The following is a 112695-nucleotide window of genomic DNA, read 5'->3' on the forward strand; positions in this document are numbered from 1 at the left end:
TACAGTTGGAACTTCGGCGACGGCAGCCCCGCCACCGCGTTCTCGGCCACCGCCTCCACCACCAAGGTGTTCGCCAGCCCGGGCGTCTATGGCGTCACGCTGACGGCCCGCGCGGCCGACGGCAGCACCGCCACCCGCAGCGTCCTGCAAGCTGTGCGCGGCACGAGCACCACCGCGGGTCGGCCTGGTGCCTCGTCCGCCCTGGCTGTGGAAAGCCGCGCGGGGGCGTCGCCGCGCCTGTGGGGGGTCAATCCTGACAACGACTCCGTCAGCGTGGTCGATACCGCGACCAACGCCCGGGTGGCCGAGGTGGCGGTGGGGCGCTCGCCGCGCGCGGTGGCGGTGGCGGGCGATGGCCGGATCTGGGTGAGCAACAAGGACGCCGCCAGCATCAGCATCGTCAGCCCGTCGACCCTGGCCGTGGTGCAGACGGTGAATCTGCCGGCCGCGTCGCGACCGCACGGGCTGGTCTTTGCCCCCGGGGGCAGCGCGTTCGTGGTGCTGGAAGGCCTGGGGCGCCTGCTCAAGCTCGACCCGGTCAGCGGTGCCACGCAGGCCAGCCTCGACCTCGGCCCCAACATCCGCCATCTGAGCCTCAGCGGCGACGGGGCGACCGCGCTGGTGTCACGCTTCATCACGCCGCCGCTGCCGGGCGAGGGCACGGCGGTGGTCAACACCGCCACCGCCGGCGGCGAGCTGCTGCTGGTGGCCGCCGGCCCGATGACGCTCAGCCGCACGGTCACGCTGCGCCACAGCGACAAGATCGACAACGAGATCCAGGGCGCGGGCATTCCGAACTACCTGGGCGCCGCCGTGATCTCGCCCGACGGGCGCAGCGCCTGGGTGCCGTCCAAGCAGGACAACATCCAGCGCGGCACGCTGCGCAACGGCCAGCCGCTGAACTTCCAGAACACGGTGCGGGCCATCAGCTCGCGCATCGACCTGGTCAACTCGGCCGAAGACCTGGCGCTGCGGGTCGACCATGACAATTCCAGCCTCGCCTCGGCGGCGGTCTACCACCCGAGCGGCGCCTACCTGTTCGTGGCGCTGGAGACCAGCCGGCAGCTGGCCATCCTCGACCCGGTGCGGGGCCGCGAGCTGCTGAAGGTGGACGTGGGCCGTGCGCCGCAAGCGGTGGCGGTCTCGGCCGACGGCACGCGGCTGTACGTGCAGAACTTCATGGACCGCAGCGTCAGCGTGCTGGACCTGAGCCCGCTGCTGAACCAGGGCGAGCTGCGGGTGCCGGTGGCGGCCACGGTCGCCAGCGTGGCCACCGAGCGGCTGAGCGCGCAGGTGCTGCGCGGCAAGCAGTTCTTCCACGACGCCCGCGATCCGCGCCTGGCGCGCGACAGCTACATGAGCTGCGCCAGCTGCCACAGCGAGGCGGGCCACGATGGCCGCACCTGGGACTTCACCGGCTTCGGCGAAGGCCTGCGCAACACGCCGAGCCTGAAGGGCCGGGCGGGCACGGGCCAGGGCTTCGTCCACTGGAGCGCCAACTTCGACGAGATCCAGGACTTCGAGGGCCAGATCCGCGCCTTTGCGGGCGGCACCGGCCTGATGACCGACGCGCAGTTCAACACCGGCACCCGCAACACACCGCTGGGTGAGCGCAAGACCGGCGTGAGCGCCGACCTGGATGCGCTGGCGGCCTATCTGGGCTCGCTGAACACCTTCGACCGCAGCCCGGGCCGCAACGCCGACGGCTCGCTCACCGCCGCCGCCCTCGCGGGCAAGGCGGTGTTCACCAGCGCCAACTGCGCCAGTTGCCACGGCGGCACGGCCTTCAGCGGCAGCGGCGATGCGACCGCGCTGAAGAACATCGGCACCCTCAAGCCCACCAGCGGCCAGCGGCTGAACGGCGCCCTGACCGGCCTCGATGTGCCCACGCTGCGCGATGTGTGGCAGAGCGCGCCCTACCTGCACGACGGCTCGGCCGCGACGCTGGCGGCGGCCGTGCAGGCCCACCAGGGGAACACGGTGGCCGGCACCGACCTGAGCAACCTGGTGGCCTTCCTGCAGCAGATCGGCGGCGACGAACCCGCGCCGGCCAGCCCGCCGACGGGCACGGGCAACGGCACCGGGCTGCGGGCCAGCTACTTCGGCAACGCGACGCTGAGCGGCAACGCGGTGGTCACGCGCACCGAGGCACCGTGGTTCGACTGGGGTGTCGGCGCGCCTGCGCCGGGCATCGGCGCAGACAACTTCTCCGTGCGCTGGACCGGCGAGCTGCAGGCGGTGGAGGCCGGCACCTACCAGCTCCGCACCCTGTCGGACGACGGCGTGCGCGTGTGGGTCAACGGTGTGCAGCGCATCAACAACTGGACCGTCCACGCCCCTACCGTCGACACCTCGGTCGGCATCTCGCTGGCGGCAGGTCAGCGGGTGTCCATCACGGTGGAGTTCCAGGAGTTCGGTGGCGGCGCGCTGCTGCAGCTGAGCTGGCTGCGCCCGGGCGGCAGCTGGGCGCCGGTGCCTGTGTCGAATCTGTACCCGTCGGCGGTTCCGAGCAGCGTGCCGCCTGCCACCGCCGTGACCTGTGCCCGCGAGGGCGCGCTCTGCACGCTGCCCGCGGGGGTTACCGCCACCGTGTGGTACGGCGCCGGCACGACGTGGGCCGTGCGCACGGGCGTCACGGGCAGCGTGGCCTGCACGAACGCGGTGTTCGGCGATCCGTTGCGGGGGACGGCCAAGTCGTGTCGGTATCAGCGGTGAAAGGCCAGGAGGTGCTCGACAGCCAGAAATGTTGCACTTCAGGCTTGATTCCACCCCCGGCGTACACTGCCTTTCATGCCCACCCCCCGCCGTCCGCTCCCCATCGGCATCCAGACCTTCGCCAAACTGCGTGAAGACGGCGCCTACTACGTCGACAAGACCGGCCAGGCGATCGACCTGATCGAGTCGGGCGGGTGCTTCTTCCTCAGCCGCCCGCGCCGCTTCGGTAAGAGCCTGCTGCTCGACACGATCAAGGAGCTGTTCGAGGCCAACCGGCCGCTGTTCACCGGCCTGGCCGCCGAGATGCGCTGGGACTGGACGCGGCGCCACCCGGTCATCCGCCTGGACCTTGCCGGCGGCGTGCTGCGCAGCGAGGCGGAGCTGGACGCGCGCCTGGGCGAGCTGCTGAGCGACGCCGCGCAGGCCCAGGGCGTCACGCTGCAGCACACCACCCTGGCGGGCCGCTTCAGCGAACTGATCCGCCGCACCCGCGAGCGCCACGGCGAGCGCGTGGTCGTGCTGATCGACGAGTACGACAAGCCGATCCTCGACAACCTCGGCGACGCCGCGCTCGCCACCCACATGCGCGACGGCCTGCGCAACCTCTATTCGGTGCTGAAGGCGGAGGACGCGCACCTGCGCTTCATCCTGCTGACCGGCGTGTCCAAGTTCAGCAAGGTCAGCCTGTTCTCGGGGCTGAACAACCTCAAGGACATCACGCTGGATGCGCGCTGGAGCGCGCTGTGCGGCTACACCGACGCGGACATCGACACCGTGTTCGCGCCGGAACTGCCGGGGTTGGACCGCGACGAGATCCGGCGCTGGTACAACGGCTACAACTGGGGTGGTGCCCCCGTCTACAACCCGTTCGACGTGCTGCTGCTGTTCGATGGCCGCGAGTTCCGCCCCTACTGGTTCGAGACCGGCACGCCCACCTTCCTGATCGACACGCTGGCGCAGCGGCCCTGGTTCACGCCAGACCTGGAGCGCGTGATGGCCACCGAGGCGCTGCTGTCGAGCTTCGACGTTGGCGCGATCCGCCCCGAGGCGCTGCTGTTCCAGACCGGCTACCTGACGATCGACGCCGTGACCGGCTTCCGGGGCCGCACCGCGTACACGCTGAAGTACCCGAACCTCGAAGTCCAGACCAGCCTGAACGAATGCCTGCTGCGCCGCTACGCCAGCGACCGCGCCGTCAGCGAGCCGCGCCTGCAGCGCCTCTGGCACACGCTCAACGAGGGCGACCCGGCCGAGCTGCGCGAGCAGTTCCACGCCTTCTTCGCCTCGATCCCGCACGATTGGCACCGCAACACGCCGCTGGCGCAGTTCGAGGGCTACTGGGCCAGCGTCTTCTACAGCTACCTGTCGGCGCTCGGCCTGGACGTGCGCGCCGAGGACGCCACCAGCCACGGCCGCATCGACATGACGGTGCTGGCCCCGGCGCAGGTCTTCGTCTTCGAGTTCAAGGTCGTCGAGCAGACCGCCACCGGCCAGGCGCTGGCGCAGATCCGAGCCAAGGGCTACGCCGACAAGTACCGCGGCCGCGGCGTGCCGGTGCATCTGGTCGGCATCGAGTTCGGCCGAGCAGCGCGCAACCTCGTGGGCTTCGAGGTCGAGACGCTGCGCTGATCCGCGGTGTGCCCGGCCTGGACCCGGGCTGACGTGATCTGTCTCGCCTTACATCGACCGCCGATACTGCCCGCCCACCTCGAACAGCGCACTGGTGATCTGCCCCAGCGAACACACCCGCACCGCGTCCATCAGCACCTCGAACACGTTCGCGTTGTCGATCACCGCCTGCTGAAGCCGCTTCAGCATCGCCGGTGCCTGGGCCGCATGGCGCGTGTGGAAATCGTTCAGCCGCGCGAGCTGCGACGCCTTCTCGTCGTCGGTGGAGCGCGCCAGCTCGATCGTCTCCGGGATCTCGTCGCCCTTGGGGTTGCGGAAGGTGTTGACGCCGATGATCGGGTACTCGCCGGTGTGCTTGAGCATCTCGTAGTGCATCGACTCTTCCTGGATCTTGCTGCGCTGGTAGCCGGTCTCCATCGCGCCCAGGACACGGCCGCGGTTCGGGGTCTCGCTCTTCGCCAGGCCCCATTTGCGGCTGGTGATCATCCGATGCGGACGGACTCTGACCTATGATGGTGTGATGCCGGTCGTCTTCCGCCATCGCAACTTCCGCTTCTTCTTTTATTCCAACGAAGGCAATCCGCGTGAGCCGCTGCACATCCATGTGCAGGGTGACGGGGCCGAAGCGAAGTTCTGGGTACGGCCTGTCTGCCTCGCCCACAGTGACGGGTTCGATGCACGAACACTGCGCGAACTGGCTGCGGTGATCGAGACGAAGGCAGACCAGATCGAAAGGACGTGGAATGACTACTTCGCCTAAGTCGGTGCGTTTTGACGACAACAGCCTGTGGGTCGATCTGACCGATGGCCGGGTGATCGCGGTGCCGCTGACATGGTTCCCACGGCTGCTGAGCGCCTCGCCGCAGCAGCGTGAGCAGGTGCAACTCAGCCGCTACGGGCTGCACTGGGAGGCGCTGGACGAGGACATCTCGGTGGCGGGTTTGCTGGCGGGGCAGGGGGACATGACCCGGCAGCATCCCAAGGCGGCCTGAGCCACCCACCTCGAACAGCGCGCTGGTGATCTGCCCCAGCGAACACACCCGCACCCCATCCATCAGCACCTCGAACACGTTGGCGTTGTCGATCACCGTCTGCTGAAACCGCTGGAGCTGGCTCGCGAGATAGGCTCTCGAACTGGCATATCCTGAGAACCTGTCAAGTCGAACAAGACGCAGGGGGTCACGATGCCAGGCAAGCTCTTCATTTCGCACAGCACGCAGGACGACGATCTGGTGCGCCGGCTGCGGCGGGCGCTGGCCGATCTGGGTCAGGATGGCTGGATCGATTCGCGCGAGCTGCGCGGCGGCGATCCGCTCTGGCCCGAGGTCGAGGCGGCCATCGGTGCGTCGGCCGGGTTGGCGGTGATCGTCAGCATCAACGGGTTGCAATCCGAGTGGGTGGGTGAAGAAGTCGCTCACGCTCTCAAGTTGCAGGCCGAGCGTGGCAGGGACAAGTTCCCGGTTGTTCCACTGGCGGTCGATGGCTGCAAGCTTGGCGTGCTGGAGAAGTTGTTTCCAAGCAAGCCCCTTTACATCCCGATCAGCAGCGCCGCTGGCGGCATCGACGCCGCGCTCCACGCCATCCTCGTCGCGCTGAGAAAACGCGACCCGAGCGACCCGCCGCCCACCGTCCAGCCACCTGCCGCGCCGATGGAAGAACTGGTGCTGGAGCTGTCCCGGCTGTCGATCCACGAAGCGGACGGCAAGCGCCGCGCGCGCGGCAGCGCCCGACTGGTGTACGAGCCGGCCGACCGTGACAAGCGCGAGGTGCGCAGCCCGAAGAGCTGGACGTTCGAGGCTCCACTCGGTCCGATCGAGGTCGAGGAGCTGCGCTGGTATCTGGAAACCTACGCCGTCTGGCCTAGCCGCTTCGACGAGGAGCGCGTCAAGAGAATCGAGGCCAACCTCGTCGAATGGGGCAGGGCGCTGCACCACGCCGCGATGCCGGCAGACAAGGCAGCCAGCGTGCTGCAGGCCTGGGCGCAGGTGGGCGACGGCGCCGCGCGGCGCTTCTCGGTGCATGTCGAGCCCGAACTGGACGACGGCACGCCCGAGGCCGACGCACTCGCCGCCCGCGAGGCCGCGACGCTGTTGCTCGGCCTGCCGTGGGAGCTGCTGCACGACGGGCGCGGCTTCCTGTTCCAGGGCGGCCGGCCGGTGCGGGTGCGCCGGCGCCTGCCGAACACGCACGCGGTCGAGCCGCCGGTGCTGGCCACGCCGATCCGCATCCTGCTGGCGAGCCCGCGGCCGGAGGACGAGGCCTGCGGCTATATCGACCACCGCGCCAGCAGCCTGCCGCTGGTCCGGGCGATGGAGGAACTCGGCGAGGTGGTCCACCTGACGCTGCTGGCCACGCCGACGCTCTCGGCGCTGCAGCAGGAACTGCAGCGCGCCAAGGCGGTTGGGCAGTCGTATCACGTGCTGCACTTCGACGGCCACGGCGTCTACGACCGCCGCGTCGGTCTCGGTGGCCTGTGCTTCGAGCATGACGAGGACGGCGAGAAGCTTGACGAGCGCCGCCACCGCACGGTCTACACCGATACGCTTGGTCCGCTGCTGCGCGACCACGGCATCGCGCTGGTGTTCCTGGAAGCCTGCCAGAGCGCGCAGGCCGAGCAGGCCAGCGAATCGGTCGCCAGCGAGATGCTGAAGACCGGCGTCGCGTCGGTGGTGGCGATGAGCCACAGCGTGCTGGTCGAGACATCGCGGCGCTTCGTCACCGCGTTCTATGGCGCGCTGGCCAAGGGCGCCCGCGTCGGCGACGCGATGCTGGTCGGCCAGAGCGAGCTGGAAACCAACCCCTGTCGAGGCCGCATCTTCGGCGAGGACGATCTGAAGCTGCGCGACTGGTTCGTGCCCGTGCTGTTTCAGGACAAGGCTGATCCGCAACTGTTCAAGGAGACACCAACCAAGCAGACCGCCGAAGACCGCCGCACGCGCATCAACGGCCGCCTGCACGCCACGCCGCCCGAACCCGCCACCGGCTTCATCGGCCGCAGCCGCGAGCTGCTGCGGCTGGAGCGTGTGCTGCAGCGACAGCGTTACGCCGTGCTGCGCGGCCAGGGCGGCGAAGGCAAGACCGCGCTGGCGGCCGAGTTCGCGCGCTGGCGCGTGCGCTCGCGGCAGGTGCGGCGGGCGGCGTTCGTGTCGGTCGAGCAGCACAGCCACGACCGGGCGGTGCTGGATGTGCTCGGCCGGCAACTGGTCGGGCAGGACTACTCGGTGGCGACGTTCGCAACGCTCGACGACGCCTGCCGGCCGGTCGAGCGCGTGCTGCGCGAGGACAGCGTGCTGCTGGTGGTCGACAACCTGGAATCGGTGCTGCCCGCCCCGCCGTTGCCCGGCGCGGTGCCCGATCCGCTAGCCGACCTCAACGCCGACGCGGCCGACGCCATCCTCCAGCTATGCGCCCGCCTGGGCATCATTGGCGACACCCGCCTCGTCTTCACCAGCCGCGAGGCGCTGCCCGCGCCGTTCGACGCCCCACAGGCTCGCATCGAACTGCACCGCCTCTCGGCTGAAGACGCCATCCGGCTGGTCGAGCGCGCCCTCGAAACTGACGTCAACGCCAGCCCCTCCACCGGCCCCACCCCGCGCAACGCCAGTGCCGCCGATATCCGCGATCTGGTGGACGCCGTCCACGGCCACGCCCGCACGTTGGCGCTGCTGGCCCCGTCACTGCGTCACGACGGTGTGTCCGCCACCCGCACCCGGCTGGTCGAGCTGATGGCGCAGATGGAACGCGATCACCCGGGCGAGCGGGAAAAGTCGCTCTACGCCAGCGTCGAGCTGTCGCTGCAGCGGCTGCCGCCGGAGATGCAGGAGCAGGCGAAGGTGCTGGCGGTGTTTCATGGTGGGGTGCAGCTCGATGTCCCTCGAACCATGATGGGCTGGAAAGCCGACGATGTGGGCTCCCTCGCCTCCGGGCTGGTCAGCACCGGTCTGGCTACGCCCGACCCCTATGGTCACCTGACCCTCAACCCGGCGCTGTGCCCCTACCTGCACGCCCGGGCCAGCGCCGAGCAACTGGCCGATTGGCAGGCGCGCTGGTTGGCGGTGATGCTGCAATACGTGGAACTCCTGCAGCAGCAGTACCACCAAGACACCCTGCTGGCTGCCACCCTCATACAGCTTGAACTGCCCAACCTGATGGCGCTGCTGACCGAGGTCGAACGTGCCGGGCAGGCCGAAGCCACCATCGATCTGTGTACCAGCCTGCATCGACTGCTGCAGGGTCTCGGCCGGCCACGCCTGCTGCATCGGGTGGCGGCAGTGCGTGACACCGCCCAGGCGGCGCTGGGTGAAGGCTGGAGCCATGCACGCTTCCAAGCCGAACAAACCCGCATCGAGCAGCTTCTGGATCAGGGGCGTATGCAGGCTGCATTCGACGGCGCGCAGGCGCTGAGGCAGCGCGCCCAGTCGGCGGGTGAAGCGGCCTATCAGGGTGCCGACTACGACTGGGCGACGGCGTGTTTTCTTCTCGGGCGGATTTTGAATTTTGCCGGTGCGGCCGGAGCCGCGCTGCCTTTGCTGGAAGAAGCCCGGCAACGCTTTGAAAACGTCGCAACGGCCCGGCCCAATCGCAGTGCGGAGGGCATGGCCTCGGCCTCCATCACCGAAGCAGGCGACTGTCTGCGGAATCTGGGCCGACTCGACGAGGCAGCAGCGGCCTACGGACGCGCTATCCAGTTGGACGAAGCGCGACAAGCCCACCGGGGCGCGGCGGTCGGCAAAGGCCAGCTCGGCACCGTGCGCTTGATGCAACGCCATTACACCGACGCGCTGGCGGTGTATGAAGACGCCCGCCAAACTTTCGAGTCACTGGGTGAGCCGGGCTCCGTCGCCACGATTTGGCACCAGATCGGTATGGTGCAACAGGCGGCCGGCCAGCCGCAGTCCGCTGAAGAGGCTTACCGCCATTCACTGTCCATAGAGGTTCAGCGTGGTAACGAGGCCGGTCAGGCGATGACGTTGTGCCAGCTCGGCAATCTCTACGACGAACTCGGCCGTTTCGAAGAAGCTGCCGCCTTCTACCTTCAGGCGGCGGATCGCTTCAAGGATGACCGGGCGAATGAAGGACGCACGCGAAACAACCTCGCCAGCACCTTGAGCAAGCTGGGGCGGCTGGACGAGGCGCGGCAGGAGATCGAACGGGCCATCGTCTGCGAACAGGGTCTGGGCCATGCGGCCGAGCTGTGGAAAACCTGGGCCATCCTGTCGGACATCGAAACCGACGCCGGCCGACTGCCCGAGGCGCAGCAGGCGCGGCTGCAGGCGACCGAGGCGTATCGGGCCTACCGGCGCGATGGCGGGGAGAACCTAGTGTTGCGTCAACGATCCACTGTCGCACCCCAAGTGCCGTCATCCTCGCGAATGCGAGGATCTACGCCCGCCAAAGACGGTCATGTCCCTGCGTGGGTGCCCGCTTTCGCGGGCATGACGGTGATGTGTTCGCGCAGGCTGTCCGTCAAGTCAGCTGTGACACGACACTAGACGGCAATGGCAGACTGTGCGATGACCTCTGCCAGATGCTGCAAAGTGGGGATTCGGCGAGGGCGCAAACCCTCCTGCAACAACTGGCGGCCTCACCAGATCAGCCAGACTGGTGGGGCCCTTTCATACCAGCTCTGCAAGCCATCGTAGCCGGCAGCCGCGACCCGGCCTTGGCGGAGGCTCCGGAGTTCAGCTATGACACCGCCGCTGAAGTGCTGTGGCTGATCGAGCGCCTGGGGTGACCGCCACCAGAGCGAGGGCCGAGGCGCCAGTTCCCTCGCTAGCCTCGCCTTACATCGACCGCCGATACTGCCCGCCGACCTCGAACAGCGCCGACGTGATCTGCCCCAGCGAGCACACCCGCACCGCGTCCATCAGCACCTCGAACACGTTCGCGTTGTCGATCACCGCCTGCTGAAGCCGCTTCAGCATCGCCGGTGCCTGGGCCGCATGGCGCGTGTGGAAATCGTTCAACCGCGCGAGCTGCGACGCCTTCTCGTCGTCGGTGGAGCGCGCCAGCTCGATCGTCTCCGGGATCTCGTCGCCCTTCGGGTTGCGGAAGGTGTTGACGCCGATGATGGGGTACTCGCCGGTGTGCTTGAGCATCTCGTAGTGCATCGACTCTTCCTGGATCTTGCTGCGCTGGTAGCCGGTTTCCATCGCGCCGAGCACGCCGCCCCGATCCGCGATCTTCTCGAACTCGGCCAGCACGGCTTCCTCCACCAGCTCCGTCAGCTCGTCGATGATGAAGCTGCCTTGGCTCGGGTTCTCGTTCTTGGCCAGACCCCACTCGCGGTTGATGATCATCTGGATCGCCATCGCCCGGCGCACGCTGTCCTCGGTCGGCGTCGTGATCGCCTCGTCGAAGGCATTCGTGTGCAGCGAGTTGCAGTTGTCGTACACCGCGATCAGCGCCTGCAGCGTCGTGCGGATGTCGTTGAACTGGATCTCCTGCGCGTGCAGGCTGCGGCCGGAGGTCTGGATGTGGTACTTCAGTTTCTGGCTGCGCTCGTTGGCGCCGTACTTGTCGCGCATCGCCACCGCCCAGATGCGCCGCGCCACGCGGCCGAGCACGGTGTATTCCGGGTCCATGCCGTTCGAGAAGAAGAACGACAGGTTGGGCGCGAAGTCGTCGATGTGCATGCCGCGCGCCAGATACGCCTCCACGAAGGTGAAGCCGTTCGACAACGTGAAGGCGAGCTGGCTGATCGGGTTCGCGCCGGCTTCGGCGATGTGATAGCCGCTGATCGACACCGAATAGAAGTTGCGCACGTCGTGGTGGACGAAGTACGAGGCGATGTCGCCCATCACCTTCAGGCTGAACTCGGTGGAGAAGATGCAGGTGTTCTGGCCCTGGTCTTCCTTGAGGATGTCGGCCTGCACCGTGCCGCGCACATTCGCCAGCACCCAGGCGCGGATCTTGGCGGCTTCGGTGTCGGTCGGCTCGCGGTGGTTGTCGGTCTTGAACTTGTCGAACTGCTGGTCGATGGCGGCGTTCATGAACATCGCCAGGATGCTCGGCGCCGGGCCGTTGATCGTCATGCTCACCGAGGTCGTCGGGTTGCAGAGGTCGAAGCCTGAATAGAGTACCTTCAGGTCATCGAGCGTCGCGATGCTCACGCCCGAGTTGCCGACCTTGCCGTAGATGTCCGGGCGCGGATCGGGGTCGGCGCCGTAGAGCGTGACCGAGTCGAAGGCGGTGGACAGGCGCTTGGCGGGGATGCCTTCGGACACCAGCTTGAAGCGGCGGTTGGTGCGGAAGGCATCGCCTTCGCCGGCGAACATGCGGGTCGGGTCTTCGCCTTCGCGCTTGAAGGCGAACACGCCGGCGGTGTAGGGGAAGCTGCCGGGCACGTTCTCCAGCATCAGCCACTTCAGGAGCTCGCCGTGGCATTCGTAGCCGGGCAGGGCGACCTTGCGGATCTTGTTGCCGCTGAGCGTGGTGTGGATGAGGTTGGTGCGCAGTTCCTTGTCGCGGATCTTCACGACGTACTCGTCGCCCGCGTAGGCGCGCTGCATCTCGGGCCACATCGCCAGCAGCTTCTTCGCCGCCGGATCCAGCCGCTCCTCGCGCTGTTGGGCCAGCTCGGTCAGTGCCTCGACGCCCCGGTTCTTGGCCGGGTTGGCCTGGCGGAACATCACGGCGCTGGCGCGCAGTTGCTGGACCTCGCGGGCGAGCGTGGCCTGCTGGCGCACGCGGGCCTTGTAGCCGCGCACGGTGTCGGCGATCTCGGCGAGGTAGCGGGTGCGGGCGGCCGGGACGATGGGGGTCTGGTGCGTGCTGTGGCGGGTGCTGACCAGTGGCAGGCGGCCTTCGCCGAGCGGCAGGCCGAGCGCGCCGAGCCGGACCTTGAGCGCCTGGTACAGCGCCGTCACGCCGTCGTCGTTGAAGCGGCTGGCCATGGTGCCGAACACCGGCATCTGGTCGGGCATGACGGTGAAGGCTTCGCGGTTGCGCTGCACCTGCTTGGCGACATCGCGCAGCGCGTCCGCCGCCCCCTTGCGGTCGAACTTGTTGATCGCGACGAACTCGGCGAAGTCGAGCATGTCGATCTTCTCCAGCTGGCTCGCCGCGCCGAACTCGGGCGTCATCACATACATCGGCACGTCGACGAAGGGCACGATGGCCGCATCACCCTGGCCGATGCCGCTGGTCTCGACCACGATCAGGTCGAACCCGGCCACCTTGGCCGCCGCGATCACGTCCGGCAGCGCGGCCGAGACTTCCGAGCCGGTGTCGCGCGTGGCGAGGCTGCGCACGTAGACACGCTGGCCGTTCGACCACGGGCCGGTGGCGTTCATGCGGATGCGGTCGCCGAGCAGCGCGCCGCCGCTCTTGCGCCGCGACGGGTCGATGCTGATGACGGCGATGCGCAGCGCGTCGTCCTGGTCGAGGCGGACGCGGCGGATCAGCTCGTCGGTGAGGCTGGACTTGCCCGCGCCGCCCGTGCCGGTGATGCCGAGCACGGGCGTCTTGGCCGCCTTGGCGGCGTCATGCACGGCGGCGACCAGCGCCGCGTCGGCCTGGCCGTTTTCCAGCGCGGTGACGAGCTGCGCCAGCGCGCGCCACGCGCTTTCGGTGTGGCCTCGCAGCGCGTCGAGCGCGGTGGGCGCATAGGCCGACAGCGACTGGTCGCAGCGCATCACCATCTCGCCGATCATGCCCTGCAGCCCCATGCGCTGGCCGTCCTCGGGGCTGAAGATGCGCACGCCGTGGCTGGCCAGGTCGCGGATCTCGGCCGGCACGATCACGCCACCGCCGCCGCCGAAGACCTGGATGTGCGCGCCGCCACGGGCCTTGAGCAGCTCGACCATGTACTTGAAGTATTCGACATGGCCGCCCTGGTAGGAGCTGACTGCGATGCCCTGCACGTCTTCCTGCAGCGCGGCGGTCACCACCTCGTCCACCGAGCGGTTGTGCCCGAGGTGGATCACCTCGCAGCCCATGCCCTGCAGGATGCGCCGCATGATGTTGATGGCGGCGTCGTGGCCGTCGAACAGGCTCGCGGCGGTGACGAAGCGCACCTTGTTCGTCGGGCGGTAGCTGGCAAGGGCCTTGTGGTCGGCGGACAGGTCGGTCATCGAGAAACTCCGTTCGGTGCAGGTCGGGGCAGTTCGGGACAGCAGGGGGTGGACGTGGATTGTCCATTGACGTTTACGTAAACGTCATCTGGGGAGAACCCGGGGTTTTCTGCGTCAAGGCTGTGCAATGCACTGGAACGGTGCCTGTTCATGGTGCGCTGCATCAATGTTCACCCTCAGAACCCGGTGTCCAGGGGCTGAAACGGGCTGGCACGGTCCCTGCATTACCTTCTGCGAGTCGCCGGCCACGGGGGCTCACTAGGTGGGACATTTTGGACAACGGCGTCCGATCGTCCCGACGTCACCGGCCCCACCGGTGTGTCGGATCAACGATCGTGACGCCGCTTTTTTTTGCCCGAATCGGCCCCCGCGGGGCCCGGAGAACTGCACATGACGACGCCCCAGAATTCTGCAAATCCGTCTCGACGCGACTTCATCCAGCGCGCTGCCGCGGTGACCACGGCTGGATGTGCCGGCACATTGCCATTCGGCGTCTGGGCGGCAGGCTCCGACAAGCCGGAAAAGGAAGAGGTCAAGATCGGTTTCATCCCGCTGACCGACTGTGCCAGCGTGGTGATGGCGAGCGTGCTGGGCTTCGACAAGAAGTACGGCGTCAAGATCATCCCGACCAAGGAATCGTCCTGGGCGGGTGTGCGCGACAAGTTGGTCAACGGCGAACTTGACATGGCGCATGTGCTCTATGGGCTGGTCTACGGCGTTCACATCGGCCTGGGCAGTCCGAAGAAGGACATGGCCGTGCTCATGGCGATCAACAACAACGGACAGGGCATCACGCTGTCCAAGGCGCTGGCCGACAAGGGCGCGGTAGACGGCCCCTCGCTGGCCAAGGTGATGGCCCGTGAACCGCGGGAATACACGTTCGCAGGGACGTTCCCGACCGGCACCCACACCATGTGGATGCACTACTGGCTGGCGGCTGCCGGAATCAACCCGCTGTCGGGCGCCAAGCTCATCACCGTGCCGCCGCCACAGATGGTGGCGAACATGCGGGTCGGCAACATGGACGGATTCTGTGTGGGCGAGCCCTGGAACCACCGCGCCATCATGGACGGCGTCGGCATCTCGGCCAACACCACCCAGGATCTCTGGAAGGACCATCCGGAGAAGGTTCTGGGCACCACTGCCGAGTTCGTGCGCAAGTACCCGAACACGGCCCGGGCGGTGATGATGGCCGTGCTGGAGGCCAGCCGATGGATCGACGCCAGCTTGCAGAACAAGCTGAAGATGGCGGAGACGGTCGCGCAGAAATCCTATATCAACACCAGCGTCGACGCCATCAACCAGCGCATTCTCGGCCGGTATCAGAACGGCCTTGGCAAGACCTGGGACGATCCCAACCACATGAAGTTCTTCAATGACGGCGCGGTGAACTTCCCGTATCTCAGCGATGGCATGTGGTTTCTGACCCAGCACAAGCGCTGGGGGTTGCTCAAGCAGCACCCCGACTACCTGGGCATCGCCCAGCAGATCAACCAGATCGATCTCTACAAGTCCGTTGCCGGGGCCATGGGCATCAGTGTCCCCAAGGATCCGCTGCGCACCAGCAAGCTGATGGACGGTGTGGTCTGGGACGGCAAGGATCCGAAGAAGTACGCCGACAGTTTCAAGATCAAGGCGGCCTGAGCGGACGCCCTGGAGCTTGCCACCGTGCCCCATCCACCTCAGGAGAACTCGATGAACGCCATGACCCTGCCCCTGCCGGCCAGCGTCGCCCCCGACGACACGGCACGTCCTGCGAACCACGGCTCCGCAGAGCCGGTGGTCGATGAAGCCGCGCAGGCCCGGCTCAAGGCCCAGGTAGCGGCCATGGCCCGCGCCCAGCGCCTCAAGACGATGGCTCGGTTCGCCGCGCCTGTGCTGGGCTTCATCGTGCTGCTGCTGGTGTGGCAGGCGGTGGCGCACAGCGGTGACAAGCAACTGCCCGGCCCGATCCCGGTCTGGCACGCGGCGGTCAAGCTGTTCTCCGATCCGTTCTACGTCAACGGCCCCAACGACCAGGGCATCGGCTGGAACGTGCTGTCCTCGCTGCAGCGGGTGGGCGTGGGTTTCGGGCTGGCGGCGCTGGTGGGCATTCCGCTGGGCTTCATGATCGGCCGCTTCGACTTCCTGAACCGGATGCTGGAGCCGATCATCAGCCTGCTGCGCCCGGTGTCGCCGCTGGCCTGGCTGCCGATCGGCCTGATGGTGTTCAAGGCCGCCAACCCGGCGGCGATCTGGACCATCTTCATCTGCTCGATCTGGCCGATGGTCATCAACACGGCGGTTGGCGTGCGGCAGGTGCCGCAGGACTACCTCAACGTCGCCCGTGTGCTGAACCTGTCCGAGCTGACGATCATGCGCAAGATCCTGTTCCCGGCGGTGCTGCCCTACATGCTGACGGGCGTGCGGCTGGCGGTGGGCACGGCGTGGCTGGTGATCGTGGCGGCCGAGATGCTGACCGGCGGGCAGGGCATCGGCTTCTGGCTGTGGGACGAGTGGAACAACCTCAATGTCGCCCACATCCTGATCGCGATCTTCGTGATCGGCGGGGTGGGGCTGGCGCTGGAGGCGCTGCTGATCGCGATCGCTCGCCGTTTCGAATATTCCTGAGATCGAACACCCGCGTCGGACCTTGAACCTGCGCTGAACCGAAGGATCGCCACCATGACCACCTCCCTGGACGAACGCCGCGAGCGCTTCCTGCGCATCGAGAATGTCGGCATGACCTTCCCGACCAAGAAGGGCAACTTCGTCGCGCTGCGCGACATCCACCTTGATGTTGCCCGCGGCGAGTTCATCACGCTGATCGGCCACTCCGGCTGTGGCAAGTCGACGCTGCTGAACCTCGTGGCCGGGCTGACGACGCCGACCTCGGGCGTGCTGCTGCTCGACGGCCGCGAACTCAAGGGGCCGGGCCCGGAGCGCGCGGTGGTGTTCCAGAACCACTCGCTGCTGCCGTGGATGACCTGCGCGGACAACGTGATGCTGGCGGTCGAGCGGGTGTTCGGCGCCACCGAGCACCGCGCGCAGCTGCGTGACCGGGTGCTCGGGGCGCTGGAGCTGGTGGGCCTGACCCACGCCAAGGACAAGCGGCCCGGCGAGATCTCCGGTGGCATGAAGCAGCGCGTGGGCATCGCCCGGGCGCTGGCGATGGAGCCGAAGATGCTGCTGATGGACGAGCCCTTCGGTGCGCTCGACGCGCTGACCCGCGCCAAGCTGCAAGACGAGCTGATGAAGATCGTCGCTGCCACCGGCTCGACCGTGATGATGGTGACGCACGATGTGGACGAGGCCGTGCTGCTGTCCGACCGCATCGTGATGCTGACCAACGGGCCGGCGGCAACCATCGGCGAGGTGCTGCAGGTGCCGCTGCCGCCGGTGCGCGAGCAGTTCCGCCCGCGCCTGGAGATGGCGCACCAGCCCGATTACCTGCGCTCGCGCGAGGCGGTGCTGGAGTTCCTGTACCACAAGCAGGCGCACGTGGAAAAGGACGCGGCCTGATCGGTCAGCCCACGCGGCTGGGGGCGTCTGGCAGCCTCTGACCGTATCCTGCTGTACCGAATTGAAACGGATGCGTTTCAAACGGACCGCGCAAGGTGAAGATTTACCGTCACAATTCCCGCGTGGTGAACCAGCGAGTCGGTTGACTCCGTCACCACGATTGCGAGGGACGACCTTGGGGATTCCGTGCAAGACGGCGGCCGGCCATGCCGAACTGGCGTCGCAGGACTGTCGTTTGTCCAGGCGCCACCGTGTGCTGCTGCTGCTGGTGGACGGGGAGCGTTCGCTGGACGAGGTGGTGCAACTCGGACGCCAGGTTGGCGTGCCGCGCAGCTACATCGACGAACTCTTCGCGCTCGGTCTGATCGTCATCGGACCGCCGATGGCGCAGCCGATCAGCGAATTCGCTGCCCTCGGATCTGACCAGGCCCCGACGCAGCCGGGGGCGATGGGCGACACCATCGGCCTGGGGGGCGCGATGGGCAACACGGAACTGGCGCAGCTCGATGCGCAGGACATCGATCTGGCGCAGGCGCGGGTTGCGGTGTTGCAGGTACTGCGCGCCAATGCCCCCGTTTTCGGGATGGTGACGATGATCAGGGTCCGGCGTGTGCGGTCTCGCGCAGAATTGCAGGCCCTGCTGCCCGAGGTCCAGGCTCGATTGAGCCGCTCGCGGCCGCCGGTCGAGGCGCGGCAGCTGATGCAGCGCGTCGAATCCCTGCTGGCGGTCCGCTGACGGTCGCCGGTCGTCTTTGGTCTGTAGCGTCGTCGTGGTCATGCCTGCATGAGTTTCCTTGTCATTGACATCGGCAATACCCGTCTCAAGTGGGGGCTCTACGCCGCCCCCCGGCCCGGGGCTGAACTGCTGGCGCATGGTGCGTCATTCCTTGAAACCATCGACCGCCTGGCCGACGACGAGTGGGCGCGCCTGCCCTCGCCCACGCACATGCTGGGCTGCGCGGTGGCGGGCCTGGCGGTGCGCCGGCGGGCCGAAGAGCAGCTGGACCTCTGGGATCTGGTGCCGCGCTGGGTGGTGTCGCAGCCTGTGGCCTGCGGCGTCACCAACGGCTATGACCACCCAGCCCGCCTCGGCTCGGATCGCTGGGTGGCGATGATCGGCGCGCGGGCGCGGGTGCTGGCGTCCGGGGCGCCACGGCCGGCGCTGGTGGTGATGGTGGGCACGGCGGTCACGGTGGATGCGCTCGACGCCGAAGGGCGCTTCCTCGGCGGGCTGATCCTGCCGGGCTTCGGGCTGATGCTGAAGGCGATGGAGTCGGGCACGGCCGGTCTGAAGGTGCCGACCGGCGAGGTGCACGCATTCCCGACCAACACCAGCGACGCGCTGATGAGCGGCGGCACCTACGGCATTGCCGGCGCCATCGAGCGCATGCACCGCCATCTCGTGCGGCGCTGCGGCGAGCCGCCGGTGCTGCTGATGAGCGGTGGTGCCGCGGTCAAGCTGGCGCCGGAGACCGATCTGCCCTTCGAGCTGACCGACACGCTGGTCTTCGAGGGGCTGCTGCAGCTCGCGGCGGCCGGGCCAGCTCAGGGCGGCTGATCCAGCCGGCGTTGCAGGGCGCGCAGTTCCTCGTGTGTCGCGCGCAGTTCGCTGCGCAGCTGCCCGATCTCGGCATGCAGGTCGCGCAGGATGTCGTGCTCCATGCGCCGCTCCGACGATTCGACCCACATGGCCGCGATCGACGCCGTGACCAGCGACAGGATGCCGAAGCCCAGCAGCACCACGAACACGGCGAACACCTTGGACGCTGGTGTGCTCGGCACGATGTCACCGTAGCCGACGGTGGCCGCGGTGGTGAAGGCCAGCCACAGGCCATCGGCCAGCGTGGGGGTGCGGGGCTCGATCCACCAGAATCCTGCGCCGCACAGCAGCAGCACCAGCACCGCCGTGCCGAGCAAGGCCGGCAGACTGTCGCGTGCCAGCAGGTGCTGCAGCAGCCACATCATGTGCAGCAGGGTCAGCAGTGCCGTCAGCAGGCGCAGCGACAGGGCCAGCGAAGAGGTCGAACTGGGTGGCAGCGCCGCCGCGAGCAGCAGGCCGGCGATCAGCGTCCACACCAGCCACCGTCGGGACCGACTGGCCATCAGCACCCTGCGCCGCGCGATCCGCAGCAGCATGGCCAGCGCTGCCACGACATAGGCCGCAGACGCGATCGGGGAGCGTTCGCCCGTGAGCATTTCCAGGTAGAACGCTGGAATCGTGGCGATCAGCGCCCCCAGGACGAACCAGCGGTCATGGTCCCGCAGCGCGCGCAGCGGCTGGGTGCCCGAGTGGGTCTGCAAGGCGGATCGGAGGCGGTGGGCGTCCATCCGGTCAGCGTAGCAGAGGTGGGTGAACCGCTAGGGGATGCGGTGGGCGTCCAGCCAGACCTGCAGCTGGCGCGTGGTCAGCGGGGTGCTGATGAGCATGCCCTGCAGCTGGTTACAGCCCTGGTCGACCAGGAAGGTGCGCTGCGCATCCGTCTCCACGCCTTCGGCGACCACGCTCAGGCCGAGGCCGCGCGCCAGCTGGATGATGGCGCTGGCGATGGCCGCGGACTCGCGCTGGTGCGGCAGCTCCTGCACGAAGGAACGGTCGATCTTCATCGCGTCGATCGGCAGCTCCTTCAGGTGGCTGAGCGAGGAGTAGCCGGTGCCGAAATCGTCCACCGAGAGCTTCACGCCCAATGCCCGCAGCTGCTGCAGCCGTGTGCACACCTGCGGCACATCGTCCATCAGCATGCGCTCGGTGAGTTCCAGCTCCAGCCAGCCGGCGGGCAGGTCCGTCTCCGTGAGCAGTGTCCGGATGGAGTCGACGAAGTCCGGCGCCTGAAACTGCAGCGTCGACAGGTTGACCGCCACCGTGAGCGGCCAGCCCGCGGCGTGCCACAGGCGGGCCTGCCGCGCGGCTTCCCGCAGTACCCAGGCGCCGATGGGCACGATCAGCCGGTGCTGCTCCGCCAGCGCGATGAACTCGTTGGGCGCCAGCAGCCCGCGCTGCGGGTGCTGCCAGCGGATCAGGGCCTCGACGCCCACCGGGTGTCCGTCACAGGCCCGCACCTGCGGCTGGAACAGCAGCGCGAACTCGTCGTGCGTGATGGCATGGCCCAGCTCGCCTTCGAGCATCAGCTTGTCGTAGGCCTGCGTGGCCACGGCGGGTTCGAAGAAGGCGAAGGTGGTGCGGCCACGGCCCTTGGCGACATGCATGGCGGCATCGGCGTGCTTGATGAGCACGTCCGGGCCATCGCCGTCCTGCGGATAGAGCGCGATGCCGATCGAGGGCGTGACCGAGATCGACTGGCCCTCGACCAGCACCTGCGCGCCCACCGCATCGAGCAGCTTGCTGGCCACGCGCACCACCGCCTCGCGGTCGCGCACACCGGGCAGCAGCACCATGAACTCGTCGCCGCCGAAGCGGGCGACGCGGTCGGTGCTGCGCACGCACTGGCACAGGCGCTGCGCGATGGTCTTCAGCAGCGCGTCACCACGGGTGTGGCCGACCGAGTCGTTGACGCGCTTGAAATGGTCCAGGTCGATGAAGAGCAGGGCGAGCTGGGTGTCGGAGGCGCGCGCGGCGACCATCAGGTGGTCGAGCTGGGCGAGGAAGGCGGCGCGGTTGGGCAGGCCGGTGAGCGCGTCGTGGTGGACGAGGTAGTGCAGCCGGGCCTGGGTGGCGTGGCGGTCGCGGATGTCACGCACCACGGCCATGCGCATCGGCTCGCCATGCTGCATGGTGCCGCGGTCGATCACTTCGACGGGGATGCGCGTGCCGTCCTGGTGGACCACGCTGGTTTCGAAGGTGATGTCCTGCTGGCCGTCGAGTTGCCGCACCGTGCGGGTGTGGTGCTCCGGCGCGATCAGCATCAGGGCCGGCCGGCCCAGCAGGTCGTGCAGCGACAGACCGACCAGTTCGCACAGGGCGGGGTTGGCATCGGCGATGTGACCGTCCCGGTGGAAGAAGATCCCTTCGACACCGGCTTGCAGGAACTTGTTCAGACGCTCTTCGGATTCGAGCAGTGCGCGCTCGGCGGCATGGTGGCGGCTCTGGTCGACGATGAGCACGTAGACGCCGGAGCGGCGGCCCTGCGGATCGAGGTGGGGCGTGAGCGTGATCTCGACCCACAGGCGCTGGCCATCGCGCAGGGCCAGCGGCTGCTCCAGCGTGAGGGCCTGACCGTCCTGCAGGGTGCCGGTCAGCACAGGGGCGAGCTGATCGGCCAGTTCCGGCAGCAGCACATCGGCCAGCGCCCGACCCAGTGGCGAGCGCGCCGGGTCGCACAGACCCTGCATGAAGGTCTGGTTGGCATAGGTACATAGCTGCCGCATGCCGTCGAAGTAGGCCATCATGACCGGCGCGCTGTCGGCCATGCGGCACAGCTTGTCCCGGTCCTGCCCGGCGTCGAGCGAGCCCGCCCCGGTGGCGGGCAGGTCTGCAAAGGGAGGCTTGGGCAACGGCATGACGTCGATGATACCGACGGCCATCCACTCGTCAGACAACCATGTACCCCCGGGTTCCGGGGTCACGGCCATGGTCTCAGAGGATGTAGCGCGACAGATCTTCGTTGCCAGCCAGGGCACCGAGGCGCTTTTCCACTTCGGCGGCATCGATGGAGACCGTCTGGCCGGCACGCTGCGGTGCGTCAAACGATATCTCGTCCAGCAGCCGCTCCAGCACCGTCGAGAGCCGGCGCGCGCCGATGTTCTCGGTGCGCTCGTTGACGCCGTGGGCGGTCTCGGCGAGGCGGCGGATGGCGTCGGGGGTGAACTCCAGCGTCACGCCTTCGGTGGCCAGCAGCGCCTGGTACTGCTTGATCAGGCTGGCGTGGGTGCTGGAGAGGATGGCTTCGAAGTCGTCCACGCTCAGCGAGGACAGTTCCACCCGGATCGGGAAGCGGCCCTGCAGTTCGGGAATCAGATCGCTCGGCCTGGACAGGTGGAAGGCGCCCGACGCGATGAACAGGATGTGGTCGGTCTTGACCATGCCGTGCTTGGTCTTGACGGTGGTGCCCTCGACCAGCGGCAGCAGGTCGCGCTGCACGCCCTGGCGCGACACGTCGGCGCCCTGCGACTCGCTGCGGCTGGTGACCTTGTCGATCTCGTCGAGGAAGACAATGCCGTTCTGCTCGGTGTTGTGCAGTGCGCGGGTCACGATCTCCTCGTCGTTGACCAGGCGCTGCGCTTCCTCGTCGATCAGCAGGCGGCGGGCCTCGGCGATGGTGAGCTTGCGCGTCTTGCGGCGGCTCTGACCGAGCTGGGAGAACATGCCCTTGAGCTGCTCGGCCATGTCTTCCATGCCGGCCGGGCCCATGATCTCGACCGCCTGCCGCGCCTCGGCCAGGTCGATCTCGATCTCCTTGTCCTCCATCGTGCCTTCGCGCAGGCGCTTGCGGAAGGTCTGGCGTGCGGCGCTGTCGACCGGGGCGGGAGCGGGCGCCGGCGCTTCTCCGAAACCGAAACCCAGTCCGCCGGACGTCGCCGGACGTGCTGGCGGCACCAGCACGTCGAGGATGCGGTCCTCGGCCGCGTCTTCGGCGCGGTGGCGCATCAGGGTGACCTGGCGCTCGCGCTCCAGCTTGACGGCACTCTCGACCAGGTCGCGGATGATGGTGTCCACGTCCTTGCCGACATAGCCGACCTCGGTGAACTTGGTGGCCTCGACCTTGATGAAGGGCGCGTCCGCCAGCCGGGCCAGCCGGCGGGCGATCTCGGTCTTGCCGACGCCGGTCGGGCCGATCATCAGGATGTTCTTGGGCGTGATCTCGTGGCGCAGCGTGGCGTCGACCTGTTGCCTGCGCCAGCGGTTGCGCAGCGCGATGGCGACGGCGCGCTTGGCGGCGTGCTGGCCGACGATGTGGCGGTCGAGTTCGGAGACGATTTCCTGCGGGGTCATGGCGCTCATGGTCGGTTCTGGCTCAGTCGAGCGTCTCGATGGTGTGGGACTGGTTGGTGTAGATGCACAGGTCGCCGGCGATCTCCAGCGAGCGCTTGACGACCTCGGCCGGCGCCATCTCGGTGTGCTGCAGCAGCGCGCGGGCGGCGGCCTGCGCGTAGGCGCCGCCCGAGCCGATCGCCACGATGCCGTGCTCCGGCTCCAGCACGTCGCCGTTGCCCGTGATGATGAGCGAGGCGGTGCGGTCGGCCACCGCCAGCATGGCTTCGAGGCGGCGCAGCACGCGGTCGGTGCGCCAGTCGCGGGTCAGCTCGACGGCGGCGCGCACGAGGTGGCCCTGGTGTTTTTCGAGCTTGGCCTCGAAGCGCTCGAACAGCGTGAAGGCGTCGGCGGTGGCGCCTGCGAAGCCGGCCAGCACCTGGTCGCGGTGCAGCTTGCGCACCTTGCGCGCGCTGGCCTTGACGATGATGTGGCCGAGCGTGACCTGGCCGTCACCGCCGATGGCCACGGTGTTGCCGCGGCGCACGCTGACGATGGTGGTGCCGTGATAGGACTCGGTGGACATGGAGAAAGGTTTCCTGTGAAGGGGCTGGCACGTGCGGCTGCGCGGCCTGGCCCGGGGATCAGCGCCGGGTCAGAAGTTCCGGACCGTGACGCGGGCGTGTTCGCTGATGCCCATGGCGCCGCAGAACAGCGCCACCAGTCGGTGGGCGTCGACGAAGCTGACGTTGCGCCCCTCGGCGTGGCGGGACAGCACCCAGTTGAGCAGATCGCCCGCGGCGATGAAGTCGATGCGGATCAGGCGCGTGCAGGAGACCTGGATCAGCGTCGACTTGCCGATCTGCTGGTCCATGCCCTTGAGCAGGTTGCCGATGTCGCCGATGAGCTGGCCGTTCAGCTCGACCGTGGCGATTTCCAGCAGGCCTTCGTCGGGTGTCTGCGATTCCATGAATCCGGTCACGACTTCGGCCACGCCGGAGACGGGGGCGACCGTCCGCCCGGTTTCGTCGGACAGGCGCAGCACGCAGCGCGACGGTGCCCAGGACGGTGGCGAGACCTCGTAGGTCATGCAGTAGTCGATGGCGACCTGGTCGAAGTCGAGCGCCCGGTGGGTCAGGCGCAGGGCTTCGAGGCGCAGCATCCAGTACGCAGGATCGGCATCGCGCACGCCCGTCGGCGACAGATCGGCCAGCAGCGCGAACAGCGAATTGCCGCCGAGCCAGCACATCTCGATCGGCTCGTCGGCCCAGTCCTTCAGCAGGCGGTGCAGCGCGCTGGCGGCCTGCGCGTCGATGTGGCGCGTGTGGCGCCAGTCGAGTACCCAGGGCAGCGGCATCTGCAGCAGCTGCGAGCGCAACTGCGTGACGGCATCCGCGTCGATGAAGTCGGGTGCCACCCAGCCGACCGTGCCGTCGAACTGGCTGTTGCCGCGCTGGGTGGGGCGCGCCCGCTCGCTGGCCACGGCGTCCGCCACCAGCCGTGGCAGCGAATACCACTGCGGTGGCGACCAGCCGAAGCGCTGGGTGTAGTCCAGGGCCAGCGACTCGAACTTGGTCTGTTGTCCGATGGCACGGTAGAGGTCGAACAGCGCGTACCAGGTCTCGGCGTGCTGGGCCCGCGGGCCGCTCAGGCTGATGAGGCTGTGCAGCGAGCGTTCGCACAGCTCGAAATCGGCATTGGCAAAGGCGATGACGGCCTCGTCGAGGTCCGGGTCGTGCGCCAGTTCGGTGACTTCGATGCTGTGCGGCGGACTGTCGTCCATCGGACCGTGGACACTGCTGATGCGGCCGGGCGACAGGCGAGCAGCGCCTGTGGACAAGGTCGACGGGGAGGTGGTGGACATCGACCGCAGCGAGATGCCCCGGGACTGGGCTTCATACCCGATGAGCTCCGACTCCATCTGCATCGGCGTCGTCGGCTTGAAGGCGTCGGAGAGCTGCGGATGGGTGGCCATGACCTGCGGTGCAGTGGTCGCGCCGAAGAAGGATTCGGTGCGGGCTGTCGAGGCCTGGCGTCCCACCGTCGCCGCCGCATTGCGGCGCGGGGCCGAGCCGTTCGATTCGCCCACCATCTGGCGCTCGATGGCGTCGATCTTGTCCTTGACGTCGTCGCTGTCCGGGCGGGTGGCGTAGCTGTCCTGGCTGCGCACCTCGGAGTCGTCGAGGTGGGACAGGCCGTCCAGACCGGCCAGTCCTTCGCCAGTCAGACCTTCGCGGCGGATCTTGCGCAGCGTGTCGAACTCGCGCTTGCGGACGAAGTCGTTGCGCCGCTTGCGCTCGATCATCGCTTTGAGTTCGGACTTGGCGTAGTCGTCTTCCTTGCTGTCCGCGCCCGCAGCATTCAGGTCTGCCCAGTCGGTGGTCGGGTTGAGCGCAAAGCGCACCACCTTGCGGAAAAATCCGCTCTTGGGAGGATCCTTGGGGTCAGCCATGTCTGGGTGTGCGGCCGGGCCCGGGTGCTCAGTCGCCGAAGAGTTTTTGTTTCAGTTCCCTGCGCTGCTGCGCTTCCAGCGACAGTGTAGCGGTCGGACGTGCCAGCAGGCGGCCCAGGCCGATCGGTTCACCGGTTTCATCACAGTAACCATAGTCACCGGATTCGATGCGGCTGAGCGACTGGGTGATCTTCTTCAGCAGCTTGCGCTCGCGGTCGCGGGTGCGCAGCTCCAGCGCGTGCTCTTCCTCGATCGTGGCGCGATCCGCCGGATCGGGGACGATGGACGTGTCCTCGCGCAGGTGCTCGGTCGTCTCGCCTGCATTGGCCAGCAGGTCGTCCTTCTGCTTCTTCAGGCAGGCACGGAAGAAGTCGAGCTGCTGCTCGCTCATGTACTCGCTCTCCGGCATGGCCATCAGCTCGGCTTCCGTCAGGTCGCGTCCTGCTTTGGTCTTCCAGGCGTTGGCGAGGGTCGGGTCGGTCTTGGGGTCGTTCTGGGGCATGGGAGACTCGGGTGGCAATCAAGGGTGAAATCGTGGCGGCCACCTGTCAGGGCCGATTCCGGGCGCGCGGATTGTATCCACCTCAGCCTGACGCAGGCTGAGACCCGTCGGCAGGGGCGCAACCCGGTGTGCGGCGCATCACACGAGACACTGTGCCAATCCTTGCTGGAACACGTCACCCGGCAGGTCGATGCCGATGAACACCATCTTGCTCTGGCGCTTCTCGCCGGGCAGCCATTTCGGGCCCAGGTCGCTGCCCATCAGCTGGTGCACGCCCTGGAAGATGACCTTGCGCTCGGTGCCCTTCATGTTCAGCACGCCCTTGTAGCGCAGCATGCGCGGGCCGTAGATCTGCACGATGGAGCCGAGGAAGTCCTCCAGCTTGGCCGGGTTGAAGGCCTTGTCCGCGCGGAAGACGAAGGACTTGACGTCGTCGTCGTGGTGATGGTGGTGTGGGTGATCGCAGTGTTCGCCGGGGCCATGGTCGTGACCGTGGTGGTCATCGTGCGCATGGTGGTGGCCATGGTCCGCAGCGGCCAGGAACTCCGGGTCGATCTCCAGCTTGGCGTTCAGGTTGAAGCCGTGCAGGTCGAACACCTGTGCGATCGGCACATCGCCGAAATTGACCCGGCGTTGCGGCGCGCGCGGATTCATGTGCTTCAGGCGGTGTGACAGCGCATCGAGCGCCGCTGCATCGGACAGATCGGCCTTGCTGATGAAGATCCGATCGGCGAAACCGATCTGGCGGCGCGCTTCCTGGCGGTCGTCGAGCTGCTTCTGGGCGTGGACGGCATCGACCAGCGTCAGGACGGAGTCGAGCAGGTAGCTCTCGGCGACCTCGTCGTCCATGAAGAAGGTCTGTGCCACCGGGCCCGGATCGGCCAGGCCGGTCGTCTCGATCACGACACGGTCGAACACCAGCTCGCCCTTGCGGCGCTTGGCGGCCAGGTCGGACAAGGTGGAGCGCAGGTCTTCGCGGATCGTGCAGCAGACGCAGCCGTTGCTGAGCTGGATGATCTGTTCTTCGGTGTCGCCGACGAGGATGTCGTTGTCGATGTTCTCTTCGCCGAACTCGTTCTCGATCACGGCGATCTTCTGGCCGTGGGCTTCCGTCAGGATGCGCTTGAGCAGCGTCGTCTTGCCAGAGCCGAGGAAGCCGGTGAGGATGGTGGCGGGGATGAGGCCTGTGGACATGGGTGGGCGCGCGCTGTGGGGCGGGAGAGAGCAAGAAGCGGAAATCGAATTGTCGACTGTCTGTCAAGCCCCCGGATGTGTCAAGGCATCCTCCCCGGCCGGCCTCCGGAGTCACCCCGGTACTGTGCGGTCACCATCATCGGGTATTCTCGGCACATGATGACTACCGGCACCTGATCGTGTCCGATCCCCAGCAGAGTCACCGTTTCGGCCGCGAATCCGGACGGGGCACTCCACACGATCACCGCACGCTGTTCGAGCGGGTGATCGAATTCATTTCCCCTGGTCCCGACTCGCGCGACGAGCTGATGGAGACGCTGGCCGATGCCGAGAAGCGCGAGCTGATCGACCCGGAATCGCGCTCGATGCTCGAAGGTGTGTTACGCATGGCCGACCTGACGGCCGGTGATGCGATGGTGGCCGCGCCCCGCATGGACCTGCTCGACATCGCCTCGACCTACGACGAGGTGCTCGCCAGCGTCATCGACACGGGACATTCCCGTTTCCCGGTGTTCGAGGGCGAGCGCGACAACATCGTCGGCGTGCTGATGGCCAAGGATCTGCTCAAGGTCCAGCGCTCGCCGGACCTGCACCTGCGCACGCTGCTGCGCCCGGCGCTGTTCGTGCCGGAGTCGAAGGGGCTCAACGAACTGCTGCGCGATTTCCGCTCGAACCGCAACCACCTGGCCATCGTCATCGACGAGTTCGGCGCCCTCGCCGGCCTCATCACGATCGAGGATGTGCTGGAGGAGATCGTCGGCGAGATCGAGGACGAGTTCGATGACAAGGTCAGCGAGTCCGGTCTGTACATGCTGGCCGATGGCAGCTGCCGGGTGCCGGGTGATGCGTCGATCGAGGCCATCAACGCCCACTTCTCGATCGATCTGGCCGAAGACGGCATCGAGACCATCGGAGGCCTCGTCGCGCACCGCAATGGCCAGGTGCCGCGGCGCGGAGAGATCGTCGATGTCGGCCCGCTGCGCTTCTCGGTGATGCTGACCCGGGGCGGTGCGGTGCGCTGGTTCAAGGTGGTGCGGCTGTCGCAGGACGAGAGCGCGGGTGGCTGAGGCGGGACCGGCGCACAGCGGGTGGTCGGGGCGCGGATGGGCGCCCGTCGGGCTCGCCTTGCTGGCGGGTGGGGCGCAGGCCTGGGCGATGGGGCCGCTGGCACTCGGCTGGCTGCAGGTGCTGTCGGTGGCGGTGCTGGCGTGGCTGATCGCGGGCTCGGCCCGGCCGCGGGCGGGCTGGATCGGCCTCGCGTTCAGCGTGGCCTGGCTGAGCGGCACGTTCTGGTGGCTGTTCATCAGCATGCACCGCTACGGCCATCTGCCAGCCTGGCTGGCCGCGCTGGCGGTGGGCTTGCTGGCGGTGGCGCTGTCCGCGTATCTGGTGCTGGCGATGGTCCTGTTCGCCCGCTGGCGATGCGGGCGGCTGGGGCCGGACCTGCTGCTCTGGAGTGGGCTGTGGCTGCTGGCCGAACTGGGGCGCGGCGTGGTGTTCACCGGCTTTCCCTGGGGCGCGGCGGGCTATGCCCATGTGGAGGGACCGCTGGCGGCGCTGGCGCCCTGGGCCGGGGTGTACGGCATCGGTGCGGTGGCGGCGGCGCTGGGCTGGCTGGTGCAGCATGGGCTGGCGTCGGCCGGGTGGCGCGGCCGGGTTGCCGCGGTGCTGGCGGTGGCCGCATTGGCTGGTTTGCCCGGAGGCCGTGGCGGCGAGTTCACACAGGCTCGTGGTGAGCTGTCGGTGACGCTGCTGCAGGGCAATGTGCCGCAGGACGAGAAGTTCGACTTCAGCCGCTTGCCCGAGACACTGGACTGGCACCTCAAGGCGCTGCTCGCGTCGAAGGCGGACCTGGTGATCGCGCCCGAAACCGCCATTCCGCTGCTGCCTTCGCAGTTGCCAGAGGGGCTGTGGCGGGCGCTGACGGACCACTTCGGCGAGCGCGACACCCGTGCGTTGATCGGTGTGCCGCTGGGCGACGCCCAGCAGGGCTACACCAACTCGGTGGCCGGTCTGGGCGCCGGGGTGGACGCGCCGTTCTACCGCTACGACAAGCACCACCTCGTGCCGTTCGGTGAGTTCATCCCGCTGGGCTTCCGCTGGTTCGTCGACATGATGCAGATGCCGCTGGGCGACTTCGCCCGTGGACCGCTGGTATCGGCGTCGTTCCCGGTCCGCGGCGAGCGGGTCGGGCCGAACATCTGCTACGAGGACTTGTTCGGCGAGGAACTGGCCGCCCGTTTCGTGGATGAGGCGACGGCGCCGACCGTGCTGGCCAACGTCAGCAACATCGGCTGGTTCGGTGAATCGGTCGCGGTGGACCAGCACCTGCGGATCTCGCGCATGCGCGCGCTGGAGTTGCAGCGGCCGATGGTGCGCGCCACCAACACGGGGGCGACGGTGGCGATCGACCACCGCGGTGTGGTGACGCACCGGCTGGTGCCGCATGTGCGCGGCGTGCTGGAGGCGCGGGTGCAGGGGCGCGAGGGCACGACGCCGTTTGCCTGGTGGGCGGGGCGGTTCGGGCTGTGGCCGTTGTGGGCGCTGGGGAGCCTGGGCCTGCTGGCCGCCGGCTGGGGCGCGCGTCGCCGGGGCTGACCCAGGGTGCGGCGGATGCGGCGGGTGTGGGTCAGCGCGAGGAGGGCGGGCTCTGGGTCCAGCGCCGCGCCGCCGCTTCCACCACCTCCGACAGCGGCACATCCTGTCCCGCTCCCCGCTGCCGCCGCAGCCACTGCGCATCATTGCCCTCGCCGAGCGACTCACGCAGCAACTGGCACGCCTCCCACGACTTCAGGTCGACCGCATGCGTCTCCACCCGTGCCAGCGTGCGCACGATGTCGTCGCGCAGCTTGCCGCGCTGCTTGGTCTGCGGGTTGACGATGTCGCCCTGCAGCCCGAAGCGGCAGGCCTGGAAGCGGTTGTAGGTGTAGACGAGGTAGTCGTCCTCGACCGGCTCGAATGGCCGCTCCTCGATCAGGTAGCGGCAGATCGCCTGCAGGTAACACGCCAGCGCCGCCGCCTTCTCCACCGTCAGCGGTGTGTCGCACACACGCAGCTCGATCGTGCCGTACTCGGGCTTGGGGCGGATGTCCCAGTAGAAGTCCTTCATCGACTGGACGACGCCGGTGGCGGTCATCTTGTCGAAGTAGCCGCCGAACTCGTCCCAGCTCCGCACGAACGGCGCCCGCCCCGACAGCGGGAACGCGAACACCGAGTTCAGCCGCGCCGAGTCGAAGCCGGTGTCCTGCCCCTGCACGAAGGGCGAGGAGGCCGACAGCGCGATGAAATGCGGCACGTACCGCGACAGCGCGTGCAGCAGCCACAGCGCGTCGTCGCCGTTCGGGCAGCCGACGTGGACGTGCTGGCCGAAGACGGTGAACTGCTTGGCGAGGTAGCCGTAGAGATCGCTGATGTAGTGGAAGCGCTCGCCGGGGTAGATCTGCTGCTCGCTCCAGTGCTGGAAGGCGTGGGTGCCGCCGCCGGCGATCTCGATGTTGAGCCGCCGCGCCGCGCGCACGAGCTGGTCGCGCATATCGCGCAGCTCGGCCACCAGCGGGCCGTGCTCGCGCTGGATCGACGTGCCGATCTCGATCATCGAGCGGGTGATCTCGGGCTTGATGTCCCAGGCGCCGGTGTGGCGGGCGGTCTCGCGCAGCAGATCCTGCGCCTGCGGGATCAGGTCGTGGTCGTGCGTGGAGATGATCTGCAACTCCAGCTCGACGCCGATGGTCAGTGACTCGGAGGTGGTGAATTCCTGCAGCGGCATGGCGTGTCCTTGTGTCAGGTTTCAGGCGTCGCGCGTCTCGCGGGCGACCACGCCGAGGCCGAGCTGCAGCCAGATCGGCCCGCTCAGCTGCATCAGCGTCAGCGCGATCAGCAAGGCCTGCAGCAGGGTCGAGTCCGGCAGCGGCAGCGAACTCGGCCAGCCCAGCGTGTTGCTGGTGAGCAGCACGCTGAGGCCGGATGCGGGCTGCAGTGCCAGTCCCAGCCCGAGCGACTGGCGCCAGCCCAGGCCGCTGGGACGGGCGAGCAGCAGCACGGTGCCGGTCTTGGCGAGCAGACGTGCGCCGATGATGGCCGCGACCATGGGCAGCAGGTCGAACAGGCCATCCAGCGTGGACAGCAGGCCCAGCGTCACCAGCAGCAGCAGGGTCAGCGCGGCGCCGCCACTGCCGAGCTGCGGCTCCACCTGCAGCCGGTGGCCCATGCGCGCCCGTGCCACCATGCCGGCGATCAGCAAGGCCAGCAGCGGCGACACGGTGAACTGCGCTGCCAGCATCGCCGCCAGCACCACCAGGGCCAGTTGCAGGGCCGCCAGCCCCGGGCCGTGGATCTGTCGGCTGAGTCGCTCCAGCAGCAGCCCGCTGATGGCGCCCAGCAGATAGGAGCCGCACAGCGCATAGAGGGCGCCCGCCAGCGCGGGTTGCCAGTCGAAGCCGTCCGAGTCGAGCGTGACGAGCACCCGCCATGCCGTCAGCGCCAGCACGGCGCACACCGTGTTCACCGCCGTCATCATCAGCAGCCGCTCGCTGACCTGTCCGCGTGGCCGCAACTCGTTGAGCACGGCCATCGCGATCACGGGCGAGCTGGCCATCGCCACCGCCCCGGCCAGTCCGGCCGACGACACCGACACGCCCATCCAGACCAGCGCCCCGGCCACCGCCAGCCCCGTGGCCAGCGCCTCGGCCAGACACTTGACCGCCAGCCAGGGGTTGTCGACCAGCCAGCGCGGGCGGATGCGGCTGCCCAGCTCGAACACCAGCAGGCCCACTGCCAGGTCGAGCAGCGGTTTCCACGGGTCCAGCTCGGACTTGACCACCAGGCTCAGTGCCAGCGGACTCGCCAGCGCACCCACCAGCATCGCCCCCAGCGCCCGAGGCAGCCGTGTCACCCGGTGGACCGCTTCGCCCGCCAGCAGCGCCACGATCATCAGCACCGCCAGCCCCATGATCGGGTCCGCGCCGCGCAGCGCCTCGATCGGCCAGCGTGCCAGTTCGCTGCCGATCGCGCCGAGATTGTCCAGACTGAAATCGCCCGGGTGACCTGCCGTCAGAGGATCCAGGGGCAGCGACACGTCTAGCTTGTTCACATCCGGTCTCCTCGGTGTCATGGGTGGAAAGGACTGTAGGTCAGCCACATGGGTGTTTGGTGAGACAAATCTCACGAATTGCACCAGTGCGGGGCACAGTGTACCGACCGGCCGGTACCTCAAGGTGACAACGTCAGCGGCCTGAACGGGTTCTGCCGACGCAGCGAAGGCCGGGAGGAACCTGCGGAGTCGATAATGGTCGATTGATGTCAGAACCTCCCCATGGCCCTCCTTACCCTACTTGACGCCAGCCTTGCCTACGGGCACGTGGCCTTGCTTGACCACGCGGCGATGTCGCTGGAGGCCGGCGAACGCATCGGCCTCATCGGCCGCAACGGCACCGGCAAGTCGTCGCTGCTGAAGATCCTCGCCGGCCTGGAGCTGCCCGACGACGGCACGCTGCAGGTGCAGACCAATGTGCGCCGCTACTACGTGCCGCAGGAGCCGCAGTTCGAGGCGGGCGTGACGGTGTTCGACGCCGTCAGCGTCGGGGTGGCCGAGGCCAAGTCGCTGCGCGAGCGCTACGAGGCGCACGCGGACGGCGACGACCTCGACGCGCTGCAGAGCCAGATCGAGGCCGTTGATGGCTGGACCTGGGAGCAGCGGGTGGACGAGACGCTGGAGCGACTGAAGCTGTCGCCGGGCCAGTTGGTGGATGCGCTGTCGGGCGGTCTGCGCAAGCGGGTGGCGCTGGCGCAGGCGCTGGTGGCGGCACCCGACGTGCTGCTGCTCGACGAGCCGACCAACCACCTCGACCTCGACTCGATCGTCTGGCTGCAGGATCTGCTGATCGCGTTCCGTGGCGCGGTGCTGCTCATCACCCATGACCGGGCCTTCCTGGACGCCGTCTCGACGCGCATCCTTGAACTCGATCGCGGCCAGATCCGCAGCTACCCGGGCAGCTTCACCACCTATGAAGCGACCAAGGCGCGCGAGCTGGAGGACGAGGCGCTGGCCAATGCCCGCTTCGACAAGCTGCTGGCGCAGGAAGAGGTCTGGATCCGCAAGGGCGTCGAGGCGCGCCGCACCCGCAGCGTCAGCCGCGTCAACCGGCTGACCGACCTGCGCGACCAGCGCGCCGCGCGCCGCGATGTGGTGGGCAAGGTGCGGCTCGAAGTCGATGCCAGCTCGCGCAGCGGCAAGATCGTGGCCGAGCTGGAGGGCGCGACCAAGTCCTACGGCGAGCGCACCATCGTGCGCGGCTTCACCGGCACCATCCTGCGCGGCGACAAGGTCGGCCTGATCGGCCCGAACGGCGCTGGCAAGACGACGCTGCTGAAGATGATCCTGGGCGAACTTGCGCCCGACAGTGGCACGGTCAAGCTCGGCACGATGCTGCAGGTGGCGTACTTCGACCAGATGCGCGAGGCGCTCAACCTCGACGCGACGCTGGCCGACACCATCAGCCCCGGCAGCGAGTGGATCGAGATCGGCAACGCGCGCAAGCACGTGATGAGCTACCTCGGCGACTTCCTGTTCTCGCCGGCGCGGGCGAACTCGCCGGTGCGCAGCCTCTCGGGCGGCGAGCGCAACCGGCTGCTGCTGGCGCGGCTGTTCGCCAAGCCGGCCAACGTGCTGGTGCTGGACGAGCCGACCAACGATCTGGACATCGAGACGCTGGAGCTGCTGGAAGACCTGCTGCAGAACTTCAAGGGCACCGTGTTCCTGGTCAGCCACGACCGGCGCTTCCTCGACGCGGTGGTGACCAGCACCATCGTCAGCGAAGGCGACGGCAACTGGCGCGAGTACGAAGGCAGCGTCGAGGACTGGCTGCTGCAGTCACAGCGCGCCGCCGCGATGGCGGCCAAGGCGGCCCGCAATGCCCCCGCGCCGACGCCAGCGAAGGCGGTGGTGGCCGCGGCGCCCGTGGCCGCAGCCGCGCCTGCCGTCGCCAAGCGCAAGCTCAGCTACAAGGAGCAGCGTGAGCTGGACGAGCTGCCCGCCCGCATCGCTGCGCTCGAAGCCGAGCAGGCGGCGCTGAACGAGGCGCTTGCGGGCACCGAGCTGTACATGGGCCCGGCCGACAAGGTGACCGCCGCACACGCCCGCCATGCGGCCATCGACGACGAGCTGCTGTCGCTGATGGAGCGATGGGAGGCGCTGGAAGCGCGCTGAACGCACCGGCCTGCTTCCTGTCGGGTCAGTCGGCCAACGCCGGCATGCGCCGGATCTGCGGGCGCTGCCAGTGCACGAAGGCGGTCGACAGCATCAGCGCTTCGCCATCGGCCACATGGCGATCGGCTTCGATCAGGGTGCGGCAGAGGTGCATCAGCTCCTCGCACAGCGCCGGGTCGTCGACCTCCGACAGCAGGCTGCGGACAAGGTAGGGATCGATCTGGCTGCTGTCGGTCCAGACCATCGGTGACTGCACCAGCAGGTCATTGCACAGGCCGTGCATCACCTCCCGGAAGGCCGGTCCGCTCAGGCCGAGGCGTCTGGCGACACCGTGCAGTTCCAGTGCATCGATTTCGACCAGACTCAGGTGACCATCGGCCAGCAGCGCCAGGGCGACAACGCGGGCGGCGGCTTCGGGGCTGTTGGTGGGATAGCTGCGCATGGTGAACGTCCTCGTGGTGATGGAAAAGTCAGGCATCGGGGATTCGACAGACGCAGAGTAGGTGAGCTGATTCAGCGGAAAAACCAGCCAATTTCTGAAGCCTTGTTCGTAAAATATGAACCATGAGCCTCGACTTCAGCTATCGGCATCTCTATTACTTCTGGGTAGTGGCCAAGGAGGGCGGCGTCGCGCGTGGTGCGGCGCGACTCGGCGTGGCGGTGCAGACGGTCAGCGCACAGGTGCGTGAACTGGAGCATGCCTTGGGGCATGCGCTGCTGCAGCCGGCCGGGCGGGGTGTGACGCTCACCGAGGCCGGTCGGGCGGCGATGCTCCAGGCGGAGCAGATCTTCCAGCTGGGCGCGGCATTGCCCGACCGGGTGCGCGATGCTGCGACGGTACCGGCGGTGCGGCTGGCGGTGGGGGTGGGCGGCGGGCTGCCCAAGCTGGTGGTGTGGCGGCTGCTGCAGCCAGTGCTGGCCGAGCCGCAGCTGCGCCTGCAGATCGGTGAACAGGCCTTCGAGCCGATGCTGGCCGATCTGGTGCTGCACCGGCTGGATGTTGTGCTGGCCGACCGTGCCGCGCCCTCACAACCGGGCCTGCGGGTCTACAGCCACCGCCTCGGCGGCTCGCCCGTGGGCTGGTATGCGCCACCGGCCTGGTTCGCCGCGGGCAGCGAGGACTTCCCGCATTCGCTCGCCCGTGTCCCGGTGCTGTTGCCGACCCGCTCCGCCGCGATGCGGGTCGCGCTCGACCAATGGTTCGAGCGTGAGGCCCTGCGTCCTCGGATCGTGGGGGAATTCGACGACAGCGCGATGCTCAAGACCTTCGGCGCGGGCGGGATGGGGGTGTTTCCTGCCGTCGACTGGGTGCATGACGACCTGGTGGCGCGCTTCGGGGTGCGCCGCATCGGCGGCAGTTCTGGCGTGGAAGAACCCTTTTTCGCGATCGCGGCCGACAAGCGGATCGAGCATCCGCTGGTGCAGCGGCTCTGGTCCGAGCCGGCCACTGCGGGCCGGCGGGCCGGGCTCAGTCCGGCTTCACGCTCCCGGCCTTGACCACTTCCGCCCAGCGCGGAATCTCGCGGGCGATCAATGCCCCGAACGCCTGCGGCGTCGTGGGGGTCGGCACGGCGCCTTCGCCTGCGAGCTGCCTGGCCACCTCCGGCAGTGCGAGCGCCTTGTTGACCTCGGCGTTCAGGCGCGTGACCACGGCCTCGGACGTGCCGGCCGGTGCGACGACGCCGTACCACTGGTCGGCCTCGAATCCCGGATAACCGCTCTCGGCGACGGTCGGCACGTCGGGCAGCGCGGCGATGCGCTCCGGGCTGGAGACGGCCAGCGCGCGCAGCCGGCCGCTGCGGATGTGGGCGATGACGGCCGGGGCGCCGGTGAAGGTGGCGTCCACCTGGCCGGCGATCAGGTCGGTGACCGAGGGCGCGGTGCCGCGGTAGGGGATGTGCAGCAGGAAGGTCTTCGTGCGCAGCTTCAGGTACTCGAAGGTGATGTGTGCGGCGCTGCCGTTGCCGCCGGACGAGTAGGACAGGCGGCCCGGCTTCGACTTCGCCAGCGCGATGAACTCCTGGAACGTCTTCGCAGGCGAATTGGCCGGCACCACCAGCACGTTGGGCACCCGCGCCACCCAGGCCACGGGCACGAAGCTCTTCAACGGGTCGTAGCCGAGCTTGGGGTAGATCGACGGGTTGACGCCGAGCGTGCCGATGTGGCCCATCAGCAGGGTCTGGCCGTCCGGCTCGGCCCTGGAGGCCTCGGTCGCGCCGATCGAGCCGCCCGCGCCGGGGCGGTTGTCCACGACCACGTTCTGGCCGAGCGCCAGCGCGAGCTTCGGGGCGAGGGCGCGGGCCAGGATGTCGGTCGAGCCGCCGGGGGTGAAGGGCACGATCAGGCGCGTCGGGCGGCCTGAGGCACCGCTCTGTGCAGCGCTCAATACAGGCCACAGCAACGGCAGCGTTGCGCCTGCCAGCAACAGCCGACGGTGGTGGAGTGTGCGCGGGTCATTGGATGAGAGGGTGCGAGGGGGGCGAAGCATGCGGGGTGTCTCCTGACTTGCGGGCCACCCATTGTGGCGTTCGCGGAAGTGACGCGGTACAGGGGCGGTTGACGGATCGGTTGTGATCTATTGCACGGAAGGCATTAAATAGAGATACTTAAAGTTACAAATGGGGCAGGGAGCTTCACCAATGTCAAATCCTGTGGACGGGGTCTTGTTGGCGCGGGCGCACAACGTCGAGGCGGTGCTGTCGTTGCTGCCACTGGGTGTGGTTGTGCTGGTGAGTGAAAGTTTGCGGCTCGAATCGGCGAATCGCATGGCGCATGGGCTGCTTGGCCAGCACAAAGGACTGATGCTGGACGCGGGCCAGCATTTGGTGGCGACCTCCATCGAGGCGAATCGGGCGTTGCAGCAGCATTTGGGTTGGGCTGCTGGCCGCGCGGCACATCGTGAGGCACAGCCCTTCCGATCGCTGCGCGTGCAGGGGCTGCATGGTGCGCTTCACCTGGGCGTGGCACCGCTACCGGCCAAGGCGCCGGAGGTTTCCTTGCCGGCGGTGGCCGAGGTGGTGGCGGTGGCTGTGTTTGTCAGTGACCCAGACGCCATGCTGCCCACCCTGCCGGAGGTGCTTTGCCAGACCTATCGCCTGACCCGCGCTGAAGCGCAATTGACGGCGGCTCTGGCGCAGGGGCTGACGCTGGTCGAGGTGGCGCAGCAGCGAGGGCTGAGCATGAACACGGTGCGCACGCAGCTCAAGAGCGCGTCTGCCAAGGTGGGGGTGCGGCGGCAGGCGGATCTGGTGCGGGTGGCGTTGTCGGGGGCGATGGCTTGGGGATAGCGCCCTTTCTCTGGGTGAGAGTCTGTGAGTAACCATCCCACGGCAAAGTTGAGGCGGCTCACTTCTTCATCGTGGCCCCATCTTTTCAAACGAAGGGGCCTCCTCAATTCCCGGAGCGTTCACTAGCATGACATCTTGCACTCGCGGTATCGATCTAGACATCCTTGCCAGCATGCATTTTGACTGTCTTTGCTACCCCTGTTGCAGATGTCCTTGCAGCCATTGGCTTGAGTTTGACAGCGTGATCCACACTGCCTATTTGAGTCATCTGCCGCTACTAGCCATGAACTTCTGGCTACAGATTTTTTCCCAGAGAGTTCGCTTTTCCAATCTGCAATCGCATGATTATTGGCTTGACATGACACCGTCGAAGCAACTGGGGTCGCGTTTGCATGCAAAGGCGCAGAGAGCACCAGCGCCAAAAGAGAAATACGAAAGTCGAACATCTTGCATCTCCTCCCGCAAGCAACGATTGTCAGGCCACACCTGCGGGCATGTATGGCCTAGCCTGTTGATTCTATTGCAGTGTTGTACTTCAGCTTAGAGCGTGCCTTTCCTCAATTCTCCGGGTGGTTCATTGTGGGCTAATTGGGAATCTTTCGACGGCGGTTGCTTGCCCTTTTATACTTACGCGCGTCTCACAAGCACCTGTCGCAGCACGAAACTCGACACATGATAGTTCGGGACTGTCCCTTGTGATTCTCCACTCAGTTACTTGGCCACTCTGGGTTACGTCGTATGTGGTGATTGATCCAGGCACAAGATAACCACCTGCATTCTTTGGGCTGACACAACGCTGTATCTTCGTCTCTCTTCCGTAGCCGCAAGTTTTTCTGGGGCCACCTCCCGATAGCGCCTCCACAGCATCACTAAACAGTTGGTTGGTTCCCAATGAGACCTGGGGCACGTCCTTTAGCAGAACATAGCTCTTACTTTGTCCTGCAATCTCAAGTACCAAGACTCCGTCTTGATCAGCCGGCTTCTTTACAAGGATTTCTAGAGTTGTTCCTCGGGGCCATTCTTTCGGATCTTGAATGATCGTCAACCCGTTGGCGATTGGTTGCTTAGTCTGCTTGCCGGCTTTGTTGCACAACTCCGCCGAAGCCGAGTTTCCCCTGACCCCAGACGGAGTTACGCCACAGCCTGCGTCACCGGGGTGCCCAGGTGGGTGAAGCGGTTGAGCACCGCAGCCCGCACCTGCAGCTCCACCACCTGACGCTCGAAGGTGCGCGCCATCACCCGCTCGCCCAGCAGCTTGAAGCAGCGCATCTTCGTCTCCACCAGCGAGCGCCGGTGGTAGCCGCTCCACTTCTTCCAGATCCCCCGGCCCAGCCGGTTCGTCGCCCGCAGTATCTCGTTGCGCGCCGCCGCCCCCGGCCGCTTGGCCTTCCACGGCTGCGCGTTCTTGCGCGTCGGAATCACCGCCTCGGCTCCCCGCTCGGCGATCGCGTCGTGGCAGTCCTGCGTGTCATACGCCCCGTCCCCGCTCACCGACAGCACCGCCTCCTCGTCCGGAATCTGGCTGAGCAGCTCCGGCAGCATCGGCGCATCCCCCACGCTGTTGTCCGTCACCTCGATCGCCCGGATCTCCAGCGTCTGGGCGTCGATCCCCAGGTGAACCTTGCGCCACTGCCTGCGGTACTCCGCCCCGTGTTTCTTGGTCTTCCACTCGCCCTCGCCCAGCATCTTGATCCCCGTGGAATCCACCAGCAGGTGCAGCCCGCCCCGGCTCGGCCGCGCCGTGATCTCCACCGTCAGCCGCTTCTCGCGCCGGCTCATCGTGCTGTAGTCCGGTGCCTGCCAGTCCAGCCCCGACAGCCCCAGCACGCTCTGCACGAACCCCTGCGTCTGGCGCAGCGCCAGTCCGAACAGCACCTTCATCGTCAGGCAGCACTGCACCGCCGCGTCGCTGTACGTCGCCGGTCGCCCCGGCTTGCCGCTGACCGGCGCAGCCTGCCACGCCATGTCCCGGTCCAGCCACATCGTCAGCGAGCCCCGCGCCCTCAGCGCCTTCGTGTACGGCGCCCAGTTCTTCGTCACGTACTTCTGCTTTGCTGGCTTGCTCATCCTGTCAGCCTACCTCACCGCTCGACCATCGGCCGGCGGGGTGGGTTGTGCAACAAAGCCCTGCTTGCCCACGCCCATTCGAGCATCAAATCCTACCCAGAAACCTTTCAAATGGTAAAAATCGCCTTGCCTGCGGGATAACCAGAGTTGAACGCCAGGACGCTCTTTGTCTTGCTCAAGGCACTTTCCGTACATTTCTGCCGCTGTAGAGGATAGTTTTTGCGAGAGATAGTCCACGTACATGTCGTGGTTGTAGGTACTTTTTTTCAGATGCGACTCCTTAATTGCTGTAGCCTTGGCATTTTCGTAGTCCATACTGCCTGAGTATGGACCATATGAACCATCACCGCCCCAAGACTTTCTAACGTTTTCGTATTGCTCTTTCGTTGCCGTGATTAGGAATGCTATCTTCATTGATTCCGACCAAACGACCTTGCTCAAGTCTTTGATCATGAAAACCGCCGGATCACATGTCTGAGCGTCAGCGATAGAACAAGCAAGCCACAGAGAAGCTGCAGATAGAATATTCCTGCGGATTGGTTTGGTTGCCATGATTTTGGTGCCGATTGAGTGAAGATGCCGTGTAGACTAGTTCTCTATATTGCCCGCAACATCACCCAAACGAGTGAAATCAGACAATTTGAGGCCATTCGCGCAAGAAAAAGCCCCACGCCGCATCCCGCGCCGTGGGGCCAATCAGAGAATCTGAAAATTCTTGCGCTGACTCTCGCTCAACCCTGCGTCAGCAAAACTTTGATATCCGCCGCCAACTCAGCCGGCGGCGTGTTGTGCCGCACATACAGGCGCACCTTGCCTTGCGTGTCGAACACGAACGACGCCGCCGTGTGGTCCACCGTGTAGCTGGACTCGGTCTTGCCCGGCACTTCGCGGTAGAAGATCTTGAACTCCTTGGCCGCTGCGGCGATCTCGTCGGCCGAGCCGCGCAGGCCGACCCAGTTCGGGTGGAAGGCGCCGACGTAGGACTTCATCAAGGCCGTGGTGTCGCGCTTCGGATCGACCGTGACAAAGACGCCGACGAGCTTGTCGCCGTCCGGGCCGAGCAGGCGCTGGGTCTCGGCGAGGTTGGTCAGCGTGGTCGGGCAGACGTCCGGGCACTGCGTGTAGCCGAAGAAGACGACGGCGACCTTGCCCTTCAGGCTGGAGAGCTGGAACGGCTGGCCGTTGGCGTCGGTCAGCGCGAGCTGGCGGGCGTATTCGGCGCCGGTGATGTCGAGCGACTTGAAGCTGGGGGCCGGGGTCTTCTCGCAGCCGCTCAGCGCACCGAGCAGGAGCAGGCTGGAGGCGGTCAGCAGCAGACGTCTGGCGGGCCGGTGGAGTCGTGGGGAAACAGTCATGGGGTGCTCACAGTCACAGCCAGGGCTTCAGGTAGTGGTCGACCAGCAATGCCGCGAACAGCAGCGACAGGTGCCAGATCGAGAAGCGGAAGGTCTCGCGGGCGAGCGCTTCGGAGTATTCGCGGCGCAGCCGGACCGCGTAGTGGATGAAGCGCCCGCCCAGCACGACAGCGGCGGCCAGATACAGCCAGCCGCTCATGCCCTGCACGAAGGGCAGCAGCGTCGCCGCGAACAGGATGAAGGTGTAGAGCAGGATCTGCAGCCGCGTGAACTCGTTGCCGTGCGTGACCGGCAGCATGGGCAGGCCGGCGCGGGCATAGTCCTCGGCGCGGTAGAGCGCCAGCGCCCAGAAGTGCGGCGGGGTCCACAGGAAGATGATCAGGAACAGCGCGATCGCCTCCGGTCCGACCTGACCGGTCAGCGCCGCCCAGCCGAGCACGGGTGGCATTGCGCCCGAGGCGCCGCCGATGACGATGTTCTGCGGTGTCATCGGCTTGAGGATCACGGTGTAGATGACCGCGTAGCCGACGAAGGTGCCGAAGGTCAGCCAGGCCGTCAGCGGGTTGACGCGGAAGTACAGCAGCGCCATGCCCGCGGCACAGAGCACGGCCGAGAACAGCAGCGCCTGCGACTGGCTCAGATCGCCGTTGGCGGTGGGGCGCCAGGAGGTGCGCTTCATGCGCGCATCGATCTTCTGCTCGATCAGGCAGTTGAACGCTGCGGCAGCGCTGGCCACCAGCCAGATGCCGATGCTGGCGAGGACCGCCGTGACGAGATCGTCCCAGCGCGGCAGTCCCGGCACCGCCAGCAGCATGCCGATCGCCGCACAGAACACGATGAGCTGCACGACCCGCGGCTTGGTCAGCGCGACGTACTGGCGCCAGCGCGACAGGCGCGGCGTGGTCGGGGTGAGGGTGGTGGCGTTCATCGGGACGGGACAGCGGACGGGGAAAAGGAAGGACTGCGCGCAGGGCTGCGGCTGTGCGCCAGCAGGGCCGCCAGCAGCGTCACCAGCACGGCGGCACCGCCAGTGTGCGCCACGGCGGCCAGCAGCGGCCAGTCGAGCACGACATTGGACAGACCGGTGACCGTCTGCAGCAAGGCGACGGCCAGCAGGCCCTTGGCGTAGCGCGGGGCGGTGTGGCGCAAGGCGGCAATCAGCAGGCCCAGCGCCGTCAGCACGACCAGCGCGCCCAGGCGGTGCACGACATGGATGGCGGTCAGCGCGGCGAAGGGCAGTGCGCTGCCGTCGGCCTGCACGCCCAGTGCGCGGCGCAGCGTGAAGCCCGCGTCGAAGTCCATCGGCGGCCACCACTGTCCCTGGCAGGTGGGGATGTCCTGGCAGGCCAGCACGGCGTAGTTGGTGCTGACCCAGCCGCCCAGCGCGACCTGCACGATGACGAGACCGAACACCACCCAGATCCCGGCCCGCAGCGCGGGGGAGACGGTCGGCGCCTGCGGTGCGTGGCGCTGGGTCTGCACGGCCAGCAAGGCCAGCAGACCGAGGCCGCCGAGCAGGTGCAGCGTGACGATGGCCGGGTAGAGCTTCATCGTCACCGTCAGCGCGCCGAACGCGCCCTGCAGGCAGACCCAGACGAAGGTCAGCGTCGCCCAGCCGGGCGAGATCAGCCGGGCCTGCGCGGGATCGCTGCGCTTGAGCCGGCGCACTGCGACGAAGCTCCACACCATCAGCACGGTGAGCAGCGCCCCGACGCTGGTGGCGAAGTAGCGGTGCACCATCTCGACCCAGGCCTTGCCGTGGGTGACGGGACCATCGGGCAGGGTGGCCTGGGCCTGGGCGATCTCGTGGCGGGCGCCGAAGGGGCTGGCGTTGCCGTAGCAGCCCGGCCAGTCGGGGCAGCCCAGGCCGGAGTCCGTCAGACGGGTGAAGGCGCCGAAGAGCACGAGGTCGAACGTCAGGAACAGCGTGACCAGCGTCAGCGCCCGCAAGCGCTGCGGCGTGCTCTGGCCGCGGTGGCGCCAGGTCAGCCACAGCAGCGGCAGCGTGGCCAGTGCCGCGCCCAGCAGCGCCATCTGCGCCAGTGGCCCCAGGTCGATCAGGTCGGTGGACGGCTGCATGGTCAACGCGCGACGGCGGGGCTGGCGGCAGGAGGTGCGCCGACGATGGCTGGATCACGGCCGGCCCGGTCCCAGGAGGCGGACGCGCGCAGCATGCGCTCTACATCGCGCTTGATCTTGGGCGGCTCGAAGCTGGCGGGAAACCGCATCATCCACACCCCCATCGGGTCGACGAGGTAGAGGTGGGCCGACAGGGCTTCGCCGGGTGCCGGCTTGAGCCAGGCGGCCACGGCTTCGCGCGGGGCGCGCAGCACGGCGGCTTCGGCCAGTGCGGGCAGCAGTTCGGCCCGCGGCGCCTGGTCGCCCGTGACGAGCCAGACGCGGTCGAGGCGGTCCTTCTCGCGGCCGAGGGTCTCGCGCAGCTGGCGCTGGGCGTAGAGCAGCTTTTCGCAGCTGCTGTCACAGGCGCCATCGGCCACCACCACCAGCAGCCACTGGTCACGCAGGCTGCGGGGATCGACGGGCTGGCCCTGCAGGTTGGTCAGCGGCAGCGCCGCTGCAGGCGGGATGTCCACCGGAGGCTGCACCAGCACGCCATGGCCCGGCTGGCCCGTCGGCTTGATGACGTAGTAGGTGAAATACGAGGCGATCACCGGCGACGCGCAGGCGAGCAGGATCAGCGCCATCTTGATCCGGCCCAGGCGGGTGCGGGCCTGGGCTTCCGGGTCGGCGGTGGGCGAGGGCAGGTCGTGGACCGACAGGGTCAGCGGCTGTGCGCTGTGCGGAGCGGCGTTCGGAGCGTCATGCGACATGGGAGGCGGCCTGCCTGCGCGGGCGGATGAGTTGGAACCAGACATACAGCCCTGCGATCAGGGCACTGAGGGCGAACCACTGGACCGCATAGCCGTGGTGCTTGTCGACCCCGGTGGAGGGCGCGGTCCATTGGCGCAGCAGCCCGTCGTCCGGAGGCCCTTCGGTCTGCAGCAAGGCCACCGGACGCAGGCTCAGGCCGGACGCACGGGCGGCAGCGGCGATGTCGAGATTCTGACGGATGGGGCCGGTTTCGAGACCGCCGAAGTCGAACAGCCTCGATGGCGCGGGGATGATGCGGGCCACGACGGTGACGCTGTCGGTCTCGGGGGTCTGCACCGGGGGAAGGTCTTCGCGTCGCAGGGCGTTGCGGGGTGCCCAGCCCCGCTCGACCAGCACGGCGGTTCCGTCGGCGAGCTGCAGCGGCGTGACGACATGGAAGCCGACCCGGCCGTTCATCGGCCGGTTGTCCAGAAACAGCGTGGCGCGGCCCACCCAGCGTCCCTGCAGACGGATGCGGCGCTGCACCTGTGCCTCGACTTCGTCGGGTGTGCGGGCCAGATCGGCCGCCCCCAGTTCGGGCATCTGATGGCGGGCGTCGAGCAGGGCCTGCCGGCTGGTCTTTTCTGTCGCCCGGTCGAGTTGCCACACGCCCAGCCGTGCCGTTCCCGCCACGCTCAGCAGGGCTGCCAGCAGGATCACCCAGCGGTGGTGGCGGTGTCGGGACAAGGTCATGGGGAATGTCATCGGCGCATCGGCATGTGGGCCGGGCAGGGGTGGTGGAATAATCCAGCCGCATGAAAACCATCATCGTGCTGGCGTTTGTCGCCATTCTGGCTGCCCTGGCCTTTGCCGGGATCTTCATGATCAAACGCGGACCAGCCGGTGAGCCGACCCCCAAAGGACGGATGGCACGTGCGCTGGCGATCCGGGTGGGTGTGTCGGTCGGGGTGTTCCTGTTCGTGCTGCTGGGGTACTCGCTCGGCTGGATCGAGCCGACGGGGATTCCAGTCGGGCGGTGAGACGCGCGAGACACCAAACAAAAGAGCGCCGTAGCGCTCTTTTTTGTTGCGGGCAAACGCCGGTCTCACCGGCGCCAGACCGTCACATCCAGTAGACGATGAAATACAGGCCGAGCCACACCACGTCCACGAAGTGCCAGTACCACGCCGCACCTTCGAAGCCGAAGTGGCGTTCGGGCGTGAAGTGGCCCTTCATCAGGCGGAGGGTCATGACCAGCAGCATGATGGTGCCGACCAGCACATGGAAACCGTGGAAGCCGGTCAGCATGTAGAAGGTCGAGCCGTAGATGCCCGAGGACAGCTTCAGGTTCAGGTCGTTGTAGGCGTGGGCGTATTCATACCCCTGGCAGATCAGGAACACGGTGCCGAGCAGCACGGTGATCCACATCCACAGGATGGACTTGGAGCGCTGGTTGGCGATCAGTGCGTGGTGCGCAATCGTCAGCGTGATGCCCGAGGTCAGCAGCAAGGCGGTGTTGATCGTCGGCAGCGGCCACGGACCCATGGTCTGGAAGGGCTCGACGATGCCGGCCGGCGACGCGGTGGCACCCGCCACGGAGCTCGGCCACACGCCCTTGAAGTCAGGCCACAGCAGCGCGTTCTCCAGACTGCCCAGGCTCGGCACCGACTGGGTGCGGGCCCAGTACAGCGCGCCGAAGAATGCCGCGAAGAACATCACTTCCGAGAAGATGAACCAGGCCATGCTCCAGCGGTGCGAGACATCGACACGGTCGCTGAGCATGCCGGCCTCGGCCTCGCCAGCAGCTTCGCCGAACCACTGGCGCAGCACGAAGACCGTCCACAGCAGCCCGAACAGCAGCGCGTAGGCGCCCCAGCCGTGTCCGTTGATCCACTGGCCTGCGCCCAGGATCACGAAGAACAGGCCGATCGAGGTCATCACCGGGTGCCGCGAGGGCCCTGGGACATAGTAGTAAGGCGTCACGCCTTGAGGGGTTGCCGACATGAGTTGCTCCTGGAATCCGTGTCGCGATTGTTGTGTGGTGTTGTGTGGTGTCGAACGGCCAGCGGGCTCAGCCTGCGATCCAGCGGACCAGCAGTACCAGCAGGCCGACGAACAGCGCTGCGCTGAGCAGTCCGGCCAGGATGATGTGGACGGGGTTGAGCTGGTTGACGTCGTTCTGGTGGTCGGCCCCACGGCGGATGCCGAAAAAGGACCAGGCCACAGCCTTCATGCTCTGTGCAAACGAACTCTTGCGTCGGACGGCGTCGCGCAGATCGTCTGCGGAGGTGCGCTGGGGATCGGTCATGAACCGGCTCCTTGCGGCAGCACCTGAACAGCCGAGCCGGTGACCGGGGCTGGCGGGGTCTTGGAGCCGACCTCGAAGAAGGTGTAGGACAGCGTGATGGTGGTCACGTCCTTGCCCAGCTTCGGGTCGATCACGAACACCACCGGCCACTGCTTCGACTCGCCCGGCGCCAGCGTGTACTCGTTGAAGCAGAAGCACTCCATCTTGTTGAAGTGCGCCATGGCCTGCTTGGGCGCGTAGCTGGGGATTGCCTGTGCCGACATCGTCCGGTTCTGGACGTTGCGGAACTCGTACATGACGGTGGTCACCTGCCCGGGGTGCACCTGGACGGACGACTGGGCCGGCTTGAAATCCCACGGACCGCGCGCGTTGGCATCGAACTCGACCGTGATGGTGCGGCTGGTGTCGACCTGGGTGTTGACGGGGCCGGTCTTGCCAGTCACCAGCAGCTCGTTGCGGCTGAGGATGTTGATCCCCAGCGCCTCGCAGATGGCCTCGTACATCGGCACCAGCGCATAGCCGAAGCCGAACATCACCAAGGCGATGACGCTCAGCTTGCCGAGCATGCGCTTGTTGTCGCGCTGCAGGCGGCTGTCGCTGGTCGCGGCGCTGTGCTGTGTCATGGCTGCCCGCCCGACATCAGGACGATCCGCGCCACGAAACCGGCGAAGAACACCACGGCCACCGTGGCCAGGATCAGGCCGAGGCGTACGTTATTGCGGCGTTTTTCTTGGTCGGTCATGGCAGGCTGTCCTGGTTGTCGTGGGCGATCCGGTGTCGGATCAGAACTTCAGCACCTTGGTGGCGGTCGCATCCAGCGTGGGCGGCGTCTCGAAGGTGTGGAACGGGGCCGGCGAGGCGACTTCCCATTCCAGGCCTTCGGCGGCTTCCCAGGGCTTCTGCGGGGCCTTCTGGCCGCTGCCGCGCATCATCGGCACGACCACGAACAGGAAGAAGTAGACCTGCATCAGGCCGAAGCCCAGCGCACCGATCGACGCGATCATGTTGAAGTCGGCGAACTGCAGCGGGTAGTCGGCGTAGCGGCGCGGCATGCCGGCCATGCCCAGGAAGTGCATCGGGAAGAAGGTGATGTTGAAGGTGATCAGCGAGCCCCAGAAGTGGAACTTGCCGCGGGCTTCGGAGTACATCACGCCGGTCCACTTCGGACCCCAGTAGTACACGCCGGCGAACATCGCGAACAGCGAGCCGGCCACCAGCACGTAGTGGAAGTGCGCCACGACGTAGTAGGTGTCCTGCAGGTTGATGTCGATCGGGGCCATCGAGAGGATGAGGCCGGTGAAGCCGCCCAGCGTGAACACGAAGATGAAGCCCACGGCCCACAGCATCGGGGTCTCGAAGGTCATCGAGCCGCGCCACATCGTCGCGATCCAGTTGAACACCTTCACGCCCGTCGGCACCGAGATCAGCATCGTCGCGTACATGAAGAACAGCTGGCCGGTCAGTGGCATGCCGGTCGTGTACATGTGGTGGGCCCACACGATGAACGAGAGGATGGCGATGGAGGCCGTGGCGTACACCATCGACGCATAGCCGAACAGGCGCTTGCGGGCGAAGGCCGGGATGATCTGGCTGACGATGCCGAAGGCCGGCAGGATCATGATGTAGACCTCGGGGTGACCGAAGAACCAGAAGATGTGCTGGTACATGATCGGATCACCGCCGCCGGCGGGATTGAAGAAGCTGGTGCCGAAGTGGCGATCGGTCAGCGTCATCGTGATCGCGCCTGCCAGCACGGGCATCACCGCGATCAGCAGGTAGGCGGTGATCAGCCAGGTCCAGACGAACATCGGCATCTTCATCAGCGTCATGCCGGGAGCGCGCATGTTCAGGATGGTGACGACGATGTTGATCGAGCCCATGATCGACGAGGCGCCCAGGATGTGCATCGCGAAGATGCCGGCGTCCATGGACGGGCCCATCTGCAGCGTCAGCGGGGCGTAGAGCGTCCAGCCGGCGGCGGGTGCGCCACCGGGCATGAAGAACGATGCCACCAGCATGATCGCGGCGGGAATCATCAGCCAGAAGCTGAAGTTGTTCATCCGCGCGAAGGCCATGTCGGATGCGCCGATCTGCAGCGGGATCATCCAGTTCGCGAAGCCGACGAAGGCCGGCATGATCGCGCCGAACACCATGATCAGCCCGTGCATCGTGGTGAACTGGTTGAACAGCTCGGGGTTGACGAACTGCAGGCCCGGCTGGAACAGCTCCAGGCGGATCAGCAGCGCCAGCACGCCGCCGATCATCAGCATCGCGAAGGCGAACAGCAGGTACAGCGTGCCGATGTCCTTGTGGTTGGTCGCGAAGACCCAGCGACGCCAGCCGTGGGGAGCGTGGTGGTGGTCGTCATGGGCATGGTCGTCATGCCCGTGACCGTGACCGCCCGGATGGAGAACTGCGCTCATGGGTAGTGATCCTCTGGTGTGTCGTCGTGGTTACTTGCGGGCAGCGACCACTTCGGCCGGCTGGACGATCTGCTCGGTCTTGTTGGACCAGCTGTTCTTGGTGTACGTGATCACGGCCGCGATCTCGGTGTCCGAGAGCTGCTTCCAGGCCGGCATCGCGCCGTTGGCGGCACCGTTGAGCAGGATCGCGATCTGCTTGCCCTTGTCGGCATCCAGCACGACCGGCGAGGCATCCAGCGCCTTGATCGGGCCGGCGCCCTGGCCATTGGCCTGGTGGCAGGCCGCGCAGTTGGTGGCGTAGATCTTCTCGCCGCGGGCCATCAGGTCCGGCAGCTTCCATTCCTTGGTGGGGTCATCGGCCAGCGCGGCGAGCTTCTTCTTCTCGCCGGCCACCCAGGTGGTGTATTCCGCGTCGGTCACGACCTTGACGTGGATCGGCATGTAGGCGTGTTCCTTGCCACACAGCTCGGCACACTGACCGTAGAAGTCGCCCGTCCTCTCCGCACGGAACCAGGTGTCGCGCACGAAACCGGGGATCGCGTCCTGCTTCACGCCGAAGGCCGGGATCATCCAGGCGTGGATCACGTCATTGGCGGTGGTGATGATGCGGATCTTCTTGCCGACCGGCACGACCAGCGGGTTGTCCACCTTCAGCAGGTAGTTGTCGCCTTCGGGCTTGCCGGCGTCCGACATGGCGCGCTGGGTGGTGTCGAGCGTCTGCAGGAAGCTGATGCCCTCGCCTTCGCCCTTCAGGTAGTCGTAGCCCCATTTCCACTGGTAACCGGTGGCCTTGATGGTCACGTCGGCGTTGGTGGTGTCCTTCATGGCCACGACGGTCTTGGTGGCCATCGCCCCCATGCCGATCACGATGACAAACGGCACGATGGTCCAGGCGATCTCGACCGCCACGCTTTCGTGGAAGTTCGCGGGCTTGTGGCCCTTGGACTTGCGGTGCTTGATGATGGAATAGAACATCACGCCGAACACGACCAGACAGATCACGCCGCAGATGACCATCATCATCACGTGCAGCCAGTGCTGTTCGCTGGCGATCTGGGTGGCTGGCGTGTGGAAGTCCATTTGTCGAACGCCCGGGCCTCCCGGCAGATCGTTCACTGCCAGTGCCATGGTGGTGACCATGGAGGCACATGCAGCCAGACTCCACTGGCTTGCACGGCGCCACAGAGCTTTCTTCATCATCATCTGCGCTCTCTTTCTCTACCAGATCGGCTGGCCGTCAGGCCGCCGCGGACATAGTGTCTTGTCTGTCTGCAAACATGCACCACAAGCACTGACCCGCCATCCGGCGCAAGACTGGATGACTGGATCGGAAAACCAGTGGGTGGGGGTTGATCTCCGTCAGCAGCGATCCGAGGAAACTTTGATTCGGATCATTGCGAAGGCTATCGGACAGGCTTGTGAATTTTAGGCGCTGATATCAATGCGGGGCAATGTTTCGCGCTCCCTTGCAGTCCTGCCGCACTCAGTCGGTGCGCCCGGGGTTGCGCTGGCGCGTCATTTCACGCATCGCCGCCAGCGAAATCGCGGTCTCGGTCTGCATCCGCGCCCGTGCAACGGGACGAAAGGCATGGCCATAGACGATCTCGAAACGCAGGTGCAGGCGCCCATCGGGGCCTGCCAGACGACGCGTCAGCTCGTCCAGCAGTGTCTGGTGCCACTGTCGACCGCGCAATCCGGGTTGACGCGCAGGGGCGGTGTTGCGCCCCAGTCCACGCAGCTCGGCCAGCAGCGCGTGCGGGCTGTCCCAGGTCAGGGTCAGTTGCTCCATGTCCATGACGGGATCGGCGAATCCGGCATGCACCAGTTCGTCTCCCAGGTCGTGCATGTCGATCCAGTCGCTGCCAGGGGTGCCCCAGCCGAGTTCTGCGTAGAGCGAGCGCAGTTCCCTGAGCGTGTCCGGGCCGAAGCACGAAAACATCAGGAACCCGTCCACTTCCAGTGCCGCATGCCAGCGCGTCAGCAGCGCGGGCAGATCGTTGACCCAGTGCAGCATCATGTTGGCCCAGAGCAACTCGGCGGTCACGGGCGTCTCTGGCGGTTCAGCCGACGCTGGCCGGCCGGTGAGGCGTTGCCACCAGCGCGGCCCCGACCCGCTGACCGCCCGCTCCGGCAGCGGCCGGTCGTCGCAGCCATGGCGGACGATGCGGGCTTGCGGATACTGCGCCTGCAGCAAGTGGGCCCCACCGGACAGCGGGCTCCACCAGTCGATCACCCGGGCCGGCTGGCGGCGCACCAGCGACAGGCGCTCGGCCATGCGCCGGGCGATTTCCTCGTGCAGCCAAGGCACGGCGCGGTCGGTGGATTGCCGAAGGTGGCGGCGCAATGCGGTCGGATCGATCCGGGGTGCGCGCGGGTTCCGGGAGGGATCGGAGGGGGATGGAGGGGAGTCGGCCATGGTGTCCGGACTGTATAGTCAGTCGGCATGACGAGCTTGCGCACCCTCGTGGCTGCACGGCGCTGGATGCCCGGCACCGCCTGCCAGGTCTGCACCGCCTGGCAGCGGGACACCCTCTGCCGTGCGTGCCGGCTCCGGTTCCGCCCGACTGGCCACCGTTGTCGCTGCTGTGCAGCGTCGCTCACGGGGCTGGATGCCGTCTGCGGCGTGTGCACCCTGCGCCCACCGGCGTTCGACCGCGCGCTGGCGGCGCTCGACTATGCCTATCCCTGGGATGGTCTGGTGACGCGGTTCAAGTTTGGTGGGGCCTGTGAACTGGCCGTGCCACTGGCGCAGCGGATGGCCGAGGCGCTGCGCCTTGCTGCGGCGCAACCGGATTTCGTGTGGCCCGAGGTGCTGCTGCCCGTGCCCTTGTCGGACCAGCGTCAGCGCGAGCGTGGCTACAACCAGGCCTGGGAGCTGGCCCGTCGGGTCGGTCCGGCGCTGGGTGTGCCCGCGCAGGCGCGCTGGGTCGAGCGGGTCATCGACACGCCACACCAGATCGGTCTGCCACGCGCCGAGCGGCTGCACAACCTGTCGGGGGCCTTTGCCGTGACCTCGGCGGGCCGGGCCGGACTGGCGGGGCGGTCGGTGGCGATCCTGGACGACGTGATGACCACGGGTGCGACGCTGCAAGAGCTGGCCGCGACCTTGCGCCGCGCTGGGGTGTGGCGGGTGCAGGCCTGGGTGCTCGCGCGCACGGTGCGCGATGATGCGGGCCCCTGACTGCTTGCCGCTGTTCGCCGCCGCACCATGTTCCGCATCGTCCTCGTTCATCCTGAAATCCCGCCCAACACCGGCAACGTGATCCGGCTGGCCGCCAACACTGGCTGCGCACTGCACCTGATCGAGCCGCTCGGTTTCTCGATGGACGACAAGTTGCTGCGCCGAGCCGGGCTGGATTACCACGAGTACGCGCCAGTGCGCCGCCATGCTTCGTGGGAGGCGCTGATCGCCGACTGCGCGCCGGACCCGACCCGGATGTTTGCGCTGACCACCCGCGGCAGCCGGCCGTTCGCCGAGGTGGCGTGGCAGCCGGGGGACTGGCTGGTGTTCGGCTGCGAGACCAGCGGCCTGCCACCCACGTTGCGCGACACCTTCCCCACGGCGCAGCGTGTGCGCCTGCCGATGCGGCCCGAGCAGCGCAGCCTCAACCTGAGCAACGCGGTGGCGGTGACGGTGTTCGAGGCGTGGCGCCAGAACGGCTACGCTGGGGCGGTCTGACCGGCTTCAGACTTCAGCGCGGGCGCCGCGCTGCATCAGCGCCTGCACGGCCTGCTGCGGCGTGAGTTCCCCCTGCAGCACCGACACCACCGCCCGCGTGATCGGCATGTCCACGCCGAGCGCCTCAGCGCGGTCCCGCACGGTGCGGGCGCTGTAGACGCCTTCCGAGACGTGGCCGAGGTCTTCGAGGATGTGGGCCAGCGTCTTGCCCTCGGCGAGCTGCAGGCCGACGCGGCGGTTGCGCGAGAGGTCGCCGGTGGCGGTGAGCACGAGGTCACCCAGGCCGGACAGGCCCATGAAGGTCTCCGCCTGCGCGCCCAGCGCGAGGCCGAGCCTCGTCATCTCGGCCAGCCCGCGCGTGATCAGCGCGGCGCGGGCGTTCAGGCCCAGCGCCAGACCGTCGGCCATGCCGGTGGCGATGGCCAGCACGTTCTTCACCGCGCCGCCCACCTCCACGCCGACCGGGTCGGTGGAGGAATAGATGCGCAGCGTCGGGCCGTGCAGTGCGTCCACGGCGGCCTGGCGCAGCGCGGCGTCCTGGCTGGCGGCGACGAGGGCAGTGGGCTGGCCGCGGGCGACTTCAAGCGCGAAGCTCGGGCCGCTGAGCACGCCCGCGCGCAGGCCGGGTGCCGCCTGGCGGGCGATCTCGTGGCCGAGCAGACCGGTGCCCGCCTCGAAGCCCTTGCTGAGCCAGAGGGTGGCGGTGCCGTCCGGCAGGCGCTGCAGCATCTCGCGCAGCGCGGCGGTCGGCGTCGCCACGATGACCAGTCCACCCGATCCGGCGTGGGCCACGGCGGCCGCAAAATCCGAGGTCAGTGCCAGCCCGGCGGGCAGCGCCACACCGGGCAGGTAGCGGGCATTGCACCGCGAGGCCGCGATCTCGCGGGCCTGGCGGTCGTCACGGGCCCAGAGCACCGTGGGGTGGCGGGTGGCGGCCTGTGCCGCCAGCGCGGTGCCCCAGGCACCGGCGCCGAGCACCGTGATCTGCATCGCGCGAACCTTGCAATCAGCTGTTCAGCGCTTGCTGGCCTTGCTGCTGCTGGGCTTCGTACATGGCCTGGAAGTTCACTTCGGCCAGGTGTACCGGCGGGAAGCCGGCGCGGGTGATCGTGTCGGCCACCACGGCGCGCAGGTAGGGGTAGACGATGCCGGGGCAGGCGATGCCCAGGATCGGCTGCATCTGCTCGGGGTCGATGTTGCGGATCTCGAAGATGCCCGCTTCCTTGGCTTCGCACAGGAACAGGGTGCGGTCGCCGAGCTTGGTCGTCACGGTGGCGGTCACGCAGACTTCGTAGATGCCATCGGCGACGGGGCCGACTTCGACGCCGAGGTTGATGTCCACGGCCGGCTGGCCTTGTTCGATCAGGATCTGCGGCGAGTTCGGCTGTTCGAGCGACAGGTCCTTCAGGTAGACGCGCTGGATCTGGAACACGGGTTGTTCTTGCGTATCGAGCGTGTTGATTGCGTCAGCCATGGTCGGGGTCTCGGTGGGGAAAAATCAATAAAACGCACAGGGTCGGTGCGGGTCGGCGGGAATATAGCAGCAGCGCTCCGGCGCATACTCGACCGCATGGCGCACCTCACCCTCATCCGTCACGGAGAAACCGACTCGAACCGCGTCCACCGCTTCCAGGGGCAGATGGACGTGCCGCTCAACGCCACCGGCCTGCTGCAAGCCGAGCGGCTGGCCGAGCGACTGGCAGGCGAGCACTTCGACGTGGGCGTGGTCAGCGACCTGTCGCGCACCCGGGCGACGGCCGCTCCGCTGGCCGAGCGGCTGGGGCTGTCACTGCAGCACGACGCCACCTGGCGCGAGCAGCATTTCGGCGTGTTCGAGGGCCAGCAGGTCACCGACCTCCTCGATCGGCACCCGGACCTGTGGACGCAGTGGGTGCGCCAGGACGCCGATTTCGCGCTGCCCGGTGGCGGCGAGAGCATCCGGGCGTTCCACACGCGGGTCTGGTCGGCGTTGGACGCCCTGGCGGCGGCGCACGTCGGGCAGCGGGTGCTGGTGGTGACGCATGGCGGCGTGCTGGACATGGTCTGGCGCACGGTACGCGGCCAGCCGCTGTCGAGTCCTCGGCAGTGCGCGATTCCGAATGCGGGCCTCAACCGGCTGCGCTGGCGCGGACCGGGCTACGCCGACATCGAGGTCTGGGCCGACGATGCCCACCTCGCCGGCCTGCCACCGCAGCCGTCGACGGTGTCGCTGAGCGTGCGTTACGGCACAGCGGTCGCGCCCTGAGGTAGCCCTTCTACAGTTGAGGTCGCGCCGGTCGACAAACCGGTGATGACGTCCTCCCCTGTTCCGCCTCGCGAGGTGACTTCTTTCTGGCGTGTGCCAAGGCATCCGGCATTCTGGGCCGTGGCCTGGGTGCTGACCTGTCTGGGTGGGCTGGCGTGGCTGGGGGCGGGTGCGACCTGGTGGGCCGAGGTGTGCGGGGCCGGGCCGTGATCGGGCGGCTGCTGCAGGACGAGACCGGGTTCGACGCACTGCTGACTCCCTACCGGGTGCGTGCGGACCGGGTCATGGTCGGCATGAACGCCTTCTTGCTGCTGGTGTGCCTGCTGGTGGCGCCCATGCGGCAGACGTATGCGGAGGCGGTGCTGATCGGCGGTCCGACCCTGGCGATGGCCGTGTGGCTGTCCAAGCGTCACGCCGGCGCGTTGACCACGCGGCTCTACATGGCCAGCGCCTTCATGCTCTACACCGGACTGTTGATTCACCAGAGCGGTGGCGAGACCGAAGCCCACTTCGCGGCCTTCGGCCTGATCGGCGTGCTGCTGTATTACCGGGACTGGCGCACCATTGCCACCGCCACCATCGTCATCTACTTGCACCACCTGTTGCTGGGCAGTGCGCAATGGCTGGGCGCGCCGGTGTATGTATTCGACAGTGCGCGCTTCTGGTTCAAGTTCGGTGTCCACGTGGTGTATTTCCTGCCCTTTGTCGGGATGATGGGCGCGCTGTCGGTCTGGCTGCGGCGCGAGGGGGTGGAGAACCGGAGGGTGATCGCGCTGGCCGACCGGATCGTGCGCGGGCATCTGATCGAGACGCTGGAGGTCAGCGAGACCGAGGCCCGTGCGCCCTTGGTGTCGGCTGTGCTGGCGATGAAGTCCCGTCTGCTCGATCTGCTGCGCGTGTCGCCTGTCGCCACGGCCGTGGTGCGCCTGGACGATGACACCCTCGTCAGCGTCAACGATGCCTGGGTCCGCACATTTGGGCAGTGTGCCCAGGTGGGCCGACCGTTCGGAGGGCTTCCGCTGTGGGGCGGCGACCAGGTCTGGCCGGGCCTGCTGGCACGCTTGACACAGGCCCCGGACCGGTTGGTCGAGAAGGCTGAATGTCTGCTGGTCACCGAGGACGAGCGGCGCATCCATTGCGAGCTGACGATGATCCTGCACGACGAGGCCGAGCCTGTCATGGCCATCTTCACCATCGAGGATGTCACCCTGCGCAGGCTGGCTGAGCGCCAGATGGCGCGCCTGGCGTTTCGCGACCAGCTGACCGACCTGCCCAATCGCGCCAGTCTGCTTGCTGAGATGGCCAACGCGATGGATGCCTGGCGGCGGCTTGGGCGTCCCTTTGCGGTGCTGTTGCTCGATCTGGACGGGTTCAAGGAGGTGAACGACCGGCTGGGCCATGCCTCGGGGGACGAGGTGCTGAGCTGTGTGGCCCGGCGCATCGAGCACTGTCGGCGCAGCAGTGACATTGCGGCCCGGCTGGGGGGCGACGAGTTCGTCGTGGTCCTCAACGGGTGTGGTCAGGACGGGGCGGTCGAGATGGCGCGCACGCTGGTCGGGGCCATCAGCGAACCGATCGGATTGGGCGATGGCGCGGTCACCGTGCGTGTTGGCGCCAGCCTCGGCATCGCCCTGTCGAACCCGCTGGTGCGGGACGCCGACGAGATGTTGCGGCACGCGGATGCCGCCATGTACCAGGCCAAGGGCGCTGGCAAGAATCAGTTCGCCGTGTTCACGCCCTGATGAAGCGCCGCGGTCAGGGCCGCGACCGGCGCTGCCAATGTGGTGCGCACCGTGGCACCGTCCATCGACCCGGCCTGCGCGGCCTGCACCATGCGCTCCAGCGTGCCCGCGTGCGGCATCACGGTGCCGAGGAACAGTGGCCGCGGTGCCTTTCCCGGCAAGCGCTTCAGCACCAGCAGCGTCGGGAAGTTCTCGATGTCCAGCGCCTCGTCGCCGAGGGCGTCGCTGTGGTCCTCGATGTCGACCCAGGTGAAGCACACGTCCGGGTGGGCCTGCGCGACCTGCGCGAAGGTGGCGGCGTAGGCCTGGCAGGCCACGCACCAGCCCGCGCACAGGCATGCGACGGTGAGCGGCGCGGGGAGGGCGGGGGGCGGGGTGGACATGGATTTCAGTGTGCCAGAGCGTCGCGTAGCATCGGACGCCCTTCCTCCGATTGAACCCAGATGCTATCCACCCGACCCCCGGCCACTCTGGCGACTGCTCTGGCGCTGCTGGGGCTGTTGGCTTCCCCTGTCGCCGTGGCCGCCACGACCGACGACCCCCGTGGCATGACCGCCCGCGTGGCCGCCTGCACCGCCTGCCACGGCAAGGACGGCCGCGCCACGCCCGGCGGCTACTTCCCGCGCATCGCCGGCAAACCGGCCGGCTACCTGTTCCACCAGCTCGTCAACTTCCGCGATGGCCGTCGCCAGTACCGGCCGATGACGCACCTGCTCGACCACCTGAGCGACGACTATCTGCGCGAGATCGCCGAGCATTTCGCGGCGCTGGAGGTGCCGTATCCGCCGCCGGTGACGCCAGGGCTGGCAGCGCCGGTGCTGGCGCAGGGCCGGGCGCTGGTGCTCAAGGGCGATGCCGCACGCGACATCCCCGCCTGCGTGCGCTGCCACGGCGACGCGATGACCGGGGTGGCGCCGGCCATTCCGGGCCTGCTCGGGCTGCCGCGTGACTACCTGAATGCGCAGCTCGGTGCCTGGCAGACCGGCCAGCGCCACGCCGCTGCACCGGACTGCATGGCGAAGATCACCGCCAAGCTCACGTCCACCGACATCACCGCCGTCGCCGCCTGGCTGGCGGCACAACCCGTGCCGGTGCCCTCGAAGGCGGTGGAGCGCTCGGCGCTGGCGCAGCCGCTGCCGATGGACTGCGGGGGTGTGCAATGAAGCGCCTGCTCCGTTGGGGTCTGGGGGGGCTCGCGGCGGTGCTGGCGCTGGGCGCGGCCGCGATCGTGTGGCTCGACTCGGCGGATGCGCCGCCGTCGGCCAACCCGCGCCCGGTCGCCACCGATGCGGCCACGGTCGAGCGGGGCCGCTACCTCGCCCAGGCCGGCAACTGTATCGCCTGCCACACCCGCCGTGGCGAGCCGCCGTATGCGGGCGGGGAGGCGCTGGTCACGCCGTTCGGCACCGTCTACGGCGGCAACCTCACGCCGCACGCCACCACCGGCCTCGGCCAGTGGAGCACCGACGATTTCTGGCGCGCGCTGCACCACGGCCGCTCGCAGGACGGGCGGATGCTGACGCCCGCGTTCCCGTACCCGCACTTCACGCTGGTCACGCGCGAGGACAGCGATGCGCTGTTCGCCTTCCTGCGCAGTGTGCCGGTGGTGGACCGACCGAACACGCCGAACGCACTGGCCTTTCCCTACAACACGCAGGTGGCGCTGAAGGTCTGGCGCGCGCTGTATTTCAAGCCCGGCACCTACACGCCGCAGCCCGCGCAGTCCGCCGAATGGAACCGCGGCGCCTACCTCGTCAACGGGCTGGGCCACTGCGGCGCCTGCCACACGCCGCGCAATGCGCTGGGCGCCTCGGTGGCCGAGCGCGCCTTCGACGGCGCGCCCATCCCGGGGCAGGGCTGGTACGCCCCGGCGCTGACGCTGGCGGCCGAGGGCAGCGTCGCCGCGTGGCCGGTGGCGGACGTGGTCGGCCTGCTGCGCGACGGCGTGGCGCCGGGGACGGGCGCGGGCGTGATCGGCCCGATGGCGGAAGTCGTCGCCCGCAGCACGCAGCACCTGAGCGTGGCCGACGCCCAGGCGATGGCGGTGTTCCTGCGCGCGCTGCCGGTGCGGCCGGCGGCCGAGTCGCCGCGGGTGCGCCCGGCCGACGCCCGCACGCTCGACCAAGGCGCCAAGCTCTACGCCGACCAGTGCGCCACCTGCCACGGCGAACGCGGCGAGGGCCAGCCCGGCGCCTTCCCCGCGCTGGCCGGCAACCGCGCGGTGACGATGGCCGACCCGAGCAACCTGGTGCGGGTGATCCTGCAAGGTGGCTACGGTCCGTCCACCGCCGGCCGCCCGCGCCCGCACGGCATGCCCCCGTTCGGCCACGTCCTCGACGACGCCGACATCGCCGCCGTCACCACGCATGTGCGCACGGCCTGGGGCAACACCGGAACACCGGTGAACCAGGTGCAGGTGGTGCAACTGCGCGAAGGGCGTGACTGACGGCGTGACTGACGGCGTGACCGAGTGGCGTGAAGGATGCCCGGCGGTGGGCTGCCTAAAATTGAGGCAATCTAGGAAAAGTCTTTTTGTGACAACGACTTGTCAACACTTCGCACTGCTTGTGAACAACTTTATCCACAGGCTGCGGGGATAACCGGGAGAACCAGATGGCGGTGAGCGTTTTCGACTTGTTCAAGATCGGCATCGGGCCGTCCAGCTCCCACACCGTGGGGCCGATGCGCGCCGCGCGGCTGTTCACGCAGGGGCTGCTGCACGCTGCGCTGCTGGACGGCGTGGCCCGCGTGCAGGTCGATCTCTACGGCTCGCTCGGCGCCACCGGCAAGGGGCACGGCAGTGACACCGCCGTGCTGCTCGGCCTCGGCGGGCACGAGCCGGACACGGTGGACGTGGACCGGATCCCGGCGCTGCTGGAGGACCTGCGCCAGCACCGGCGCGTGGTGCTCGACGGCTCGCATCCGGTCGCGTTCGACGAGGCGCGCGATGTCGTGTTCCACCGCCGCGAGACCCTGCCGCTGCACGCCAACGGGATGCGCTTCTCGGCCTTCGATGCGGCCGGGGCGGTGCTGGCGGAGCGGGTGTACTACTCGGTGGGCGGCGGCTTTGTCGTCAGCGAGCAGGTCGCCGCCGATGGCCAGCGCCAGAAGGTCATCGCGCCCGACACCAGCGTGCTGCCGCTGCCGTTCCACAGCGGCGCCGACCTGCTGGCGCTGACCGAGGCCCATGCCTGCTCGATCGCCGAGGTGATGCGCCGCAACGAGCGCCACTGGCGTTCCGACGCCGAGACCGACGCCGGACTGCTGCGCATCTGGGCGGTGATGCAGGCGTGTGTCGAGCGCGGTTGCCGCACGGAAGGCACGCTGCCGGGCGGGTTCAAGGTGCGGCGCCGGGCGGCGGCGCTGTCGCGGGCGCTCGCGGCACTGGACGCACAGGGCCCCAAGGCCGCCGATCCGCTGGTCGTGCTCGACTGGGTGAACCTGTACGCGCTGGCGGTGAACGAGGAAAACGCCGCCGGCGGGCGTGTCGTCACGGCGCCGACGAACGGGGCGGCCGGGATTATCCCCGCGGTGCTGCACTACTACGCGCGCTTCGTGCCCGGTGCGCATGAGCGCGGAGTCATCGACTTCCTGCTGACCGCCGCGGCGATCGGCCTGCTCTACAAGGAAAACGCCAGCATCTCGGGCGCCGAGGTGGGCTGCCAGGGGGAAGTCGGTGTGGCGTGTTCGATGGCGGCGGCGGGGCTGTGCGCGGTGCTGGGCGGCACGCCCGCGCAGGTCGAGAACGCCGCCGAGATCGGCATGGAGCACCACCTCGGCCTGACCTGCGACCCGGTGGGCGGGCTGGTGCAGATCCCCTGCATCGAGCGCAACGCCATCGCCTCGGTCAAGGCCATCAACGCTGCCCGCATGGCCCTCTACGGCGACGGCACCCACCACGTCAGCCTCGACAAGGTCATCAAGACCATGCGCGAGACCGGGGCGGACATGCTGACCAAGTACAAGGAGACCGCCCGCGGGGGGCTGGCGGTCAACATCGTGGCCTGCTGAACCTCCTCAGCCGGCCACGCGCTGGCATCAGTCCGCCAGCACCACGCCTGCCTCGGGCAGGTTCACCTTGTCATCCGTGCTGAACTGGTAGTCCTGGAACACATGCTCGGCGGAGAGCAACTGGAAGCGGCCGTCGGCGTGGCGGTGCGTCGTGTCCTTCAGGCGCCAGGTGAGCTGGCCGCAGGTCCAGATGTCGAAGTTGCGCATCTGCGTGCACAGGCAGGTCTTGTCCATCACCGAGATGCGCTTGACGCCCGGGTGTGCGGCGACTTCGCGGTTGTACGAGGTGATGTAAGCGCACTTGCCGTTCGAGTCGAGCAGGTAGCCGTAGGCCTCGCAGTTCGGGCGGATGCCGTCGCCGATGCCGGGGCTCGACTTGATCATGCGCATCGGGTAGCCGGTGGGCGAGATCTGGTTGACCTCGATGTCGTCCTCGTCGGCCTTGAAGTATTCCTGCTTCACGTCGTCGGGCAGGCCGCATTCCTTGGTCACGGTGAAGCGAGTCGCCACCTGCACGCCCGCGCCGCCCATCTCCAGGAAACGCACCGCGTCGCTGCCAGTGAAGATGCCGCCGGCGGGCAGCACGGGGATGTCGAGCTGCTCGGCCTTCATCCACGCCAGGATCTCGGCCACGATGGTGGCCAGGTCGTACTGCGCCCAGTCCATGCCGAAGCCGAGGTGGCCGCCGGCCAGCGGGCCTTCGACCACGATGTAGTCGGGCAGGCGGTTCAGGCGGGCGTTCTTCTTGAGGAACAACTGCAGCGCGCGCAGCGAGGACACGATGATGCCGAGCTTGACGTCACGGAAGCGCGGGTGGTCCTCGATCAGCGCGAACGAACCCAGGTGCAGGCCGGCGGCGAGCGTGATGCCGTCGATGCCGGCGTCCATCGCGGAGGCCATGCGCACCTTCAGCGTCTCCTTCGGCGCATTCATCGTCAGCTTTTCCATGCAGTTGATGAACACCAGACCGCTGCCTTGCTTGCGGGTCATGGTGCTCTCGACGTGCAGGCGGGTGGCCTCGGCGAGGTGGCCGAGGTCGAACTTGACGAGCGATTTGTCGTCGGACTCGACGTTGAGCTTGTAGAGGGCCTGCTTGGCCTTGACGTACTTGGTCTTGTAGCGGCGGTCGGTGACCGTCTTGATCATCGCGTCCGAGATGTGGCCGACCCCGCCGAGGCGCGCCGCCTCCAGCGCCAGGTCGGAAGAGGAGATGTCCACGCCCATGCCGCCGACCATGATCGGCACCAGCTCGTGGCGGCCCATCTGCATGCGGAAGTCGTCCAGTCTTTTCATCGCGTATGTCCTCGGGGTCGAGCCCCTGTAGTTCTCAAGCTTTCTTCATCAGGCGCAGCTTGTCCGTGGAACGTGAATGTGCCACGCCGTGCGCATGGTGCCTATTGTCAAGGACTTGGCGTGACAACCCCACGCCACAGGCGCTGTCCTTGCCCCGGGACAAGCGGGCCTGCATCGACTGCGCGGTCTGCTGGATCCGCGCCGCGGGGTCAGCGAGCGGTGTCCGCGTCCAGCAGCTGGTCGAATTCGGCGGCCACCACCGGACGGGCGTACAGGTAGCCCTGTCCATAGTCGCAGCCTGCGGCGAGCAGCAGGGCGTGCTGCGCCTGGGTCTCGATGCCCTCGGCGACGACCTTCAGGCCGAGCTTGTGCGCCATCATCACGATGCCCTCGCACAAGGCCAGCTCTGGCGAATCGGGGGCCAGGTCGCGCACGAAGGAGCGGTCGATCTTGATGTAGTCGATGTCGAAGCGGTTGAGGTAGGCCAGCGACGAGTAGCCGGTGCCGAAGTCGTCCAGCGCGACCTGGATGCCGGCGTCGCGCAGCTTGAGCAGCTGGTCGAGCACCTGCGAGCCGGCCTCCATCAGCAGGCCTTCGGTGATCTCCAGCACCACGCTGTGGCCGTCCAGCCCGAGCAGGGCGAGGTGCCGCCGCCAGCCGACCAGGTCGAGCCGGTTGTTCTGGAACTGCAGCGGCGAGACGTTGACGCTCACCTGGAACTGCGGCCGGTGCAGGCGCCAGCGCGCGGTCTGCTGCATCGCTTCGTGGAACACCCAGCTGCCCAGCGCATGGATCATGCCGGTCGATTCGACCACCGGGATGAACTCCGCCGGGCTGACCGGCCCGCGGGTGGGATGTGTCCAGCGCACCAGGGCCTCGGCCTTGCAGATGCGGCCGCTGGCCAGATCGATGATGGGCTGGTAGCAGAGGTGGAACTGCTGCTTGTCCAGCGCCGGCCGCAGGTCGGAGATCAGCCGCATGCGTTCCTGCGCGACCTGCTGCATGGACGGGGTGAAGTGCTGGCTGCGGTTGCGTCCGAGCTGCTTGGCGACGTACATCGCCTGGTCGGCATTCTTGAGCAGGCCGTTGACATCGTCCACGCCGTCGTCCGGGTAGCGCGTGATGCCGAGGCTGCCGGAGACATAGGCCTGGTCCGAGCCCAGCGAAAACGGCGCCGTCACGGCCGACAGCACCGCCTGGGCCACGGCGTCCACCGTGGACGGGTCGTCGATTCCGCCCAGCACCAGCGTGAACTCGTCGCCGCCGAGCCTGGCGACCAGGTCGCTGCCCGGCACGCACTGCTGCAGGCGGTGTGCTGCTTCCTGCAGCAGCACATCGCCCCAGGCGTGGCCGAGCGTGTCGTTGACCTCCTTGAAGTTGTCGAGGTCGAGCATCAGCAGCGCCATCGACTGTCCGGTGCTGTCGCTGCGCGACATTTCCTGCTGCAGCCGGGTGAGGAACATGTTGCGGTTCGGCAGCCCGGTCAGCGTGTCGTAGTTGGCCTGCTGCCAGATGAGGTCCTGGGCGCGTTTCTGCTGCGTGATGTCGCCGACGCTGCCGACCATGCGCACCGGCTGCCCCTGCGCGTCCCGCTCGACCACACGGCCCCGGTCCTGCACCCACAGCAGCCGGCCGTCCTTGCAGCGCATGCGGTGTTCGTGCAGATAGGCGCGGCGGTCGGCCAGGCAGTCGTCGAGCGCGCGCTGGACGTCGGCCTGTTCCTCGTGCGGCACGCAGCGCCAGAAGTCGTCCAGGGTGCCGCTCAGCTCGGCGGCCTCGTAGCCGAACAGCGTGTACCAGCGCTGGCTGAGCGTCAGGCACCCGCTGGGCAGGTGCCAGTCCCAGACCGCGTCACCCGTGGCTTCCAGGGCGTGCTGCAGGCGCCGCTCGCTTTCCTCGACGCGCATCTGCGCATGCTGCAGGTCGGTGATGTCGTGGGCGATCACGAGGATGCGCGGCAGGCCATCCGGCCCGGTGAAGGGCTTCTTGATCGAGCGGAAATGGTTGATCTCGCCGGTGCGGGCATCGCGTGACTCTTCCAGCACGGTCTCGGTCTGGCCGCTGGCCATGATCGCCAGCACGTTCTGTCGCATCGTCTCGGCCATCTCGGGCGGCACGCCGAAGTCCTGGTCGAAGCGGCCGACGATCCCGTCCGGGGTGGTGCCATAGAAGGCCGCGACGGGCTGGTTGGCCAGCAGGAAGCGGCCTTCGTGGTCCTTCAGCAGGATGAAATCCGGGCTCTCGTCCAGCACGGTGCGCAGCAGCGTGCTCTGCGCCTTCAGGTCGGCTTCGGCGCGGTGCAGGCGGTCGGCGATCCAGCGCAGCGAACCGTCGGCCGGCGAAGCCGTCTGCAGGCAGGCATACAGGGTCTGCAGCGTGTGGTCGTCCAGTGCTTCGGTCATGCGCGGCTCGCACGGGCGAGAGAGGTCGGAGAGGAAGGGGTGGCGTCGGGTCGTTATCGGCGCGGGCGGCGCCGGACTGGATGGCGCCGGCCCTGTCGATCCGGTATTCGGTCACACGCCGTGCGGGGTTCGCCGTGGTCAGGCGCCGGTGGCGCGGCTGCCTGCCAGCACGACGCAGGTCGTGGTCGCATGGGCATAGAGCTTGCCGTCGGCGCCGACCAGCCGCCCTTCGGCGAACCCGACCTGCCGCCCCGCGTTGAGGATCCGCCCCTCGGCACGCACCAGCCCGACCTGCGGCGTCAGCGCGCGGATGTAGCTCACCTTCAGCTCGGCCGTCGTGTAGCCGCGCCCGGCCGGCAGCGTGGTGTGGACCGCGCAGGCCACGCACGAGTCCAGCAGCGTGGCGATCCAGCCGCCGTGGATCGTGCCCATCGGGTTGGCGTAGCGGGCGTGCGGGCGGCCCTGCCAGACGAAGCGGCCGTGTTCGAACTCGACCGGCCAGAAATCCATCGTCTCGCCGATCGGCAGCGAGGGCAGCTCGCCACGGCCGACCGCCTCGAACCATTCCAGACCGCTCAGGTGGGCGATCTGCTCGGGGCGGGCGATGCCGGTCGGGGCGAGGCGGGCGCGCACGCGGACTTCGTCGGCTTCCCAGCGCGCGAGCGTGGCGGCGGGGGTTTCGTGGGCGTGATCGGGGGCGGCATCGTGGGGGCGCTGCGTCATGGGTCGGTGCTCCTGGGCAAGGCAGTGGACCGTCAGCAGACCATGGCCTGCGCCGGTCAGGCTGTCACCCTGGAGTCAGCCGTGCCGTCAGGCCGAGGGCGCCACCTGCATCATCGCCACCGGCTCCGGCGCCAGCAGCGTGCCCTGGCGCAGCCCGCGCACTGTGGCCATCCCCAGCCCGAGGATCACCAGCGAGGTCATCGCCAGCAGCATCGGTGCCAGCACGGCGAGCAGCCCGCCCGTGCCCGCCGGGGCCAGTTGCAGCGTCAGCCCCGTGAACGCGGCCAGCGGGAACGACAGTCCCCAGTGCGCGACCGAAAACGCCTGCGCGAGGATGCGCCGGGCCTGGGTCGCCGCCCACAGGAAGCAGAACAGCGCGATGCCCCAGCACATCCAGGCCACCACCACGGGCGCGCCGAGCTGCAGCGCCGACAGCCCGATCACCGCCGGCGGCGCCACCACGATGAACACCGACGGCATCAGCCTCTCCGGCCACAGCCCCTGCACCGCGATGCGCACCAGCAGCAGCGCCATCACCAGCGGCCAGAACAGCAGCCCGATGCCAAACTGCGCCGCCGACCACTCGGCGTGCCCCAGCGTCACCCCGGCCAGCGGCACCAGCACATTGCCGACCACCGGGATGATGAGCGCGGGCGTCACCACCGACCACTGCAGCCCGCCGGCCTTGTTGCCATTCCACCAGCGGCTCATCACCCAGAGCGTCACGCCGAACTGGCCCACGCTGCCGAGCCACCACAGCGCGTTGGCGACCGGGTGCGCGCCGAACAGCGCGACGGCGACCGTGGCCAGCAGGATCAGCGCCGCTGGCATCATCGCCAGGAAGGTGTGGCGCACGGGGTGCTGGCGGTCCTCGCGCCAGGCGTCCGGGTGGCGCTGCAGCCGCAGCAGGCTGCCGACTGCCAGCGCGGCGAACACCAGCGCGGCCACCCCGCCCGTCACCAGCGCGATCCCGCTGGCCACCTCGCCCATCAGCGGCCCGGCGCGGTGCCACGCCAGCGACAGGCCGCACAGCCCCATCACGACAGCAAACCAGGCGGGGGTCAGGAACTTGAGCGGAGGGTGCGAGGAGGCCATGCAGCGGTCACAGGTGGAGCGGTCAGCGGTTGCGGGGGATGCGGTTCAGTCGAACTTCAGCGGTTCCGGTCGGGCGACCAGGCCGCCCTGGGCGACCCAGGCGTCGAAGCCGCCTGCGACGGACTGTACCGAGACATAGCCCATCTCTTGCAAGGAGCAGGCCGCCAGCGCCGCGCGCCCGCCGGTCTTGCAGTAGACGACGATCTTCAGATCGCGCCGCTCCAGCGCCGGCGTGGCCGACACCTTGAATTCCAGCAGGCCGCGCGGGATGTTGACCGCCCCGGGCAGGTGACCGGCGGCGTATTCGTCCGGCTCCCGCACGTCGAGCACGAGCTCGGCGTTCAGCAAGGCGGGCTCGGCCTCGGCGAGGGGGCATTCCGTGATGCGGGCGCGGGCGGCGGTGACCAGATCGTGGGCGGTTTTCATGGACAGGCTCGGGTTGGTGTCGGATGTTCATAGTCTGCCTGATACCGGTGGGTGTATAAAGCGCGACATGAAATCCTCACTCAATTTCCCCATTTTGTCGGGCTGGACCCGACGCCGGGTCACGGTGCTGGCGGCACTGGCGGTCCTGTCCGGTCTGGCGGGCTGCTCGAATGCGGACGAGGCCGAGGGCAAGTCGGTGAGCCTGGAGACCGCACGCGCGGCGATCGACGCCGGCCAGGTCCAGGTTTTCGACATCCGGGAGCCGCAGGAGCATGCGGGGGGTGTGGCCCGCGGCGCCCACCTGCTGCCGATGAGCCAGCTGGGTGCGCGCCTCGGCGAGATCCCGCGTGATCCGGCCCAGCCGGTATTGCTGATCTGCCAGACCCAGAACCGGTCGAGCAAGGCCGCGGCGGCGCTGCGCGAGCGGGGCTACACGAATGTGCGCTATGTGCACGGGGGCATGGCCGGGTGGGCGGGCAAGGGCTGGCCGATGGTGGCGCCGTCGGCCTCGCCAGGCACCACGCCAGGAGCGACCCGATGAGCCAGTTCTGGGACCAGCGATTCGCCGAACCCGGCTACAAGTACGGCACGGCGCCGAATGTGTTCCTGCGGGCCGAGTCGGTGCGGCTGCCGGCGGCGGCGCGGGTGCTGGTGCCGGGGGACGGCGAGGGACGCAACAGTGTCTGGCTGGCACAACAAGGCCACACGGTGCTGGCGATGGATTCGTCGTCGGTCGGGCTGGACAAGGCCCGGGCGCTGGCCGCCGAGCGCGGCGTGGCCATCGACACCGCGCAGGGCGATCTGGCCGAGTGGGCGCCGCTACCGGGTGCCTGGGATGCCCTGGTGCTGGTCTATGTCCACCTGCCGTCGGCCATCCGGGCCGAGGCCCACCGGCGGCTGGTGCGCGGGCTGCGGCCGGACGGGCTGGTGGTGATCGAGGCCTTCCACCCGGCACAGCTCGGTCGCTCCAGCGGCGGGCCGAAAGACCCCGACATGCTTTACCGGCTGGCCGACCTGCGCGCGGACTTCGCCGCCTGGTGCGACGAGGTGCTCGGCCACGAGGGCGAGGTGCCGCTGGACGAGGGGCCAGGGCATCAGGGCCCCGGCTGCGTCACGCGCTACGTCGGGCGGCGCAGGGCCTGAGCCACGCCAGTGGCCCGCAGGATTTCGCAGAATTGACGGGGGTTCTGCGCGCACTTTCCGCCCAAGGGCTGCAGCCGGGGTGTCGATACTGGTCAGTGCGCGGTGCCATGCTGGGACTGCGCCGATTCCAGCCTTCACGAGCCCAACATGCCCCCATTCCTCCGTGACCTCCGTCTTGCGCACAAGTTCTCCCTGCTGGGGGTGGTGGCGGCCGTGATGGTGCTGTTGCCACTGGGCTATTACGTGCACAGCGTGGAACAGCACCTGGACCACGTTCGCTCCGAGCTGGAGGGGATTGCCCCATCCCGCGGGCTGCTGCGGGTGGTCCAGCTGACGCAGCAGCATCGGGGGCTGTCGGCCGCCATGCTGGGAGGCAAGTCGGATGTCGAGCCGCAGCGCAGCAGCCGGCAGGCCGAGGCGGAGCAGGCGGTGGAGGCTTTTGGCACCTTGTCGCGCGCGCTGGACGACGGCGGTCGGCTGCAGGCGGACTGGGAGCGCGTGGTCACGGACTGGCGCGCGCTGGCCAAGGATGTGGCCAGCCGCAGCGTGTCCGGTCCGCAGAGTTTCGAGCGCCACACGGCGCTGATCGCCCGCCAGCTCGAACTGCACGGCCGGGTTCTGGACGTCACCGGGCTGAGCCTGGAGTCCCAGCCGGTGCCGCATTTCCTGACGGTGGCGGCGCTGCAGCAGTCGCCGGAGATTTCGGAGTCGCTGGGCCAGATGCGTGCGCTCGGGTCGCTGGCGCTGGCCCGCCAGGAGCTGACACCCGAGCAGCGCGCCGCACTGCTGGCGCTGGTGGACCGCGCGCAGCGCGAGACCCGCGCGGTGGCGTTGAGCCTGGACACGGTGTTCCACCTCGACCCGGCCGCCAAGGCGTTGCTGGCGGACGATGTGGTGCGGGTGCAGGCGGCGATCGCCTCGGCCCAGCGGCTCACGCAGGAGCAGGTGCTGGGGGCGACGGCGCTGACCTTGGCCTCGGCAGACTATTTCCGTTCCATGACCGAATCGATCGACCAGGTGTACGGCCTGCAGCACAAGGCCGGTGACTTCCTGGAGACTGCGCTGGCCGAACGCCTGCACGCCGGTCGCCAGAGCGAGTGGCTGTTGCTGGGGTCGTGTCTGCTGCTGAGTCTGCTGGGGCTGGCGCTGGGCCGCGGGGTGACCCGTTCGATCACGCAGGCGGTGGAGACGGCGCGGGCCTCGGCCGTGCGCATTGCCAACGGAGATCTGACGCACGCGCCGGTGGCGACTTCCCATGACGAACTGGGCGAGCTGATGACGGCGATGGCCACCATGAACACCTCCCTGATCCGGGTGGTCGGCACCGTGCGCCAGAACGCCGACAGCGTGGCCACGGCCAGTGTGCAGATCGCCCAGGGCAACCTGGACCTGAGCGCCCGCACCGAGCAGCAGGCCAGCGCGCTGGAGCAGACCGCCGCCACGATGGACGAGCTGAACTCGACCGTTCGCAACAACGCGGAAAGTGCCCAGCAGGCCAATGCCCTGGCCCAGAGCGCCACGGATGTGGCCGTGCGGGGCGGCGAGATGGTGTCCCAGGTGGTGGACAAGATGGAGGGCATCAGCGCCGCGTCGCGCAAGATCGCCGAGATCATCGGCGTGATCGATGGCATCGCGTTCCAGACCAACATCCTGGCGCTCAACGCCGCGGTGGAGGCGGCGCGGGCGGGTGAGCAAGGCCGCGGCTTCGCGGTGGTGGCGGGCGAAGTGCGCTCGCTGGCGCAGCGCTCGGCGGCGGCGGCCCGCGAGATCAAGGGCCTGATCAACACCAGCGTGGAGCGTGTCGAACAAGGCTCCGCCCTCGTCAGCCAGACCGGACGCACCGTGGACGATGTCGTGGCCTCCATCAAGCACGTCAGCGAGATCGTGGCCCGGATCAGCGCGGCCAGTGCCGAACAGAGCCTCGGTGTGCAGCAGGTCGGGCAGGCGGTCGGGCAGATGGACCAGGTGACCCAGCAGAATGCCGCGCTGGTCGAGGAATCTGCTGCCGCGGCCGAAGGCCTCAAGCAGCAGGCGCAGGCGCTGGTCCAGGCCGTGGCGCTGTTCAAGCTCGGGCATGTGGCGGCGGCCGGCAGGGCACCGGCGATCGCCGCGACCCACGACGCCTGGAACGGCCAGGAGCGCCGCGGCGAGGACCGTGCGCGCAACGTGACCCGCCCGGATTTCAGCCAGAAAGCGCCGAAATCGCTGCCCGTGCCCGCTGAACCGGCCATGTCGACCGCAGCCCCCCAGGACTCTGCCGCCACGCGAACGGGCACCGACGACTGGGAACGTTTCTGAAGCGCTGCGCCGGGGCTCAAGTTGGCGGCAACCCGTCCGATGAGCGGTAGATCTCCTCGACCCCTCAAGGCATCCACATGACGACCGCGGTAACTCCCTCCTTCGAACTGGTCACCTTCGGCAAGACGGACATCGAAAATGTCCTCGCCAAGCTCAATCCGGCGCAGATCAATCAGCTCGCCTTCGGCGCCGTCGAGGTGGACGCCACTGGCAAGATCCTCAAGTACAACGCCACCGAAGGCGCCATCACCGGCCGGGATCCCAAGGCGGTGATCGGGCGCAACTTCTTCCGGGATGTGGCCCCCTGCACCAACCGTCCGGCCTTCAAGGGCATCTTCGATGCGGGCGTGCAGTCGGGCAATCTGAACACCATCTTCGAGTACGTGTTCGACAACAAGATGGCGGCCACCAAGGTGAAGGTGCACATGAAGCGTGCACTGTCCGGCCAGACCTACTGGATCTTCGTCAAGCGGGTCTGACCATGGCAGCCGATGCACCTGGGCATGGGCGTGCGCCGTGGTGGCACCAGCCCGGTGTGCTGGCGCGGCTGGTCGGTGACCTCGTGGCGGATGAACTGGCGCACCTGCGCCCTGGCGTCGGTGTCGAGCCACCGCCATGGCCGGCGGATCTCCTGCTGGACGAGCCGGGTCTGGGGCTGGATTCGCTGGAACGTCTGTCGATCGCCTCCGCATTGAACGAGACGCTGCACCTGCACGAAAGCGGTGTGGAAGACCTGCTGCTCGTGCGCCGCCGCTTTGGTGAATGGGTGGACCTGGCCCGCCTCGGGCTGGACCATGCCGGCCTGCGGATGACCTTTCGCACATCGGGCAGCCGGGGTGCACCGAAGCCTTGCACCCATGCACTGGCCGCGCTGGAGCAGGAGGTGGATGTCCTGGCCGACCTGCTCGGCGGTCGGCGGCGCGTGTTCAGTGCCGTGCCGGCCCACCACATCTACGGCTTCTTGTTCACCGTGCTCCTGCCAGCCCGCTGGCCGGGCATGGCCGTGCACGACGTGCGCCGGATGACGCCGCAGGCACTGGCGGCGAGGCTGGCGCCGGGCGATCTGCTCGTCAGCCATCCGGCGCACTGGGCGCTTGTGGCGCGCCACGCCGGGCGCCTGCCGCCGAACGTCGTCGGGGTCAGCTCCACGGCATCTTGTCCGGACACGGTGGCCATGGCCCTGTCCGATCTCGGCCTGCAGCGCCTGGTGCAGGTCTATGGCAGTTCGGAGACCGCAGGCATTGGTTGGCGCGACAGCACCGCCGAGCCGTATCGCCTAATGCCGCATTGGTCGCGGCTGGCCAGCGACGACACGGCTCTGCAGCGCCTCCTGCCCGGCGAAGACCCTGTCAGGCAGACGCTGCAGGACCGGCTCGCCTGGTGTGGTGAGGACCGATTCCAGGTGTTCGGACGGCATGACGAAGCCGTGCAGGTCTGCGGCACCAATGTGTTTCCCGAGCGTGTGCGGCAGGTCTTGCTGACACATCCACAGGTGCAGGACGCGGCGGTGCGCCGGATGACGGAAGCGGAAGGCGAGCGCCTCAAGGCGTTTGTCGTGCCGCGCGGCGAGGCGGACCGGGCGGCCTTGCCCGACGCCCTGATGCGCTGGGTGGCGCAGCACCTGACGGCCCCGGAGCGGCCCAGGGCGTTCACCGTGGGCGAGCGGCTGCCGACCGGTGCGCTGGGCAAGTTGTCCGACTGGCCGTGCGGGGACACGCACGCCCACGGGCCGCAGCAGCCGGCAGGGGCACTGGGCGCCTGAGGCGCGCCGTGCCAGCCGGGCTTCGCCCCGGCGACCTGCGCGACGGGCAAAGAAAAACGGGTTAGCGCCTGAAGCGTCTAACCCGTTGATTTCGTGCACGTATTCTTGGTGGCCTGGGGCGGAATCGAACCACCGACACGCGGATTTTCAATCCGCTGCTCTACCAACTGAGCTACCAGGCCGTCGAGAAAGAGATTATGGCTCGACTGGATTCGTTTGCCAAGTCTTTTGGTGGAAAATTTTTCTGGCCTGCCGATGCGGCGGCTTCAGGCGCCCGCGCCGCGCTTGTTGCGGGTCAGGTCCACACCGAGCTGCTTCAGCTTGCGGTAGAGGTGGGTCCGCTCCAGCCCGGTGCGTTCGGCGACGCGGGTCATGCTGCCGTTCTCGCGGGCGAGGTGGAACTCGAAATACGCCTTCTCGAAGGCGTCGCGGGCTTCGCGCAGCGGACGGTCGAGCAGGAAAATCTGCTCGGCCTGCGGACCGCTGGCCATCGTGATGCCGGGGGCGGTCGCTGCACCGTTGCTGATGCCGTGGCTGTAGTGGTGTGCAGGGGCCGCGTAGTGGGCGGCTTCCGTGGCCGGCAGATAGTCCGCGCGTTCGATGCGCGCCAGTCCGGCCGTGGCCTGGTCGGGTGTCCCTGGCGGGCTGGCGGGCGCAGCCGTGCGCGGGGCTGGTTTGGACAGGCCCTGCTCGACCGCCCGCAGCAATTTCTGCAGCGTGATCGGCTTCTCCAGGAAGGCCATGGCACCGTATTTGGTGGCTTCGACGGCGGTGTCGATGGTGCCGTGGCCGGACATCATGATGACCGGCATGTTGAGTTGCGCGCCGGCTCCCCACTCCTTGAGCAGGGTGATGCCGTCCACATCCGGCATCCAGATGTCCAGCAGCACCAGATCGGGGCGCTGGCGTTCACGCAGCATGCGGGCCTGAGCGGCGTTTTCGGCCAGCTCGACGCTGTGCCCTTCGTCGGTCAGGATTTCCTGCAGCAGGGCACGGATGCCCATTTCATCATCGACGACAAGAATATTGGCCATGGGTGATCAGGACGCGCTGACGTCGGCAGAGGGTGGGCGTGCCCACCGCGAGAAGGAGATGGACACCTGTGCCCCGGTTCGCGCCGGGCCGTGGGCTGTTTCTTGTGTTTCGTCGGACAAGTTGTTCAACCGGATCTTGGCGCCGTGTTCCTCGACGATCTTCTTGACCACCGCCAGTCCGAGACCCGTGCCGCGGGCTTTGGTGGTGACGTAAGGCTCGAACGCGCGTTTCAGGATTTTTTCGGAGAAACCAGGGCCATTGTCCACCACCTTGAGACGAATGGCACGGGCGACGCCATCTTCGCCCCGTGCCGCTTCGGTCGAGATGATGACTTGCCCGTCTGTCATGTCGTTGACGGCATCCAGTGCATTCTGGACCAGATTGTGGATGACTTGTCGCAACTGGCTCGCATCTCCTGCCAACGCGGGCAGATCAGGCGCCAGTTGGGCGTGCAGCCGACCGCTCTCCTGCTGCACGGCGTACAGCCCGAGCACCTCGGTGACGAGTGCATTCAGGTCGAGCGGCAGCAGCTGCGCGGCGGGCAGGCGGGCGTAGTCGCGGAACTCGTTGACCAGGGTCTTCATCGACTGGACCTGCGCCACGATGGTGCCGACCGAGCGCACCAGCATCTGCTGATCCGTGCCGGTCAGCTTGGCTTCGAGCTTGTGCTGCAGCCGCTCGGCCGAGAGCTGGATCGGGGTGAGGGGGTTCTTGATCTCGTGCGCGAGCCGGCGGGCGACCTCGGCCCAGGCCACGCTGCGCTGGGCGGACACGACATCGGTGATGTCGTCGAACACGATCAGCCGCGCGCCTTCCGGCAGCAGCGCGCCCCGCACGAGCAAGGTCTGTCCGGCGTCCGCATGGCCCAGCGTGAGGGCTTCCTGCCAGTGGCCGCGCCCTGCGTCGCCGTGCTCGCCGGGGTCGAGGTCGGCGGCATGCGTGGCGAAGTGGCTGGCGACGGTGCGGGCGAAGTCGTCCCGGCCCGGCAGCTGCTCCAGGGTCTGGCCGGCCCAGGCACCCGGTGCCACGCACAGGATGCGGGCGGCGCCGGGGTTGACGGTGTTGATGCGGCCACTGGCATCGAAGACGATGACTCCGGAGGTGAGGTTGTCGAGGATGGTCTGCAGGTGGGTCTTGGCACTTTCGACCTCGGCCAGGCTGCGCTGCACCAGCCCGCGTGCGTCGGCGAGCTGCTGGGTCATCACGGCGAAGGAGCGGGTCAGACCGCCCAGCTCGTCGCGCGAGGCGAAGACCTCGGTCGGACTCAGGTCGCCGCTGGCCACCTGGCGCACGCCCTCGGCCAGCATCACCAGCGGTCGGCCGAGCTGGTGGCCCAGGCCGGCAGCCATCAGCAGCGCGCTGAAGACGCCCAGGATGAGCGTCAGCGTCAGCGTGCCGATGTACATCTTGCGCAGGCCGCCGCGGCCGAGGGCACGCTGCTGGTATTCGCTGTAGGCCGTCTGCACGCGCAGGGCATTGGCGGCCAGATCGGGCGGCACGATCTGGGTGATCTGCAGGTAGCGGTCCTCGCTGCCGAGGCTGAAGCTGGTCGAGGGCATCCAGGCGATGGCGCGCACGCGGGCCTGGCTGGCGGCCCGGTCCCGGGGGTCTGGCGGGCTGTCGGCGTCCAGACCTTCCAGCTGGGCGTAGACGCGCAGGTTGCGTGCCTGGCGCATCATCGCGCTGGTCGGCCGGTCCGGCAGCATTGCCGCGCCGACTGCACCCCCAGCCGACAGCGTCACCTGTCCCGTCGCCGACAGCAGCGCCACGCTCTGCGCCGAGAGCTGCTCGCGCAGGCGCTCCAGGGTCAGCAGCTTGAGTCGGTCGGAGTTCTCGGTGGCGCTTTCGGCTGCCAGGCGGGTCTTGGTGGCGACGTCGTTGACCAGCAGCTGCAGCGTGGTCCGGCCGAGATTGAGCCCGGATTCGAGCGCGCCTTCCACCTCGACGTCGAACCAGCTCTCGATCGAGCGCGACACGAACTGGTAGGACACGCCGTAGATCAGCGCCCCCGGCACCACGCCGACAAACGCGAAGATCGCTGCGAGCTTGAACAGCAGCTTGCTGCCGAACTTGCCATGGCGCATGCGCCGCGCCAGGTGGGTCAGCGCGACCAGGATCACCAGCCCGAGCGCGGTGGCCACGCCGACGTTGACCCACAGCAGCCACTCGTAATGGCGCTCGTAGAGCACGCGGTTGTTCGTGGCGATCGACAGCAGGAAGGCCAGCACCAGCACGGTGCCGCCCACCGCCAGCATGGCGATCAGCAGGGTCCAGCGCAGGGAGCGGCGGCTCATGGCGTGTGACCCGGTCGTTCAGTCGGGCAATGCGAGGGTGCGTGCCACCCGCAGTGTCCATTCCGGCTGGCTGCCGATGCCGATCTGCAGCGGCCGTGGCAGCTGCTCCGTGTCGAGCCGGTAGGTAAATTCGATGTAGTGACGACCGTCCTCCGCAGGCACCGGATCGGCGATGCGCCATTGGTTGAAGCGCTGCAGGGCCCGCAGCGCTTCGCCGAGCGAGCGGTAGCTCTGCGACAGCCCGCCCTGGCTGACCTTGTAGCTGAAGGTCAGCGGCTGGTAGGCAATGCGCCAGGTGCGGGTGGTGCGGGCCAGTTCCTTGTCGCGCCAGTACCAGCGCGAGCGCATCAGCACCGCCTCGGCCAGGAAATGCAGGGCCACGCCGCGCTGCAGCGCATCTTCCACGCTGGGCGGCAGGTCGAAGCGCGTCTCGAAGCTCAGCTGCACACCGTGCTCGCTGCGCTGGGCGTCCAGGCGCAGCAGGTCCAGTGCGCGGGCCGGGACCATCGCCAGCAGCAGCACCAGCGCCAGTGCCACCCACACGGCCGCGACCGAACGCCGGCGCGTCGGGCAGTCGAGGCAGTGGGCAGGCGTTTGCATGCAGGCAGGCAGGGGTCAGGTCGGCTTGTCCAGCCGGGCGTAGAAGAATCCGTCGCCCGCAGGCGACGCATTGTCGGTCAGCGGCAGCAGGTGGCCGGGCGCCTGGCCGGCGAGGGCGTCGCTGTGACGTTGCAAAAACGCTGCAATCTGTCCCGCGCCCTCGGCGCGGAAGACCGAGCAGGTGGCGTACAGCAGCCGCCCGCCCGGGCGCACCAGCGGCCACAGCGTGTCCAGCAGCGCCCGCTGGGTGCGGGCCAGCTCGCCGATGTCGCTGGCGCGGCGCAGCCAGCGCACGTCCGGGTGGCGCCGCACGATGCCGGAGGCACTGCAGGGCGCGTCCAGCAGGATGGCGTCGAAGGGCTGGCCGTCCCACCACGCGGCCGTGTCACGCGCGTCTGCCACGGCGGTGCGGGCGCCCTGCAGGTGCAGCCGTGCGAGTGTTTCGTCGACCCGCCGCAGCCGGACGGCATCGCTGTCGAGCGCGAGCAGCGCCAGATCCGGTCGCAGCTCCAGCAGGTGGGCGGTCTTGCCACCGGGGGCGGCGCAGGCGTCCAGCACCCGTGCGCCCGCGGGCAAGGCGTCCGCGCCGGTGCCCAGCAGCAGCGGCGCCGCCTGCTGGGCGGACAGGTCCTGCACCGAGACACGGCCGTCAGTGAAGCCGGGCAGGCCCTGCACCGGCACCGGCTGGTCGAGCACCACGGCGTGCGGCCCCGCTGCACGGGCGTTCAGTCCGGCTGCCGCCAGCTCGGCGACATAGCTGGCCGCATCCCCATGACCGGCATGGACCCGCAGCACCATCGGCGCAGCCCGGTTGGACTCGGCCAGCAGGTCGGTCCATTGGCGTGGCCAGTCGCGCTGCAGCTGGTCGATCCACCAGCGCGGGTGCTGGTGGCGGGCCACCGGCAGCGTCGCCTTCAGGTCGGCGACCAGCGCCTCCCGCTCGCGCAGGAAGCGGCGCAGGACCGCGTTGACGAAGCTGGCGCTCTTCGGTGCGATCTGGTGGGCGCAGGCCACGGCCTGGTCGACCAGCGTGTGGTCGGGATACGGGGCGGCAGCGTCCGGCCAGAGCAGCGCCAGGGCGGTGATCAGCAGGGCGTCGACACGCGGCGGCGGCCGGCGCGGGGCCAGGCGCTCGCGGGCGGCTTCGGCGCCGCCCATCCAGCGCATGACATGGAAGCTCAGCGACTGCGTGCCGGGACGCGCCGCCGCCGGACAGGCGGCCAGCGCTTCGGTCAGCGAGCGGCCGGACCGCACGGCGGCGACGGCGTCCGCCGTGTGGGCGAGCAGGCGGGACAGCGGCAGGCTGTGGGCGTGGGTGGAGGGGGTCGGGGTGGCAGGAGTCGGGTTCACGGGCGGCAGTCTACGTGCCGCCGGCCTGCAGTTCCTGACCGAAGCCCGTCTCGACCTGAATGAAGTGGCAGGACAGCGCCGGGGGATGTGGTGTATCGAGCAGCGTGCAGGCCAGCCAGAGCGCCTCGGCGGCGGCGGGCAGGGCCTCTCCGGCATGCACGAGCAATCCCGGGCGGGTGTTGGCGGCATCGGTCCAGAGCCGCGCCAGCACCGGGCGGTGCATCCAGCCCAGCCCCTGCAGTGTCTGCAGCGCCCGGCCGAGGCCGTCGACATCCGGCACATGGCAGGTGGGCGGCAGGGCCTCGGTGCCCCACACCCCGCGCATCACCGTGTCGTACCAGATGGTGCCCACGACGCCGACGAGAACCCCGTCCACGCCGGTGGCGCCCACCGGGACCAGGCGGGCCAGATAGGCCGTGAACTGCGCGATGGCCTGGCGCAGCGCGAGGGGCAGGTGCTCCAGTGCGTTGTGTTCGCGCACGCCGCCGCGGTGGGGGCGTGGCGGTCCGGCCATCTGCTGGCGCACCGTGAGCCAGGCCAGCCGGTCGAGGGCGCTGATCTGGCCGTCGGCGCACATCAGCCGGCGCAGGCTGCGCAGCAGTGCCTGCCGTTCCTCCAGCGGTTCGGCGGCGCACTGGCGCAGCAGTCCGCTCAGCGCGGGCAGGCGGGCGCTGGCCGGCAATTGCCACGTCCAGTCGCGCACCTGTGCGCTGGCCGTGACGCCGCGGGTCGCTTCTTCCCATGCCCGCCGCTCGCGGTCACTGTCCCGCGTCAGCAGCAAGGCGAGCACAGCGGCCCGCCGCTCGCCTTCGCCCTGCAGGCGTTCCAGCCGTGACCACGCATCCTGCGCAGCAGGATCCAGCCTCGGCGAAGCGCGCAGCAGGGAAGGGGCGGGCATGGATCAAAAATCGCAAATTCGGCAAATGTTGGCATCCTGCCCCCCGGAGCGCCGCCTTGTCCAGCCGAAAAGTGTTTCCGCAAGCCTGCCTTCAGAGCAGCGGCATCGGGCTGCTGGGCTGGCCCTTCACCCGCAGCGCCGTCTGACCGGACAGCAGCGGAGCCTCCTTGAACCGCCACGCCAGCGCCACCAGCGTGGTCGGGAAGACATGCAGCGCGTGGTTGTAGCGCTCGGCTTCGCGGTTGTAGACCAGCCGGCTGATGTGGATCTGCTCCTGCAGCGCATCGCGCTGGCGCAGCAGTTCGGTGATGGCCGGCTCAGGGCCAGTGCCGGAGGTCAGGTCCTGCAGTTCGCCGACCAGGCGGTCGAGCAAGACGCCGAGCGACTGCTCCGCACTGCCGACCACCTGCAGCGTGTTGCCGCGCATGCCGCGGGCCTGCGCCTCGTCGGTGGCGCGGCTGGCCTGTCGGGCGGCGTCGATCAGCTGGGCGGCCACTGGCTGCAGATCACCGGGCAGCAAGGGGCGGGCCGCCTCCGCCAGCGCCAGCGCCACGGCATGGCGCTGGCGCAGGTGGCTGGCCAGCGGGCCGTAGCTGTGGTGGGTCTTGGCGCGCAGGCGCTTGAGGCGCTTGTGCGCGCCCAGCATCCAGAACGCCAGCACGGCCAGGATCACCAGCGTGGCAATGTTCATTGCGTCTCTCCAGTGTGGGCGGCGTGGTGGCCGCCGGGGTCAGCCTGCGTCGGCCAGCCAGGCCGCATGCCCTTGGTGGCGCAGTTCGCACGCCGGGCAGTGGCCGCAGCCGTGGCCCCACGGGTGGCGCTGGCCGCGCTCGCCTAGGTAGCAGGTGTGCGTGTGCTCGATGACCAACTCGACCAGTGCGCGTCCGCCGAGCTGTTCGGCCAGATCCCAGGTCTGCGCCTTGGTCAGGAACATCAGCGGCGTCTCCAGCGTCATCGGCGTGGCCAGCCCGAGCGAGAGCGCCACCTGCAGTGCCTTGAGCGTGTTGTCGCGGCAGTCCGGGTAGCCCGAATAGTCGGTCTCGCACATGCCGCCGACCAGCACCGACGCGCCCCGCCGGTAGGCCAGCGTCGCCGCGAAGCCGAGGAAGAGCAGGTTGCGGCCGGGCACGAAGGTGTTCGGCAGGCCGTTGGCCTCGAACTCGATGGCGCGCTCGGCGGTGAGCGCGGTGTCGGAGAGCTGGCCGATCAGGCCGAGGTCGAGCACATGGTCCTCGCCGAGCCGGTCGGCCCACTGCGGGAACTGGTGCCGCACCGCGTCGCGCACCGTCAGCCGGCAGTCCATCTCGATCAGGTGGCGCTGGCCGTAGGCGAAGCCGACCGTCTCGACACGCTGGAAGCGGTCCAGCGCCCAGGCCAGGCAGGTGGTCGAGTCCTGCCCGCCCGAGAAGAGCACGAGGGCGGTGCGCGGGTCGCGGGCGGCGGCCACGGCGGTGCTCATTGGCGGATCTCGCCCTGGCCGAGCACGATGTACTTCAGCGAGGTCAGCCCTTCCATGCCGACCGGGCCGCGGGCATGGAACTTGTCGGTCGAGATGCCGATCTCGGCGCCCAGGCCGTACTCGAAGCCGTCAGCGAAGCGGGTGCTCGCGTTGACCATCACGCTGGCCGAGTCCACCTCGCGCAGGAAGCGCATCGCGTTCGGGTGGTTGGTGGTCAGGATGGCGTCGGTGTGGTGCGAGCTGTAGCGGTTGATGTGGGCGATGGCCTCGGCGAGCGAGTCCACGACCTTCACGCTGATGACGGGCGCGAGGTATTCCTCGAACCAGTCGGCCTCGGTCGCGTCCACGACGGTCGCGCCGGCCACATCCGACAGGATCGCCTTGGCACGCGGGCAACTCCGCATCTCGACGCCCTTGGCGGCGAAGATGGCGCCGATCTGCGGCAGGAAGGTGGCCGCTTGGTCAGCGTGGACCAGCAGCGACTCGGTTGCGTTGCAGGGGCTGTACTTCTGCGTCTTGGCGTTGTCGGTGACGACCAGCGCTTGGGCGATGTCCACCTCGGCGTCGATGTAGGTGTGGCAGTTGCCGTCCAGGTGCTTGATGACGGGCACCTTGGCCTCGGCCGAGATGCGCTCGATCAGGCCCTTGCCGCCACGCGGGATGATGACGTCGACGAAGGCGGGCATGGCGATCAGCCGGCCGACGGCGGCCCGGTCGGTGGTCTCGACGAGCTGCACGGCGGTGGCGGGCAGGCCAGCCTCGACGAGGGCCGCCTGCACCAGCTTCCACAGCGCCAGATTGGAGTGGATCGCCTCCGAGCCGCCGCGCAGGATGCAGGCGTTGCCGCTCTTGATCGCCAGCGACGCCGCCTCGATCGTCACGTTCGGCCGGCTCTCGTAGATCATGCCGAACACGCCCAGCGGCACACGCATCTGCCCGACGCTGATGCCGGTCGGGCGGCGCTTGACGCCGGTGATCTCGCCCACCGGGTCCGGCATCGCGGCCAGTTGCTCGCAGCCTTCGGTGACGGTGGCGATGACCTGGGCGCCGAGCTTCAGGCGGTCGAGCATCGGGCCGGACAGGCCGTTCGCGGCGGCGGCGGTCAGGTCGAGCGCGTTGGCGGCGTCCAGCGGTGCCACGTTGTCGCGCAGCAGCCGGGCCAGCGCCAGCAGCGTGCGGTTCTTGGCGTTCGTCGAGGCAGCGGCCATCTGCGTTGCAGCGGCGCGGGCGGCTTCGCCGACGCGGGTCATGTAGGCGGGGATGTCCTGGGGGGCGAGCGTGTCGGGGGTGTCCATGGGCGGAATTGTGGCAGAGGGGGCCAAGCGTTTTCTGAGCAGATGTGGCTTGGCGGCATGGCTCGGACTAGACTCAATGCCGTTCGACAACGCGACCGAGGCACACATGGGCTACGCCGATCTGATCCGAACCCTGCAGGCGCTGCCGCAGGACAAGCAGGCCGAGGTCTTCGATTTCGTTGACTTTCTAGCTGCGCGAGCGCGAAGAGAAGGGCGTGTGGATGCCACGACCTCGGCCGATGTGCAGCCGATCACCGCGTTCTTTCAGCGGCCATTCCGGGTCGAATCGTTCCAACCCCTGAGCCGGGACGAAGCCAATGCCCGCTGAGGTGTTCATCGACTCGAATGTCTGGCTGTATGCCTTGATCGAGACCTCCCGGCCTGACCCTCGGGCAGCTACGGCCCGTGCCTTGATCGCGGCACAGCCCAGGCCCGTCATCAGCACGCAGGTGATCCGGGAGGTCAGTGTCAACCTGCTGCGCAAAGCCGGTGTAGCGGAGGCGGCCATTCGAGAGCTGGTGCGTAGCTGGTACGCCGACTGTCTGGTCACGGACATCAGCGAGGCGCAGTTTCTGCACGCCTCGCAGTTGCGCGAACAGTTGTCGATCAGCTACTGGGACAGCCTGATCGTGGCAGCGGCACTGGATGCAGGGTGCGTCATGCTGTATTCCGAGGACATGCAGCATGGTCAAGTGATCGAGGGGCGCCTGACGATCCTCAACCCGTTTCGCACGACAAAAGCCTGATCGGCTCGCCGCTGCCCGGCCCCGCTCAGGCCAGCTCCAGCACTCGGAAATTCTCCATGGCTTGCGCCTCCTCCTGTCCCTGCTCGGCCTCCGGCATTGAGCGGGCCGTGCAGAGTTCGATCTGGTACGGGCCGATGGCGCGAGCGTAGACGCGCTGGCCTTCGCACTCTCCAGCCAGGTCCAGCGGCCACTTGGTCAGGTTGCTGGAGCCTTCCTTCATCGTCCCGGTGCCGGCCATCGGCGAGCGGGTGTAGATGAGGTTGAATACCCGCTCACGCGGCACCCCCAGTTCGTGCCATTCGTCATAAGGCACACCCTGCGAAAGCCCCGGCTCGAACTTGCCCAGGCGGATCCGGCCGACGTAGAAGGCGAAGGGCGCTTCGTCCCGGGCTGCCTCCCGTGCACGGTCGATGACCTTGACTGCACCGCCGGGGCACAGCCGCAGCAGGCCGAGTGCCACCCCGGTCTTGCCTGTCGGGCGGTAGACATCCTGATCGTCGGCCGGCAGCGGCGGATGGACGATGAGGCGCGGCGGCTCGCCCTTGAACTGATCGACCAGGAAGGTCTGCACCCGGTCATGGGCGGCGGCGAGGGCTTCGGCGGCGGCCACCTCGTTCGTCGCCGTCAGCCCGAACAGGCCCGCCACCAGCGGCGAGCGGCTGGCGTTGCCGGCCAGCAGCACATGGACCTCCTCGGGTGGCGCAGACGATGACGGCTTGCCCCCTGCGAACGCCTTGGCCAGCCCGGCGTGGAAGCCGATCACGCCTCTTTCGATGCGCTCGGCCAGGTAGGTGCGCAAGGCTTCCTGTGGGATGGCAATCTCGCAGCTCACCTTGTTGCCGTCGCGGGTGAGCAGGTCCATCTTCTGCACGCCGCTGCTGCCGCTGCTGCCCGCGAGCTGGCCGGTTTCCCACAGCGGGCGCAGGCGAGAGATCAGCATGAGGGTGTTGGTCGTGGCGGCGCGGGTTCTCTCCAGCAGCAGCTCGCTGCCCACGAAAGGCTCGGCGTCGAGCGGACGGGTGAAGGCGATCTTCTTCTGGCGGCAGATCTCGACGTTGTGAATGAAGGTCTGGTAGGCCATGTTCTCCAGCAGGTTCTCGCCGCCGAGGAACATGTCGCCCGCCACGCCGTGGCGCTCGAAGACGGCTTCCCAGCCCGCGTCTTCCTCCTGCACGTCGGGTTCGCGGTAGTAGCCGTAGTCGAAGTCGGCCGTGCCGCCGCCGAAATCGAAGACGGCGTAGGCGACACCCTTGCCGGCGCCGGGCGCGATGTCGAGTGTCGGCAAGGCGATGGCGGCATAGGCAGCGGGTTCTGAGGCGCGCTCTTCGACCGTGAAGTCGTTGAAGACGGGCTGGTTCACCAGCGTCGGCGGCAGGCTGCGCTGCAGGCCCCGGCGGAAGGAGGCCAGGATGTTGTTCTTGATCACCTGCGGGTAGTCCACCGGGAAGCTCATGTAGTGCTTCAGGAACAGGCCCCGGCCGCGCCAGTTGATGTTCATGCCGAGGAACCAGGCGTACAGCTCGACCGGGTCGAAGGGATCCTGGTCGCTGACGGTGAGCGGCTGGCCCTTGGCGGGGTTGCGTGGGGTGAGCCGGGCGAGTTCGTGTTCGAGTCGGTGTTTCTGGTCGGTGATGCGCAGCCGGGCGTTCCACGGCTGGCGCAAGGCCCATTGCTTGATCTTGCCGAGGATGCTGCTGACGACGACGGGGTCGCTTTCGTTGTGGCGCCAGTTGTGCAGTGCCTCGTGCGAGCAGCGCACCTGGTCCCACAGCACGCCGGGGCGGTAGGCGGTGGTCTGCCATGCCTCCAGCATCGCGGCGATGTCGATGAACTCCAGGACGGTGGGGTTTTCGTAGTGGGAGGGGTGCTGCTTTTCCCAGAAGTCCTTGACGCCGATGCGCATCAGCTCGGGGCGGCCGTTGTGGTCGTGGGCGACGACGGTGCTGCTGGTGCCGAAGTCGATGGCGATGGGGTCGCGGCGCACGTCGAGGGCGGGGTTGCGGGGGCGGATGCCGAAGGCTTTCTGGTCTTCTTCGGATTGGCCCCAGGCTTCCCACAGGCCCTTGTTGGGGTCGGTGAACTGGGCTTCTTCGAGCAGGGGCTGACGGCAGATCAGGTGGTCGATCAGTGCCAACCCCTGCTGAGCATAGACGCTCCCCGCCGTTTCCAACTTGGCACGAATCCCAGCAAGCAAATCCGTTTCGCCTTGCAGAACGCTCCAGTTGTTTTTTAATGCCAAAAGAACGAGTTGCTGGCTATTTATTTTACCGTTGCATAAAATGAAGTGACCTGGACTATTTTGATAAATATTGAAGCATCCGTCCTCTAGATAAAGGCTTCCACCATCGCATAGCCAGAACTCGACTTCGTGTAGCCTGAATTTTCGTCCGGAGCGCATGGGGTTTCCATTGGCTTTGGCAAACGCTGTGAGTTCTTCTTTGGTGGGTAATCGCCATCCTTTGATGGATCCCCATTCTGCTTTGCTTGCTCGCTTTTTTCCTTCTGTGACATCAATAGATTCATTTGCCCACCCCCATATCAATTGAGACGATGTCTCATAGAATGTATTGAATGATTTCAAGAATATGAATGAATTTCTTTCGATTTGACTTGCAATGGCCTGCAGTTCACTCTCCAAAATGGCGATAGTTTTGTCGCGCAGGAAATATGGAAAATAAGTCGGGAAACTGAGATCTTGTGGATTCATTTTTCAAGAACCTGATGAAGATGGTTAAGTCTGGACCAGCGGGTTTTTCTGGGATTCACCGCCGGCATTGGTCAGTCCGGGTAGCCACTGGGCGCGGATGGTTTCGCCGGTTGGCGTGCCGCGCTGGTGGTGGCGAAAGTCGAAAGGGGAGCCTGGTTCGGCGTTGCAGAGCTTGGCTTGTCGGCCTCGCCAGCGCAGGTTGTGAACCTTCACGGCCGTCGCCAGGATCTGCAGTTCGGTTGAGGTGGCCGCGCGCTTGTCCCGCTTGCAGCGGTTGGCCAGCAGATCCCACAGGTCCACGACCGTGTCCCAATGCGAGATCCGTGCAATCAGGCGAACCAGTTGCTGGCCCTCGTGTTCGCCATCGGGCAGCAGCCAGTCGTGGGCCAATTCCTCGTCGGCCCGCACCGCCTTCAGCAAGGCCAATTCGGTCGCCAACTGCGCACGCAGTGGATCGACAGGTGCAGGCGGTGGCGGAGGGGGCGGCGGCGGCGGTGCATACCAAGGCGCGGGAATCATGCGCGGAGGTGGTGCGACCTCTTCGGGTTCGATGGCGACCTTCTGCGGCGTTGCCGGATGCGCTTCTGCGGCTTGTTCATTCGCCTCGGTAGGCGGTTCGACGATTTCCCGAACCAGTGTCCGCAGCCTGTCATCGTGCTGCAGCAACAGCAGCAGATCCGGGAATGTCAGCTTTTCCAGGCTGAATCCCCCGGCTTCTTTTTCCGTCTCGGACTGGAGCTTTTCGAGGCGTTTTCTTTCTTGTTTGCTCATCACGTCTCTCTTATTCGCTGCGCAGCCAAGCCCGCATTTCCGGCCGCACCTCAAGCTTGTGCGGCAGCCGCAGGCAGAACTCGCGCAGCCGGTCCCGCTCCTGTGTTGGTAGCCGGTGGATCTGCCGCTGCAGCGTCAGCAGCGTGTCCGCACTCGGCTCCGACCACGGCGACGCAATCTGCGGCACGCGCGTCTCGCCTCCCAGCAGCGCCAGATCGGACGCGCTGATGACGCCGAACACCTGCCGGTAGATCGCCGGCAGGTAGGTCAGCAGCGCCTCCACGCTCGGCCGCTGCAGCGCCGCCAGTTGATCGCGCATGGCGTTCAGATCCGCCTGCAGCCGCAGCCGCTCCGCCCGCAGGCTCTCCAGCGTGTCCTCGTGCTGCCGCTGCGCCCGTGCGCGCTCGGCGGCGCCGGCCTCGTCCCGGTAGTGGAAGGTGCTTTCCAGCAGCGGCAACAGGTGCGCCTGCAACCAACCCTGCGCCGGCAACGGCTCCTCGGCCAGCGTCCCCGCCAGCATCCCCGCCCGGTCCCGCAGCGGCTCCCACCGCAGCACCTGCCACCGCTGACAACCGACCCCCGCCAGATCGCGCCCCACATCCGTCACCCGAGACAGCGCCCCTTGCGACACCAGCAGATGCACCTCGAACCCCGCCAGCCGATCCGACCGATTGAAGCGCAGGCTCAGTTCATCCAGCACAGCAGGCAGACCGCCCCCCGCCTGCGGCAGCAGGTACCACTCCTCGCCATGCACCGATTCCCGCCGCCAGGACCACCCGCCCTGGTGAGAGAAACAGGCCACCTGATCCGCCACCAAGGCCAGCGCCAGCCACCCAGCATGGGCATGAGCTTGTGTCATCTCTCAGTGCTCCAGGTTGCGCACGGCGGTCTTGGCGACGTTCAGCTCGGCGTAGATCGCCTCGTCGCTCTTGCCCGGCGAGAAATCGCGCTCGACACCCATCAGGGTCTGCCGCGTGGACACGGCGTCCGCCGGCCCGAGCTTGCCGTCGAAGAAACTGGCCACTTGCAGCAGATCGGCACCACTCTTGACCAGATGCACCAGACGATCCGCCGTGAAGAACGCCGGGTTGCTCGCGGCCAGCAGCCACAGTACCCCCATCGACCCTTCGGGCGCATCGAGCTTCTTCTCCAGCCCGACCGCCCCGATTCCCAACCCCGCCGCGAGTTTCTCCACGCTGGACAGCTCGGCCGACCGCTCCGGGTCGAGCTTGAAATTGCGGATTTCCGCCATGTACTCGTCGTAGGTGTCGAACTTCTCGGGCTTGATGCCCGCCTCGCCCGCCTGAATGGCGCGGTCGCCCATGTCCTCGACATCATCGTCTTCCTCGAAGACGCCGAATATCTTCAGCACTGCATTGGCGATGCCCGCAATGACCGACCCGATGGAGTCGAGCGTGGACGTGATCCTCGGCAAAACGGATGTGCAGAAGCTGGAAACGGCCGAGCCGATCGAAGATACGGTGCTGCTGATGGCGCTTCCTACGCTGGACCAAAATCCCATGGTGTTCCCCTTTCAAATCGAGTTGATGTGACGCAATGAATCGAATATCTCGTTGCTGGCCATGCTGTCCACGAAGCGATCGAACGCCGTGGTGGAGGCCAGCAAACCCTGAATGCTTCCGGCGAGCGCTTGCCGGAAAATATCCGCGTCCTCGGCGCTGAATACCGTGGGGTTCTGGGCCGAACAGTCTTGGAACACCCGGCACAGCCCATCCGCCACCGCCGACGCATCGAAGCCTGGGCGTGTCCGCCAGCCCTCGTGCAGCGCCACGAAGCGATCGCGCATCTTCCCGCGCAGTCGGGCATCGGACGACGACTGTGCCTTCGCCTTCACCTTCGGATTGAGCCTGAGCAGCAGATTGAGCATCAGCAATCCATCGCGCAGGAATTCCGCCAGCCGCTCCGGGTTGTCCAGCAGTGGCAGTGCGGCCAGTTTCGGCAGCAGGAAATGGCGCTGCGCCCAGAGTTGCGCCCGGCCTTGGCGCTGCAGGGTCGCCTCGTCGAGTTCCGTGCCGTGTGTCTGGACACTTTCCGTGATCTTCAGCCGCACCGCACCGTGCCACCCGCCGCAATAGATGATCGTCTCGCCCGGCTGCAGCATCGGCAGGAAATCCTTCTGCTCCTCCGTCAGCCCCATCGCATCGCCGATCGTGTTGCGGTCGTCCGCCGCGAACAGCCGGTGCACGATCTTGGTGTTGGTGTTCTTGATGACATCCGACACCAGCTTGTTCGGGATCTGGTCGGCGATGATCAGCCCCTCGCCGTATTTGCGGACCTCCGCCAGCAGGTTGGCGAACATCTCCACGCCCATCTTCTTGGACCCCGGATCACCCGGCTCCGGCCGCGACAGCAGGCGGTGGGCTTCCTCCACCAGCGTCAGGTGCTGGAAGCCTGGCTGCTGGCGGTGGCGCTGCTTCATGCACTCGGCCACCCGTGTGAGGATCAAGCCCATGAGCAGCGCCTTGTCCTGCTCGTCCTTCAGCTCTTCCAGCTCGATCACCACCCGCTTGTCGAGCAACGTGTCGATGTTCATCGAGCGCCGTGTGTTCAGCATCCGTCCCTTGGTCCCGAGCGTCAGGCTGCTCAGCCGGGCCACCAGCGAACCCTGGTATTTCTCCTCGAACTCCCGGCCCAGCCCCTTGGATTTGATGACCGCATCCAGCTCGCCGATCATGTCCGAGAAGGTCGGCCAGACATCGCTGTCGGTCGCCCAGGGATCGTCAGTCAGCAGGTTCTCGTTCTCGTGGATCATCCAGCCCTTGCGGGTGTAGGCGTTGATGATCGCCTCCTCGACGATCTGCGGCATGGCCGCTTCCATCGGGAACACCGCCGCCAGCGTGGCCTTGAGCGTGTCGATGTGGCTGGCCAGGCTCTGCTGGCGCGACACCAGCTCGAAGGGGTTGAGCCGGAAAGTGCCCAGATCCTCGCGGCCCAGGCAGTAGTACTCGACCGACGCATCGACGCCGTGCAGGGCGCGGTACTCGGTCTTGGCCGGCTCGATGACCATGAACGGCATCCCCGATTCGAGCAGCAGCTTCAGGCAGGTCGTGGTCTTGCCTGCCCCGGTCACGCCGGTGACGAAGACATGCTTGCGCAGCTCCTGCGGCGACAGTCTGACCACGCTGTGCGGCAGGGCGCGGCCGTGCTGGACGATCTGGCCCAGGGTGATGCCGGGCGCCACGTCTGCCGCTTGACGGCTGGTGTTGAGTGCGAAATCGACACTCTGCCGAATCGTGAGTCCCGGCAGCTCTCGCGTCGGCAGGCCCGCGATCAGCGCCAGCTCCTCGGTGTTGAGCCAGGTGGCGGCGCAGAGCTGGCCATCGGCCGCCAGCGGCGTGCTGTGGACCAGTGCCCGGCCGACCGAGTCGCCGTCCATCGGGCTGTGCCGAAGCTGCAGCAGCGTGGACAGCTCGACGCCGGATGCGCCGGTACCGCGCGGGAGATCAGACAGCGCGTGGACCCGCAGCGGGGTCATGCCGGACTGGTTGCCCTGGAAGATCGCCAGCGCTCCGCGTGTCAAACGCTCGTAGGTGGAGCGGTGCTCGGCGCTCAGGTAGATCGCCGTGCGGTACATGCCCTTGGACCGGCCGCGCTTGAACCGATCGATCAGCGTCTCGTCGAGGTGCTTGAGCAGGCCCTCGGAGCGCTTGTCGATGCGCTCCCAGTTCCGGGCGTCGCTGCTGCCGTTGCTCTCGCCCTTGGCCTCGGAGTCGCTGCGGCCGGTGGTCCGGGAGGCGCTGGTGCCGGTGGTGCTGGAGGTGTTGCTGCCGGAGTTGGTGCCCTGCGACAGGGAGCGCGTTTCGCCGTCCGTGTGCGAGTCGTTCCGGCCAGTGGTCTTCGAGGTGGAGAAGCCGGTGCTGGTGCCCTTGCTGTCGCCGCGGGTGCTGCCCGAGTTGGAACCGGAGCTGGAGCTTGATCTGGAGGTGCCCTCGGACTGCGAGGTGCTCTTGCCTTCGCTGACGCCCTTGTTCTCGCCACGGGTGTCGCTGCTGGAGCTGCCCTTGGTGGTGCTGTTGGACGTGCCGCCGGTGGACGTGGTGGACTGCCCCTGGCTGGTGCCCTGGGTCTCGCTGGTGGAGGTGCCGTCGGTGTCGCTGTTGGACGAGCCAGTCGTGCGGGTGGTCTGCTGGCCGGTGTTGCGCGAGTGCTGCCCCGACTGCTTGATGTGCTCGGACAGGTCCGAGGCCAGGTCGTACACCTGCTCCAGCGTCTGGCGGACGTCGGCGTCCGTGGCGGGTTCGGCCACGATGGTGAGCTGCCACGTCTCGCCCAGCAGGCTGTTGACGAGGCGCTCCACCCCCTGCGCGTCTTCCTCGTCGGGGTGCTGCTGTGATGATTCCTGGTTGAACGACGGCACGCCGGTCATCAGACCCACATGCCGGGTGCGCGCCAGCATCGTTTTCAGCGCGGCATCGTCACTGTGGACATCCGTCAGCCGGGCGCCCAGGAAATTGCCCTCGAAGCCCGAGCGGCAGGTTTTCGACGATTCATGGACATCTGCTGGCGTGTCCGGACTGGCTGCCACACCGATGTACAGCTCGATGCCCTCGGGCCGCCCCGAGATGATGTACACGCAGGCGCAGCCGCTGCTGTTCAGCGTCGAGAACACGTTGGCCATCGACTGGCGGTGTGACGAGGGCTTGTCGGCGCCGATTTCCTCGATGCGGAACAGCCGGTAGTCGAGGGTTTGGTCAGTGAACCTATCACCGGGTGATGTCAGTGAAAGCGACCCGAAATCGGGAGCCTCCAGGGACATGATGGGCAAGGTACGGGCCTCGTGAGCGGGCCTTTCGAGCGTGCGGGATAACGGCATGGAGCGTGACGGGGTCTGGATGATGTTGACCCGGTGCCTTGCACGTATTCTTGTTTTTCGTGCGTGGTCTCGCGGCGCCGGAACCGAGCGGTATTGCTGGATTTGTCAGCCCCGGAGTGTGCGCAAGAGCCGCGACAGGACATGTCGCTCGCCGCCATGGTTTGTGACTTATTTCATGGGTCGGCGAACATCAATTGCCGTCACAGCCTGTCACGCGCCAGCCGCGATCTGTCGCAACGCCTGCTCGAACACCTCGACCGGCTGTCCGCCGGAGATCAGATGCCGGTCATTGATGATGACTGCGGGCACCGAGCGGATGCCGGCCTGCTGGTAGAAGGTTTCGTGCTCGCGCACATCGTCGGCATGGGCGTCGCTGTCGAGCACGCCCCGAGCGGCCAGGGGATCCAGCCCGGCTTCGATCGCCGCCGCCAGCAGCACCGAGTGGTCCCCCGGATTCATGCCCTCGGTGAAGTACGCCCGGAACAGCGCGTGCTTGAGCCGCCGCTGCGCGTCGAAGGTGTTGTAGATCCGGCTGCGCTTGCCCAGGCCGAACGCGAAGCCGACGCCTGCGCCGCGCTGGCGGATCGCCTCGGTGTTGGCGGCGACCTGCTCGGCGGAGATGCCGTATTTCTCGGTCAGGTGCTCGACGATGGCCTGGCCTTCGGCGGGCATCGACCGGTGCGTCTGGCAGTCGAACGTGATCGAGTATTTCAAGGGCATGGCGGATGAGGCCGGTGTTCCCTACCAAAGCCTCATCAACCTCTACTTGCGCGACTGCATTGCCCAGAACCGCAAGGTGCAGATCCAGTGGCCCAAGGCGGCTTGAGGTTCAGGGCAGTTCATACCCCGTGTCGGTTCAGTGCGCAGAGCATGGCGACGAGGCTGAGTCCCCGGCGTTCACCAGATGCGTTGCCATGTCGTCGAAGGCCTGAATGACGCCGGCACGCAGCCGCTCATCGGCCACCAACTCGCCCAGGGCCTGGTGCATGCACAACAGCCACTCGTCGCGCTCTGTCGTTCCTACGCTGTAGGGGGCATGGCGCATGCGCAGCCGGGGGTGCCCGCGTTCACGGATGTACAGCGGCGGCCCACCGAACCAGCCACTGAGAAACTTGAACAGGCTGTCGGCACTGCCGGCCAGGCTTTCCGGGTGCATGCGGCGCACGCCATAGGCCTCGGGCAGCTCGTCCATCAGGGCATAGAAGCGGTCGACCAGGCGACGGATGGCGGGTTCGCCGCCCAGTTGTTCGTAAACGCTGGGTGACGTGGTGCTTGGTTTGTCTTGAGTCATGTCGGTGGGCTCGGTTGTCACCATGCCAGGTAGGCATAGCCGTTTTCTTGCAGTTCCATCAAAACGGCAGCGCCAACCTCTTCGATCTGAACGAAGGGCAACATGTCAGTCGCTGTCCATCCCAGGCTCTTCATCGTGTTCCCACAGGCAATGAAGCGCACTTGGTAGTCGCGAGACTGCGCTGCCGCGCGCTCACGCAGGGCGGCAGGCACGGGCCGTTTGGGTTGTCGCGCCAACAGGTGGATGCCCGGTCCGAAGGCCACGACAACGATGGCCACGTTGTCGGCGTACTTGCCGACAAGGGCACCCACCGAGCCGAGAATGTGTTCGATGATTTCGGGTTCGGCGCGGTTGAGCTGGTACGCGATGTGGTGCTCGGGTGGATCGCCGGGCATGCGGTCTTCGTTCGACACCGGACGCGTTGGCACTTTGAAAGTAGCTGCCCCATCGGGTGGTGGCCTTTTACCGGTCTGGGCGCTTGCTGAAGATGCTGCCAGCCCTGTGCTCAAGGCCGAGCCCCACAGCGGCCAGCGCATCAGCCAATGGCGCCGGCTGGTTGCAGTTCGCCCGGCACAGGGCTGCATGGCTGCGACGGGCTTGCGAGTGCGTTCCGCGTTCATCAGCGATTCGCCGCCGTCGCTGCCGCAGGGGCACGGCTGAGCGCTGGCAGGCTGGCGTAGTAGGCCGCCAGCGCCTCGATCTCCGTGCGACTGAGCTTTGCAGCGAAGTGCCGCATGCCGCGCGCGGGGTCATTGGCGCGCAGCCCGCTTTGGTAGTCCAGCAGGGTGCGTACCAGGTAGGCCGGGTTCTGCCCTGCCAGTGCGGGCTGGGCCCGGGTGCCGCCCTCACCCCGCGCGCCGTGGCAGCTGGCACAGGCCGTCAGCAGGCGGCCGGGGTCGCCATGGCGCACGAGGGTGTCGACGGGCACGGCGGGGGCCGGTGTTGTCGACCCTGTCTTGTCGACTGTGGCCGTACGCCCAACCGGTGATGCAGCCACCACCGCTACCGGCTGAGCCGTAGCGCGCAGCTGCGCGGTGTAGGTGGCCAGGTCCGCCAGATCGCGGTCGCTCAAGTCCCGGACAGCGTCTCGCATCACAGCTGCGCGCTCACCTTCGTGACGCAGGCCCTGGCGGTAGTCCTGCAGCAGCTTGTAGCCGTACTCCACGCGCTGGCCCGCGATGCTGGGCCAGTTCAGGGTGGGCGCCCGTCCATCCGCGCCATGACAGGACGCGCAGAACTGCTGCGCGTACAGCTTCTCGCCGCGCGCCACATCGCCCGGCGGCATGGCAGCAAGGCGCTGCCGCAGTTCAGCGGCTGTGGGCGTGGTGGGTTTGGCTGCAGCGGCGTGCGTCGCCGCATCAATGGCCCAGGCAGGCGCCAGTGCAGCAGCCCATATGGCCAGGATCAGTGTGATGCGCTTCATGCGAACACGTCCTCGGTGAAGGTGCGCAGCCAGGCTTGCTGGTAGCGCGCGCCCAGGCGGATCTGGGTGGGCGTGGCGTCCAGCGGCAGGTAGCGCGCGGCGCCGTTGATGCGGGTGATGCGGCCTTCGACGAGGCGGAACACATCGGCCACGAAGATGCCGTAGTCCTTGCCTGCCAGCGCGTAGCAGGTGTTCTCCCACACAGGTTCGGGTACGGGCCTGCCGGCCAGCTGTTCGACGACAGCGCGCGCCGTGGTCTTGGCCTGGCTGTTGGCTGAGTAGCCGCTCTTGGGCATGGCATCGGCGATGCTGGCGTCGCCGATGACGTAAACGTCAGGCACCAGGCTCGATGCGAAATTGCGGCGGTCCACCGGGCACCAGCCGCTTTTGTCTACCAGGCCCAGGCTGCGAGCCAAGGCACCAGCGCGCATCGGCGGGATGATGTTGACCACATCGGCCTGGATGACTTCAGCCTCTGTTTCCACCCGCATGCGCTTGGCGTCCACCTTCAGCACGCGACCGCCGTCTTGCGCGCGCACCCAGCTCAGCATGCCCGGCCCGGCATGGCGCTGCAGTTCAACCCTTGGTGCCATGCGCTTGGCGTAGTCGTCAGGCAGGTTGAAGCCGTACAGGCGGTTCCAGCCCAGCATCATGGTCTCGTCGGTGACGAAGCTGTCCTTGGGGTCGACCACGATGACCTTGGCAGTCGGGTTGTGCCGCCTGAACCATTCGGTCATCAGCGCTGCACGTTCATACGGCCCGGGCGGGCACCGGTAGGGGTTGGGCGGGGCCACCAGCACGAAGGTGCCGCCTTGCCGCATGCCTTGGAGCTGGCGTGCCAGCAGCGCCGTCTGCTCGCCCGGAATCCAGCCGCTGGGCATGGCCGTGCGGGCGACCTGTTCGCTGTAACCCTCGTAGGCGCTGTACATCAACTCGATGCCGGGCGAAACGATCAGCTTGTCGTAGGGCACACGCTGGCCACTGGCGGTGATGACATGCCGGCGCGTCGCGTCCAAGCCGGTGACGGTGTCGATCAGCACCTGCACGCCGTGGCGGCTGCGCAGTGCGTCATAGCTGACGTCCAGCGACGCCATGCTGGCATGGCCGTTCAGCACCTCGCTGGAACCGTAAGGCCGCACGTAGGTGGCGTTGCGCTCGATCAGCGTGACCTGCAGCGCCGGGTTGAACAGCTTCAGGTACTTGGCTGCGGTGGCACCGCCGACACCTCCGCCAATGACGACCACGCGGCCCGCAGCAGCCTGGGCCCGCGCGGGATCCATGGCGCCAAAAGCGCTGATGGCACCCAGGGCCCAGGTGGCTGTGCAGGATGTGGCGGTGGATTGCAAGAATTGGCGGCGCTTCATCGTGAGGCTCCCGGTTGCACAGAGCGCAACGGATTCAAGGCGGCGGCCGAGCCGGGGGCTGGCGTCTGGCGCGCGAAGTACTCGGCCATGGCCTGGAACTCGGCATCGTTCAGGCCGCGGGCAATGTGGCCCATCAGCGTGGCGGGGCGGCGGCCACTGCGGAAGTCCTGCATCGTTTGCACGAAGCCGGCGGCCGGCATGCCGGCCAGTGGCGCGAAGGCTTCGTCAGCCAGACGCCCCTGCGTGCCATGGCAGCCGCTGCAGGTGTGGGCCAGAGCTTCGCCTGTGACCGGGGGCAGCACAGGCGAGGGCCTGGAAGCCGTCGCAGAAGTTGCAGTAGGTGCAGCCGCCAAGGAAGCGGCGGCCACCACGGCCATCACCACGGCCACGCCGACCATGGATATCAAGGCAGATCGGTTCTTCATCTCAGCGCACCATGGTGTAGAAGCCGATGAGGAAATAGTGCGCGATCCACACCACCAGCAAGCCCACCGACCAGCGCCCAAAGCGCGTGACGGCGGCTGAAGGCGTGTAGACCGAGGCGGCCCCGGCGGCATCGCCCGCATCCCCAGACCCGCGGTGCTGACCGGCCTGCCAGGCCACCGTGAGCAGGTAGCCCAACGTCACGCCGCCCAGCACGCCGAAGGTGATGAAAAAGGTCAGCGTGCTGTACCAGTCCATGTTGACCTTGTAGTCCAACGCGTCGTAGCCATGCACGCCCAAGAGCAGCGTGTAGCGCAGCATCTCGCGCGCCGCGGCCACCGCGATCAGCGCCACGGCACCGACGCCGAACACAGCGTAGCCCCACAACCCACGCTCTAGCCGCGGGCCCAGCAGCGTGGGCAGCGCTACCGCCACCAAAAGCAGCACCAGCGCGGCCAGCATCCAGGGGCTGGTGGCGAAGAAGGCCATCTTCTCGGGCAGCGTCAGCAGCCACAGCGCGCCCACGGCCAGGGCCAGCACGCCGCCGACCAGCATCAAGCTGCGCGCCAGCCGGGCCAAGAAGCCCAAGTAAGCCGAATCGGCCTCGCCAGCGCCTTGCAGATAGCGGCGCACGGCCACCAGCCACGCGCCGGTGTCGTGGTCAAGTTTTTTCGGACAGTGCGATAGGTAAAAAGCGGGTTCAGGCGGACTGGCGCTCGAAGTCAGCCGGGGAGAGATAGCCCAGGGTGGAGTGCAGGCGCACAGGGTTGTAGAAGCGCACGATGTAGTCGGCGATGTCGGAGGCCGCCTCGGCGTGATTGGCATAGTCACGCTGCCAGACACGTTCGGTCTTGAGGCTGAGGAAGAAGCGCTCCATGACGGCGTTGTCCCAGCAGTTGGCCCGGCGACTCATGCTGCAGACGATGCCGTGTTGCTGGAGCATGGCCCGGTGGACGAGGCTGGCGTACTGGCTGCCGCGGTCAGAGTGGACGATGAGCCCGGGCGCAGGCCGGCGCACGCTCAGGGCCATGTGCAGCGCCGAGCAGACCAACTCGGCAGGCATGCTCGGCGCGCAGGCCCAGCCGACGATCTTGCGCGAGTACAGGTCGAGCACGGCGGCCAGGTAAAGCCAGCCGCTGCGGGTGCGGATGTAGGTGATGTCGCACACCCAGGCCCGGTCGGGGGCGGTGGGCTGGAACTGCCGGTCGAGCACGTTGTCGGCCACGGCCAGATCGTGCCGACTGTCAGTGGTGTGGACGAACTTGCGCCGCCAGCGGGCCTGCAGGGCGTGGCGCCTCATGAGCGTGCGCACCCGGTGGCGGCCGACCTCGACACCCTGCGAACGCAGCGCGGCCGTGAGCCGGCGGCTGCCATAGCAGCGCCCGCTGGCCTCGAACGCCGCCTTCAGCCGGACACCGGTGGCGCACACGGCCTCGGGTCGACCGGTACGCACCCGCCAGGCGTAGAACCCCGAGCGGCTGACCTCCAGCAGTGCGCACAGCCTGCTCACCTCGGCCTTCTTCGCCGCCTGCTTGATCACCTCGTAGGTCACCGCAGTTCCCGGGCAAAGAAGGCAGACGCTTTTTTTAACAGCGTGACGTCCTCCTTGAGGCGACGGTTCTCGGCCTCCAACTCGCGTATGCGCTGCTGGTCGCCCGTCAACGGCTTGCCCTGCCCGGGCCCACCCGCCTGCTCCGCGTCGTACTGTTCTACCCAGCGTCGCACCGCGCTGTCCACCAGGTCCATGTCCCGGCACACCTGGCTCAGGCTCACGTTCTGTTCTCGAATCATCCGCACCACCTGCAGCTTGAAGGCCGGGTCGAACTTTCTTCGCGGTTGTTTGCTCATGTCTGTCATGTTTTCCTCTTCGGGTCAAAAATCCCCTATCGAGGTGTCCGTTTAAATTGGACCACGACACAAGGGCAGTCGCGCCGAACTGGCGCGCAAGCTCGGCATCAGCGAGCGGTCGCTTTACCGCAAGCTGCGCGATATTGAGGGCTGAAGCGCAGCCCCCAGGTGGACCTTGCGCCACTGCCGCCGGTACTCCGCCCCGTGCTTCCTGGTCTTCCATTCGCCTTCGTGTATGGCGCCCAGTTCTTCGTCGTGGCCCTCGATCGGGGTGACGTCAGGTCAGTTACCGCCCGCCGCGATCTGCCGCAGCGCCTGCTCGAACACCTCGACCGGCTGCCCGCCCGAGATCAGGTGCCGGTCATTGATGATGACCGCGGGCACCGAGCGGATGCCGGCCTGCTGGTAGAAGGTTTCGTGCTCGCGCACGTCGTCGGCATGGGCGTCGCTGTCGAGCACGGTGCGTGCCGCCTCGGTGTCCAGCCCGGCCGAGGCCGCCGCCGCCAGCAGCACCGCGTGGTCACCCGGGCTCAGTCCGTCGGTGAAATATGCCTTGAACAGCGCGTGCTTGAGCCGGCGCTGGGCGTCGGCGGACTGCAGCCCGGCCCAGTGCAGCAGCCGGTGCGCGTCGAAGGTGTTGTAGATCCGGCTGCGCTTGCCCAGGCCGAACTCGAAGCCGACGCCTGCGCCGCGCTGGCGGATCGCCTCGGTGTTGGCGGCGACCTGCTCGGCGGAGATGCCGTATTTCTCGGTCAGGTGCTCGACGGTGGCCTGGCCCTCGGCGGGCATCGACGGGTTCAGCTCGAAGGGCTGGAAGTGCAGCGTGGCCTGCACCTCCGGGCCGACCCGGGCGAGCGCCTGTTCGAGTGCGTTGAGCCCGATGGCGCACCACGGGCAGGAGACGTCGGAGACAAAATCGATTTTCATCCCCGCAGCATGACTCAGCCGGCAAAACCCTGCGGGTTCATCGACTGCCAGCGCCAACTGTCCTCGCACATCTGGTCGATGCCGCGAGCGGCCTTCCACCCCAGCACCCGCTCGGCTGCCGCCGGGTCGGCGTAGCAGGCCGCGATGTCGCCGGGGCGGCGATCGACGATCTGGTACGGGACCGGGCGCTCGCTGGCGCGCTCGAACGCCTTGACCACGTCCAGCACGCTGTAGCCCTGGCCGGTGCCGAGGTTGACGGTGACCGAGGACTTCGCCTCCAGCAGGTGGCGCAGCGCCGCGACGTGCCCGGCGGCCAGGTCGACGACGTGGATGTAGTCGCGCACGCCGGTGCCGTCGGCGGTGTCGTAGTCGCCGCCGAAGACCTGCAGGTGGGCGCGCTTGCCGACGGCGACCTGCGTGACGTAGGGCATCAGGTTGTTCGGGATGCCGCGCGGGTCTTCGCCGATCAGGCCGCTGGCGTGGGCGCCGACCGGGTTGAAGTAGCGCAGGTAGGCGATCGCCCACGTCGGGTCGCAGGCTTCGAGTTCGCGCAGCATCTGCTCGCCCAGCAGCTTGGTCATGCCGTAGGGGTTGGTGGTCGAGAGCGCGCAGTCCTCGGTGATGGGCAGGCGCTCGGGCTGGCCGTAGACGGTGGCCGAGGAGCTGAACACCAGCGCCTTGACGCCTTGGTTGCTCATCGCCGTGGCCACGCTGACGAGGCCGCCGAGGTTGTTGCGGAAGTATTCGAGCGGCTTCTGGGTCGATTCGCCGACCGCCTTGTGCGCGGCGAAGTGGACAACGGCCGACACCTGGTGGCGGGCAATGATGTCCTCCATGCGGGCGGTGTCGTTGACATCGGCTTCCTCGAAGACCGGCTTCTCGCCGAGCAGCGTGGCGAGTCGGTCGAGCACGACGGGCGAGCTGTTGGCGAAGTTGTCCACGCCGAGCACCGAGAAGCCGGCTTCCTTGAGCGCGATCCAGGTGTGGGAGCCGATGTAGCCGGTGGCGCCGGTCAGGAGGATGGTGGGCATGGGGGTGGGGTCTCGATGAACGACGATGGCGCGAATTGTGGCAAACCCTGCCTGCTGATCCGCTGATCTGTGCGTGAACAGTGCCGTGACACCCGCCTTGCGCGCGCAATTTCACCGGCACCTACAATTGCCGGATGTTTGAACCCCTCCTCGAACCCCTCGGCCGCGAAGCGCTCGGCCGTGTCACGCTGCTGCTCAACCATGTGCTGAGCGCGGAACCTGAAGCCACCCGCCGCCTGTCCGGTCAGGTCGGCCGCACCATCGGCGTGCAGTGGCGCCAGTGGCCGGCGATGCTGCCGCCGCCACCCCGCGCGGTGTGGTCGATCTCGCCGGCCGGGCTGCTGGATCTCGACGAGGACATGCTGCTGGTGCCGGTAGGTGTCGGCGATGACCAGACGCTGATGGTCACGCTGGACGGCACCGAGCTGATGGGCTGGGTGTTCGGTGGCATGGCCGGGCGTCCGCCAATGGACATCCGCGGCGACGCGGCGCTGGCCGGTGAGGTGAGCTGGCTGGCCGAGAACCTGCGCTGGGACATCGAGGATGACCTGGCCCGTGTGGTCGGCGATGGCCCGGCGCGTGTGCTGGGACAACTCGGCCGCGGGCTGACGCAGGCGGTCGGGGCCTTCGTGCAGCGCGTGCGCGGCGCGGCATGAAGCACTGGCCGCGGCTGGCCCTGATCGCGTGGGTGCTGCTGCGCCACGGGTTGGACCAGCTCGTGCTGGCCCGGGCGCCACGACCGAGTCTGCGTCTGCTGGCACGGGTGCTGTCGATCGGACGCCGCTTCGACGCGCCGCGCGGCGAGCGCCTGCGGCTGGCTTTCGAGCAGCTGGGACCGATCTTCGTCAAGTTCGGCCAGGTGCTGTCCACCCGGCGTGACCTGCTGCCGCCCGACATCGCCGACGAGCTGGCCCGGCTGCAGGACCGGGTGCCGCCGTTCCCGAGCGCGCAGGCGCGTCAGATCATCGAGCGTTCGTTTGGCAAGCCCATCGAGGCGGTGTTCTCGCAGTTCGATGCCGATCCGGTCGCCAGTGCCTCCATTGCGCAGGTGCATTTTGGTGTGCTGCACGACGGGCGGCAGGTGGCGGTCAAGGTGCTGCGGCCGAATGTGCTGACGGTGATCGACGCCGACCTCGGCCTGCTGCGCAAGGGCGCGGAGTGGCTGGAGCGGCTCTCCGCCGACGGCCGGCGCCTGCGTCCGCGCGAGGTGGTGGCCGAGTTCGACAAGTACCTGCACGATGAGCTGGACCTGGGCCGCGAGGCCGCCAATGCCGCGCAGCTGCGCCGCAACATGGGCGGGCTGGAGCTGCTGATGGTGCCGGAGATGGTCTGGGACTACATCAGCGAGAACGTGCTGGTGATGGAGCGCATGGTCGGCACGCCGATCAGCCAGGTCGAGCAGCTGCGTGCCGCCGGGGTCGACATCCCCAAGCTCGCCCGCGACGGCGTGACCATCTTCTTCACCCAGGTGTTCCGCGACGGCTTCTTCCACGCCGACATGCACCCGGGCAACATCATGGTGTCGACCGCGCCGGCCACCTTCGGGCGCTACATCGCGCTCGACTTCGGCATCGTCGGCACGCTGGATGCGCGCGACAAGGAATACCTGGCGCAGAACTTCATCGCCTTCTTCCGCCGCGACTACCGGCGCGTGGCCGAGCTGCACATCGAGTCCGGCTGGGTACCACCGGGCACGCGGGCGGATGAACTCGAAGGCGCCGTGCGTGCGGTCTGCGAGCCGCACTTCGACCGCCCGCTCAAGGACATCTCGCTCGGCCAGGTGCTGATGCGGCTGTTCCAGACCTCGCGGCGCTTCAATGTCGAGATCCAGCCGCAGCTCGTGCTGCTGCAGAAGACGCTGCTCAATGTCGAGGGCCTCGGCCGCCAGCTCGACCCGGAGCTGGACCTGTGGAGCACCGCCAAGCCCTTCCTGGAGCGCTGGATGAACGAGCAGATCGGCTGGCGTGCGCTGGTCAGCCAGCTCAGGAACGAGGCGCCGCGCTATGCCCATTTCCTGCCAGAGCTGCCACGGCTGCTGCACGAGGCGCTGCTGGCGCGCACGACGGCCGGCGCGCAGGCGGACGGTCCCTCGAAGGAGCTGATGCAGGCGCTGCTGATCGAGCAGCGCCGCACCAACCGGCTGCTGCAGGCCTTTGGCTGGGCGGCGGTCGGCTTCCTGCTCGGCGCCCTGGCCGTCCAGGTGCTCCATCGCCTGGCTCCTCTATAATTCCCGTTTCGAATCAAGGGTTTAGCGATGCCGATCTACGCCTATCGTTGTTCCTCCTGCGGGCACGCGAAGGACGTGCTGCAGAAGATGTCCGACGACGTGCTCACCACCTGTCCTGCCTGCGGTGCCGAGTCGTTCTCCAAGCAGGTGACGGCTGCGGGTTTCCAGCTCAAGGGCTCAGGCTGGTACCAGACCGATTTCCGCGGTGGTTCTGCCGCGCCTGCTGCGGCTGCGGGTGCCACGGCTGCTGCAGCCGCCCCCACACCTGCGGCACCGAGCGAGGGCGGTGGCGGTGCCACGGCGGCGCCATCGGCCCCTTGCGGCGGCTCCTGCGCCTGCCATTGAAGCGGATCGTCCAGTGAAAAAATACATCGTCGCCGGCCTGCTGGTCTGGCTGCCTCTGGCCATCACCATCTGGGTGCTCACCTGGGTGCTGGGGCTGCTCAACAGCGTCTTCCAGACGCTGCTGGATGCCGCCACCGCCGTGCTGCCGGCCAGCGCCCACAGCATGCTGGAGACGCTGTCGTCGATTCCGGGTCTGGGCGTGCTGACCCTGCTGACGATGATGATGCTGACGGGCATGTTCGTCGCCAACTTCGTCGGCCAGTGGTGGCTGCGGCAGTGGCACCGGGTGATGTCCAACATCCCGATCGTCAAGTCGATCTACACCTCGGTCAAGCAGGTCTCCGACACGCTGTTCTCCAGCAGCGGACAGGCGTTCCGCGAGGCGGTGCTGGTCGAGTACCCGCGCCGCGACTGCTGGACCATCGCCTTCGTCACCGGCAAGCCTGCGGGTGAGGTCGCCCAGCGCATGGGCACGCCCGCCGACACCGAGTTCGTCAGCCTGTACGTGCCGACCACGCCGAACCCGACGTCCGGTTTTTTCCTGATGGCGCCCAAGGCCGACGTCCGGCCATTGGCGATGAGCGTGGACGAGGCGCTCAAGTACATCATTTCCATGGGCGTGGTCGCACCGCCGGCACGTGCCATACCAGCCGTCGCCCTTGCCGTGACCCCTCACTGAATCCATAGATTCCAAAGAAAGACACCACCATTATGCGTACCTGCTATGCAGGCCAGGTCAGCGAAGCACTGACCGGCCAGACCGTCACCCTCATGGGCTGGGCCCACCGTCGCCGCGACCATGGCGGCGTGATCTTCATCGACCTGCGTGACCGCGAAGGTCTGGTGCAGATCGTCTGCGATCCGGACCGCGCCGCGATGTTCAAGGTCGCCGAAGGCGTGCGCAACGAGTTCTGCCTGAAGGTGGTCGGCCTGGTGCGCGCCCGCCCGGCCGGCACCGACAACGCCAACCTCGTCAGCGGCAAGGTCGAGATCCTGTGCCACGCACTCGACGTGCTCAACCCCAGCGTCACGCCGCCGTTCCAGATCGACGACGACAACCTGTCCGAGACGACCCGCCTGACGCACCGCGTGCTGGACCTGCGCCGCCCGCAGATGCAGAAGAACCTGATGCTGCGCTACAAGGTCGCGATGGAGGTGCGCAAGTTCCTCGACGAGCAGGGCTTCGTGGACATCGAGACGCCGATGCTCACCAAGAGCACCCCGGAAGGCGCGCGTGACTACCTCGTGCCGAGCCGCGTCAACGACGGCCATTTCTTCGCGCTGCCGCAGTCGCCGCAGCTCTTCAAGCAGTTGCTGATGGTGGCCGGCTTCGACCGCTACTACCAGATCACCAAGTGCTTCCGTGACGAGGATCTGCGCGCCGACCGCCAGCCCGAATTCACGCAGATCGACATCGAAACCTCCTTCCTGACCGAAGAAGAGATCCGTTCGATGTTCGAAGGCATGATCCGCCACGTCTTCCGCAAGACGATGGACGTCGAGCTGGGCGACTACCCGGTGATGGCCTATGCCGAGACGATGCACCGCTTCGGCTCGGACAAGCCCGACCTGCGCGTCAAGCTCGAATTCACCGAGCTGACCGACGTGATGGGCACGGTGGACTTCAAGGTCTTCTCGGCGCCGGCGACGACCAAGGGCGGTCGAGTCGTGGCGCTGCGCGTGCCCGGTGGCGCGTCGATCAGCCGCGGCGAGATCGACGGCTACACCGACTTCGTCAAGATCTACGGCGCCAAGGGGCTGGCCTGGATCAAGGTCAACGACGTGGCCAAGGGCCGTGAGGGCCTGCAGTCGCCGATCGTCAAGAACCTGCACGACCAGGCGGTCGCGGACATTCTGGCCCGCACTGGCGCACAGGACGGCGACCTGCTGTTCTTCGGCGCCGACAAGGCCAAGGTCGTCAACGACGCCATCGGCGCGCTGCGCCTGAAGATCGGGCACAGCGAGTTCGCCAAGAAGAGCGGCCTGTTCGAGGACCGCTGGGCGCCGCTGTGGGTCGTGGACTTCCCGATGTTCGAGCACGACGAGGACGAGAACCGCTGGAACGCCGTCCACCACCCGTTCACGGCGCCGAAGGACGGCCACGAGGACTACATGGACACGGACCCGGGCAAGTGCATCGCCAAGGCCTACGACATGGTCCTGAACGGCTGGGAACTCGGCGGCGGCTCGATCCGGATCCACCGCGCCGAGGTGCAGAGCAAGGTGTTCAGCGCGCTCAACATCAGCAAGGACGACGCGCAGCTCAAGTTCGGCTTCCTGCTGGACGCGCTGCAGTACGGCGCGCCGCCGCACGGCGGCCTGGCCTTCGGCCTGGACCGCCTGGTGACGCTGATGACCAAGGCCGAGTCGATCCGCGACGTGATCGCCTTCCCGAAGACGCAGCGTGCGCAGTGCCTGCTGACCGGCGCGCCGTCGGTGGTCGAGGACAAGCAGTTGCGCGAGCTGCACATTCGGCTGCGCAATGCGCAGGCGGTGCAGCAGGGCTGATCCGTGATCGCCAGAGGCTGGTCTTGACCGGTCTCTGCGTCTGATCGGCTGCCAGGGGCGCAGGCCGGCGCCGTGCTGGTGTGTGGTGCGGGTGGGGGTGAAGTTGATCGGTGCGGCAACCCGATGCTCCCTCTGGGGCGCTCTGAACTATCGGGTTGCCTAGTGGTGTTGACGAAACTGGGCGGGGGCAATTGACTGAAAGCCGCTGGTCTTCACGCCCACCGCGCCAGCAGCGCCGGCAGCACCTCGCCGGCCGGTCCACGCAGGCACAACTCGCGTGACTGCGCACTGGCCATCTCGCCTGGGTTGACGACGATGATCGGCTTGCCTTGCTGCGCAGCGATCTGGTGCAGACCCGCCGCCGGGAACACCTGCCCGGACGTGCCGATCGACAGGAACAGATCGCACTCGCGCACCGCCCGCTCGGCCGCCGACCAGGCCAGCGTCGGCAGCGACTCACCGAACCAGACCACGCCGGGCCGCACATACCCGCCACACCGTTCGCACCGCGGCGGCTGTATGGAGCGACCGCCTTCCGGCTCATCGGGGATCCCGTCTGGCAGCACATGTGGATGCCCGCAGGCAAAGCAGCGTGGGTGGAGCAAGCTGCCGTGCAGGTGCACCACGTCTGGACTGCCGGCTCAAAGCACGCCCACAACCCGGTCAAGGCATCACGGAATGTCGCGGCAGACCCATACCCAGTTCGTGTCGAAATTCAAGCGCGTAGCTGACCGGTGGGCCGACAACCGCACTGCTTGTGAGGAAGTGGCGTTTCCCACCCTCAGTGGGCAGCGACAGCAGCGGGTACCGGTGGATGATGATGGATGTTGAAAAGATTGCACTGTCCTGTCTTCAATTGACACAAATCGCAGAATAGTCATGACTACGTCCAGCGATGCCGGCGAGATCCTGACGGTCTCAGAAGTTGCTGACTTCCTCAAAGTCACTGAACGCACGATCTATCGCCTCGCAGCGGCCAAGCGAATCCCGGCCTTCAAGGTGGGCGGAAGCTGGCGCTTCGTGCGCGCCGAGATCGACCGTTGGATCCGGCTGCAGTCGGAGGATGGGCCAGCACGATCGGCTGACGATCAGGCTTAAGACTGAACCATCAGGAACAAGGGAAACACAACAATGCTGGAACTCACGCTACGCGAGGAATTTCGAGGCAAGCGCCTGAAGGGCACGGCCATCGAACTGTCCAACGACTCGAACACGGGGGCCACCCAGGTCGCGGCGCAAGCCTTCCTGGAGATCACCTACCCGACGCATGACCTGCTCAAGGGCATTGAGGCGGTGGGGCCGAACCAGGGTCGCCCCGTGGTCATCATTGGCGAACGCGGTCTCGGTAAGTCGCACTTGATGGCCGCGCTGTTTCATGCGGTGAACGCCCCCGACTCTACCGGCAAGTGGCTGAACAGCTGGGCTAGCACCCTGGGCGATCCCAGCATCGGCAAGATCGCCCTGCGCCGCGGCATGCAGGTGATCGGCGAAAGCCTGCACCGCCAGCGCTACAAGTTCCTCTGGGACTTGCTGTTCGAGCGCCACCCCCACGGCACCTACATCAAGGGTAAGTGGGACGGCATAGGTGCCGCCAAGACCGACATCCCATCTGACAAGCTGATCGTCGAGCTGCTGGAGCACACGCCCACGATGCTGCTGCTCGACGAGTTCCAGACCTGGTTCGATGGTCTGACGAACACCAAGCAGTACCCCTCGAAGACCTGGGCCTTCAACTTCATCCAGATCCTGTCGGAGATCGCCAAGGAGCGGCCGGACCTGCTGGTGCTGGTCATCTCGGTGCGCAATGGCAGCAGTGATGCCTACCAGCAGGTGCACCGGGTTGCGCCGGTGTCCATCGACTTCAAGGCGGGCGGCAACGCGGAGCGCATCCAGCTGGATCGGCGGCGCATGCTCCTGCACCGCCTGTTCGACAACCGCCTGCAGATCGCCCCCGCGAGCATCGAGCGCCTGATCGACAGGCACGTCAGCGAGTCGTTCCGGCTGCATGAGGTGCATTCTTCGGAGCACGAGCGCAAGCGCCGAGACTTCGTGGAGTCCTGGCCCTTCGCCCCCCACCTGCTGCGCCTGCTGGAAGAGCAGGTTCTGATCGCCACCGATGCTCAGGAAACGCGCGACATGATCCAGATCCTGGCCAATCTGTTCAAGAGCCAGGGCGCCAAGGTACCGCTGCTGACTGCAGCTGATTTCCGCTTGGACGACGATGCCTCCGGCATCGGTGCACTGCTGGACTCGGTGTCAAACGAACACCACCGCACGCTGCGCGCCAAGGCCCAGCAGAACATCATCTCCGTCACTGAGGCTGTGACGAATCATGCCGAGGTCGCTCCGCACCTGCAGGAGGTGATCGGGGCGCTGTGGTTGCGCTCCATCGCGATGGGCAATTTGGCAGGCGCCGAAGCGGCTACGCTGCAGGTGGACATCACCCGCGCCAAGCCGGTGGACGACAACGCATTCCAGGTCGAGCTGGCTGCCATTATCGAAAACAGCTTCAACATCCACCAGGAAGGCGCCAAGCTGGTCTTCCGCGAGGAAGAGAACCCGCGCGCCAAGCTGATGGCCTGCGCGCGCAATGACAAGCTCTTCAGCGATGGCTCGGACCTGCGCGAGCTGGCCAAGCAGATCCGCTACGTGATCGGCGGCACCGACGAGGTGGCCAAGGCCTTCCGCGTAATTGCGCTGCCCAGGTCTTGGCAGACTGATCCGTGGTCAGCGTTGGAAGAAAACGAACACCCCGATAAGTGGGACGACCGCTTGCCGATCCTGATCCTGCCCGAGGAACCCGAGAAGCTGGATGCGACTCTGGGCCGCTGGCTGAAGGACCAGCTGCAGAAGCGCCGCAACACCATCCGCTTCCTGCTGCCTCGCTCGGGATCGACCAACGCCTTCCTGGACCGCGACCTGCTGATCATGGCGCGGGCTGCAATCAAGGCCCAAGAGTGGAGCGGCCAAGGCCCTGAGTACAAGAAGCTGCACGGTGAGTTCCAGGGGCAGTTGCGAGACAACCTGAAGAAGCGATTCGATCGCTTCGCGGTGCTCAGCCGCTGGAACTTTGCCGATCCCGGCCAATGCTGCTTCAGCGTCGAGACACTGAAGCAGCAAGGCCCGCAGATCCCGGAGGCCATCGAGGAAACGCTCCTCAACGATCTCTTCGTGCCGGAAGACTTTGCCGAGCTGATCCTTGAAGCTGCGGCGGCCAACGGCTCGGTCGGCAAGGTGCTGCGTGAGCTACAGGAGCCCCGCCCTGCAGGGCAAGACTGCATTCCCTGGCTGGGTGAGACGGTCATGAAGGAGCGCATCCTGCGCCTGTGTGCGCGTGGCAAGGTGGTTATCAACCTACGGGGGCAAGAGTACCTTCAGACCCCGCCCGGCGAGGACGAGGACACGGCCTGGAAGCGCCTACGGCCCAAGCTGGCCTACACCGGCCGTCAGCTGGACGAGGTCCTCCTGATGCCACCGTCGGCCGTGCCGACCACGGGGGGCACGACGCCGACACCCACCCCTATACCGACGCCCGGGAATCAAACCGGAGGCCTCTTCGGCGGGGGAACACCCGCCCCCGCGCCCGGCGTGGCGGAGCCCACACCCGGCGGCGGTCTGGCACCGGACCTCACACCGCCCGGAGGTTCGATCTTCGGCGGCGGGACGATTCCTCCGGCCAAGACCAGCACCACCCATTCCAACCCAGCCACTTCGCCGTTGAACTTGATCGGGAAGCTCGAAGGCTGGGGCATCGGCCCCGCGACCCAGGTGTCTGACGTTGCTCTCAAGGTTCGCACGTCCAGCGGCGCGCAGCTGACAGGTGCCCAGCTGAAAGAGCTGCTCAAGAAGCTGCCCGATGGCATGACCTTCGAGCTGAGCCTGGAGAAGGAGAACAAGTGATGGCGCTCACCGCCGAGCTGTTGAACACGCTGACCCGGTGCGACGCCAAGACCGCTTGGGCCGCCATCGTCGAACACGCCTTGGCCATCTGCAGCCAGCCGCTGGCCTCTGGCAACGCGCCGGGTGAAGTCGTCAAGCGTGACCGGGAGGTGGGAACGCTGGACCATTTCCTGGCCGCCACGGGCTGGGACTTGTGGCAGGCCTTCGCCCAACCCGACGTGAGCGGCGTCGAGCGCACCGCAGACCGTCTGGCACGCTGGTGGGATGAGCCCTACACCGCCAAGGCGGTGCTGATCCTCGACGGCCTGTCCCTGCGCGAACTGCCCTGGCTGCTGCAGGGTGCCCAGGCACGCGGCTACACGCTGCATGGCGTGACCGCCACAGCCTCCGAACTGCCGGGCGAGACCAACGAGTTTGCCAAGGCGCTGGGCTTCAACAGCCGCAGCCAGCTGCAGAACAACGGCGGCGGGCTCACCCACCGCTTGGTGCCGGCTGTCACTGAAACCGTGGACATGCCCTGGAAAGACTGCGAGAGCCTGGTCAGCGGCGCGCCGAACTGGGTCTTCTGGCACCACTGGCCCGACAGCAAGCTGCACGATGGCTCCGGGGCCGGTCAGGGGCTGGACGCCCTCACCCGCGACGCTGCCGAGCAGCTCAGCAGCGACGACTTCTGGGCCTTCGTGGACCGCCTGGCCACCGGCCGGCGGCTGGTCATCACTTCCGACCACGGCTATGCCGCAACCGGCCTCTTCCCGGATGCGGACGGCGACGTGGGCCAGTTCCTGAAGAAGTCCTTCGCCAGCGGACGCAACGCCGCCGGCAGCGACGATCTGGGCCCCTTCGTGCCCCCGGTCGCGCTTGAGATCGCCTCAGCGCACGGCACCCACCGGCTCGCCCTGGGCCGGCGCAAATGGAAGAGCCCAGGCGGCTACCCGACCCTGACACACGGCGGTTTGTCGCTGCTGGAAGTGCTGTCCCCCTACATCGAACTGAGCAAGTAAGCAGAACACGACATGGCCACCAAAAAAGAACTACTTGCCCAGGGAGTCGCTAAGGCTGTCGGTGCAGGCAAGGCGGTCGCGATGGAAACCGTCGACTTCAACGACCCGAACCGCCCCAAGACTTGCCTGGAGGTCGACTTCCCGATCCTGCCGGTCAATCAGGTGGCAATCATCGAAGGCAACGCGGGCAAGCCGATCTACCAGATGTCGAAGTGGTGGGCGCGGCGGCGCTCTAGCGTTTTCCGCTCGATGTTGATCGCTGCCGCGACCAAGGCCCCCGAAGACAAATCTCACGCGGCCAAGCTGGTATGGGACAACTACTACGCCAACCACCAGAAGAAGGGCGCGTTCAAGCACCTGAAGGTGGCGGACATCTTCATGGGCGGTGGCACCACGCTGGTGGAGGGCTCGCGCCTGGGCATGCAGATGGTGGGCAATGACCTGAACCCGGTGGCGTGGTTCGTGGTCAAGCAAGAGCTGGCCAACGTCGATCTGGACGAGGTGAAGCGCCTGCTGGCCGACATCGAGGCCGAGGTGAAGCCGCAGATCATGCCGTACTACTACTGCGACGGCCCGGAAGGCGAGAAGGGCACCTGGACGCACCAGCCGACCAAGCGGGTGATGCCGGCCGACTTCGACCCGCTGACCATCCCGCGCGGCGAGCGCAAGGATTACCGCTACGAAGGCCCGGAAATCATCTACACCTTCTGGGCCAAGCACGGCCCCTGCCAGGTGACGGGCTGCGGCCACCGCACGCCAATCATGAGCAGCCCGGTGATGGCGGTGAAGACGATCAGCGTGAAGCACTGGGAGCACACCTGCAGCAGCTGTGGCGGCGAGTTTCATGTCGAACAAGACGCCGCGCGCATGGCGCCTGATTCGCCGCTCTACGTGGCGCCGTCCGAGTACCCGTTCTCAGTACTGGATCGCCGTAAGGGCGTGATCTGTCCGCATTGCAACCACACGGAAATGGTGAGTCTGGGCAAGGGCAAGAACAAGAAGGTGGAACTGAGCCTGCTGGTGCATCCGCAATGGCTGGCGGGCGAGGCGAAGCAGGATGCCGACGGCCAACCCTATGGCGGTGCAGTGCAAGATGACGCGGCTTCCACAGCTCGTTGGAATCAAGCGCGTGCCGCGAGTATTCGCTTGTTAGAGGTGCGTGGAGAACTTCCCGAAGAAGTAACCTGCCCGGAAAGCAAGGTCACGATCAAGACAGGCGAAGGAACCATCGCCAAAAAGTCAGCCTTCGCCTGTGCATCGTGCGGTACTGTGCAGGACGTCCTGAAATCCATGACTGGAAATGGTGGAAAGGCTCCGATGGGAGCCTACGCCGTGCAGGCCGTATCGCCGAAGCTGAAGTCCAGCGGGGCGAGCTACGGCGGCAGATTCTTTTCCGCGATCAAACACTCGCACCAGCTAGATGCAGCTGCTATCGAATGGGAGTCGCGCAAGGATGGCGATCTGAGCGCGTACTGGCCGCGCACGGCAGTGCCGGAAGGCTTCAAGACAACCTATCAGAAGATTCCTGAGCACGGATATCCGACATTCGCGGATATGTTTAATGCTCGTTCAAACGCAGTTGCTGAAAGCCATCCTGGAATCATCTCCGGATGCGTACCGCTGGGAGACGCGCGAGTACGTTTTGGCATCATTCCAGCAGTACCTGCGCAACCAGAACATGCTCTGCCTGTGGAATACGCAAGCCGATAAGCTGGAGCCCCATTTCTCGAACAACAACTATTATCCCAAGAACACACCGGTTGAGAACTGCGTATTTGGCAGCTTGGGGCGTGGCAACTGGAGTTCGTGCGCTGAAGGTCTGATCGAGTCCCGTGAGTGGGCAATGAATCCGTGGGAACTGGTGTCCAACGAGCGGCTGACGCTTGAGCAACCCGCGCTTAAAGACATCGTATCTGGCAAGAGTGAAAAGGTGCGTCCCGGCGATCCGCTGCTTAGTGGAACGGTGCGATGGGGCTCCTCGACGGAGCTTGATGACATTGCAGCAGCTTCGGTGGATCTGGTTATTACCGATCCACCCTTCGGCAACAATGTCCAGTACGCAGAACTAGCCGACTTCTTTCACGTTTGGTTGCGCATTGCGCTAAAAGACAGGTACCCGCAATTGCAGCTTGAGCTAACGCCGAAGTCGCTGGAAGCGGTGGACAACCCTGTCCGTAATCCTGACAACCCACAAGGTTACTACCAGCAGCTACTTACCGCCGTTTGGAGTGAATGCGCCCGGATACTGAAACCCGGTGGCATTTTGGCCTTTACCTTCCATCACAGTGAGGACGAGCCGTGGGTGTCAGTGCTGGAGTCGCTGTTCGATGCAGGCTTCTATCTAGAAACGGCATACCCGATTCGCAGCGATGAAACCAAGGGCGACGGCGCGAAGCCGGGAACCTTCGGCTCTCAGACCATCGAGTACGACATCATCCACGTCTGCCGCAAACGCACCGAAGAGCCCAAGGCGGTGAGCTGGGGCCGCATGCGCCGTGAAGTCATGGCGGACGTGCGCCAGCTGCAAGGCATGCTAGAGAACCACGCCAAGGAAGGCCTGCCAGCCGCCGACATCCAGGTGATCCGGCGTGGCAAGGCGCTGGAGTACTTCTCGCGGCACTACGGCAAGGTGTACGTGGACGAGGGCCGCACCATCTCGGTCCGCGAGGCGCTCATTGGTATCAACCAACTGATCGACGAGGACGCGGACAAGGGCAAGGAGCCGCCGCCCGTCAACGCCGAGCCCATGACCCGCCAGTTCCTGCGCACCTTCGGCTCGGCCAACGAGGTGGCGCGCGACCAGCTGCAGAAGTTCCTGAAGGGCTCGATCACCACGCCGGACGATTTCGTGCAGCGCGGCTGGTGCTGGGAGAAAAGCAAAGTGTTCTACCGCGTCAACTCGCTCGACTTCGCCCGCGAATGGGCTGGCAAGCACAAACGCAAGCTGACCTCAGATTTGGACCAGGCACTGGTGCTGATTGGCGCCTGCTTCGATGGCAGCGGCATCAATGCTGCCGACACGCTGAAGAACGAGAACTTCAAGCCGCATGTGGCCTTGAAGCCCTTGCTGGAGTGGCTGCACAAGAACGGGCCTGACCAGGCCAACAGAAATGCCGCCTCTCGCGCGGTGGCCATTTACAACGCCTGGGCTGCCGCGCAAGTGGCACCGCCAGTGCAAGGCTCGCTGTTTGCGGAGGATGCGTTGTGAAGCAAACCCTTGACACCGTTTGGCAACGCCGTGGCACCAGCTGGCTGTGGGATGAGGAAGCCCGCAACCTCGTCTGCACCGCAACCGAGGTCTGGAGCCTGCGGCAGTTCCTGCAGGCCGTTGGTCAATGGCCGGACGATCTGCCCAGCAACGGCGGTAACACCTTGGTGGTGGCCGGCCTCGACGGCGGGCTGGACCTGCTGACGCCTGACGACGCCGAGGGCTGGCTAGAGGATGCCGTCAAGGATGCCATCCTCAGCTTCCAGGGCTTCTACGAAGGCCAGGCTTCGCTGATCTTCTGGCTGCCTGCCGGGCATAGTCGCCTGAAGACCAACATCGCCACCGACTCGGTCGAATGGCGCTGCGCGGCACCCCACGGCGACAACCTGCTGGCCTTCGGCCGCATCCTGTGGGGCGAGGCCAACGAGTACCCACAGGAAATCCTGCTGCGGGCAGGGGCCAAGCCGGCGGGGCTCTTTCATCTGCGAATCACCTAAGGGGATTACGTGGCAGACACGATGTTTCAACCCGGTGAGCGGATCACTCACTCGGAGTTCGGCCAGGGCATCGTGGTCTCCCCGGCCAGCGACGGTTTCCTGCAGGTCTTCTTCAGCGCCGGCGAGCGGCGCGTACCGGTCAACACAGTACGGCGAGAGTTGTCGCGCACCGAGCGCATCCTCAGGGCAGTCGACAGTGGTACCGAACGGGCACGCAAGGCGTGGCTGGCGTACGAGGCCCATGCCTTGCCTCTGCTGGAGAGCGCATCGGCCTTGACATCGGCCAAGATTGATCTGCTGCCACACCAGGTGGTACTGACTCACCGGGTGGCCACGGCATCACCACGACGCTTCCTGATTGCTGACTGCGTATTTCGGCCCAACGTGACCGGCGATTTCGGCATCGTGACCGGTCATTCCGGGCGAACGTGACCGACGCTGGTTTCGGGTCATCGTGACCGGCCGTTTCGGCAACGTGACCGATCGTTTCGGCGAATAGTGACCGCCGTGATGACGCCCTCTGAAGGGGGCGTCGAAGCGGACAGTGCTGCGTAGAGAACACAACCCCTGGGCGTCCTACCCTCGGCGGCTTTTGCCCTCGAAGGACCGGGATGCCCAAGCAACGAATGTCTCTACCCATGATCAAGGATGTCATCCGCCTGAAGTGGCACGCCCGGCTCTCGCACGAGAGCATTGCCACCACCCTGAAGGTCTCCAAGGGCGTTGTCGCCAAGTACGTCGGCCTGGCCAGCGCGGCAGGTCTGGACTGGGAGACGGTGCAGGACTGGAGCGAGCAGCGGCTCTCGACGGCCCTGCTGCCGCGCTCGACCGCCTCGCAGCCGTTCGTGGAGCCCGACTGGGGCCGCATCCACCGCGAACTCGACCGCAAGGGCATGACGCTGATGCTGCTGTGGCAGGAGTACGTGGCAGCGCACCCCGAGCAGCGTACCTGGCGCTACACGCAGTTCTGCGAGCACTACAAGACGTTCACGTCACGCCTGAAGCGCTCGATGCGCCAGCACCGCCGGGCCGGCGAGAAGCTGTTCATCGACTTCGCCGGCCCGACGGTGGGTTTGAGCGACGGCAGCCGCGCGCAGGTATTCGTCTCGGCGATGGCCGCCTCCAGCTACGTCTTCGCCTGTGCCACGCCGGCCCAGCGGCTCGACGACTGGATCGAGGCGATGGTGCGGGCGCTGCACTTCTACGGCGGGGTGCCGCAACTGATCGTGCCGGACAACGCCCGGGCGGTCATCGCCACGCCGGACCGCTACGAGCCGCGCGCCAACGACACGGTGCTGGACCTGGCGCGCCACTACGGTACCTCGGTGCTGCCGGCGCGCCCGAGAACGCCACGGGATAAAGCCACCGCAGAAAGCTCCGTCCAAGTGGTCACCCGCTGGGTGCTGGCGCGGCTGCGCCATGAACGCTTCGACACCGTCGCACAGGTGGACGCGGCCATCGCCGCGCTGCTGCCCAGCCTCAACGAGCGGCCCTTCCAGAAGCTGC

General features: G+C 67.3%; 102 protein-coding genes, 1 tRNA gene and 2 pseudogenes (2 of these 105 only partly in view). 45 read left to right on the forward strand and 60 right to left on the reverse strand.

Annotated features, from left to right (window positions below; translation table 11 throughout):
- Positions 1 to 2715, forward strand: the end of a protein-coding gene (locus U5O44_RS02025) for a PA14 domain-containing protein (RefSeq protein ID WP_322586794.1). It extends 2823 nt beyond the left edge of the window; only the last 2715 of its 5538 coding nucleotides appear in the window; the start codon falls outside the window, past its left edge; the stop codon is at positions 2713 to 2715.
- A gap of 75 nt (positions 2716 to 2790) precedes the next feature.
- A complete protein-coding gene (locus tag U5O44_RS02030) occupies positions 2791 to 4344 on the forward strand; it encodes an ATP-binding protein (RefSeq protein ID WP_322586795.1) in 1554 nt (517 codons plus the stop codon).
- Between the two features lie 48 nt (positions 4345 to 4392).
- On the opposite strand, the pseudogene U5O44_RS02035 reads toward U5O44_RS02030, so the two are convergent.
- Positions 4393 to 4833: pseudogene (locus tag U5O44_RS02035) on the reverse strand (methylmalonyl-CoA mutase family protein); the annotation flags it as partial.
- 31 nt (positions 4834 to 4864) lie between these two features.
- Between U5O44_RS02035 and U5O44_RS02040 the strand changes: the two are divergent.
- The 3 genes from U5O44_RS02040 to U5O44_RS02050 all read left to right on the forward strand — a co-directional run bounded on the left by U5O44_RS02040 (position 4865) and on the right by U5O44_RS02050 (position 9836).
- A complete protein-coding gene (locus tag U5O44_RS02040; RefSeq protein WP_322586796.1) occupies positions 4865 to 5104 on the forward strand; it encodes a DUF4160 domain-containing protein in 240 nt (79 codons plus the stop codon).
- On the forward strand, positions 5088 to 5336 hold the full coding sequence (locus U5O44_RS02045; protein ID WP_322586797.1) for a DUF2442 domain-containing protein: 249 nt from the start codon (positions 5088 to 5090) through the stop codon (positions 5334 to 5336). The genes U5O44_RS02040 and U5O44_RS02045 overlap by 17 nt, the downstream gene beginning before the upstream one ends.
- A gap of 192 nt (positions 5337 to 5528) precedes the next feature.
- Positions 5529 to 9836, forward strand: a complete 4308-nt coding sequence (locus tag U5O44_RS02050; protein WP_322586798.1) for a CHAT domain-containing protein — start codon at positions 5529 to 5531, stop codon at positions 9834 to 9836.
- A 291-nt stretch (positions 9837 to 10127) separates the two neighbouring features.
- Here U5O44_RS02050 and icmF read toward each other — a convergent pair whose 3' ends face one another.
- Positions 10128 to 13418 carry a fused isobutyryl-CoA mutase/GTPase IcmF gene (icmF, locus tag U5O44_RS02055; RefSeq protein WP_322586799.1) on the reverse strand — a complete coding sequence of 1097 codons (3291 nt, stop codon included), beginning with the start codon at positions 13416 to 13418 and terminating at the stop codon, positions 10128 to 10130.
- A gap of 390 nt (positions 13419 to 13808) precedes the next feature.
- Here icmF and U5O44_RS02060 point away from each other — a divergent pair, with 390 nt between their 5' ends.
- The 5 genes from U5O44_RS02060 (at position 13809) to U5O44_RS02080 (ending at position 18477) form a co-directional block, all read left to right on the forward strand.
- Positions 13809 to 15062, forward strand: a complete 1254-nt coding sequence (locus U5O44_RS02060) for a CmpA/NrtA family ABC transporter substrate-binding protein (RefSeq protein WP_322586800.1) — start codon at positions 13809 to 13811, stop codon at positions 15060 to 15062.
- Between the two features lie 51 nt (positions 15063 to 15113).
- Complete coding sequence (gene ntrB / locus U5O44_RS02065; RefSeq protein ID WP_322586801.1) at positions 15114 to 16028, forward strand: nitrate ABC transporter permease; 915 nt, start codon at positions 15114 to 15116, stop codon at positions 16026 to 16028.
- A gap of 54 nt (positions 16029 to 16082) precedes the next feature.
- Entirely contained in the window at positions 16083 to 16919 is an 837-nt protein-coding gene (locus U5O44_RS02070) for an ABC transporter ATP-binding protein (protein ID WP_322586802.1), read from the forward strand.
- 235 nt (positions 16920 to 17154) lie between these two features.
- Positions 17155 to 17655, forward strand: a complete 501-nt coding sequence (locus tag U5O44_RS02075; RefSeq protein ID WP_322586803.1) for a hypothetical protein — start codon at positions 17155 to 17157, stop codon at positions 17653 to 17655.
- 48 nt (positions 17656 to 17703) lie between these two features.
- A complete protein-coding gene (locus tag U5O44_RS02080; protein WP_322586804.1) occupies positions 17704 to 18477 on the forward strand; it encodes a type III pantothenate kinase in 774 nt (257 codons plus the stop codon).
- Here U5O44_RS02080 and U5O44_RS02085 read toward each other — a convergent pair.
- From U5O44_RS02085 to U5O44_RS02115, 7 genes are all read right to left on the reverse strand, one after another.
- Positions 18465 to 19247 (reverse strand): potassium channel family protein, encoded by a 783-nt coding sequence (locus tag U5O44_RS02085; RefSeq protein WP_322586805.1) that lies wholly within the window; start codon positions 19245 to 19247, stop codon positions 18465 to 18467. The two genes, U5O44_RS02080 and U5O44_RS02085, sit on opposite strands and share 13 nt — an antisense overlap.
- A 30-nt stretch (positions 19248 to 19277) precedes the next feature.
- Positions 19278 to 21398, reverse strand: coding sequence for a putative bifunctional diguanylate cyclase/phosphodiesterase (locus tag U5O44_RS02090; RefSeq protein ID WP_322586806.1), 2121 nt, complete (start codon positions 21396 to 21398; stop codon positions 19278 to 19280).
- Between the two features lie 52 nt (positions 21399 to 21450).
- Entirely contained in the window at positions 21451 to 22815 is a 1365-nt protein-coding gene (gene hslU / locus U5O44_RS02095; RefSeq protein WP_322586807.1) for an ATP-dependent protease ATPase subunit HslU, read from the reverse strand.
- A 13-nt stretch (positions 22816 to 22828) separates the two neighbouring features.
- Positions 22829 to 23371 (reverse strand): ATP-dependent protease subunit HslV, encoded by a 543-nt coding sequence (gene hslV, locus U5O44_RS02100; RefSeq protein ID WP_322586808.1) that lies wholly within the window; start codon positions 23369 to 23371, stop codon positions 22829 to 22831.
- Positions 23372 to 23440: 69 nt separating this feature from the next.
- Positions 23441 to 25237: a hypothetical protein gene (locus U5O44_RS02105; protein ID WP_322586809.1), complete on the reverse strand. Its 1797-nt coding sequence runs from the start codon at positions 25235 to 25237 to the stop codon at positions 23441 to 23443.
- Between the two features lie 28 nt (positions 25238 to 25265).
- Positions 25266 to 25739 carry an RNA polymerase-binding protein DksA gene (gene dksA, locus U5O44_RS02110; protein WP_322586810.1) on the reverse strand — a complete coding sequence of 158 codons (474 nt, stop codon included), beginning with the start codon at positions 25737 to 25739 and terminating at the stop codon, positions 25266 to 25268.
- A gap of 138 nt (positions 25740 to 25877) precedes the next feature.
- Positions 25878 to 26933, reverse strand: coding sequence for a CobW family GTP-binding protein (locus U5O44_RS02115; protein ID WP_322586811.1), 1056 nt, complete (start codon positions 26931 to 26933; stop codon positions 25878 to 25880).
- Between the two features lie 179 nt (positions 26934 to 27112).
- Between U5O44_RS02115 and U5O44_RS02120 the strand changes: the two genes are divergently transcribed.
- Together U5O44_RS02120 and lnt are read left to right on the forward strand one after the other, a co-directional pair.
- A complete protein-coding gene (locus U5O44_RS02120; protein WP_416222107.1) occupies positions 27113 to 28000 on the forward strand; it encodes an HlyC/CorC family transporter in 888 nt (295 codons plus the stop codon).
- A complete protein-coding gene (lnt, locus tag U5O44_RS02125) occupies positions 27993 to 29531 on the forward strand; it encodes an apolipoprotein N-acyltransferase (RefSeq protein WP_322586812.1) in 1539 nt (512 codons plus the stop codon). Before U5O44_RS02120 ends, lnt begins: the two co-directional genes overlap by 8 nt.
- Before the next feature lie 31 nt (positions 29532 to 29562).
- On the opposite strand, the gene U5O44_RS02130 is transcribed toward lnt, so the two are convergent.
- Complete coding sequence (locus tag U5O44_RS02130) at positions 29563 to 30699, reverse strand: YbdK family carboxylate-amine ligase (RefSeq protein ID WP_322586813.1); 1137 nt, start codon at positions 30697 to 30699, stop codon at positions 29563 to 29565.
- A gap of 21 nt (positions 30700 to 30720) precedes the next feature.
- Positions 30721 to 32022, reverse strand: a complete 1302-nt coding sequence (locus tag U5O44_RS02135) for a cation:proton antiporter (protein ID WP_322586814.1) — start codon at positions 32020 to 32022, stop codon at positions 30721 to 30723.
- A gap of 222 nt (positions 32023 to 32244) precedes the next feature.
- On the opposite strand from U5O44_RS02135, the gene U5O44_RS02140 reads away from it, so the two are divergent.
- The gene (locus U5O44_RS02140) at positions 32245 to 34137 is read left to right on the forward strand and encodes an ATP-binding cassette domain-containing protein (RefSeq protein ID WP_322586815.1); all 1893 of its coding nucleotides are present in this window, start codon (positions 32245 to 32247) and stop codon (positions 34135 to 34137) included.
- A gap of 25 nt (positions 34138 to 34162) precedes the next feature.
- Here the strand turns inward: U5O44_RS02140 and U5O44_RS02145 are convergent, their stop codons facing one another.
- The gene (locus U5O44_RS02145; protein ID WP_322586816.1) at positions 34163 to 34579 is read right to left on the reverse strand and encodes a tellurite resistance TerB family protein; all 417 of its coding nucleotides are present in this window, start codon (positions 34577 to 34579) and stop codon (positions 34163 to 34165) included.
- Between the two features lie 122 nt (positions 34580 to 34701).
- Here U5O44_RS02145 and U5O44_RS02150 point away from each other — a divergent pair, with 122 nt between their 5' ends.
- Positions 34702 to 35634, forward strand: a complete 933-nt coding sequence (locus U5O44_RS02150; RefSeq protein WP_322586817.1) for a LysR family transcriptional regulator — start codon at positions 34702 to 34704, stop codon at positions 35632 to 35634.
- Here U5O44_RS02150 and U5O44_RS02155 read toward each other — a convergent pair.
- Positions 35606 to 36625, reverse strand: a complete 1020-nt coding sequence (locus U5O44_RS02155) for a Bug family tripartite tricarboxylate transporter substrate binding protein (protein ID WP_416222108.1) — start codon at positions 36623 to 36625, stop codon at positions 35606 to 35608. The genes U5O44_RS02150 and U5O44_RS02155 overlap by 29 nt on opposite strands.
- A gap of 175 nt (positions 36626 to 36800) precedes the next feature.
- On the opposite strand from U5O44_RS02155, the gene U5O44_RS02160 reads away from it, so the two are divergent.
- On the forward strand, positions 36801 to 37424 hold the full coding sequence (locus U5O44_RS02160) for a helix-turn-helix transcriptional regulator (RefSeq protein WP_322586819.1): 624 nt from the start codon (positions 36801 to 36803) through the stop codon (positions 37422 to 37424).
- A 1131-nt stretch (positions 37425 to 38555) separates the two neighbouring features.
- Here the strand turns inward: U5O44_RS02160 and U5O44_RS02165 are convergent.
- From U5O44_RS02165 to U5O44_RS02195, 7 genes are all read right to left on the reverse strand, one after another.
- Positions 38556 to 39491 (reverse strand): IS5 family transposase, encoded by a 936-nt coding sequence (locus tag U5O44_RS02165; RefSeq protein ID WP_322586820.1) that lies wholly within the window; start codon positions 39489 to 39491, stop codon positions 38556 to 38558.
- Between the two features lie 9 nt (positions 39492 to 39500).
- The gene (locus U5O44_RS02170) at positions 39501 to 40043 is read right to left on the reverse strand and encodes a Kelch domain-containing protein (protein ID WP_322586821.1); all 543 of its coding nucleotides are present in this window, start codon (positions 40041 to 40043) and stop codon (positions 39501 to 39503) included.
- A gap of 179 nt (positions 40044 to 40222) precedes the next feature.
- Positions 40223 to 40846: an SCO family protein gene (locus U5O44_RS02175; protein WP_322586822.1), complete on the reverse strand. Its 624-nt coding sequence runs from the start codon at positions 40844 to 40846 to the stop codon at positions 40223 to 40225.
- Between the two features lie 13 nt (positions 40847 to 40859).
- Positions 40860 to 41774 carry a heme o synthase gene (gene cyoE / locus U5O44_RS02180; protein ID WP_322586823.1) on the reverse strand — a complete coding sequence of 305 codons (915 nt, stop codon included), beginning with the start codon at positions 41772 to 41774 and terminating at the stop codon, positions 40860 to 40862.
- Positions 41771 to 42925, reverse strand: coding sequence for a COX15/CtaA family protein (locus tag U5O44_RS02185; RefSeq protein ID WP_322586824.1), 1155 nt, complete (start codon positions 42923 to 42925; stop codon positions 41771 to 41773). Before U5O44_RS02185 ends, cyoE begins: the two co-directional genes overlap by 4 nt.
- 2 nt (positions 42926 to 42927) lie before the next feature.
- Positions 42928 to 43677, reverse strand: coding sequence for an SCO family protein (locus U5O44_RS02190; protein ID WP_322586825.1), 750 nt, complete (start codon positions 43675 to 43677; stop codon positions 42928 to 42930).
- Positions 43667 to 44410 (reverse strand): SURF1 family protein, encoded by a 744-nt coding sequence (locus tag U5O44_RS02195; RefSeq protein WP_322586826.1) that lies wholly within the window; start codon positions 44408 to 44410, stop codon positions 43667 to 43669. Before U5O44_RS02195 ends, U5O44_RS02190 begins: the two co-directional genes overlap by 11 nt.
- Before the next feature lie 62 nt (positions 44411 to 44472).
- Here U5O44_RS02195 and U5O44_RS02200 point away from each other — a divergent pair, with 62 nt between their 5' ends.
- Positions 44473 to 44697, forward strand: coding sequence for a DUF2909 domain-containing protein (locus U5O44_RS02200; protein ID WP_322586827.1), 225 nt, complete (start codon positions 44473 to 44475; stop codon positions 44695 to 44697).
- Between the two features lie 82 nt (positions 44698 to 44779).
- On the opposite strand, the gene U5O44_RS02205 is transcribed toward U5O44_RS02200, so the two are convergent.
- The 7 genes from U5O44_RS02205 to U5O44_RS02235 all read right to left on the reverse strand — a co-directional run bounded on the left by U5O44_RS02205 (position 44780) and on the right by U5O44_RS02235 (position 50804).
- Positions 44780 to 45661 carry a cytochrome c oxidase subunit 3 gene (locus U5O44_RS02205; RefSeq protein WP_322586828.1) on the reverse strand — a complete coding sequence of 294 codons (882 nt, stop codon included), beginning with the start codon at positions 45659 to 45661 and terminating at the stop codon, positions 44780 to 44782.
- 67 nt (positions 45662 to 45728) lie between these two features.
- Complete coding sequence (locus tag U5O44_RS02210) at positions 45729 to 45965, reverse strand: DUF2970 domain-containing protein (protein ID WP_322586829.1); 237 nt, start codon at positions 45963 to 45965, stop codon at positions 45729 to 45731.
- Complete coding sequence (locus tag U5O44_RS02215) at positions 45962 to 46588, reverse strand: cytochrome c oxidase assembly protein (RefSeq protein WP_322586830.1); 627 nt, start codon at positions 46586 to 46588, stop codon at positions 45962 to 45964. The genes U5O44_RS02210 and U5O44_RS02215 overlap by 4 nt, the downstream gene beginning before the upstream one ends.
- The gene (locus U5O44_RS02220; protein ID WP_322586831.1) at positions 46585 to 46707 is read right to left on the reverse strand and encodes a cytochrome oxidase small assembly protein; all 123 of its coding nucleotides are present in this window, start codon (positions 46705 to 46707) and stop codon (positions 46585 to 46587) included. The genes U5O44_RS02215 and U5O44_RS02220 overlap by 4 nt, the downstream gene beginning before the upstream one ends.
- Positions 46708 to 46747: 40 nt before the next feature.
- The gene (ctaD, locus tag U5O44_RS02225) at positions 46748 to 48388 is read right to left on the reverse strand and encodes a cytochrome c oxidase subunit I (RefSeq protein ID WP_322586832.1); all 1641 of its coding nucleotides are present in this window, start codon (positions 48386 to 48388) and stop codon (positions 46748 to 46750) included.
- Between the two features lie 30 nt (positions 48389 to 48418).
- The gene (gene coxB / locus U5O44_RS02230; protein WP_416222109.1) at positions 48419 to 49528 is read right to left on the reverse strand and encodes a cytochrome c oxidase subunit II; all 1110 of its coding nucleotides are present in this window, start codon (positions 49526 to 49528) and stop codon (positions 48419 to 48421) included.
- A gap of 343 nt (positions 49529 to 49871) precedes the next feature.
- Positions 49872 to 50804 carry a biotin synthase gene (locus tag U5O44_RS02235; RefSeq protein WP_322586834.1) on the reverse strand — a complete coding sequence of 311 codons (933 nt, stop codon included), beginning with the start codon at positions 50802 to 50804 and terminating at the stop codon, positions 49872 to 49874.
- 27 nt (positions 50805 to 50831) lie between these two features.
- Here U5O44_RS02235 and U5O44_RS02240 point away from each other — a divergent pair, with 27 nt between their 5' ends.
- Positions 50832 to 51569 (forward strand): ComF family protein, encoded by a 738-nt coding sequence (locus U5O44_RS02240; RefSeq protein ID WP_322586835.1) that lies wholly within the window; start codon positions 50832 to 50834, stop codon positions 51567 to 51569.
- A gap of 27 nt (positions 51570 to 51596) precedes the next feature.
- Complete coding sequence (gene trmL, locus U5O44_RS02245) at positions 51597 to 52067, forward strand: tRNA (uridine(34)/cytosine(34)/5-carboxymethylaminomethyluridine(34)-2'-O)-methyltransferase TrmL (protein WP_322586836.1); 471 nt, start codon at positions 51597 to 51599, stop codon at positions 52065 to 52067.
- Positions 52068 to 52073: 6 nt separating this feature from the next.
- On the opposite strand, the gene U5O44_RS02250 is transcribed toward trmL, so the two are convergent.
- Both U5O44_RS02250 and secB read right to left on the reverse strand, forming a co-directional pair.
- Positions 52074 to 53057: an NAD(P)H-dependent glycerol-3-phosphate dehydrogenase gene (locus U5O44_RS02250; protein ID WP_322586837.1), complete on the reverse strand. Its 984-nt coding sequence runs from the start codon at positions 53055 to 53057 to the stop codon at positions 52074 to 52076.
- Between the two features lie 16 nt (positions 53058 to 53073).
- On the reverse strand, positions 53074 to 53541 hold the full coding sequence (gene secB / locus U5O44_RS02255; protein ID WP_322586838.1) for a protein-export chaperone SecB: 468 nt from the start codon (positions 53539 to 53541) through the stop codon (positions 53074 to 53076).
- A gap of 96 nt (positions 53542 to 53637) precedes the next feature.
- Here secB and U5O44_RS02260 point away from each other — a divergent pair, with 96 nt between their 5' ends.
- Complete coding sequence (locus U5O44_RS02260) at positions 53638 to 54312, forward strand: histidine phosphatase family protein (protein ID WP_322586839.1); 675 nt, start codon at positions 53638 to 53640, stop codon at positions 54310 to 54312.
- 179 nt (positions 54313 to 54491) lie between these two features.
- Positions 54492 to 56054 (forward strand): sensor domain-containing diguanylate cyclase, encoded by a 1563-nt coding sequence (locus U5O44_RS02265; protein WP_322586840.1) that lies wholly within the window; start codon positions 54492 to 54494, stop codon positions 56052 to 56054.
- On the opposite strand, the gene U5O44_RS02270 is transcribed toward U5O44_RS02265, so the two are convergent.
- Positions 56030 to 56437 (reverse strand): thioredoxin family protein, encoded by a 408-nt coding sequence (locus U5O44_RS02270; RefSeq protein WP_322586841.1) that lies wholly within the window; start codon positions 56435 to 56437, stop codon positions 56030 to 56032. The genes U5O44_RS02265 and U5O44_RS02270 overlap by 25 nt on opposite strands.
- Before the next feature lie 60 nt (positions 56438 to 56497).
- On the opposite strand from U5O44_RS02270, the gene U5O44_RS02275 reads away from it, so the two are divergent.
- The 3 genes from U5O44_RS02275 (at position 56498) to U5O44_RS02285 (ending at position 60065) form a co-directional block, all read left to right on the forward strand.
- Positions 56498 to 57217, forward strand: a complete 720-nt coding sequence (locus U5O44_RS02275; RefSeq protein WP_416222110.1) for a c-type cytochrome — start codon at positions 56498 to 56500, stop codon at positions 57215 to 57217.
- Entirely contained in the window at positions 57214 to 58500 is a 1287-nt protein-coding gene (locus tag U5O44_RS02280) for a c-type cytochrome (protein ID WP_322586842.1), read from the forward strand. The genes U5O44_RS02275 and U5O44_RS02280 overlap by 4 nt, the downstream gene beginning before the upstream one ends.
- 167 nt (positions 58501 to 58667) lie before the next feature.
- Positions 58668 to 60065 (forward strand): L-serine ammonia-lyase, encoded by a 1398-nt coding sequence (locus U5O44_RS02285; protein WP_322586843.1) that lies wholly within the window; start codon positions 58668 to 58670, stop codon positions 60063 to 60065.
- 27 nt (positions 60066 to 60092) lie between these two features.
- Here the strand turns inward: U5O44_RS02285 and U5O44_RS02290 are convergent, their stop codons facing one another.
- The 5 genes from U5O44_RS02290 to U5O44_RS02310 all read right to left on the reverse strand — a co-directional run bounded on the left by U5O44_RS02290 (position 60093) and on the right by U5O44_RS02310 (position 66004).
- Positions 60093 to 61358: a nitronate monooxygenase gene (locus U5O44_RS02290; RefSeq protein ID WP_322586844.1), complete on the reverse strand. Its 1266-nt coding sequence runs from the start codon at positions 61356 to 61358 to the stop codon at positions 60093 to 60095.
- 209 nt (positions 61359 to 61567) lie between these two features.
- Entirely contained in the window at positions 61568 to 63760 is a 2193-nt protein-coding gene (locus U5O44_RS02295) for a putative bifunctional diguanylate cyclase/phosphodiesterase (RefSeq protein WP_322586845.1), read from the reverse strand.
- 138 nt (positions 63761 to 63898) lie between these two features.
- A complete protein-coding gene (locus U5O44_RS02300; protein ID WP_322586846.1) occupies positions 63899 to 64483 on the reverse strand; it encodes a PaaI family thioesterase in 585 nt (194 codons plus the stop codon).
- An 87-nt stretch (positions 64484 to 64570) separates the two neighbouring features.
- Positions 64571 to 65578 (reverse strand): SLAC1 anion channel family protein, encoded by a 1008-nt coding sequence (locus U5O44_RS02305; protein WP_322586847.1) that lies wholly within the window; start codon positions 65576 to 65578, stop codon positions 64571 to 64573.
- A 45-nt stretch (positions 65579 to 65623) separates the two neighbouring features.
- Positions 65624 to 66004 carry a rhodanese-like domain-containing protein gene (locus tag U5O44_RS02310; protein ID WP_322586848.1) on the reverse strand — a complete coding sequence of 127 codons (381 nt, stop codon included), beginning with the start codon at positions 66002 to 66004 and terminating at the stop codon, positions 65624 to 65626.
- Positions 66005 to 66071: 67 nt separating this feature from the next.
- Between U5O44_RS02310 and U5O44_RS02315 the strand changes: the two genes are divergently transcribed.
- The 5 genes from U5O44_RS02315 (at position 66072) to pcl (ending at position 71207) form a co-directional block, all read left to right on the forward strand.
- A complete protein-coding gene (locus tag U5O44_RS02315) occupies positions 66072 to 66545 on the forward strand; it encodes a rhodanese-like domain-containing protein (protein ID WP_322586849.1) in 474 nt (157 codons plus the stop codon).
- A complete protein-coding gene (locus tag U5O44_RS02320) occupies positions 66542 to 67147 on the forward strand; it encodes a class I SAM-dependent methyltransferase (RefSeq protein WP_322586850.1) in 606 nt (201 codons plus the stop codon). Before U5O44_RS02315 ends, U5O44_RS02320 begins: the two co-directional genes overlap by 4 nt.
- Before the next feature lie 147 nt (positions 67148 to 67294).
- Positions 67295 to 69445, forward strand: a complete 2151-nt coding sequence (locus U5O44_RS02325; protein WP_322586851.1) for a methyl-accepting chemotaxis protein — start codon at positions 67295 to 67297, stop codon at positions 69443 to 69445.
- Between the two features lie 77 nt (positions 69446 to 69522).
- Positions 69523 to 69924, forward strand: coding sequence for a photoactive yellow protein (pyp, locus tag U5O44_RS02330; protein ID WP_322586852.1), 402 nt, complete (start codon positions 69523 to 69525; stop codon positions 69922 to 69924).
- A 2-nt stretch (positions 69925 to 69926) separates the two neighbouring features.
- A complete protein-coding gene (gene pcl / locus U5O44_RS02335) occupies positions 69927 to 71207 on the forward strand; it encodes a 4-coumarate--CoA ligase (RefSeq protein WP_322586853.1) in 1281 nt (426 codons plus the stop codon).
- 106 nt (positions 71208 to 71313) lie between these two features.
- Here pcl and U5O44_RS02340 read toward each other — a convergent pair.
- From U5O44_RS02340 to U5O44_RS02380, 9 genes are all read right to left on the reverse strand, one after another.
- Positions 71314 to 71389: transfer RNA gene (locus U5O44_RS02340), tRNA-Phe, on the reverse strand.
- Between the two features lie 84 nt (positions 71390 to 71473).
- Positions 71474 to 72241 (reverse strand): response regulator, encoded by a 768-nt coding sequence (locus U5O44_RS02345; protein ID WP_322586854.1) that lies wholly within the window; start codon positions 72239 to 72241, stop codon positions 71474 to 71476.
- A 6-nt stretch (positions 72242 to 72247) separates the two neighbouring features.
- Positions 72248 to 74536, reverse strand: a complete 2289-nt coding sequence (locus U5O44_RS02350) for a sensor histidine kinase (RefSeq protein ID WP_322586855.1) — start codon at positions 74534 to 74536, stop codon at positions 72248 to 72250.
- Positions 74537 to 74554: 18 nt separating this feature from the next.
- Positions 74555 to 75136, reverse strand: coding sequence for a DUF4390 domain-containing protein (locus U5O44_RS02355; RefSeq protein ID WP_322586856.1), 582 nt, complete (start codon positions 75134 to 75136; stop codon positions 74555 to 74557).
- 15 nt (positions 75137 to 75151) lie between these two features.
- On the reverse strand, positions 75152 to 76486 hold the full coding sequence (gene rsmB / locus U5O44_RS02360; RefSeq protein WP_322586857.1) for a 16S rRNA (cytosine(967)-C(5))-methyltransferase RsmB: 1335 nt from the start codon (positions 76484 to 76486) through the stop codon (positions 75152 to 75154).
- Between the two features lie 10 nt (positions 76487 to 76496).
- The gene (locus U5O44_RS02365) at positions 76497 to 77384 is read right to left on the reverse strand and encodes a hypothetical protein (protein ID WP_322586858.1); all 888 of its coding nucleotides are present in this window, start codon (positions 77382 to 77384) and stop codon (positions 76497 to 76499) included.
- A gap of 91 nt (positions 77385 to 77475) precedes the next feature.
- The gene (locus tag U5O44_RS02370; protein ID WP_322586859.1) at positions 77476 to 78075 is read right to left on the reverse strand and encodes a LemA family protein; all 600 of its coding nucleotides are present in this window, start codon (positions 78073 to 78075) and stop codon (positions 77476 to 77478) included.
- Positions 78076 to 78114: 39 nt separating this feature from the next.
- Complete coding sequence (queC, locus tag U5O44_RS02375) at positions 78115 to 78843, reverse strand: 7-cyano-7-deazaguanine synthase QueC (protein WP_322586860.1); 729 nt, start codon at positions 78841 to 78843, stop codon at positions 78115 to 78117.
- Positions 78840 to 80093 carry a glutamate-5-semialdehyde dehydrogenase gene (locus tag U5O44_RS02380; RefSeq protein ID WP_416222116.1) on the reverse strand — a complete coding sequence of 418 codons (1254 nt, stop codon included), beginning with the start codon at positions 80091 to 80093 and terminating at the stop codon, positions 78840 to 78842. Before U5O44_RS02380 ends, queC begins: the two co-directional genes overlap by 4 nt.
- A gap of 121 nt (positions 80094 to 80214) precedes the next feature.
- Here U5O44_RS02380 and U5O44_RS02385 point away from each other — a divergent pair, with 121 nt between their 5' ends.
- Together U5O44_RS02385 and U5O44_RS02390 are read left to right on the forward strand one after the other, a co-directional pair.
- A complete protein-coding gene (locus tag U5O44_RS02385; protein WP_322586862.1) occupies positions 80215 to 80466 on the forward strand; it encodes a hypothetical protein in 252 nt (83 codons plus the stop codon).
- Positions 80456 to 80884 (forward strand): PIN domain-containing protein, encoded by a 429-nt coding sequence (locus U5O44_RS02390; RefSeq protein WP_322586863.1) that lies wholly within the window; start codon positions 80456 to 80458, stop codon positions 80882 to 80884. Before U5O44_RS02385 ends, U5O44_RS02390 begins: the two co-directional genes overlap by 11 nt.
- A gap of 25 nt (positions 80885 to 80909) precedes the next feature.
- On the opposite strand, the gene U5O44_RS02395 is transcribed toward U5O44_RS02390, so the two are convergent.
- The 4 genes from U5O44_RS02395 to U5O44_RS02410 all read right to left on the reverse strand — a co-directional run bounded on the left by U5O44_RS02395 (position 80910) and on the right by U5O44_RS02410 (position 85734).
- Complete coding sequence (locus U5O44_RS02395; RefSeq protein ID WP_322586864.1) at positions 80910 to 83018, reverse strand: Hsp70 family protein; 2109 nt, start codon at positions 83016 to 83018, stop codon at positions 80910 to 80912.
- A 597-nt stretch (positions 83019 to 83615) separates the two neighbouring features.
- The gene (locus U5O44_RS02400; protein ID WP_322586865.1) at positions 83616 to 84362 is read right to left on the reverse strand and encodes a hypothetical protein; all 747 of its coding nucleotides are present in this window, start codon (positions 84360 to 84362) and stop codon (positions 83616 to 83618) included.
- Between the two features lie 10 nt (positions 84363 to 84372).
- Positions 84373 to 85221: a hypothetical protein gene (locus U5O44_RS02405; protein WP_322586866.1), complete on the reverse strand. Its 849-nt coding sequence runs from the start codon at positions 85219 to 85221 to the stop codon at positions 84373 to 84375.
- Positions 85222 to 85224: 3 nt separating this feature from the next.
- Positions 85225 to 85734, reverse strand: a complete 510-nt coding sequence (locus tag U5O44_RS02410) for a hypothetical protein (protein ID WP_322586867.1) — start codon at positions 85732 to 85734, stop codon at positions 85225 to 85227.
- A gap of 19 nt (positions 85735 to 85753) precedes the next feature.
- Between U5O44_RS02410 and U5O44_RS02415 the strand changes: the two genes are divergently transcribed.
- A complete protein-coding gene (locus tag U5O44_RS02415) occupies positions 85754 to 85915 on the forward strand; it encodes a hypothetical protein (RefSeq protein ID WP_322586868.1) in 162 nt (53 codons plus the stop codon).
- Here the strand turns inward: U5O44_RS02415 and U5O44_RS02420 are convergent.
- On the reverse strand, positions 85897 to 89148 hold the full coding sequence (locus tag U5O44_RS02420; RefSeq protein ID WP_322586869.1) for a hypothetical protein: 3252 nt from the start codon (positions 89146 to 89148) through the stop codon (positions 85897 to 85899). The two genes, U5O44_RS02415 and U5O44_RS02420, sit on opposite strands and share 19 nt — an antisense overlap.
- Positions 89149 to 89406: 258 nt before the next feature.
- Positions 89407 to 89868, reverse strand: a pseudogene (locus U5O44_RS02425) (DsbA family oxidoreductase); the annotation flags it as partial.
- Between U5O44_RS02425 and U5O44_RS02430 the strand changes: the two are divergent.
- Complete coding sequence (locus tag U5O44_RS02430) at positions 89846 to 90022, forward strand: hypothetical protein (RefSeq protein ID WP_322586870.1); 177 nt, start codon at positions 89846 to 89848, stop codon at positions 90020 to 90022. The pseudogene U5O44_RS02425 and the gene U5O44_RS02430 overlap by 23 nt on opposite strands.
- Before the next feature lie 30 nt (positions 90023 to 90052).
- On the opposite strand, the gene U5O44_RS02435 is transcribed toward U5O44_RS02430, so the two are convergent.
- From U5O44_RS02435 to U5O44_RS02465, 7 genes are all read right to left on the reverse strand, one after another.
- Entirely contained in the window at positions 90053 to 90487 is a 435-nt protein-coding gene (locus U5O44_RS02435) for a group II truncated hemoglobin (protein ID WP_322586871.1), read from the reverse strand.
- Positions 90488 to 90504: 17 nt separating this feature from the next.
- Positions 90505 to 91107: a DsrE family protein gene (locus U5O44_RS02440; protein ID WP_322586872.1), complete on the reverse strand. Its 603-nt coding sequence runs from the start codon at positions 91105 to 91107 to the stop codon at positions 90505 to 90507.
- Complete coding sequence (locus U5O44_RS02445) at positions 91107 to 91910, reverse strand: c-type cytochrome (RefSeq protein WP_322586873.1); 804 nt, start codon at positions 91908 to 91910, stop codon at positions 91107 to 91109. The genes U5O44_RS02440 and U5O44_RS02445 overlap by 1 nt, the downstream gene beginning before the upstream one ends.
- Positions 91907 to 93274: an FCSD flavin-binding domain-containing protein gene (locus U5O44_RS02450; RefSeq protein WP_322586874.1), complete on the reverse strand. Its 1368-nt coding sequence runs from the start codon at positions 93272 to 93274 to the stop codon at positions 91907 to 91909. Before U5O44_RS02450 ends, U5O44_RS02445 begins: the two co-directional genes overlap by 4 nt.
- Positions 93271 to 93699 carry a c-type cytochrome gene (locus tag U5O44_RS02455; RefSeq protein ID WP_322586875.1) on the reverse strand — a complete coding sequence of 143 codons (429 nt, stop codon included), beginning with the start codon at positions 93697 to 93699 and terminating at the stop codon, positions 93271 to 93273. The genes U5O44_RS02450 and U5O44_RS02455 overlap by 4 nt, the downstream gene beginning before the upstream one ends.
- 1 nt (position 93700) lies before the next feature.
- Positions 93701 to 94336 carry a hypothetical protein gene (locus U5O44_RS02460; RefSeq protein WP_322586876.1) on the reverse strand — a complete coding sequence of 212 codons (636 nt, stop codon included), beginning with the start codon at positions 94334 to 94336 and terminating at the stop codon, positions 93701 to 93703.
- Positions 94337 to 94397: 61 nt separating this feature from the next.
- A protein-coding gene (locus tag U5O44_RS02465) for an IS3 family transposase (RefSeq protein ID WP_416222103.1) occupies positions 94398 to 95554 on the reverse strand; the annotation gives its coding sequence in 2 pieces (ribosomal slippage) (positions 94398 to 95272 and positions 95272 to 95554; 1158 coding nt in all).
- A 46-nt stretch (positions 95555 to 95600) separates the two neighbouring features.
- Here U5O44_RS02465 and U5O44_RS02470 point away from each other — a divergent pair.
- On the forward strand, positions 95601 to 95699 hold the full coding sequence (locus U5O44_RS02470) for a helix-turn-helix domain-containing protein (RefSeq protein WP_322587101.1): 99 nt from the start codon (positions 95601 to 95603) through the stop codon (positions 95697 to 95699).
- Between the two features lie 128 nt (positions 95700 to 95827).
- Here the strand turns inward: U5O44_RS02470 and U5O44_RS02475 are convergent, their stop codons facing one another.
- Complete coding sequence (locus U5O44_RS02475; protein WP_322586877.1) at positions 95828 to 96472, reverse strand: DsbA family oxidoreductase; 645 nt, start codon at positions 96470 to 96472, stop codon at positions 95828 to 95830.
- Between the two features lie 14 nt (positions 96473 to 96486).
- Positions 96487 to 97503: a UDP-glucose 4-epimerase GalE gene (galE, locus tag U5O44_RS02480; RefSeq protein WP_322586878.1), complete on the reverse strand. Its 1017-nt coding sequence runs from the start codon at positions 97501 to 97503 to the stop codon at positions 96487 to 96489.
- Between the two features lie 134 nt (positions 97504 to 97637).
- Here galE and U5O44_RS02485 point away from each other — a divergent pair, with 134 nt between their 5' ends.
- Genes U5O44_RS02485 through aspS form a run of 5 tightly spaced genes read left to right on the forward strand, consistent with a single transcriptional unit; the run spans position 97638 to position 102583 of the window.
- Positions 97638 to 98159 (forward strand): hypothetical protein, encoded by a 522-nt coding sequence (locus U5O44_RS02485; RefSeq protein WP_322586879.1) that lies wholly within the window; start codon positions 97638 to 97640, stop codon positions 98157 to 98159.
- On the forward strand, positions 98156 to 99730 hold the full coding sequence (gene ubiB, locus U5O44_RS02490) for a ubiquinone biosynthesis regulatory protein kinase UbiB (protein ID WP_322586880.1): 1575 nt from the start codon (positions 98156 to 98158) through the stop codon (positions 99728 to 99730). The genes U5O44_RS02485 and ubiB overlap by 4 nt, the downstream gene beginning before the upstream one ends.
- 27 nt (positions 99731 to 99757) lie before the next feature.
- A complete protein-coding gene (locus U5O44_RS02495) occupies positions 99758 to 100075 on the forward strand; it encodes an FmdB family zinc ribbon protein (protein ID WP_322586881.1) in 318 nt (105 codons plus the stop codon).
- Positions 100076 to 100088: 13 nt separating this feature from the next.
- The gene (locus tag U5O44_RS02500) at positions 100089 to 100754 is read left to right on the forward strand and encodes a DUF502 domain-containing protein (protein ID WP_322586882.1); all 666 of its coding nucleotides are present in this window, start codon (positions 100089 to 100091) and stop codon (positions 100752 to 100754) included.
- Positions 100755 to 100786: 32 nt separating this feature from the next.
- Positions 100787 to 102583, forward strand: coding sequence for an aspartate--tRNA ligase (gene aspS / locus U5O44_RS02505; RefSeq protein ID WP_322586883.1), 1797 nt, complete (start codon positions 100787 to 100789; stop codon positions 102581 to 102583).
- 212 nt (positions 102584 to 102795) lie between these two features.
- On the opposite strand, the gene U5O44_RS02510 is transcribed toward aspS, so the two are convergent.
- Positions 102796 to 103209 (reverse strand): SIR2 family NAD-dependent protein deacylase, encoded by a 414-nt coding sequence (locus U5O44_RS02510; protein WP_416222111.1) that lies wholly within the window; start codon positions 103207 to 103209, stop codon positions 102796 to 102798.
- Between the two features lie 253 nt (positions 103210 to 103462).
- Here U5O44_RS02510 and U5O44_RS02515 point away from each other — a divergent pair, with 253 nt between their 5' ends.
- The 7 genes from U5O44_RS02515 to istA form a co-directional block, all read left to right on the forward strand.
- The gene (locus U5O44_RS02515; RefSeq protein ID WP_322586884.1) at positions 103463 to 103681 is read left to right on the forward strand and encodes a helix-turn-helix domain-containing protein; all 219 of its coding nucleotides are present in this window, start codon (positions 103463 to 103465) and stop codon (positions 103679 to 103681) included.
- A gap of 33 nt (positions 103682 to 103714) precedes the next feature.
- Complete coding sequence (locus U5O44_RS02520; RefSeq protein WP_322586885.1) at positions 103715 to 106483, forward strand: nucleoporin; 2769 nt, start codon at positions 103715 to 103717, stop codon at positions 106481 to 106483.
- Positions 106483 to 107484, forward strand: coding sequence for a hypothetical protein (locus U5O44_RS02525; RefSeq protein ID WP_322586886.1), 1002 nt, complete (start codon positions 106483 to 106485; stop codon positions 107482 to 107484). The genes U5O44_RS02520 and U5O44_RS02525 overlap by 1 nt, the downstream gene beginning before the upstream one ends.
- Before the next feature lie 12 nt (positions 107485 to 107496).
- Positions 107497 to 109194, forward strand: coding sequence for a hypothetical protein (locus U5O44_RS02530; protein ID WP_322586887.1), 1698 nt, complete (start codon positions 107497 to 107499; stop codon positions 109192 to 109194).
- A 1494-nt stretch (positions 109195 to 110688) separates the two neighbouring features.
- Positions 110689 to 111189 carry a hypothetical protein gene (locus tag U5O44_RS02535; RefSeq protein ID WP_322586888.1) on the forward strand — a complete coding sequence of 167 codons (501 nt, stop codon included), beginning with the start codon at positions 110689 to 110691 and terminating at the stop codon, positions 111187 to 111189.
- 9 nt (positions 111190 to 111198) lie between these two features.
- Positions 111199 to 111621 (forward strand): hypothetical protein, encoded by a 423-nt coding sequence (locus U5O44_RS02540; RefSeq protein WP_322586889.1) that lies wholly within the window; start codon positions 111199 to 111201, stop codon positions 111619 to 111621.
- A 179-nt stretch (positions 111622 to 111800) separates the two neighbouring features.
- Positions 111801 to 112695: the 5' portion of an IS21 family transposase gene (gene istA / locus U5O44_RS02545; protein ID WP_322586890.1), read on the forward strand. It continues 629 nt past the right edge of the window; 895 of the gene's 1524 nt are visible here — the first part of the coding sequence; it begins with the start codon at positions 111801 to 111803; its stop codon lies off the right edge, out of view.

Source organism: Sphaerotilus sp. (assembly GCF_034519685.1).
Classification (GTDB): Bacteria; Pseudomonadota; Gammaproteobacteria; order Burkholderiales; family Burkholderiaceae_C; genus Sphaerotilus.

What these genes read in the sequence shown, in the direction of transcription:
- U5O44_RS02210 (WP_322586829.1), bottom strand. Translation starts at nt 45,965, where the DNA reads ATGACCGATCCCCAGCGCACCTCCGCAGACGATCTGCGCGACGCCGTC.
- U5O44_RS02380 (WP_416222116.1), bottom strand. Translation starts at nt 80,093, where the DNA reads ATGACCCGCGTCGGCGAAGCCGCCCGCGCCGCTGCAACGCAGATGGCC.
- U5O44_RS02045 (WP_322586797.1), top strand. Translation starts at nt 5,088, where the DNA reads ATGACTACTTCGCCTAAGTCGGTGCGTTTTGACGACAACAGCCTGTGG.
- U5O44_RS02290 (WP_322586844.1), bottom strand. Translation starts at nt 61,358, where the DNA reads ATGAAAAGACTGGACGACTTCCGCATGCAGATGGGCCGCCACGAGCTG.
- U5O44_RS02115 (WP_322586811.1), bottom strand. Translation starts at nt 26,933, where the DNA reads ATGTCCACAGGCCTCATCCCCGCCACCATCCTCACCGGCTTCCTCGGC.
- U5O44_RS02295 (WP_322586845.1), bottom strand. Translation starts at nt 63,760, where the DNA reads ATGACCGAAGCACTGGACGACCACACGCTGCAGACCCTGTATGCCTGC.
- U5O44_RS02525 (WP_322586886.1), top strand. Translation starts at nt 106,483, where the DNA reads ATGGCGCTCACCGCCGAGCTGTTGAACACGCTGACCCGGTGCGACGCC.
- U5O44_RS02235 (WP_322586834.1), bottom strand. Translation starts at nt 50,804, where the DNA reads ATGGCCGACTCCCCTCCATCCCCCTCCGATCCCTCCCGGAACCCGCGC.
- U5O44_RS02130 (WP_322586813.1), bottom strand. Translation starts at nt 30,699, where the DNA reads ATGCCGCTGCAGGAATTCACCACCTCCGAGTCACTGACCATCGGCGTC.
- U5O44_RS02450 (WP_322586874.1), bottom strand. Translation starts at nt 93,274, where the DNA reads ATGAAGCGCCGCCAATTCTTGCAATCCACCGCCACATCCTGCACAGCC.
- U5O44_RS02175 (WP_322586822.1), bottom strand. Translation starts at nt 40,846, where the DNA reads ATGACTGTTTCCCCACGACTCCACCGGCCCGCCAGACGTCTGCTGCTG.
- pyp (WP_322586852.1), top strand. Translation starts at nt 69,523, where the DNA reads ATGACGACCGCGGTAACTCCCTCCTTCGAACTGGTCACCTTCGGCAAG.
- U5O44_RS02345 (WP_322586854.1), bottom strand. Translation starts at nt 72,241, where the DNA reads ATGGCCAATATTCTTGTCGTCGATGATGAAATGGGCATCCGTGCCCTG.
- hslV (WP_322586808.1), bottom strand. Translation starts at nt 23,371, where the DNA reads ATGTCCACCGAGTCCTATCACGGCACCACCATCGTCAGCGTGCGCCGC.
- U5O44_RS02050 (WP_322586798.1), top strand. Translation starts at nt 5,529, where the DNA reads ATGCCAGGCAAGCTCTTCATTTCGCACAGCACGCAGGACGACGATCTG.
- U5O44_RS02080 (WP_322586804.1), top strand. Translation starts at nt 17,704, where the DNA reads ATGAGTTTCCTTGTCATTGACATCGGCAATACCCGTCTCAAGTGGGGG.
- U5O44_RS02200 (WP_322586827.1), top strand. Translation starts at nt 44,473, where the DNA reads ATGAAAACCATCATCGTGCTGGCGTTTGTCGCCATTCTGGCTGCCCTG.
- ctaD (WP_322586832.1), bottom strand. Translation starts at nt 48,388, where the DNA reads ATGAGCGCAGTTCTCCATCCGGGCGGTCACGGTCACGGGCATGACGAC.
- U5O44_RS02475 (WP_322586877.1), bottom strand. Translation starts at nt 96,472, where the DNA reads ATGAAAATCGATTTTGTCTCCGACGTCTCCTGCCCGTGGTGCGCCATC.
- U5O44_RS02270 (WP_322586841.1), bottom strand. Translation starts at nt 56,437, where the DNA reads ATGTCCACCCCGCCCCCCGCCCTCCCCGCGCCGCTCACCGTCGCATGC.
- U5O44_RS02445 (WP_322586873.1), bottom strand. Translation starts at nt 91,910, where the DNA reads ATGAAGCGCATCACACTGATCCTGGCCATATGGGCTGCTGCACTGGCG.
- U5O44_RS02145 (WP_322586816.1), bottom strand. Translation starts at nt 34,579, where the DNA reads ATGCGCAGCTATCCCACCAACAGCCCCGAAGCCGCCGCCCGCGTTGTC.
- U5O44_RS02140 (WP_322586815.1), top strand. Translation starts at nt 32,245, where the DNA reads ATGGCCCTCCTTACCCTACTTGACGCCAGCCTTGCCTACGGGCACGTG.
- U5O44_RS02405 (WP_322586866.1), bottom strand. Translation starts at nt 85,221, where the DNA reads ATGACACAAGCTCATGCCCATGCTGGGTGGCTGGCGCTGGCCTTGGTG.
- U5O44_RS02430 (WP_322586870.1), top strand. Translation starts at nt 89,846, where the DNA reads ATGGCCTGGCCTTCGGCGGGCATCGACCGGTGCGTCTGGCAGTCGAAC.
- U5O44_RS02415 (WP_322586868.1), top strand. Translation starts at nt 85,754, where the DNA reads ATGACCGACCCGATGGAGTCGAGCGTGGACGTGATCCTCGGCAAAACG.
- U5O44_RS02455 (WP_322586875.1), bottom strand. Translation starts at nt 93,699, where the DNA reads ATGAAGAACCGATCTGCCTTGATATCCATGGTCGGCGTGGCCGTGGTG.
- U5O44_RS02165 (WP_322586820.1), bottom strand. Translation starts at nt 39,491, where the DNA reads ATGAGCAAGCCAGCAAAGCAGAAGTACGTGACGAAGAACTGGGCGCCG.
- U5O44_RS02185 (WP_322586824.1), bottom strand. Translation starts at nt 42,925, where the DNA reads ATGCAGCCGTCCACCGACCTGATCGACCTGGGGCCACTGGCGCAGATG.
- U5O44_RS02435 (WP_322586871.1), bottom strand. Translation starts at nt 90,487, where the DNA reads ATGACTCAAGACAAACCAAGCACCACGTCACCCAGCGTTTACGAACAA.
- U5O44_RS02325 (WP_322586851.1), top strand. Translation starts at nt 67,295, where the DNA reads ATGCCCCCATTCCTCCGTGACCTCCGTCTTGCGCACAAGTTCTCCCTG.
- coxB (WP_416222109.1), bottom strand. Translation starts at nt 49,528, where the DNA reads ATGGTCACCACCATGGCACTGGCAGTGAACGATCTGCCGGGAGGCCCG.
- U5O44_RS02150 (WP_322586817.1), top strand. Translation starts at nt 34,702, where the DNA reads ATGAGCCTCGACTTCAGCTATCGGCATCTCTATTACTTCTGGGTAGTG.
- U5O44_RS02040 (WP_322586796.1), top strand. Translation starts at nt 4,865, where the DNA reads ATGCCGGTCGTCTTCCGCCATCGCAACTTCCGCTTCTTCTTTTATTCC.
- U5O44_RS02350 (WP_322586855.1), bottom strand. Translation starts at nt 74,536, where the DNA reads ATGAGCCGCCGCTCCCTGCGCTGGACCCTGCTGATCGCCATGCTGGCG.
- U5O44_RS02195 (WP_322586826.1), bottom strand. Translation starts at nt 44,410, where the DNA reads ATGACCTTGTCCCGACACCGCCACCACCGCTGGGTGATCCTGCTGGCA.
- galE (WP_322586878.1), bottom strand. Translation starts at nt 97,503, where the DNA reads ATGCCCACCATCCTCCTGACCGGCGCCACCGGCTACATCGGCTCCCAC.
- U5O44_RS02070 (WP_322586802.1), top strand. Translation starts at nt 16,083, where the DNA reads ATGACCACCTCCCTGGACGAACGCCGCGAGCGCTTCCTGCGCATCGAG.
- U5O44_RS02215 (WP_322586830.1), bottom strand. Translation starts at nt 46,588, where the DNA reads ATGACACAGCACAGCGCCGCGACCAGCGACAGCCGCCTGCAGCGCGAC.
- U5O44_RS02155 (WP_416222108.1), bottom strand. Translation starts at nt 36,625, where the DNA reads ATGCTTCGCCCCCCTCGCACCCTCTCATCCAATGACCCGCGCACACTC.
- U5O44_RS02090 (WP_322586806.1), bottom strand. Translation starts at nt 21,398, where the DNA reads ATGGCCGTCGGTATCATCGACGTCATGCCGTTGCCCAAGCCTCCCTTT.
- ubiB (WP_322586880.1), top strand. Translation starts at nt 98,156, where the DNA reads ATGAAGCACTGGCCGCGGCTGGCCCTGATCGCGTGGGTGCTGCTGCGC.
- U5O44_RS02495 (WP_322586881.1), top strand. Translation starts at nt 99,758, where the DNA reads ATGCCGATCTACGCCTATCGTTGTTCCTCCTGCGGGCACGCGAAGGAC.
- U5O44_RS02300 (WP_322586846.1), bottom strand. Translation starts at nt 64,483, where the DNA reads ATGACGCAGCGCCCCCACGATGCCGCCCCCGATCACGCCCACGAAACC.
- U5O44_RS02365 (WP_322586858.1), bottom strand. Translation starts at nt 77,384, where the DNA reads ATGCCCGCCCCTTCCCTGCTGCGCGCTTCGCCGAGGCTGGATCCTGCT.
- U5O44_RS02105 (WP_322586809.1), bottom strand. Translation starts at nt 25,237, where the DNA reads ATGGCTGACCCCAAGGATCCTCCCAAGAGCGGATTTTTCCGCAAGGTG.
- U5O44_RS02400 (WP_322586865.1), bottom strand. Translation starts at nt 84,362, where the DNA reads ATGAGCAAACAAGAAAGAAAACGCCTCGAAAAGCTCCAGTCCGAGACG.
- hslU (WP_322586807.1), bottom strand. Translation starts at nt 22,815, where the DNA reads ATGAGCGCCATGACCCCGCAGGAAATCGTCTCCGAACTCGACCGCCAC.
- U5O44_RS02390 (WP_322586863.1), top strand. Translation starts at nt 80,456, where the DNA reads ATGCCCGCTGAGGTGTTCATCGACTCGAATGTCTGGCTGTATGCCTTG.
- U5O44_RS02315 (WP_322586849.1), top strand. Translation starts at nt 66,072, where the DNA reads ATGAAATCCTCACTCAATTTCCCCATTTTGTCGGGCTGGACCCGACGC.
- pcl (WP_322586853.1), top strand. Translation starts at nt 69,927, where the DNA reads ATGGCAGCCGATGCACCTGGGCATGGGCGTGCGCCGTGGTGGCACCAG.
- U5O44_RS02280 (WP_322586842.1), top strand. Translation starts at nt 57,214, where the DNA reads ATGAAGCGCCTGCTCCGTTGGGGTCTGGGGGGGCTCGCGGCGGTGCTG.
- U5O44_RS02310 (WP_322586848.1), bottom strand. Translation starts at nt 66,004, where the DNA reads ATGAAAACCGCCCACGATCTGGTCACCGCCGCCCGCGCCCGCATCACG.
- U5O44_RS02205 (WP_322586828.1), bottom strand. Translation starts at nt 45,661, where the DNA reads ATGTCGGCAACCCCTCAAGGCGTGACGCCTTACTACTATGTCCCAGGG.
- U5O44_RS02030 (WP_322586795.1), top strand. Translation starts at nt 2,791, where the DNA reads ATGCCCACCCCCCGCCGTCCGCTCCCCATCGGCATCCAGACCTTCGCC.
- U5O44_RS02370 (WP_322586859.1), bottom strand. Translation starts at nt 78,075, where the DNA reads ATGAACATTGCCACGCTGGTGATCCTGGCCGTGCTGGCGTTCTGGATG.
- ntrB (WP_322586801.1), top strand. Translation starts at nt 15,114, where the DNA reads ATGAACGCCATGACCCTGCCCCTGCCGGCCAGCGTCGCCCCCGACGAC.
- U5O44_RS02515 (WP_322586884.1), top strand. Translation starts at nt 103,463, where the DNA reads ATGACTACGTCCAGCGATGCCGGCGAGATCCTGACGGTCTCAGAAGTT.
- icmF (WP_322586799.1), bottom strand. Translation starts at nt 13,418, where the DNA reads ATGACCGACCTGTCCGCCGACCACAAGGCCCTTGCCAGCTACCGCCCG.
- aspS (WP_322586883.1), top strand. Translation starts at nt 100,787, where the DNA reads ATGCGTACCTGCTATGCAGGCCAGGTCAGCGAAGCACTGACCGGCCAG.
- U5O44_RS02440 (WP_322586872.1), bottom strand. Translation starts at nt 91,107, where the DNA reads ATGAACGCGGAACGCACTCGCAAGCCCGTCGCAGCCATGCAGCCCTGT.
- U5O44_RS02085 (WP_322586805.1), bottom strand. Translation starts at nt 19,247, where the DNA reads ATGGACGCCCACCGCCTCCGATCCGCCTTGCAGACCCACTCGGGCACC.
- U5O44_RS02060 (WP_322586800.1), top strand. Translation starts at nt 13,809, where the DNA reads ATGACGACGCCCCAGAATTCTGCAAATCCGTCTCGACGCGACTTCATC.
- U5O44_RS02220 (WP_322586831.1), bottom strand. Translation starts at nt 46,707, where the DNA reads ATGACCGACCAAGAAAAACGCCGCAATAACGTACGCCTCGGCCTGATC.
- U5O44_RS02485 (WP_322586879.1), top strand. Translation starts at nt 97,638, where the DNA reads ATGTTTGAACCCCTCCTCGAACCCCTCGGCCGCGAAGCGCTCGGCCGT.
- dksA (WP_322586810.1), bottom strand. Translation starts at nt 25,739, where the DNA reads ATGCCCCAGAACGACCCCAAGACCGACCCGACCCTCGCCAACGCCTGG.
- cyoE (WP_322586823.1), bottom strand. Translation starts at nt 41,774, where the DNA reads ATGAACGCCACCACCCTCACCCCGACCACGCCGCGCCTGTCGCGCTGG.
- U5O44_RS02320 (WP_322586850.1), top strand. Translation starts at nt 66,542, where the DNA reads ATGAGCCAGTTCTGGGACCAGCGATTCGCCGAACCCGGCTACAAGTAC.
- U5O44_RS02250 (WP_322586837.1), bottom strand. Translation starts at nt 53,057, where the DNA reads ATGCAGATCACGGTGCTCGGCGCCGGTGCCTGGGGCACCGCGCTGGCG.
- U5O44_RS02355 (WP_322586856.1), bottom strand. Translation starts at nt 75,136, where the DNA reads ATGCAAACGCCTGCCCACTGCCTCGACTGCCCGACGCGCCGGCGTTCG.
- U5O44_RS02260 (WP_322586839.1), top strand. Translation starts at nt 53,638, where the DNA reads ATGGCGCACCTCACCCTCATCCGTCACGGAGAAACCGACTCGAACCGC.
- U5O44_RS02190 (WP_322586825.1), bottom strand. Translation starts at nt 43,677, where the DNA reads ATGTCGCATGACGCTCCGAACGCCGCTCCGCACAGCGCACAGCCGCTG.
- U5O44_RS02385 (WP_322586862.1), top strand. Translation starts at nt 80,215, where the DNA reads ATGCCGTTCGACAACGCGACCGAGGCACACATGGGCTACGCCGATCTG.
- U5O44_RS02530 (WP_322586887.1), top strand. Translation starts at nt 107,497, where the DNA reads ATGGCCACCAAAAAAGAACTACTTGCCCAGGGAGTCGCTAAGGCTGTC.
- queC (WP_322586860.1), bottom strand. Translation starts at nt 78,843, where the DNA reads ATGAGCACCGCCGTGGCCGCCGCCCGCGACCCGCGCACCGCCCTCGTG.
- U5O44_RS02305 (WP_322586847.1), bottom strand. Translation starts at nt 65,578, where the DNA reads ATGGCCTCCTCGCACCCTCCGCTCAAGTTCCTGACCCCCGCCTGGTTT.
- U5O44_RS02285 (WP_322586843.1), top strand. Translation starts at nt 58,668, where the DNA reads ATGGCGGTGAGCGTTTTCGACTTGTTCAAGATCGGCATCGGGCCGTCC.
- secB (WP_322586838.1), bottom strand. Translation starts at nt 53,541, where the DNA reads ATGGCTGACGCAATCAACACGCTCGATACGCAAGAACAACCCGTGTTC.
- U5O44_RS02170 (WP_322586821.1), bottom strand. Translation starts at nt 40,043, where the DNA reads ATGGCAACCAAACCAATCCGCAGGAATATTCTATCTGCAGCTTCTCTG.
- trmL (WP_322586836.1), top strand. Translation starts at nt 51,597, where the DNA reads ATGTTCCGCATCGTCCTCGTTCATCCTGAAATCCCGCCCAACACCGGC.
- U5O44_RS02240 (WP_322586835.1), top strand. Translation starts at nt 50,832, where the DNA reads ATGACGAGCTTGCGCACCCTCGTGGCTGCACGGCGCTGGATGCCCGGC.
- U5O44_RS02275 (WP_416222110.1), top strand. Translation starts at nt 56,498, where the DNA reads ATGCTATCCACCCGACCCCCGGCCACTCTGGCGACTGCTCTGGCGCTG.
- U5O44_RS02520 (WP_322586885.1), top strand. Translation starts at nt 103,715, where the DNA reads ATGCTGGAACTCACGCTACGCGAGGAATTTCGAGGCAAGCGCCTGAAG.